Annotated in this window: 98 protein-coding genes, 7 tRNA genes and 1 pseudogene (2 of these 106 cut by a window edge); 43 read left to right on the plus strand and 63 right to left on the minus strand. The window is 68.0% G+C overall.

All coding sequences use genetic code 11. From position 1 onward, the window contains the following. The 5 genes in view from IWH25_RS13985 to tsaB are tightly spaced (each overlapping or abutting the next) and all read right to left on the minus strand, a layout consistent with a single transcriptional unit that may run on beyond the window. Positions 1-263, minus strand: the beginning of a protein-coding gene (locus IWH25_RS13985) for a CapA family protein (RefSeq protein WP_238998906.1). The gene continues 730 nt to the left of window position 1, outside the view; only the first 263 of its 993 coding nucleotides appear in the window; the start codon lies at positions 261-263; its stop codon lies off the left edge, out of view. Further along, entirely contained in the window at positions 260-670 is a 411-nt protein-coding gene (locus tag IWH25_RS13990) for a hypothetical protein (RefSeq protein WP_238998907.1), read from the minus strand. Before IWH25_RS13990 ends, IWH25_RS13985 begins: the two co-directional genes overlap by 4 nt. Next, positions 670-1431 carry a uracil-DNA glycosylase gene (locus IWH25_RS13995; RefSeq protein ID WP_203386397.1) on the minus strand — a complete coding sequence of 254 codons (762 nt, stop codon included), beginning with the start codon at positions 1429-1431 and terminating at the stop codon, positions 670-672. Before IWH25_RS13995 ends, IWH25_RS13990 begins: the two co-directional genes overlap by 1 nt. Continuing rightward, the gene (rimI, locus tag IWH25_RS14000) at positions 1428-1904 is read right to left on the minus strand and encodes a ribosomal protein S18-alanine N-acetyltransferase (protein ID WP_238998908.1); all 477 of its coding nucleotides are present in this window, start codon (positions 1902-1904) and stop codon (positions 1428-1430) included. The genes IWH25_RS13995 and rimI overlap by 4 nt, the downstream gene beginning before the upstream one ends. Further along, the gene (gene tsaB / locus IWH25_RS14005; RefSeq protein ID WP_203386398.1) at positions 1901-2578 is read right to left on the minus strand and encodes a tRNA (adenosine(37)-N6)-threonylcarbamoyltransferase complex dimerization subunit type 1 TsaB; all 678 of its coding nucleotides are present in this window, start codon (positions 2576-2578) and stop codon (positions 1901-1903) included. Before tsaB ends, rimI begins: the two co-directional genes overlap by 4 nt. Before the next feature lie 196 nt (positions 2579-2774). Between tsaB and IWH25_RS14010 the strand changes: the two genes are divergently transcribed. Next, positions 2775-4082, plus strand: coding sequence for an EAL and HDOD domain-containing protein (locus IWH25_RS14010; protein ID WP_203386399.1), 1308 nt, complete (start codon positions 2775-2777; stop codon positions 4080-4082). Positions 4083-4450: 368 nt separating this feature from the next. On the opposite strand, the gene IWH25_RS14015 is transcribed toward IWH25_RS14010, so the two are convergent. After that, a complete protein-coding gene (locus tag IWH25_RS14015; protein WP_203386400.1) occupies positions 4451-4759 on the minus strand; it encodes a hypothetical protein in 309 nt (102 codons plus the stop codon). Further along, positions 4756-4887, minus strand: coding sequence for a hypothetical protein (locus IWH25_RS19235; protein WP_275403816.1), 132 nt, complete (start codon positions 4885-4887; stop codon positions 4756-4758). Before IWH25_RS19235 ends, IWH25_RS14015 begins: the two co-directional genes overlap by 4 nt. Before the next feature lie 293 nt (positions 4888-5180). On the opposite strand from IWH25_RS19235, the gene IWH25_RS14020 reads away from it, so the two are divergent. Next, a complete protein-coding gene (locus IWH25_RS14020; RefSeq protein ID WP_203386401.1) occupies positions 5181-8237 on the plus strand; it encodes a transglycosylase domain-containing protein in 3057 nt (1018 codons plus the stop codon). Between the two features lie 39 nt (positions 8238-8276). Here the strand turns inward: IWH25_RS14020 and IWH25_RS14025 are convergent, their stop codons facing one another. The 3 genes from IWH25_RS14025 to IWH25_RS14035 are packed head-to-tail and all read right to left on the minus strand — an operon-like array spanning position 8277 to position 13499. Beyond that, positions 8277-8693: a DUF3293 domain-containing protein gene (locus IWH25_RS14025; protein WP_203386402.1), complete on the minus strand. Its 417-nt coding sequence runs from the start codon at positions 8691-8693 to the stop codon at positions 8277-8279. Next, on the minus strand, positions 8690-10045 hold the full coding sequence (locus IWH25_RS14030; protein ID WP_203386403.1) for a DNA recombination protein RmuC: 1356 nt from the start codon (positions 10043-10045) through the stop codon (positions 8690-8692). The genes IWH25_RS14025 and IWH25_RS14030 overlap by 4 nt, the downstream gene beginning before the upstream one ends. Positions 10046-10049: 4 nt before the next feature. Then, the gene (locus IWH25_RS14035) at positions 10050-13499 is read right to left on the minus strand and encodes a DUF748 domain-containing protein (RefSeq protein ID WP_203386404.1); all 3450 of its coding nucleotides are present in this window, start codon (positions 13497-13499) and stop codon (positions 10050-10052) included. Positions 13500-13713: 214 nt separating this feature from the next. On the opposite strand from IWH25_RS14035, the gene IWH25_RS14040 reads away from it, so the two are divergent. Together IWH25_RS14040 and IWH25_RS14045 are read left to right on the plus strand one after the other, a co-directional pair. Next, complete coding sequence (locus IWH25_RS14040; protein ID WP_203386405.1) at positions 13714-14682, plus strand: GGDEF domain-containing response regulator; 969 nt, start codon at positions 13714-13716, stop codon at positions 14680-14682. Then, on the plus strand, positions 14679-15077 hold the full coding sequence (locus IWH25_RS14045; RefSeq protein WP_203386406.1) for a response regulator: 399 nt from the start codon (positions 14679-14681) through the stop codon (positions 15075-15077). Before IWH25_RS14040 ends, IWH25_RS14045 begins: the two co-directional genes overlap by 4 nt. Before the next feature lies 1 nt (position 15078). Here the strand turns inward: IWH25_RS14045 and gloB are convergent, their stop codons facing one another. Further along, the gene (gene gloB / locus IWH25_RS14050; protein WP_203386407.1) at positions 15079-15864 is read right to left on the minus strand and encodes a hydroxyacylglutathione hydrolase; all 786 of its coding nucleotides are present in this window, start codon (positions 15862-15864) and stop codon (positions 15079-15081) included. 27 nt (positions 15865-15891) lie between these two features. Here gloB and IWH25_RS14055 point away from each other — a divergent pair, with 27 nt between their 5' ends. Genes IWH25_RS14055 through nosD form a run of 4 tightly spaced genes read left to right on the plus strand, consistent with a single transcriptional unit; the run spans position 15892 to position 19045 of the window. Next, positions 15892-16623, plus strand: a complete 732-nt coding sequence (locus IWH25_RS14055) for a class I SAM-dependent methyltransferase (RefSeq protein WP_203386408.1) — start codon at positions 15892-15894, stop codon at positions 16621-16623. Continuing rightward, on the plus strand, positions 16613-17080 hold the full coding sequence (gene rnhA, locus IWH25_RS14060; RefSeq protein WP_203386409.1) for a ribonuclease HI: 468 nt from the start codon (positions 16613-16615) through the stop codon (positions 17078-17080). The genes IWH25_RS14055 and rnhA overlap by 11 nt, the downstream gene beginning before the upstream one ends. Positions 17081-17138: 58 nt before the next feature. Beyond that, positions 17139-17852, plus strand: a complete 714-nt coding sequence (dnaQ, locus tag IWH25_RS14065; RefSeq protein WP_203386410.1) for a DNA polymerase III subunit epsilon — start codon at positions 17139-17141, stop codon at positions 17850-17852. Beyond that, positions 17813-19045, plus strand: a complete 1233-nt coding sequence (nosD, locus tag IWH25_RS14070; RefSeq protein WP_203386411.1) for a nitrous oxide reductase family maturation protein NosD — start codon at positions 17813-17815, stop codon at positions 19043-19045. The genes dnaQ and nosD overlap by 40 nt, the downstream gene beginning before the upstream one ends. Here the strand turns inward: nosD and IWH25_RS14075 are convergent. Then, positions 19042-19872 (minus strand): SIR2 family NAD-dependent protein deacylase, encoded by an 831-nt coding sequence (locus IWH25_RS14075; protein ID WP_238998909.1) that lies wholly within the window; start codon positions 19870-19872, stop codon positions 19042-19044. The genes nosD and IWH25_RS14075 overlap by 4 nt on opposite strands. A 44-nt stretch (positions 19873-19916) precedes the next feature. Between IWH25_RS14075 and IWH25_RS14080 the strand changes: the two genes are divergently transcribed. Further along, entirely contained in the window at positions 19917-20063 is a 147-nt protein-coding gene (locus IWH25_RS14080) for a hypothetical protein (RefSeq protein WP_203386412.1), read from the plus strand. Here IWH25_RS14080 and IWH25_RS14085 read toward each other — a convergent pair. From IWH25_RS14085 to IWH25_RS14100, 4 genes are all read right to left on the minus strand, one after another. Beyond that, positions 20044-21153 carry an acyltransferase family protein gene (locus IWH25_RS14085; RefSeq protein ID WP_203386413.1) on the minus strand — a complete coding sequence of 370 codons (1110 nt, stop codon included), beginning with the start codon at positions 21151-21153 and terminating at the stop codon, positions 20044-20046. The two genes, IWH25_RS14080 and IWH25_RS14085, sit on opposite strands and share 20 nt — an antisense overlap. 77 nt (positions 21154-21230) lie before the next feature. Continuing rightward, positions 21231-21617 (minus strand): hypothetical protein, encoded by a 387-nt coding sequence (locus IWH25_RS14090; protein ID WP_203386414.1) that lies wholly within the window; start codon positions 21615-21617, stop codon positions 21231-21233. A 29-nt stretch (positions 21618-21646) separates the two neighbouring features. Further along, positions 21647-21841 (minus strand): hypothetical protein, encoded by a 195-nt coding sequence (locus IWH25_RS14095; protein ID WP_203386415.1) that lies wholly within the window; start codon positions 21839-21841, stop codon positions 21647-21649. A 163-nt stretch (positions 21842-22004) separates the two neighbouring features. After that, positions 22005-22079: transfer RNA gene (locus IWH25_RS14100), tRNA-Val, on the minus strand. Positions 22080-22174: 95 nt separating this feature from the next. On the opposite strand from IWH25_RS14100, the gene gltX reads away from it, so the two are divergent. The 4 genes from gltX (at position 22175) to IWH25_RS14120 (ending at position 23973) form a co-directional block, all read left to right on the plus strand. Next, positions 22175-23566 (plus strand): glutamate--tRNA ligase, encoded by a 1392-nt coding sequence (gene gltX, locus IWH25_RS14105; RefSeq protein ID WP_203386416.1) that lies wholly within the window; start codon positions 22175-22177, stop codon positions 23564-23566. A gap of 82 nt (positions 23567-23648) precedes the next feature. Beyond that, positions 23649-23724, plus strand: a tRNA-Ala gene (locus tag IWH25_RS14110). Positions 23725-23773: 49 nt separating this feature from the next. Then, positions 23774-23849, plus strand: a tRNA-Glu gene (locus tag IWH25_RS14115). Between the two features lie 47 nt (positions 23850-23896). Next, positions 23897-23973: transfer RNA gene (locus IWH25_RS14120), tRNA-Asp, on the plus strand. Positions 23974-24023: 50 nt separating this feature from the next. Here the strand turns inward: IWH25_RS14120 and IWH25_RS14125 are convergent. Then, positions 24024-24506 (minus strand): Spy/CpxP family protein refolding chaperone, encoded by a 483-nt coding sequence (locus IWH25_RS14125; protein WP_203386417.1) that lies wholly within the window; start codon positions 24504-24506, stop codon positions 24024-24026. Between the two features lie 191 nt (positions 24507-24697). Here IWH25_RS14125 and IWH25_RS14130 point away from each other — a divergent pair, with 191 nt between their 5' ends. The 5 genes from IWH25_RS14130 (at position 24698) to IWH25_RS14150 (ending at position 30221) form a co-directional block, all read left to right on the plus strand. Next, positions 24698-25426: a response regulator gene (locus IWH25_RS14130; RefSeq protein WP_203389258.1), complete on the plus strand. Its 729-nt coding sequence runs from the start codon at positions 24698-24700 to the stop codon at positions 25424-25426. Next, positions 25426-26772 (plus strand): ATP-binding protein, encoded by a 1347-nt coding sequence (locus IWH25_RS14135; protein ID WP_203386418.1) that lies wholly within the window; start codon positions 25426-25428, stop codon positions 26770-26772. The genes IWH25_RS14130 and IWH25_RS14135 overlap by 1 nt, the downstream gene beginning before the upstream one ends. Positions 26773-26945: 173 nt before the next feature. Then, the gene (locus IWH25_RS14140) at positions 26946-27710 is read left to right on the plus strand and encodes an NAD-dependent deacylase (protein ID WP_203386419.1); all 765 of its coding nucleotides are present in this window, start codon (positions 26946-26948) and stop codon (positions 27708-27710) included. 139 nt (positions 27711-27849) lie between these two features. Then, on the plus strand, positions 27850-29523 hold the full coding sequence (locus IWH25_RS14145) for a lytic transglycosylase (RefSeq protein ID WP_203386420.1): 1674 nt from the start codon (positions 27850-27852) through the stop codon (positions 29521-29523). Positions 29524-29618: 95 nt separating this feature from the next. Next, entirely contained in the window at positions 29619-30221 is a 603-nt protein-coding gene (locus tag IWH25_RS14150) for a YIP1 family protein (protein ID WP_203386421.1), read from the plus strand. Positions 30222-30303: 82 nt separating this feature from the next. Here the strand turns inward: IWH25_RS14150 and IWH25_RS14155 are convergent, their stop codons facing one another. From IWH25_RS14155 to IWH25_RS14165, 3 genes are all read right to left on the minus strand, one after another. Beyond that, complete coding sequence (locus IWH25_RS14155) at positions 30304-32340, minus strand: ABC transporter ATP-binding protein (RefSeq protein WP_203386422.1); 2037 nt, start codon at positions 32338-32340, stop codon at positions 30304-30306. After that, positions 32340-33755 (minus strand): ABC transporter permease, encoded by a 1416-nt coding sequence (locus IWH25_RS14160; protein ID WP_203386423.1) that lies wholly within the window; start codon positions 33753-33755, stop codon positions 32340-32342. The genes IWH25_RS14155 and IWH25_RS14160 overlap by 1 nt, the downstream gene beginning before the upstream one ends. 139 nt (positions 33756-33894) lie before the next feature. After that, positions 33895-34872, minus strand: coding sequence for an ABC transporter permease (locus IWH25_RS14165; protein WP_203386424.1), 978 nt, complete (start codon positions 34870-34872; stop codon positions 33895-33897). A gap of 150 nt (positions 34873-35022) precedes the next feature. Between IWH25_RS14165 and IWH25_RS14170 the strand changes: the two genes are divergently transcribed. Continuing rightward, positions 35023-36330 (plus strand): ethylbenzene dehydrogenase-related protein, encoded by a 1308-nt coding sequence (locus IWH25_RS14170; RefSeq protein WP_203386425.1) that lies wholly within the window; start codon positions 35023-35025, stop codon positions 36328-36330. Between the two features lie 168 nt (positions 36331-36498). Then, on the plus strand, positions 36499-36630 hold the full coding sequence (locus IWH25_RS19240) for a DUF488 family protein, N3 subclade (protein WP_275403817.1): 132 nt from the start codon (positions 36499-36501) through the stop codon (positions 36628-36630). A 4-nt stretch (positions 36631-36634) separates the two neighbouring features. Here IWH25_RS19240 and IWH25_RS14180 read toward each other — a convergent pair whose 3' ends face one another. Next, positions 36635-37027, minus strand: a complete 393-nt coding sequence (locus tag IWH25_RS14180) for a YkgJ family cysteine cluster protein (protein WP_238998910.1) — start codon at positions 37025-37027, stop codon at positions 36635-36637. Next, positions 37024-39183 carry an ABC transporter substrate-binding protein gene (locus tag IWH25_RS14185; RefSeq protein WP_203386426.1) on the minus strand — a complete coding sequence of 720 codons (2160 nt, stop codon included), beginning with the start codon at positions 39181-39183 and terminating at the stop codon, positions 37024-37026. The genes IWH25_RS14180 and IWH25_RS14185 overlap by 4 nt, the downstream gene beginning before the upstream one ends. A gap of 125 nt (positions 39184-39308) precedes the next feature. Between IWH25_RS14185 and fabI the strand changes: the two genes are divergently transcribed. Further along, complete coding sequence (gene fabI / locus IWH25_RS14190) at positions 39309-40109, plus strand: enoyl-ACP reductase FabI (RefSeq protein WP_203386427.1); 801 nt, start codon at positions 39309-39311, stop codon at positions 40107-40109. A gap of 104 nt (positions 40110-40213) precedes the next feature. Here fabI and IWH25_RS14195 read toward each other — a convergent pair whose 3' ends face one another. The 8 genes from IWH25_RS14195 to IWH25_RS14230 all read right to left on the minus strand — a co-directional run bounded on the left by IWH25_RS14195 (position 40214) and on the right by IWH25_RS14230 (position 48808). After that, positions 40214-42118 carry a SurA N-terminal domain-containing protein gene (locus IWH25_RS14195; RefSeq protein WP_203386428.1) on the minus strand — a complete coding sequence of 635 codons (1905 nt, stop codon included), beginning with the start codon at positions 42116-42118 and terminating at the stop codon, positions 40214-40216. Between the two features lie 80 nt (positions 42119-42198). After that, a tRNA-Asp gene (locus tag IWH25_RS14200) sits at positions 42199-42275 on the minus strand. 25 nt (positions 42276-42300) lie between these two features. Continuing rightward, a tRNA-Val gene (locus IWH25_RS14205) sits at positions 42301-42376 on the minus strand. Positions 42377-42507: 131 nt separating this feature from the next. Beyond that, a complete protein-coding gene (gene lon / locus IWH25_RS14210; RefSeq protein ID WP_203386429.1) occupies positions 42508-44919 on the minus strand; it encodes an endopeptidase La in 2412 nt (803 codons plus the stop codon). Positions 44920-45040: 121 nt separating this feature from the next. Next, positions 45041-46312 (minus strand): ATP-dependent Clp protease ATP-binding subunit ClpX, encoded by a 1272-nt coding sequence (gene clpX / locus IWH25_RS14215; RefSeq protein ID WP_203386430.1) that lies wholly within the window; start codon positions 46310-46312, stop codon positions 45041-45043. A 42-nt stretch (positions 46313-46354) separates the two neighbouring features. Continuing rightward, positions 46355-46990 carry an ATP-dependent Clp endopeptidase proteolytic subunit ClpP gene (gene clpP / locus IWH25_RS14220; RefSeq protein WP_203386431.1) on the minus strand — a complete coding sequence of 212 codons (636 nt, stop codon included), beginning with the start codon at positions 46988-46990 and terminating at the stop codon, positions 46355-46357. A 25-nt stretch (positions 46991-47015) separates the two neighbouring features. Continuing rightward, a complete protein-coding gene (gene tig / locus IWH25_RS14225) occupies positions 47016-48344 on the minus strand; it encodes a trigger factor (protein ID WP_203386432.1) in 1329 nt (442 codons plus the stop codon). Positions 48345-48469: 125 nt separating this feature from the next. After that, positions 48470-48808 carry a hypothetical protein gene (locus tag IWH25_RS14230; RefSeq protein ID WP_203386433.1) on the minus strand — a complete coding sequence of 113 codons (339 nt, stop codon included), beginning with the start codon at positions 48806-48808 and terminating at the stop codon, positions 48470-48472. A 195-nt stretch (positions 48809-49003) separates the two neighbouring features. On the opposite strand from IWH25_RS14230, the gene IWH25_RS14235 reads away from it, so the two are divergent. From IWH25_RS14235 to IWH25_RS14255, 5 genes are all read left to right on the plus strand, one after another. Continuing rightward, on the plus strand, positions 49004-49666 hold the full coding sequence (locus IWH25_RS14235) for a helix-turn-helix transcriptional regulator (protein ID WP_203386434.1): 663 nt from the start codon (positions 49004-49006) through the stop codon (positions 49664-49666). An 80-nt stretch (positions 49667-49746) separates the two neighbouring features. Continuing rightward, the gene (locus IWH25_RS14240) at positions 49747-55707 is read left to right on the plus strand and encodes a retention module-containing protein (RefSeq protein ID WP_203386435.1); all 5961 of its coding nucleotides are present in this window, start codon (positions 49747-49749) and stop codon (positions 55705-55707) included. Between the two features lie 201 nt (positions 55708-55908). Further along, entirely contained in the window at positions 55909-57243 is a 1335-nt protein-coding gene (locus tag IWH25_RS14245) for a TolC family outer membrane protein (RefSeq protein WP_203386436.1), read from the plus strand. Between the two features lie 137 nt (positions 57244-57380). Further along, complete coding sequence (locus IWH25_RS14250; protein WP_203386437.1) at positions 57381-58058, plus strand: transglutaminase-like cysteine peptidase; 678 nt, start codon at positions 57381-57383, stop codon at positions 58056-58058. A 52-nt stretch (positions 58059-58110) separates the two neighbouring features. Further along, positions 58111-60078, plus strand: coding sequence for a bifunctional diguanylate cyclase/phosphodiesterase (locus tag IWH25_RS14255; RefSeq protein ID WP_203386438.1), 1968 nt, complete (start codon positions 58111-58113; stop codon positions 60076-60078). A gap of 89 nt (positions 60079-60167) precedes the next feature. Here the strand turns inward: IWH25_RS14255 and IWH25_RS14260 are convergent, their stop codons facing one another. The 3 genes from IWH25_RS14260 to IWH25_RS14270 form a co-directional block, all read right to left on the minus strand. Continuing rightward, positions 60168-61559 (minus strand): HlyD family type I secretion periplasmic adaptor subunit, encoded by a 1392-nt coding sequence (locus tag IWH25_RS14260; RefSeq protein ID WP_203386439.1) that lies wholly within the window; start codon positions 61557-61559, stop codon positions 60168-60170. Next, complete coding sequence (locus tag IWH25_RS14265) at positions 61552-63717, minus strand: type I secretion system permease/ATPase (RefSeq protein ID WP_203386440.1); 2166 nt, start codon at positions 63715-63717, stop codon at positions 61552-61554. Before IWH25_RS14265 ends, IWH25_RS14260 begins: the two co-directional genes overlap by 8 nt. A gap of 138 nt (positions 63718-63855) precedes the next feature. Continuing rightward, positions 63856-64752 (minus strand): lytic transglycosylase domain-containing protein, encoded by an 897-nt coding sequence (locus tag IWH25_RS14270; protein ID WP_203386441.1) that lies wholly within the window; start codon positions 64750-64752, stop codon positions 63856-63858. Positions 64753-64917: 165 nt separating this feature from the next. On the opposite strand from IWH25_RS14270, the gene IWH25_RS14275 reads away from it, so the two are divergent. After that, positions 64918-65001 (plus strand) — tRNA-Leu (locus IWH25_RS14275). A gap of 5 nt (positions 65002-65006) precedes the next feature. Here the strand turns inward: IWH25_RS14275 and IWH25_RS14280 are convergent. The 15 genes from IWH25_RS14280 to IWH25_RS14350 all read right to left on the minus strand — a co-directional run bounded on the left by IWH25_RS14280 (position 65007) and on the right by IWH25_RS14350 (position 79519). Further along, the gene (locus tag IWH25_RS14280; protein ID WP_203386442.1) at positions 65007-66620 is read right to left on the minus strand and encodes a LytR C-terminal domain-containing protein; all 1614 of its coding nucleotides are present in this window, start codon (positions 66618-66620) and stop codon (positions 65007-65009) included. A gap of 26 nt (positions 66621-66646) precedes the next feature. Beyond that, entirely contained in the window at positions 66647-67603 is a 957-nt protein-coding gene (locus tag IWH25_RS14285; RefSeq protein ID WP_203386443.1) for a type II secretion system F family protein, read from the minus strand. A 33-nt stretch (positions 67604-67636) separates the two neighbouring features. After that, the gene (locus IWH25_RS14290; protein ID WP_203386444.1) at positions 67637-68614 is read right to left on the minus strand and encodes a type II secretion system F family protein; all 978 of its coding nucleotides are present in this window, start codon (positions 68612-68614) and stop codon (positions 67637-67639) included. Between the two features lie 27 nt (positions 68615-68641). Continuing rightward, on the minus strand, positions 68642-69991 hold the full coding sequence (locus tag IWH25_RS14295; RefSeq protein WP_203386445.1) for a TadA family conjugal transfer-associated ATPase: 1350 nt from the start codon (positions 69989-69991) through the stop codon (positions 68642-68644). Positions 69992-70012: 21 nt separating this feature from the next. Then, the gene (locus IWH25_RS14300) at positions 70013-71179 is read right to left on the minus strand and encodes a CpaE/TadZ family protein (protein WP_203386446.1); all 1167 of its coding nucleotides are present in this window, start codon (positions 71177-71179) and stop codon (positions 70013-70015) included. A gap of 56 nt (positions 71180-71235) precedes the next feature. After that, complete coding sequence (locus IWH25_RS14305; RefSeq protein WP_203386447.1) at positions 71236-71805, minus strand: TadE/TadG family type IV pilus assembly protein; 570 nt, start codon at positions 71803-71805, stop codon at positions 71236-71238. 10 nt (positions 71806-71815) lie between these two features. Continuing rightward, positions 71816-72319, minus strand: a complete 504-nt coding sequence (locus tag IWH25_RS14310) for a TadE/TadG family type IV pilus assembly protein (protein WP_203386448.1) — start codon at positions 72317-72319, stop codon at positions 71816-71818. 4 nt (positions 72320-72323) lie between these two features. After that, entirely contained in the window at positions 72324-73967 is a 1644-nt protein-coding gene (locus IWH25_RS14315; RefSeq protein WP_203386449.1) for a pilus assembly protein TadG-related protein, read from the minus strand. Positions 73968-74025: 58 nt separating this feature from the next. After that, a complete protein-coding gene (locus IWH25_RS14320; RefSeq protein ID WP_238998911.1) occupies positions 74026-74346 on the minus strand; it encodes a hypothetical protein in 321 nt (106 codons plus the stop codon). A 10-nt stretch (positions 74347-74356) separates the two neighbouring features. Continuing rightward, positions 74357-75940: a type II and III secretion system protein family protein gene (locus IWH25_RS14325; protein WP_275403818.1), complete on the minus strand. Its 1584-nt coding sequence runs from the start codon at positions 75938-75940 to the stop codon at positions 74357-74359. A 30-nt stretch (positions 75941-75970) separates the two neighbouring features. After that, the gene (gene cpaB, locus IWH25_RS14330; RefSeq protein WP_203386450.1) at positions 75971-76813 is read right to left on the minus strand and encodes a Flp pilus assembly protein CpaB; all 843 of its coding nucleotides are present in this window, start codon (positions 76811-76813) and stop codon (positions 75971-75973) included. Positions 76814-76880: 67 nt separating this feature from the next. After that, the gene (locus IWH25_RS14335) at positions 76881-78137 is read right to left on the minus strand and encodes an ATP-binding protein (RefSeq protein ID WP_203386451.1); all 1257 of its coding nucleotides are present in this window, start codon (positions 78135-78137) and stop codon (positions 76881-76883) included. 300 nt (positions 78138-78437) lie between these two features. Beyond that, positions 78438-78953 (minus strand): A24 family peptidase, encoded by a 516-nt coding sequence (locus tag IWH25_RS14340; protein ID WP_203386452.1) that lies wholly within the window; start codon positions 78951-78953, stop codon positions 78438-78440. Positions 78954-79024: 71 nt separating this feature from the next. Beyond that, positions 79025-79210 carry a Flp family type IVb pilin gene (locus tag IWH25_RS14345; RefSeq protein ID WP_203386453.1) on the minus strand — a complete coding sequence of 62 codons (186 nt, stop codon included), beginning with the start codon at positions 79208-79210 and terminating at the stop codon, positions 79025-79027. Between the two features lie 102 nt (positions 79211-79312). Continuing rightward, positions 79313-79519 carry a Flp family type IVb pilin gene (locus IWH25_RS14350; protein WP_203386454.1) on the minus strand — a complete coding sequence of 69 codons (207 nt, stop codon included), beginning with the start codon at positions 79517-79519 and terminating at the stop codon, positions 79313-79315. A 257-nt stretch (positions 79520-79776) separates the two neighbouring features. Here IWH25_RS14350 and hpnC point away from each other — a divergent pair, with 257 nt between their 5' ends. From hpnC to hpnE, 3 genes are all read left to right on the plus strand, one after another. Then, positions 79777-80586: a squalene synthase HpnC gene (gene hpnC / locus IWH25_RS14355; protein WP_203386455.1), complete on the plus strand. Its 810-nt coding sequence runs from the start codon at positions 79777-79779 to the stop codon at positions 80584-80586. A gap of 3 nt (positions 80587-80589) precedes the next feature. Next, entirely contained in the window at positions 80590-81426 is an 837-nt protein-coding gene (gene hpnD, locus IWH25_RS14360) for a presqualene diphosphate synthase HpnD (RefSeq protein ID WP_203386456.1), read from the plus strand. A 108-nt stretch (positions 81427-81534) separates the two neighbouring features. Then, positions 81535-82821: a hydroxysqualene dehydroxylase HpnE gene (gene hpnE / locus IWH25_RS14365; RefSeq protein WP_238998912.1), complete on the plus strand. Its 1287-nt coding sequence runs from the start codon at positions 81535-81537 to the stop codon at positions 82819-82821. Here hpnE and IWH25_RS14370 read toward each other — a convergent pair whose 3' ends face one another. Genes IWH25_RS14370 through IWH25_RS14380 form a run of 3 tightly spaced genes read right to left on the minus strand, consistent with a single transcriptional unit; the run spans position 82822 to position 85074 of the window. Further along, entirely contained in the window at positions 82822-83058 is a 237-nt protein-coding gene (locus IWH25_RS14370; protein WP_203386457.1) for an FmdB family zinc ribbon protein, read from the minus strand. Then, a complete protein-coding gene (locus tag IWH25_RS14375; RefSeq protein ID WP_203386458.1) occupies positions 83049-84359 on the minus strand; it encodes a glycosyltransferase family 87 protein in 1311 nt (436 codons plus the stop codon). Before IWH25_RS14375 ends, IWH25_RS14370 begins: the two co-directional genes overlap by 10 nt. A 22-nt stretch (positions 84360-84381) precedes the next feature. Continuing rightward, a complete protein-coding gene (locus IWH25_RS14380; protein WP_203389263.1) occupies positions 84382-85074 on the minus strand; it encodes an ABC transporter ATP-binding protein in 693 nt (230 codons plus the stop codon). Between IWH25_RS14380 and IWH25_RS14385 the strand changes: the two genes are divergently transcribed. The 6 genes from IWH25_RS14385 to IWH25_RS14410 all read left to right on the plus strand — a co-directional run bounded on the left by IWH25_RS14385 (position 85073) and on the right by IWH25_RS14410 (position 91360). Then, positions 85073-85684 carry an arylesterase gene (locus IWH25_RS14385; protein ID WP_203386459.1) on the plus strand — a complete coding sequence of 204 codons (612 nt, stop codon included), beginning with the start codon at positions 85073-85075 and terminating at the stop codon, positions 85682-85684. The two genes, IWH25_RS14380 and IWH25_RS14385, sit on opposite strands and share 2 nt — an antisense overlap. A 5-nt stretch (positions 85685-85689) precedes the next feature. Continuing rightward, positions 85690-86748: a tRNA 2-selenouridine(34) synthase MnmH gene (gene mnmH, locus IWH25_RS14390; RefSeq protein ID WP_203386460.1), complete on the plus strand. Its 1059-nt coding sequence runs from the start codon at positions 85690-85692 to the stop codon at positions 86746-86748. A 118-nt stretch (positions 86749-86866) separates the two neighbouring features. After that, positions 86867-88231, plus strand: coding sequence for a TolC family protein (locus IWH25_RS14395; RefSeq protein WP_203386461.1), 1365 nt, complete (start codon positions 86867-86869; stop codon positions 88229-88231). Then, positions 88228-89433, plus strand: a complete 1206-nt coding sequence (locus IWH25_RS14400; protein WP_203386462.1) for an efflux RND transporter periplasmic adaptor subunit — start codon at positions 88228-88230, stop codon at positions 89431-89433. The genes IWH25_RS14395 and IWH25_RS14400 overlap by 4 nt, the downstream gene beginning before the upstream one ends. Next, entirely contained in the window at positions 89433-90146 is a 714-nt protein-coding gene (locus IWH25_RS14405) for an ABC transporter ATP-binding protein (RefSeq protein WP_275403819.1), read from the plus strand. Before IWH25_RS14400 ends, IWH25_RS14405 begins: the two co-directional genes overlap by 1 nt. Continuing rightward, the gene (locus IWH25_RS14410; protein WP_203386463.1) at positions 90140-91360 is read left to right on the plus strand and encodes an ABC transporter permease; all 1221 of its coding nucleotides are present in this window, start codon (positions 90140-90142) and stop codon (positions 91358-91360) included. The genes IWH25_RS14405 and IWH25_RS14410 overlap by 7 nt, the downstream gene beginning before the upstream one ends. Positions 91361-91364: 4 nt before the next feature. Here IWH25_RS14410 and IWH25_RS14415 read toward each other — a convergent pair whose 3' ends face one another. The 7 genes and pseudogenes from IWH25_RS14415 to IWH25_RS14445 all read right to left on the minus strand — a co-directional run bounded on the left by IWH25_RS14415 (position 91365) and on the right by IWH25_RS14445 (position 98994). Beyond that, positions 91365-93875: a bifunctional diguanylate cyclase/phosphodiesterase gene (locus tag IWH25_RS14415; RefSeq protein ID WP_203386464.1), complete on the minus strand. Its 2511-nt coding sequence runs from the start codon at positions 93873-93875 to the stop codon at positions 91365-91367. 175 nt (positions 93876-94050) lie between these two features. After that, positions 94051-94320: pseudogene (gene ftsB, locus IWH25_RS14420) on the minus strand (cell division protein FtsB); the annotation flags it as partial. Between the two features lie 86 nt (positions 94321-94406). Next, the gene (gene eno, locus IWH25_RS14425) at positions 94407-95690 is read right to left on the minus strand and encodes a phosphopyruvate hydratase (RefSeq protein ID WP_203386466.1); all 1284 of its coding nucleotides are present in this window, start codon (positions 95688-95690) and stop codon (positions 94407-94409) included. 105 nt (positions 95691-95795) lie between these two features. After that, complete coding sequence (gene kdsA / locus IWH25_RS14430; protein WP_203386467.1) at positions 95796-96635, minus strand: 3-deoxy-8-phosphooctulonate synthase; 840 nt, start codon at positions 96633-96635, stop codon at positions 95796-95798. Then, entirely contained in the window at positions 96632-97045 is a 414-nt protein-coding gene (locus IWH25_RS14435) for a HEPN domain-containing protein (protein ID WP_203386468.1), read from the minus strand. The genes kdsA and IWH25_RS14435 overlap by 4 nt, the downstream gene beginning before the upstream one ends. Continuing rightward, the gene (locus tag IWH25_RS14440; protein WP_203386469.1) at positions 97032-97352 is read right to left on the minus strand and encodes a nucleotidyltransferase domain-containing protein; all 321 of its coding nucleotides are present in this window, start codon (positions 97350-97352) and stop codon (positions 97032-97034) included. The genes IWH25_RS14435 and IWH25_RS14440 overlap by 14 nt, the downstream gene beginning before the upstream one ends. A gap of 1 nt (position 97353) precedes the next feature. Then, positions 97354-98994: a CTP synthase gene (locus IWH25_RS14445; RefSeq protein ID WP_203386470.1), complete on the minus strand. Its 1641-nt coding sequence runs from the start codon at positions 98992-98994 to the stop codon at positions 97354-97356. A gap of 248 nt (positions 98995-99242) precedes the next feature. Here IWH25_RS14445 and IWH25_RS14450 point away from each other — a divergent pair, with 248 nt between their 5' ends. Further along, positions 99243-99737, plus strand: coding sequence for a hypothetical protein (locus tag IWH25_RS14450; protein ID WP_203386471.1), 495 nt, complete (start codon positions 99243-99245; stop codon positions 99735-99737). Here the strand turns inward: IWH25_RS14450 and IWH25_RS14455 are convergent, their stop codons facing one another. Continuing rightward, positions 99738-100277: a class I SAM-dependent methyltransferase gene (locus IWH25_RS14455; RefSeq protein ID WP_203386472.1), complete on the minus strand. Its 540-nt coding sequence runs from the start codon at positions 100275-100277 to the stop codon at positions 99738-99740. A 267-nt stretch (positions 100278-100544) separates the two neighbouring features. Here IWH25_RS14455 and IWH25_RS14460 point away from each other — a divergent pair, with 267 nt between their 5' ends. Next, complete coding sequence (locus IWH25_RS14460) at positions 100545-103235, plus strand: bifunctional acetate--CoA ligase family protein/GNAT family N-acetyltransferase (protein ID WP_203386473.1); 2691 nt, start codon at positions 100545-100547, stop codon at positions 103233-103235. Between the two features lie 135 nt (positions 103236-103370). On the opposite strand, the gene IWH25_RS14465 is transcribed toward IWH25_RS14460, so the two are convergent. From IWH25_RS14465 to clpB, 4 genes are all read right to left on the minus strand, one after another. Then, positions 103371-103571 carry a DUF3460 family protein gene (locus tag IWH25_RS14465; RefSeq protein WP_203386474.1) on the minus strand — a complete coding sequence of 67 codons (201 nt, stop codon included), beginning with the start codon at positions 103569-103571 and terminating at the stop codon, positions 103371-103373. Between the two features lie 68 nt (positions 103572-103639). Beyond that, positions 103640-103873 carry a DUF3567 family protein gene (locus IWH25_RS14470; protein ID WP_203386475.1) on the minus strand — a complete coding sequence of 78 codons (234 nt, stop codon included), beginning with the start codon at positions 103871-103873 and terminating at the stop codon, positions 103640-103642. Between the two features lie 138 nt (positions 103874-104011). Further along, a complete protein-coding gene (locus IWH25_RS14475) occupies positions 104012-104800 on the minus strand; it encodes a DUF1684 domain-containing protein (RefSeq protein ID WP_203386476.1) in 789 nt (262 codons plus the stop codon). Further along, positions 104793-107372, minus strand: coding sequence for an ATP-dependent chaperone ClpB (gene clpB / locus IWH25_RS14480; protein ID WP_203386477.1), 2580 nt, complete (start codon positions 107370-107372; stop codon positions 104793-104795). Before clpB ends, IWH25_RS14475 begins: the two co-directional genes overlap by 8 nt. A gap of 245 nt (positions 107373-107617) precedes the next feature. On the opposite strand from clpB, the gene IWH25_RS14485 reads away from it, so the two are divergent. From IWH25_RS14485 to IWH25_RS14505, 5 genes are all read left to right on the plus strand, one after another. Then, complete coding sequence (locus tag IWH25_RS14485; protein WP_203386478.1) at positions 107618-108010, plus strand: SDR family NAD(P)-dependent oxidoreductase; 393 nt, start codon at positions 107618-107620, stop codon at positions 108008-108010. Positions 108011-108043: 33 nt separating this feature from the next. Beyond that, complete coding sequence (phbB, locus tag IWH25_RS14490; RefSeq protein WP_203386131.1) at positions 108044-108787, plus strand: acetoacetyl-CoA reductase; 744 nt, start codon at positions 108044-108046, stop codon at positions 108785-108787. 78 nt (positions 108788-108865) lie between these two features. Then, positions 108866-110323: a sigma-54 interaction domain-containing protein gene (locus tag IWH25_RS14495; RefSeq protein ID WP_238998913.1), complete on the plus strand. Its 1458-nt coding sequence runs from the start codon at positions 108866-108868 to the stop codon at positions 110321-110323. Positions 110324-110561: 238 nt separating this feature from the next. Then, positions 110562-111719, plus strand: coding sequence for an ABC transporter substrate-binding protein (locus IWH25_RS14500; protein WP_203386479.1), 1158 nt, complete (start codon positions 110562-110564; stop codon positions 111717-111719). A gap of 127 nt (positions 111720-111846) precedes the next feature. Continuing rightward, a protein-coding gene (locus IWH25_RS14505; protein ID WP_203386480.1) for an acyl CoA:acetate/3-ketoacid CoA transferase crosses the window boundary here: on the plus strand, positions 111847-113817 show its 5' portion. It continues 30 nt past the right edge of the window; 1971 of the gene's 2001 nt are visible here — the first part of the coding sequence; its start codon is at positions 111847-111849; the stop codon falls past the right edge of the window.

The raw sequence follows: 113817 nt of genomic DNA on the forward strand, positions 1-113817 counted from the left end.
TTGCCGATACGCACGTCGGCGCGGTCGAACTCGTCGGCGAAGTCGGCGAACGGGTCGCGGCCGGCGGCGATCGCGCGTCCCGGGCCATCGTCGAGCATCACGTCGCCGACGAAGAGCAGACGCACCACCGGCGCTGCGCGCTCGGCGATGCCGACGGCGATCGGCGCCGCGACCAGCTCGCCGGCCGCGGCAGCCGGCAGCGGTGCCAGCGCGCAGGCGGCGGCAAGGATCGCGCACAGTTGCGAGCGCAGCCCCCCGCTCATTGCGCCTCCGCCGCAGTGGCCAGCGCGCACCAGTATTCGAGCTCGCTGCCGTAGGCCGATTCGTAGACGCGCTGCAGGCCGGTGAAGCCGTGGCGCCGCCCGGGCGCCTCGCTCGCCGGCCACGGGTAGACGCCCTGATGGACCAGCGCCGGCCCGCCGTCGCGCTCCTCGTAGACGTAGGTCTTCAGCGCCGCCAGCGCGGCCGGCTCGGCCTCGACGACGACGCGGAAGCGCAGGTAGCTGCCGACGCGGACGGCCGGCACCGCGAACGGGGACGCCGTCGGTAGCGCGCGCAGGGTCTGCGTCTCGCCGCCGTAGGCATAGTGGCACACGGCGTCGCCGGCCTGCGCCGGCGACGTCAGCGCGGCCAGCAACAGCGCCGGCAGCATGCAGCGCGGCCGGCGCATCAGCCTTCCGCCAGCTGTCGGCGCATCGTGCGCCGGGCGAAGAGCAGATCCTCCCAGGCCTTGGCCTTGTCGGGCAGGTTCCTGAGCAGGTAGGCCGGGTGGTAGGTGACCAGCACCGGCACCACCAGCTCACCGTCGCGGTATTCGAACAGCCGGCCGCGGCTGGCGCCGAGCGGACGTTCCTCGCCGAGCACGGCGTGCATCGCGGCGCGGCCGAGGAGGACGATCAGCTTCGGCCGCAGCAGCGCGATCTGGCGCTGCAGGTACGGCCGGCAGGCGGCCATTTCCGCCGGCTCCGGCGTGCGGTTGCCGGGCGGACGGCACTTCACCGCGTTGGCGATGTAGACGTTGTCGCCGCGCGCGAGGTCGATCGCCGCCAGCATCGCGTCGAGCAGCTTGCCGGCCTGGCCGACGAAGGGCTCGCCGCGCGCATCCTCCTCGGCGCCCGGGCCTTCGCCGATGAACAGCCAGTCGGCACGCTCGTCGCCGACGCCGAGCACGGCCTGCTTGCGCTCGCGGCAAAGGCCACAGGCGGTGCAGCCGGCGACCGCGGCACGCAACGCCGGCCAGTCCATGCCGGCGACGCTGCCGGCGTCAATGGCGACGGCCGCCGGCGACGCCGGCGCATTCCCGGCCGCGGCGGCGGGAACGGCGTCGTCAGCCGCCGCCGCAACGGCCGCATCGTCATCAGGGCGGCCGCGCAGTCGCCAGACCGGGGAAATGCCCATCTCCCGCAGCAGGCGGGTACGCGACAGGCTCATGCCTTGACCTCGGCCAGCGAATGCACCAGCACCAGCGCGTCCTCGCGTCCGTCGTGCGCCGGGTAGTAGGCCTTGCGCCGGCCGACGCGGACGAAGCCGAAGTGCTGGTAGAGCTCGAGCGCGGCGGCGTTCGACGGTCGCACCTCGAGCAGCAGGCTGGCGGCACCGAGGCGCCGCGAGACCTGCATCGCGTGGCGCAGCAGGCGGGCGCCGAAGCCCATGCGCTGGCGCCTGGCGGCGACGCTGATGTTGAGCAGGTGCGCCTCGTCCACCGCCTGCATGACGACGACGTAGCCGACGAGCTCGCCGCCGACGCGGCAGACCCAGGCGCTGTAGCCGGCGGCGAGCGAATCGGCGAAGTTGCCGCGGGTCCACGGAAACGGGTAGACGGCGGACTCGATCGTCATGATCTCGTCGAGATCGCCGGCGTTCATCGGCAGCATCTCGACCTGCGGCGCGAGCACGGCGCTCATGCCTTGCCCCCGATCGCCAGGCGCTCGACGATGGTCAGCGCCACCTTGTCGCGGACATAGACCGGCGCCGCATCGGCGGCGTCGATGCCCTCGCCGCGCGCCAGCCGCGGCGCGGCAAGCGCGGCGACCGCGGCGGCGGTCGGCAGGATTTCCGGCAGCAGCGCATGCACGCAGGGCGCGAGGCGCTCGTGCAGCACCGGGTAGGCGGTCAGCGCGTTGCCGGCGGCGACCCAGCCACCGCCTTCCGGCAGCGGCACCTCGGCCGGCGGATGGACGCCGGCCGGAGAGACGGCGACGCCGTCGGCGAACAGCCCGCAATAGACCTCGTTCATGCGCGCGTCGAGGCAGACGACGACGCGCGGCGCGGCAACGGCACGCGCCATCGCCTCGAGCGTACCGACCGGCAGCACCGGCAGCCCATGCGCGAAGGCCAGCCCCTGCGCGGCGCCGCAGGCGACGCGCAGGCCGGTGAAGGAGCCGGGGCCGGCGCCGAAGGCGATCGCGTCGAGGTCGGCGAAGCGCACGCCGGCATCGGCCAGGAGCGCCGACACCAACGGCAGCAGCGTCGCCGACGAGGGCTGCCCCGGCGGGCAGTGGCGCTCGTCGATGGCGCCGTCGCGCCACAGCGCGACGGACCCGGCGTCGGTCGAGGATTCGAGGGAGAGGAACAGCATGGCCGGCATTTTAACCGGGACTCGGCGCGACTCGTCGATCCATTGCGATCCGCCCCGTCCGCCGGGGCAGTCGCCGGCTGCGCGAAACCGACACGAGATTGGCACATTCCGTCCACAAAGCGCCGGCGGCCCGCGGGTAGAATCGGTCATCCCCAGAACCGACTCCCCGCACGCCGCCATGCCCCTCGGCAGACTGATGAAGCGACTGATCGGCGGCGCCGAGACAACCGCCGACTTCAACGACGACCCCTTCGGCTCGCGGCCGCCGCCTCCGGCCGCCCGGCTGCCGGCCGACGCCCCGGCCGTGCGCAGCACGATCGTTCACCGCGAGGAACTGATCGACGCGCGCTCGCGCATCGCCGGCTACCGCTTTCGGGTCCGCCGCCTCGGCAGCGAACTGGCGCCGGATCTCGGCGAAACGCTGGCGGCGCTCGCCGCCGAGAACCTCGCCCAGTTCGCCAATCGACGGCTGGCGCTCGTGCCGCTCGCGGCCGGCGACTGGCGGCGCGCCGATTTCCGCCCCTTCGTCGCCGCCGGCACGCACTTCCTCGTCGCGCCGCCGGCCGCCGGCGAGCCGCCCGCCGACTGGCTGGCGGAGCTGCGCGAAATCCGCGATGCCGGCGGCCGCGTCGCGCTCGGCGATGCCGGCGCCGCCGTCGCCGACGCGCTCACCCTGGCCGACCTGCTCATCCTCGACTTCCGCACGCATGCGCTCGACGCCTTCGAGCGCCGCGTACGCGAGCTGCGCCGGCAGCCGCAGCTGGCCCTCGCCGCCGACGGCATCGCCAGCTGGGCCGAGCACCGCCTCTGCCAGTCGCTCGGCCTGACCTACTCGCTCGGCGACTTTGCCGCCGGCGCCGACGACCAGGAGCCGCGCGACAGGCTCGACCAGAGCCGGCTGATTCTGATCGAGATGCTCAACCTGCTGCGCAGCGACGCCGAGCTCGACGAAATCGCCGCGGTCGCCAAGCGCGACCCCGGCATCGCCGTAAAGATCGTCGGCATGGCCAACTCGCCGGCAGCCGGTCTCGCCTCGCCGGTGGCCAGCCTCGAACAGGCGCTGCTGGTGCTCGGGCGGGCGACGGTCTACCGCTGGCTGTCGATTGCGATGTTCCGTACCGGCGGCAGCGGCCGCGACGAAGCACTGCTGGAGATGGCGCTGTGGCGGGCGCGCTTCCTCGAGCTGGCGGCGGCCGGCCGGCTCGGCAAGCCGGCCGGCGACGAGCTGTTCCTGGTCGGCCTGCTGTCGCTGATGGACAGTCTGCTCGGACTGCCGATGGATCAGGTGGTGCGGCGGATGAAGCTGCCGGCGCAGGTGGCCGAGGTGCTGCTGGACAGCGCCGGACCCTACGGCCGCTTCCTGCTGCTGGCGCTGGCGGTGGAGAAGGGGCGCGGCGAACAGGCGGCGAAGTTCGCCGATGCGCTGGACATCGCGCAAGCGCAGGTCGAGGCGGCCGCGCGCGAGGCGCGCAGCTGGGCCGAGGCGGCGCTCGCGGGTAGCTAGGGCGTGTTCACGGTAGATTCATGGGCGCGACGCTACCTGCGCGGGGTGCAGCGCAAGGCGCGGCGGCGCAGCCTGGCTGGTGCCAGGCAAGCCGCCGCAACGCCGCGATGCGCCCGCGCAGGCAGCGTCCCGAAGGGTTGCCCCGTCAAGGTGGCGCCTGCGTCGTTGCACGGCTTGCCCGCACTTCAGCGCGGGCAGCGCCGCGCGCCTAGCATCCGCCACCTTGACGGGGCAACGCGCTCCACGAATCTACTGTGAACACGCCCTAAGCACCGCGCATCAGCGCGTCACGAGGAGGTCGCCGCGCGGACGCCCGAGTCGTGCACCGACTCGTTGCGAAGAAATACCCTGGCGGGGGTGACCGGCGTTCAGCGCCGGTAGTCGCGGCGCCCGGGCCGCATGTCGCGGTTGGCGTCGTGCAGGTCGCGGCGCAGCTGGCGGCGCTCGTCGGGCGACAGGCGCTGCGGATACTGCGGCGGCTGGAAGCCGTCGCCGCGCCGGAAATCGCGCTGCGCGTCCCGCCAGTCGTCGCGCCGCTGCGGTGGATACTGACGGTCGCGCTGCGGCCGTTCCTGCGCCCACGGCCCGCCGCGCCCGCCGTCGAAGGCCGGCGCGGGCAACGCCGCGGCCAGCAGCAGCACGCTCAGCGCCGCAACGAGGGCACGCCGCGGAATCATTGCCGCACGGCCTCCGCCAGCGCCAGCGCGGCCGTACGCAGCGAGTCGCGCAGGCCGCCCCGCGCGTCGTCGTTTACGACCAGCATCACGATTGCACCGATCAACATGCTGAGAAAGAGTTTGCCCATGAGGTCACCCCGCGCCTGCCGTGGCCGACTGCCACGCTTCGCATGTTGCGGGGGACTTGTAAGCGAAGTTTGTTGACGCCGGCGCGAATTGTAAAGCTTTGTAATCGGCGCGGCGCAGCCGTTTCGCCCGCCGCCCCGGCCGCCGGCACGACGCCGGCGACCGTCACGCTGCGGAAATTTCCCGCCGCGACAATGGTCTACACTGTGTGTGCGGTTGCGCCACCGGACGCCCGTCCGGCGCGGCGGCCGCAGCCGCGGAAATGCGGTTGTCGTTGGCGGGAGGGAACGTCGGCATGGATAGGGAATGCTTCCTGACAAGTCCCCGGCAAGCCCGGCGCCGGCGGCGCTTTCGCTGGCTGCATGCGGCGCTGACCGTCACGCTGCCGGCGCTGGCCGTCGCCGGCATCATCTGGGAGATGCACGACTCGGCGATGCAGGCGCGGGTGTTTTCGGCAATGGCCGGCCGCGCCGCATGGACGCTGGCCGACGGCGCCGACGCCGGCATCTGGCTGCCCCGCTCCGGCCCCTACGACATCCGCCTCGGCTACAGCCGGATGAAGGACATGCTGCCGCAGCTGGTCGCCGACGGCTACACGATCACCGAGCAGGCGCGGCAGTCGGACGGTTTCCGCGAACTGACCGCGCACGGCTTCTATCCGATCTACCGCGAGAAGTCGCAGGCCGGCCTGGCGCTGTTCGACCAGCGTGACGAGACGCTGCACCTGCGCCGCTATCCCGAACGCCAGTACGCCGACTTCGACGACATCCCGCCGCTGCTGGTCGATGCCCTGCTCTACGTCGAGAACCGCGGCCTGCTCGATGACGACGCGCCGACGCGCAACCCGGCGATCGACTGGGGGCGACTCGGCCAGGCCGCCGCCGGCCAGGCGCTGCGCGCGCTCAGTGCCGACGCCGCACGCGCCGGCGGCAGCACGCTGGCGACGCAGATCGAGAAGTTCCGCCACTCGCCGGGCGGGCGCACCCGCGACGCCGACGACAAGTGGCGGCAGATGGTGTCGGCCTCGCTGCGCGCCTACCAGGACGGCGAGGACACGCTGGCGGCGCGCCGCCGCATCGTGCTCGACTTCCTGAACTCGGTGCCGCTCGGCGGCATGCCCGCCTACGGCGAGGTCAACGGCCTCGGCGACGGGCTGTGGGCCTGGTACGGCCGCGACTTCGCCGACGCCAACCGGCTGCTGAAGGACGCCGCCGCCGACCCCGAACGACGTGCCCGCGCCTTCAAGGAAGCGCTGTCGCTGATCATCGCCCAGCGCCGTCCGAGCGACCTGCTCGGCGCCAACCCGGCGCGGCTCGCGGCACTCGCCGACAGCCACATCCGGCTGCTCGCGCGCGACGGCGTGATCGACGAGAACCTGCGCGAATGGGCGCTGGCGGTGCAGGTGGCGCCGCAGCGGCGCGGCGGCGACGGCGAGCGGATCGCTTTCGCGCAGCGGAAGGCGGTGAACGACGCCCGCGTGCACCTCGGCGAACTGCTCGGCGAGAGCGACCTGCACACCCTCGACCGCCTCGATCTCGACGCCCGGAGCACGCTCGACGGCGCCGCGCAGGCCGCCGTCACCGGCTACCTGGCGCAGCTCGCCGACCCCGACTACCTGCGTTGCGCCGGCTTCCTCGCGCCGCGCCTGCTGGCCCGCGGCGAGCCGGCGGCGGTGCATTACAGCTTCTCCCTCTACGAACGCGCCGGGCTCGGCAACCTGCTGCGCGTGCAGGCCGACAACCTCGACCAGCCGCTCGACATCAACGCCGGCACCCGTCTCGACCTCGGCTCGAGCGCCAAGCTGCGGACGCTGGTGTCCTATCTCGCGGTGATCGCCGACCTGCACCGGCGCTACGCCGGGCTCGGGCCGGCGGCGCTCGCCAGGGTGCGGGCGGCGCCGGGCGACCGCCTGAGCCGCTGGGCGCTCGACTACCTGGCGAACGCGAAGGAGCGCGGACTGACGCCGATGCTCGAAGCCGCGCTCGCCCGGCGCTATTCGGCGAACCCGCACGAGACCTTCTTCACCGGCGGCGGCGCGCACCGCTTCGAGAATTTCAAGCGCGAGGACGACGCGAAGAATCCGAGCGTCGCCGAGGCGCTCGAGCAGTCGATCAACCTTTCCTTCGTGCGGGTGATGCGCGACGTCGTCCATTACCACGCCTACGAGGCCGTGGACGCGCCGGCGCGCGGGCTGCGCGACGGCGACGAGGCGGCGCGGCACGCCTTCCTCGAGCGTTTCGCCGACCGCGAGGGGCAGGCCTACCTGCTGCGCTTCTGGCACAAGTACCGCGACCAGGCGCCCGACGAGCGGCGCCGGCTGCTCGCCGAAAGCGCCGGCGACAAGCCGTCGCGGCTGGCCGCCGCCTACTTCGGCAGCGGCGGCGCGCCGGCCGACTTCGGCGACTTCGCCGACTTCGTGCGCGGCCGCCTCGGCCCGCGCGCCGGCGACGACGCGGCGCTGCGCCGCCTGCATGGCACCTACGCCGGCAAGTCGTTCGCGCTCGCCGACTGGGGCTACCTCGCCCGCCTGCACCCGCTCGAACTGTGGCTCGCCGGCCACCTGCAGCGGCACCCCGAGGCGAGCTGGGACGAGCTGCTCGCGGCCAGCACCGGCGAGCGCAGCGCCGCCGCCAGCTGGCTGTTCAAGAGCCGCTACCGGCATGCGCAGGACCTGCGCCTGGCGATCATCGTCGAGGTCGCCGCCTTCGAGCGGCTGGCCGCCGAATGGCGCCGCCTCGGCTACCCCTTCGAGCAGCTGGCGCCATCGCTGGCCACCGCCATCGGCAGCTCGGCCGACCGCCCGGCGGCGCTCGCCGAGCTTGCCGGCATCCTGCTCAACGACGGCGTCCGCCGGCCGGTCGTGCGCATCAGCGAACTGCGCTTCGCCGCCGCGACGCCGTTCGAGACCCGGCTGCTGCTCGCCCCGGCCGACGGCGAACGCGTGCTGCCGGCCGAAGTCGCCGCGGCGGCGCGGCAGGCGATGCTGCGCGTCGTCGACAACGGCACCGCGCGCCGGCTGCGCGGCGCCTACCGCGACGTCGAGGGTACGCCGCTCGCGGTCGGCGGCAAGACCGGCACCGGCGACCACCGCTACCACATCGTCGACAGCAGCGGGCAGTCGGTCAGCTCGCGGGTGATGAACCGCGCGGCGACCTTCGCCTTCTTCCTCGGCGAGCGCTTCTACGGCGTCGCCACCGCCTACGTGCCGGGCGCGGCGGCCGCCGACTACGAGTTCACGTCGGCGTTGCCGGTGCAGATCGTCAGGGAAGTCGAGCCGCTGCTGCGGCCGCTGCTGACCGGCGCCCCGGCCGCCGCACCGGCCTGCCTGCAGGCGACGGCACGGGCACGCTGAGCGTCGGCGGCCGACGCCGTCGCCCCCGGCGGCGGGCGCTCACCCGACCCAAACCAGCTCGGGCACCCCGGCCGCATCGCCGGCGACGATCGCGTTCTGCCCGAAGCGCGCCGCCAGCCGCAAGGCCTCGTCGCGCGCCAGCCCGGGCACGAAGACGCTGGCCTCCGGCGGCCAGTCGCCGGCGTCGGCGAGATTGACGCCGAGCCAGCCCTCGTAGCCGGCCGCCGCCAGGCAATCGTACAACTCGGAGAAGCGCCGGGCGTTGTCGGCATCCGAGAGCCGCTGCGTATCGGGGTTGGCGGCGCAGAGGATCGCCCATCGCCCGATGCCGCGTGTGGCCAAGGTAGCGACGAGCGCCGGCGAGGCCTCGCCGAGGCGCAGACTGACGCCGCCCCCCGGCAGGTCGACGCAGTAGGCGGTGGCGCGGTAGGCGGCCTCCAGTTCCGGCGTTCTCACGCGTCCTCGTCGTTCGCCGCGAAGAGGTCGTCCTCGGCGCCGAGCAGCGCGCTCGCGTCGGCCGCCGGCAACGCTTCGACCGCCTTCAGTTTCTTCGTCACCGCGCGCGTGCGCACCTCCGCCTTGTCGATCGAGTTGCTCGCCTCCTGCAATTTCTTCTTCGTGTGCGCAAGCGCCTCGCCGAACTTGCCGAACTCGCTCTTCACCGCGCCGAGCACGGCCCACACCTCGGACGAGCGCTGCTCGATGGCGAGCGTGCGGAAGCCCATCTGCAGGCTGTTCAACATCGCCGCCAGCGTCGTCGGGCCGGCGATCGAAACGCGCCAGTCGCGCTGCAGCGCCTCGGCCAGCCCTGGGCGGCGCAGCACCTCGGCGTAGAGCCCTTCGATCGGCAGGTAGAGGATGGCGAAGTCGGTGGTGTGCGGCGGCTCGACGTACTTCTCGCGGATCGTCTTCGCCTCGTTCTTCAGCCGCGTCTCCAGCGCGCGCGCGGCCGCCTCGACCGCCGCCGGATCGGCGCGCTCCTGCGCCTCCAGCAGCTTCTGGTAGTCCTCGATCGGGAACTTGGCATCGATCGGCAGCCACACCGGTTCGCCGTCGTCCTTGCCCGGCAGGCGGATCGCGAACTCGACGCGGTCGTTGCTCCGCGGCCGCGTCGCCACGTTCTCGGCGTACTGCTCGGCGGTCAGCACCTGCTCGAGCAGCGCGGCGAGCTGCACCTCGCCCCAGGTGCCGCGCGTCTTGACGTTGGACAGCACCTTCTTCAGGTCACCGACGCCGGCGGCCAGCGTCTGCATCTCGCCGAGCCCGCGATGCACCAGCTCCAGGCGGTCGGAGACGAGCTTGAACGATTCGCCGAGGCGCTGCTCCAGCGTCGCATGCAGCTTCTCGTCGACGGTCTTGCGCATTTCCTCGAGCTTCGCCGCATTGTCGCCCTGGATCGCGGCGAGCCGCGTCTCGACGGTCTGCCGCAACTGCTCGACGCGGGCGTCGAAACTCTGCGTCAGCCGCGCGAGGTGCTGGCCGAAGGCTTCGAACTGCTGCGCCTGCAGCGTGCCGAGCTGGCCGACCTGGCCGGCCAGCGACTGGCCGAGGCGGTCGAGCGCCGCCGCCTGCTCGGCGCGGTCGCCGCGCGCCGTCTCGGCGGCCTCGGCGCGCACGCGCGACAACTCCTCGCGCAACTCGCGCGTCTGCCGCTCGAGGACGACCTCGACGGCGCGGAAGCGCTCCTCGACCAGCGCGTCGAGCGCAGCGCCGTCGGCGGCACCACGGCTGCGTGCGAGCAGGATCAGTTGCAACACGGCGACGGCGGCGATGCCGCCCGCCAGCAGATAGGTGATCGTTTCGTTCATCGTCCTACTTCAGTGAAAAATCGACGCGGCTGCCCTTGGCCTTTTCCTGCTGCGGGCCCTCGCCCGGGGTCAGGTGCGGCTGCAGGATGAACACCCGCTCGCTCGCCACCTTGCCCTCCTCGGTCAGCCACTGCGCGACGTTGCGCGCGCGGCGGTCGGCCAGCCGGCGCAGCGCTTCGTCGTCGGCCTTCATGTTGGCCAGCATCAGCTTCTCCATCTCCTCGACCGGCAGGTCCTTGACCAGGCCGATGATGTTGCGCGGCTTCGGGAATTTCTCGGCCTTGTAGGCCTTCTCGAGGTAGCGCGGGTAATCCTTGTCGGGGATCACGACGTCCTCGAGCGAGCCGCTCTCCACCCCCTGCTTGACCAGCTCCTCGAGCCGCTGCGCCTTCACGCGGCGCATCATCAGCGCGTGCTTCAGACCCTCGCGGTCATTGTCCGGATCGATCCGGCCGGCCAGCTCGACCTTCAGCCCCGGACGGTCCTCGAGCGCCTTCGCCAGCGACTTCATCCGCTCCAGCATCGGCCCGGAGATGCTCGCGTAGCCGTAGTCGAACTCGACGTAGGCCATCTCCTCGCCGCCGCCGAACAGCGAGCCGAGCAGCGCGAACGGCGAGGTCACCGCCTTGACGAAGAGGTTGACGATGACCTTGACGATGACGCCGCCGACGCTGAACTCGGGATCGTCGAGCGAACCGGCGATCGGCAGGTTGATGTCGATCTCGCCGGCGCGGTTCTTCAGCAGCGCGACCGCCAGCGTCACCGGCAGCTTGGTCGCCGTCGGGCTCTCCACCGGCTCGCCGAAGGTCAGCTGGTCGAGGAAGACGCGGTTCTCGGCGACCAGCTGATTGTCGTCGATCTTGTACTTGAGGAACAGCGACAGCTTGCCCTTCTCGATCGCGTAGCCGGCGTACTTGCCCGAATACGGCGAGAAGCCGGTCAGCTCGACGCCCTTCACTTCGGCGTCGAGGTCGAGGTAGCGCTTGGCGGCGAAGGGGTTGAGCTTGGCGGTGACGGTCAGCGGCGCCAGGTCGTTGTAGGTGCCGCGCAGCTCGAGGTCGGCCAGCGTGCCGGCGGTGGACGACAGCCCGGTGACGCGACCGCCGACCTTGGTCAGGTTGGCCGAGTAGTTGGGCTTGACGAAGTTGTCGGTGAAGGCGACGCGCCCGCCCTGCAGCGTGACCTTGCCGATCCTGACCGGCACCACCGCCTTCTCGGGCTTCGGCGGCAGCGTCGCCACCGCCTTGCCCTCGCCGCTGACGACGGCCGGCACGGGTGCCGCGGCCGGCGGCTCGCCGGCAGCCTTGCCGTCCGCTGGCGCCGCCTCGCCGTCCTTGCCCTTCACCATCTGCAGCAGGTTGAGCTTGCCCTCCGGACTGACGATGACGCGGGCGAAGAAGTCGGTCAGCGCGATCTCGCCGACGTTGACCGCGAGCGGGTTGCTGGCGACATCGACCTGGCCGAAGTGGAACGATTTCCAGCGCAGGAAGTTGGCCGAATTGACCTTGTCCACCGAGTGGAAGTCGCCGAGCGTGAGGTCCCCCTTGTAGCCTGCCGCGAGTCCCTCCTTGGCCGGCGCGAAGGCGACCTCGCCCTTGGCGGTGACGACGCCGCGGGTCACGGTCAGGTTCAGCAGCTCGCCGAAATACGGCTGCAGCGGCAGCAGCTCGATCTCGCGCAGTGCCAGCTGCAGCGTGCCCTGCGACTGCAGCGGGCGCAGCTTGCCGGCGATCTCCGCCTCGCCCTTCTTGTTCACGCGCAGCTTCGCCGTGAGCTGTGCCTCGGCGTCCGGCGCCGTCGATACGTTCGCCGCCTCGAGCGAGCTCAGTTCGACCGTCTGCACCGCCGCCGGCGAGAAGGTGTTGTCCTCGAAACGGAGCAGATGGTCGGCGAGCGTCACCTTGTCGACGACGACGCGCCAGGGCGCCTCGCCGCCGCCGGCGTCGTCGGCCGGCTTGCCGGAGGCCCCTGCGGCAGCCCCGTCGGGCTTCGCGGCCGTCTTCAGCGCCGGTGCGCGCAGGAAGGCCAGGCTGCCGTCCTTGGCGCGGGCAACGTTCAGGCGTACGCCGCGCATCGCATATTCGCCGATGCGCAGTTCGCACTTGTGCAGGTCAAGGCTGCCCTGGCGCACCGCAATTTCGTCGATCTGCGCCTGCGTGCCGCCGTCCACCTTCCAGGCCAGCGCCAGGGACATCGGCTTGCCGCCGCTGCTGTCGAAGCCCGCGGCATCGACCTGCAGGTCGCGCAGCGCGAGCCGCTGCTCGCTGCCGGTCGAGCGGTCGTGCAGGCGGACCGCGCCGCCCTTCAGCTCGACCCGGTCGATCGCCAGCCGCAGCGGCGCCGCGGCCTCCTTGCCGGCCTTCGCCGCCGGCTTGGCGTTCGCCGCCGGCACCGCGGGCAGCAGCGCCAGCCAGTTGAGGCGGCCGTCGCGGTCGATGCGCGCGTCGACTTCCGGCGCCTCGATGCTGATCCGTTCGATGCCGACGGCGAGCTTGACCAGGTCGACCTCGCGCAGCGCGACCTCCAGCCGCTGCAGCGCGAACAGCGGCGTTCCGTCCGTTTCGGCGAGCTTGAGCGCCTTCAGCGCGACCTTGCCGGCCAAGGTCAGCGCCGGTGGCTGGTCCTTCGCCTGCACGAAGCGCAGGCGCAACTCGCTGTCGAGCGCGCCGGAATCGATGCGGATCGGCACCTCGACCGGCGAATAGGCGAAATAGCGCGCCAGCTGCAGATTGTCGAGGTCGAGCGCCAGCTCGCTCTCGTGCGATTCGGCGAACGGGCGGCTCTTGCCGGTGAGCACCAGCGGCGCGCCGTTGATCGTCGCCGAGAAATGCGGCTCGACGTAGGTATCGGCGAAGAACGACAGGCTGGAGACGAAGGGCAGGCGCAGCGTCAGGTCGGTCACCGCATGGCTGACCCCTTCCAGGCGGTCGTCGAACTCGAGCTTGCCGCCGCTGATCTGGATGTTGCTCACCGAGAAGCGCGGCGGCGGCCCGCCCTCTTCCTTCGGCTTCGCCATCCACTCGTCGAGCAGATCGGAAAAGTTGTAGCGCTTGTCGGGATGGCGCGTCACGCGCAGGCGCGGGCCGAGCAGCTCGACTTCCTTGATGACGATGCCGGCCACGGCCGCCGAGCCGAGTTCGGCGTTCACCCGCAGCGAATCGAAGCCGAGCACCTCGGCGCCGGCCTGGCCGGCAGCGCCGTCCGCCGCCTTCTCGCGTACCGACAGGCCGCGGATCGTCGCCGTCAGCGTATAGGGGTTGAGGCTCACCGACTCGACCGCGACCTCGCGGTGCAGGGCCTCGCCCAGCTGGCTGACGAGAAGGTGCTTGATCAGCGGCGGCGCCGCGAGGAAGCCGAGGACGCCGACGACGGCGAAGGCGATGGCGGCGCGGAGTCCCCATTTTCGGGTGCGGGGATGGCGGACAAGGGCGGCGGGGTCGATTTTCTTGAACATTTTTCTCACCTCTTCGTTTCCTGGCGGGTGGAACCAGACGGAATGCCGCCGGCACCGCGCGCGGCAGCGGATTGCCTGACAGCTGCATTCGAATCTGCTGATTTATCAATTTACCATGCCGCCCACTGCTTTGCCGGGAACACGGCGCGGCGCCGATTCAGGCTAAAATGAGCCGCTTGCAAACTCGTCGGCCGGCCAACAACCTGGGCACCGCATGAAGACCCTCGTCGTCGAAGATACGCGCATCAGCCTGAAGCTCGTCTGCCACCACCTCGAACGCATGGGGATCACCCCCATTCCCGCCGAGAACGGCACGCGTGCGGTCGAACTGTTCATCGACGAGCAGCCGGACATGGTGCTGCTCGACATCGTCCTGCCCGACATCGACGGCTTCGAGGTGGCGCGCCGCATCCGCGCGGCGGAGAAGCCCGGCGACTGGACGCCGATCCTGTTCCTGACCTCGATGACCGACGACGAGGCGCTCGAGCAAGGCATCGCCGCCGGCGGCGACGACTACCTCTACAAGCCGATCAGCGAGATCGTGCTCGGCGCCAAGATTCGCGCGATGCAGCGCATCATCCAGATGCGCAACTCGCTGCTGGTGATGACCCGGAAGCTCGACATCGCCAATCGCGAGCTGCGCCGGCTGACCTCGCTCGACGGGCTGACCGGTATCGCCAACCGCCGCCATTTCCAGGAAACGCTGGAGCGCGAATGGCGGCGTTCGATGCGCCATGGCACCGAATTCTCGCTGCTGATGTGCGACGTCGACCGCTTCAAGGCCTTCAACGACAACCTCGGCCACCAGGCCGGCGACGACTGCCTGCGCCGCGTCGCCGGCACGCTCGCCGCGACCGTGGTGCGCGGCGGCGACTTCGTCGCCCGCTACGGCGGAGAGGAATTTGCCGTGATCCTGCCGGAAACGCCGCTGGCCGGCGCGCTGGTCGTCGCCGAGCGCATGCGCAGCGCCATCCACGCGCTCGACATCGCCCATCCGCAGGGCGAAGGCGGCCGCCTGACGATGAGCTTCGGCGCCACCTCCGGCGTCGCCATGCCCGAAGCCGCCGCCACCGACCTGGTCAAGCTCGCCGACAAGGCCCTCTACCAGGCGAAGAACGAGGGGCGCGACCGAGTCTGCGCCCTCTCCTCGATGGACCTCACCGAAACCGAGCTACCGCAATGAGCCGCACCGCCCCGAAAATCCTGATCGTCGACGACAACGACCTGATGCGCACGCTGCTGCGCGGCATCCTGCGCGGCGAGGACTACGAGATCGTCGGCGAGGCGAAGAACGGCCTGCTCGCCGTCGACGCAGTGCAGCGCTACCTGCCGGACATCGTCTGTCTCGACGTGATGATGCCGGAGATGGACGGCCTCGAGGCGCTGCAGGCGATCAAGGAATTCCGCCCGGAGACGATGGTGGTGATGATCACCGGCAGCCCGAGCAAGGAAAACGTCGAGGAATCGATCCAGGGCGGCGCCGCCGGCTTCATCATCAAGCCGTTCAACGCGGCGAAGGTGCTCGACACCCTCGGCCGGCTGTGGCAATCGCGCCCCGGCGCGGCCGCCGTGCAGTAACTCAGAACTCGTTGCGCCAGCCGCGGATCGCGGCGAACACCGCCACCTCCCCCGTCGCCGCCGGATCGCGGCGCCGCGCCGCGGCGACCACCGCCGGCTCGGTGCAACGCAGGAAGGGGTTGGTCGCCTTTTCCAGCGCGATCGTCGACGGCAGCGTCGGCGCGCCGCGCGCGCGCGTCGCCGCGGCGTCGGCGATGCGCCGGCGGAGCGCCGGATTGTCCGGCTCGACCGCCGCCGCGAAGCGCAGGTTCATCTCGGTGTATTCGTGCGCGCAATAGACTTCGGTGTCGTCCGGCAGCGCCGCGAGCCGCGCCAGCGACGCCGCCATCTGCGCCGGCGTGCCCTCGAACAGCCGCCCGCAACCGGCGCCGAACAGCGTGTCGCCGCAGAACAGCCGCTTGCCGGAACGGTAGGCGAGATGGCCGCGCGTGTGGCCGGGCACGGCGAGGACGTCGAAGGCGGCGCCGAGGCCGTCGATCGCGATCCGCTCGCCGCCTCGAAGTGGGTGGGTGAGGCCTGTGATAGACTCGGCAGCCGGTCCGTAGACCGCCGCCCCGTAACGGGAAACGAGGCGTTCGACGCCGCCCTGGTGGTCGGCGTGGTGGTGCGTGACGAGGATCGCGCCAAGGCGCAGCCCGGCTTCGGCAAGCGCGGCCTCGACCGGCGCCGCGTCGCCGGGGTCGACCACCGCCGCGCAACCGTCGCCGGCGAGCAGCCAGATGTAGTTGTCGCGGAAAGCCGGCAACGGCCGGATGTCAAACGAAGCGGAATCGGATCGGGCGCTCATCGCCTTATTGTCGGAGAAGCACGCCTAATGTCAAACGCTGCGCTCGAACGCTGGCTGCTGTCGCCGCCGGGCCGCTACGTGCTCGACTGGGAGTGCGCGCGCATCGACGCGACGGTCGCCGACGTCTTCGGCTACAACGCGCTGCAGCTGGGGATGCCGCAGATCGACCTGCTCGCGCAGAACCGCATCCCGTTCCGCCAGCGTGCCGGCCTGCCGACCTCGGACGGCCGCATCGACGTCAACTGCGATCTGCGCCAGCTGCCGATCGCCGCGAACAGCATCGACCTCGTCGTGCTGCCGCACGTGCTGGAGTTCTACGAGGAGCCGCACCAGATCCTGCGCGAGGTCGAGCGCGTGCTGATCCCGGAAGGGCAGGTCGTGATCACCGGCTTCAACCCGTTGTCGCTATGGGGCGCGCGCCGCTATCTGCCGCCGCGCTCGGCGGAGTTTCCGTGGCAGGGGCAGTACCTGACGCTGCGGCGGGTCAAGGACTGGCTGCAGCTGCTCGGCTTCGAGGTCGACAAGGGCAGCTTCGGCTGCTACGCGCCGCCCTGCAAGACTGCCCCCTGGCTGCAGCGCTGGCAATTCATCGAGCACGCCGGCCGCCACGGCTGGCCGTTCGCCGGCGGCGTCTATCTGGTGCGCGCGATCAAGCGCGTGCACAGCATGCGCCTGGTGCTGCCGGCCTGGCGCAACGGCAAGGCGCGCGCCAAGGCGCTGTCGCCGCTCGCACAGAAGGAGAGCCCGCATGGGCAATGAGGACAAGAACGACATCATCGACATCTGGGCCGACGGCGGCTGCCGCGGCAACCCCGGCCCCGGCGGCTGGGGCGTGCTGCTGCGCGCCGGCGCGCACGAGAAGGAACTGTGGGGCGGCGAGCCGGCGACGACCAACAACCGCATGGAGCTGACCGCCGTCATCCGCGCGCTGGAGGCGCTGAAGCGGCCGGTGCGCGCGCGCGTCCACACCGACTCGCAGTACGTGCAGAAGGGCATCAGCGAGTGGATTCACGGCTGGAAGAAGAACGGCTGGAAGACCTCGGACAAGAAGCCGGTGAAGAACGCCGACCTGTGGCAGGAACTCGACCAGCTGGCCGCCAGGCACCGGCTGGAATGGCTGTGGGTCCGGGGCCACGCCGGCGACCCGGGCAACGAGCGCGCCGACGCGCTGGCCAACCGCGGCATCGACGAACTGGGCGGCGCACCGCGCGGCTGAGCCCGAACCCGACCCCGATCAAGCCGCCGGCGGCAACGCTGCGGCAGAATGCGAAACCATGCGACAGATCTTCCTCGACACCGAAACCACCGGCCTCGAAACCCGCCTCGGCCACCGCATCATCGAACTGGCCTGCGTCGAGATGGTGAACCGCCGGCTGACACGGCGCCACCTGCACTACTACGTCAATCCGGACCGCGACATCGACGAGGGCGCGCTCGCCGTGCACGGCATCAGCCGCGAGTTCCTCGCCGACAAGCCGCGCTTCGGCGAGGTCGCCAACGAATTCCTCGACTTCATCCGCGGCGCCGAGCTGGTCATCCACAACGCCGCGTTCGACGTCGGCTTCCTCGACTACGAGCTGAACATGCTCGGCCTGGCGCCGATCTCGACGGTCTGCGCCAACGTCCGCGACACGCTGAAGATGGCGCGCGAGCTGCACCCGGGCAAGAAGAACAACCTCGACGCGCTGTGCGACCGCTACGGCGTCGACAACTCGAAGCGTTCGCTGCACGGCGCGCTGCTCGACGCCGAGATCCTTGCCGACGTCTACGTCGCGATGACGCGCGGCCAGGAAAGCCTGATCATCGACCTCGCGCCGCAGCCCGGCGCGCAGCTCGAGGTCGCCGCCAACCGCGAACGGCGGCCGGCGCCGGTGCTGCGTGCGAGCGACGACGAGCTGGCCGAACACGCGCGCGTGCTCGCCGCGATCCAGAAGGAAAGCAAGGGGAAATGTCTCTGGCTGCCCGCCGAGCCGCCGGCGCAATCCTGATCCTGCTCGTTCCGCTGCTCGCCGGCGCGGCCGATGCCGCGCCGCAGCCGCTGCAGCCCTGGCTCGACGCCGCCCCCGCCGGCGCCGTGCTGCGCCTGCCGCCCGGCACCTATGCCGGGCCGGCCGTCCTCGCCAAGCCGCTGACCCTCGACGGCGCCGGTGCCGTCACCCTCGACGGCGGCGGCCGCGGCAGCGTGCTCACCGTCCGCACCGGCGGCGCCGTCGTGCGCGGCCTGCGCATCGTCCGCTCCGGCGAATCGCACGACGCGGTCGACAGCGGCATCGTCGTCGCGGGCGACGGCAACCGCATCGAGGACAACGTGGTCGAGGACGTGCTCTTCGGCATCACGCTGCACGGTGCCAACGACAACCTCGTCGCCGGCAACCGCATCCGCTCCAAGCCCTGGGACATCGCCGACCGCGGCGACGGCCTGCGCCTGTGGTACAGCATGGGCAACCGCATCGAGAAGAACGACATCGCGCAGATCCGCGACGTGACGATCAGCAACTCGCCGCGCAACCGCTACGTCGGCAACACCATCCGCGACAGCCGGCGGGCGATGAACTTCCTCTTCTCGCACCGCAGCCTGGTCGAGGGCAACCGTCTGTCGCACAACGCCACCGGGCTGACCATCCTCAACTCCGACGGCATCGTCATCCGCGGCAACCATATCGCACATGCGATCGACGCCTCCGGCGCCGGCATCGCGCTGAAGGAGTCGAGCGCGGCGCTGGTGCACGACAACGACATCCTGCACTGCGCGGTCGGCGTCCTTGCCGACTCGCCGCTGCACTCGTTGAACCGCATCAGCATCGTCGGCAACCGGCTGTCGCACAACGTCACCGGCATCAGCTTCTACGGCGAGCGCGGCGGCCACCTGGTGCTCGCCAACCGCTTCGAGCACAACCTGTGGCAGGCAACCGTCGGCGGCGACGAGCGTGACGACCGCAACGTCTGGCAGGGCAACTACTGGGACGACTACGAGGGCTTCGACCGCGACGCCGACGGCGTCGGCGACACCCCCTACGAGATCCGCGCCTACGCCGACCGCATCTGGATGGACACCCCGATGGCGCGCTTCTTCCGCAACTCGCCGGTGCTCGAGCTGCTCGACTTCCTCGAACGGCTGGCGCCGTTCTCCAGCCCGGTCCTGATCCTGCGCGACCCGCAACCGGTCGCGCACAAGCGTTAACCGAGCAGCGCGTCGATCGCCGCCAGCGCCGCCGAGGCACCGAGCGGCAGGCCGAGCGCGCGCGCCAGGCCGCATTCCGGCGCGTCGGGGTTGATCCGCAGCAGCGGCACGCCGAGCGATTCGCCGAACCAGCGCACGGTCGGCACCGCCAGCCCGGCGCCCAGCTCGACCACCAGCAGCCGACCGACCCGCCGCCGCCAGGCGTCGAGCCGCACCTGCTGGCCCTCGCTGCGCGCCCCGACCCACCCCGTGTCGCCGAACATCAGGATGTTCGGTCGCGCCAGCCCGCCGCAGTGCGGGCAGCGCGGCGGCGCACCGCGCAGCCGGCACGCCGCCGCGTCCACCTCGGGCAGGAAGCCGTCCGCCGACCAGATCGCGTCGCTGCAAGGCACGGCGCACTGCAGGTGATGGATCGAGCCATGCACTTCGCAGATCCGCGCCGGATCGAAACCCGCCTTCTGGAACTGGCCATCGACGTTGCTGGTAAACACGAAGCCGCCGTCCGCCATCCGCGCCGCCCACTTCTTCAGGATCGCAAAGCCCGCATGCGGCTGCGTGCGGCGGTAGAGATCGAGGCGATGACCGTAGAAGCCCCAGGCCAGCGCCGGATCGGCGCGGAACGCGGCCGGGTTGGCGATTTCCTCGAAGGCGATGCGGGCGCGGCCGAGAGCCGGGTAGGCCCGCCAGAAGCCCTGCGTGCCGCGGAAGTCGGGCAGCCCGGAATCGACGCCCATGCCGGCACCGGCGGCAACGAGCAGGCCGTCGGCCTGTGCCACCCATTCCGCCGCACGAGCGAGCGCAGCGGAGAACGCGGAATCGTCAGTCAACCTTTCGCCTTTCGCTGCCGTTAAAATTGCCACAGGAGAACCACATGAACACCGAACGACCCACCGATTATCCGCTGCCCACCCTGTTCTTCACCCCGCTCGCCCACTGGTACGCCGGCTTCGACTACGCCTTCGGCTACCAGATCAAGCTGGTTTGGGACTTCTGGGGTATCAGCGACGACCTGCACTGAACGCCGCGCGCCATCCGGCCGGCAGCCAGCGCCGGCGGCTTTCGACGTGGCGGAAGAAGAACGCCCCCGCCGCCGTCGCGCTGGCCCAGGCGAACAGCAGCGCGAGCACGTCCGCCGCGTCGCCCGCCGCCCCCAGCCGCACGTAACCGGCGCTGACCAGCATGAAGACCGGGAAGTGCACGAGGAATACCGAGAACGAGATCCGGCCGAGATAGCCGGGCAGCGCCGAATCCGGCCAGCGCTGCAGCCAGCCGCGGCGGCGCGCGAGCGCGAGCAGTAGCGCGACGGCCAGCGCCAGCGCGACGCGCAGGCGGAAGTCGAGCAGCAGCGCAACGGCGACAACGGCCGCCACCGCCAGCAGCCACCCCGGTGAACGGGCGCGGTCCGACAGCCACCAGGCGAACACCCCCAGCGCGTAGGCGTAGAAGAAGTACAGCCCCCAGTTGTCGAGTCCGGCATCGCGGTTGAACGAGAACAGCGAGGCCAGCGCGAGCAGCGCCACGCCCGCCAGCGCCAGCGCCGCCCGCCGCCCCTCGCCGGCCCGGCCGCACAGCCAGAACAGCGCGACCAGCAACGCATAGAGCTGCAGGTCGACCGGCACGTACCAGACCCCGGTCGACAGCGACGGCACGCCGAGCAGGCTGTGCAGGAAGACGACGTAGGCGAGCAACTCGGCCGCCGTCGGCGCCGCCGGCACCATGTCGCCGGCGACGCTGCCACGCGCGACGGCCGCGGCGGCGACAGCGAGCAGGATCGAGACGAGGAACGGCGGCGCCAGCCGCGCGTAGCGGCGCCAGATCAGCGGCAGCGGTTTGAGCGCCGCCGGCGCCCCGTCCGGCGCCAGTGCCCGTGCCGCGAGGAAGCCGGCGACGACGAGGAAGACTTGCACCGCCATCCGCCCGTAGTCGTACAGCCAGCCGCTCAACGCCGGCAGCAGCCGGTTGGCGGCCTCGGCGAGCGGCCCGTAGCTGACCAGATGGTGGAGGAGGATCAATTGCGCGGCGACGCCCTTCAACGCGTCGATCAGCGGCATGCGCTCGGCGGCCGCGACTGCCTGCTCGTGGCTCGGTTCCGGGAAGGCCGGAGTCATCTTCGTTCCTGCAATAAACGCAAAAGGGCCGACCTGCGGTCGGCCCCGTTCCTGCGCGCCGGTCGCGCGCGCCATCTTCAGGCGGTGACGTTGATCAGCGTCCCCGTCGTCTGCCCGTCGGCATTGACCACCGGCGCCGGCGCCGCGTCGAGCGCGGCCAGTCCCTCGGCGATACCCTCGCGGATCGACTGCAGGCCGCTGTCGACGCGGCCCAGCGATTCCAGCGACACCACCGCCTGCCGCGCCGCGCCGGCCTCGCCTTGCGCCTGATCGGAGCGCACCTTCAGGTTGCGTGCATTCTCCTGCGCCTGATCGGCAGCCTGCTGTGCGCCGCGCGCCTGCGCGCGCAACGCACGTGCCGCCGTCTCGGCTTGCTCCGCGCGCTGCTGCGCCTGCTGCGTACGCAACTGCTGCGAGAACAGGCTGACGGCAGACTGGGTACCGGCAACCGACAGCGTGGCCATCCGGCGCCTCCCTTTTCCAGCCCCGCCCGTCAGGCGGTGACGTTGATCCGCGTACCGGTGGTCTGCCCTTCGGCGTTCTTCACCGGCCGCGGCGCTTCCTCGTTCTGCTCGGCACGCTGCTCGGGCGGCGGCGCGGGCTGCTGCTCGGCCGGGCGGGGTTCCGTCGTTTGCCGGGCGGCGGCAGTGACAGTGGCCGACGAGGAAGCTACGGATTCGACTGCCATGATCATTCCCCTTTTTCAGGTTCGCCTATATGCACTTTACACCATGCATCGCGAATTTCCACGCACAAGGCGATACAAAACCGGGACTTAGGAGAGGCCGGGAGGACGCAGCACGGGGCCGCGAAAACAAAAAAGCCGGCAAAAGCCGGCTTTTTCGCGGGTTTGGTGGGCGGTACTGGGATCGAACCAGTGACCCCTGCCGTGTGAAGGCAGTGCTCTACCCCTGAGCTAACCGCCCGATAGAGGCGCGCATTAAACCACAATCGCCGGCGGCGGGTCAATTTTTCGCCATTGCGGGTAAAATGCGCGGCTTTTCCCCCTTCGGCTACGACCATGGTCCGCACCCGCTTCGCCCCTTCCCCGACCGGCTTCCTGCACATCGGCGGCGCCCGTACCGCGCTCTTCTCGTGGGCCTACGCCCGCCGCCACGGCGGCCAGTTCATTCTGCGCATCGAGGACACCGACGTCGCCCGCTCGACGCAGGAGGCGGTCGACGGCATCCTGCAGGCGATGGACTGGCTCGAGCTCGGCTACGACGAAGGCCCGTTCTACCAGATGCAGCGCATGGACCGCTACAAGGCAGTCGTCGCGCAGATGCTGGAAGCCGGCACCGCCTACCGCTGCTACGCCTCGCCCGAGGAGCTCGACGCCATGCGCGAGGCGCAGCGCGAACGCGGCGAGAAGCCGAAGTACGACGGGCGCTGGCGCCCCGAGCCGGGCAAGACGCTGCCCGAGCCGCCGGCCGGCGTGGCGCCGGTGATCCGCTTCCGCGGCCCGACCGACGGCATCGTCGGCTGGGACGACAAGGTCAAGGGCCGCATCGAGTTCGCCAACGCCGAGCTCGACGACCTGATCATCGCCCGCCCGGACGGCACGCCGACCTACAACTTCTGCGTCGTCGTCGACGACTGGGACATGGGCATCACCCATGTCATCCGCGGCGACGACCACGTGAACAACACGCCGCGCCAGATCAACATCCTCAAGGCGCTCGGCGCGCCGGTGCCGACCTACGCGCACGTCTCGATGATCCTCGGCGACGACGGCCAGAAGCTCTCCAAGCGCCACGGCGCGGTCAACGTCATGGAGTACGAGCAGAACGGCTACCTGCCGGAAGCGATCGTCAATTACTTGGCGCGGCTGGGCTGGTCCCATGGCGACGACGAGATCTTCTCGCGCGCGCAGCTGGTCGAGTGGTTCGACCTCGACCACATCACGCCGTCGGCGGCACAGTTCAACACCGAGAAGCTGAACTGGCTGAACGCGCACTACCTCAAGCAGGCCGATAACGCGCGCCTCGCTGCGCTGGTGCAGAAGCGCTTCGACGAGCGCGGCGTGACCGTCACCGGATCGCCGTCGCTGGCAGCGATCGTCGACCTGTACAAGGAGCGCGTCGGCAACGTGAACGAACTCGCCGACGCCGCCGAGGTGTTCTACATCGACCTGCATCCGCGGGCCGAGATCCTCGCGCAGCACCTGACAGAAGAAGCGAAGCCGGCGCTCGCCGATTTCACCGAAGGCGTGAAGAGCGTCGCCTGGGAAGCGCCGGCGATCGGCGCCTTGATCAAGGAAACGGTCGGCAAGCACGGCCTGAAGATACCGAAGCTGGCGATGCCGCTGCGCGTGCTGCTCACCGGCCAGGCGCAGACGCCGTCGGTCGACGCGGTGGTCGCGCTGTTCCCGCGCGAGACGGTGCTCGCCCGCCTGCAGCGCGGTCTCGGCTGAGCGCGCAGAAAATTTCCGTGCTCGCGCAAACTTCGCTTTACAGGGGGCACCTCGCTCCCTATAATGCGCGCTTCTTTCGAGCGGGGGTATAGCTCAGCTGGGAGAGCGCTTGCATGGCATGCAAGAGGTCAGCGGTTCGATCCCGCTTACCTCCACCAGCAAATCGAAAGAAAAAAGGCCGGCAACATCGACCTGAAGCAGCACCGGGTCCCCATCGTCTAGAGGCCTAGGACACCGCCCTTTCACGGCGATAACCGGGGTTCGAATCCCCGTGGGGACGCCAGCCATACCGGCGGTTGCACACGCAGCCGCCCAGCAGCGCACCGACGCGGAGTGGTAGTTCAGTCGGTTAGAATACCGGCCTGTCACGCCGGGGGTCGCGGGTTCGAGTCCCGTCCACTCCGCCACACGACAAAACGCCCAGCAGCCGCTGGGCGTTTTTCTTTTGCGCCGACGCTCAGCCGCGGCCCGGTCGCCCTTCGCCGCCGCGCGGCGCGCCGCGATGGGGACCGCCGAAGGGCTGGAAGCGGTCGAAGACCTTCTGCTGCTCCGGCGTCAGCGTGCCGTAGAAGCTGCGCAGCGAAGCCAGCGCGTCCTCCATCTCCTTCTGCCGTTCCTTGTGCCGCTCGAGCATCTGCGCCATGCGCTCCGGCGCCGGCAGCTTGGCCAGCGCTTCGAAGTCGGGACGCCGTTCCTTCATCTTCGCCGCCTTTTCCTGCATCGCGCCGGACCAGGTCTTCCAGGCGCCTTCCTGCTCGGGGCTCAGCTTCAGTTCGCCGTGCAGCCGTTCGAGGCGGTTGCCGACGAACTTCTCGGCAGCGGCGCCTCCCCTCATGCCCGGGCCGCAGTAGCCGTCGCCGCGCGCCGCGTAGGCGGCGCCGCCGGCGAGCGCACCGGCAACGGCGAGCGTGGCGATGATCATGCGCGTGCTGTGTTTCATGGTGATCTCCTTTTCGGTTGGCCGTGGTCTGTCCACGGCCCCCATTGGACGCCGGCGATGTATCGGGCGTGTGTCGCCCACGGCCGCCAGTCGTAACAACTCGTATCGGCGGCCGCCGCCGATACAGAGCGATACATATGCACCCGCCGGGCGCCGTGACAGGGGCCGGCGCAGGGCCGACAATGGCGGCCATGGACAACAGCGAGCACATTCTCGTCGTCGACGACGACCGCGAAATCCGCCAGCTGGTCGGCGACTACCTGCGCGGCAACGGCTTCCGCATCAGCCTCGCCGCCGACGGCCGGCAGATGCGCGAGGCGCTGGACGGCGCCCGCATCGACCTGATCGTTCTCGACCTGATGCTGCCCGGCGAGGACGGCCTGTCGTTATGCCGCACGCTGCGTGCGACGCCGGCGTTCGCACGCCTGCCGATCCTGATGCTGACCGCGCGCGGCGAAGCGATCGACCGCGTCGTCGGCCTCGAGATGGGTGCCGACGACTACCTGCCCAAGCCCTTCGAGCCACGCGAGCTGCTCGCCCGCATCCGCAACATCCTGCGCCGCGTGCGTGCGCTCCCCGAGCGTCCGGCCGGGCCGGCGCCCCGCTACCGCTTCGCCGGCTGGACGCTCGACACCGGCCTGCGCCAGCTCGCCTCGCCGCAGGCAGTGGTCGTCCCGCTCTCCGGCGCCGAGTACCGGCTGCTGCAGATCTTCCTCGCGCACCCGCAGCGCGTGCTCAGCCGCGACCAGCTGATGGACCTGACCAAGGGCCGCGACGCCGATCCCTTCGACCGCTCGATCGACCTGCAGATCAGCCGCCTGCGGCAGAAGCTCGGCGACGACGCGCGCGCGCCGACGCTGATCAAGACCGTGCGCAACGAAGGCTACGTGCTGGCGACGCCGGTCGAGGAGAGCCGCTGATGCCGGCGCTGCCCGCCCGCCTGCTGCCCGATTCGCTGGCGATGCGCATCTTCCTGGTGCTGCTGCTCGGCATCCTGGTCGCCGCGGCGCTGACCTTCGGCCTCGCCCAGCAGGACCGGCGCGAGGTGATCGCCCATTTCCACGCGCGCGAAAACGCGCAGCGCATCGCCGACCTGCTGCGCATGCTGGCGACCCTCCCCCCGGCGCAGCGCCGGAAGGCGCTCGACGAGCTCAACCCGGCCGAGTGGCGCGCGCTGCCGCTCGCGGACTGCGCCGGCCGGCCGGCGCCGGTGCTCGCGCAGGGACTCGAGGAGCGGCTGGCCGGACGCGTCGGCATCGACGCCGCGGTGCGCCTGCCGCCGCCGGCCGACGCCTCTCCGCAGCACCCGCCGCCGCGGCCGCCGGCGGTCGCCGTGCGCGGCCGCTTCGCCGACGGCGAGACCTTCTGCATCGTGCACCAGGGACAGCGGCGGCCGCCGCCGCAGATCGAGCAGTGGCGCTTCCCGCTCAACCTGGCGCTGTTCGTCGCGCTGATCGCGCTCGTCTGCTGGCTTGCGGTGCGCCTCGCGCTGCGCCCGCTGCAGCGGATGGCCGCCGCCGCCGAGGCCTTCGGGCGCGACCTGCGCCACCCGCCGCTGGCGACCGCCGGTCCGGCCGAGGTGCGGCAGGCGGCGCAGGCTTTCAACGTGATGCAGGAACAGGTACGCGAGGTGATGGCCGAGCGCACGCAGATCCTCGCCGCGGTGACGCACGACCTGAAGACGCCGCTGACGCGCCTGCGCCTGCGCCTCGAATCCTGCACCGACCCGGTGCTGCGCGAGAAGCTCGGCAGCGACCTCGATGCGATGCAGCGCCTCGTCGACGAAGGGCTGGAGCTGGCACGCAGCATGGAAGCGAACGAGGCCGCCGCCCGCGTCGACCTCGGCGCACTGCTCGCCTCGATCGCCGACGACGCCGCCGACGCCGGCCAGCCGGTGCGCTACGAGGGAGCGACCGGGGTGCTCGCCGACTGCCGTCCGAACGGCCTGCGCCGCGCCATCGAGAACCTCGTCGGCAACGCGCTGAAGTACGGCGGGGAAGCCGAGATCCGGCTGGAAGCGACGCCCGCGGCGCTCGCCGTGCGCGTGCTCGACCGTGGCCCGGGGATTCCCGAGGACAATCTCGGCGAGGTGCTGCGCCCCTTCGTCCGGCTGGAAGCCTCGCGCTCGCGCGAAAGCGGCGGCACCGGGCTGGGGCTGGCGATCGCCAGCAACCTGATCGCCGCCCAGGGCGGCACGCTGACGCTGGCCAACCGGCCGCAGGGCGGCCTCGAGGCGCGCATCACGCTGCCGCGCCCGGCGCCCTGAGTAATGCGCTCTGCGCATTACGAAGAAGTACCCTTGGGGTGCGCCCTGAGTAATGCGCTCTGCGCATTACGAAGAAGTACCCTTGGGGTGCGCCCTGACTAATGAGCTCTGCGAATACGAGGAAACGCCCTTGGGGTGCGCCCCGCGGCGCCGCCGCGCGCTATCATGCGGCAATGAATCCCTACCCGGCCATTGCCCGCCAGCTGCGCCAGTCGCAGCGCGTGCTGTTCATCACCGGCGCCGGCATTTCGGCCGACTCCGGCCTGCCCACCTACCGCGGCCTCGGCGGCCTCTACGAGGACACCGCCACCGACGAGGGCTACGCGATCGAGGAAGCGCTGTCCGGCGGCATGATGGCGGCACACCCGGAAATCACCTGGAAATACCTGCTGCAGATCGAGCGCAACTGCCGCGGCGCCCGGCCGAACCTGGCGCACGAGGTGATCGCCTCGCTCGAACGGATCGTCCCGGAGGTGATCGTCTATACGCAGAACGTCGACGGCCTGCACCTCGCCGCCGGCAGCCGCCACGTGATCGAGATCCACGGCAACCTTCACCGCCTGTCCTGCACCCGCTGCGCCTACCGCACTGAGGTCGACACTTACGAGGGTCTCGCCGACCCGCCGCTGTGCCCCCGCTGCGGCGCGCCGATCCGCCCCGCCGTGGTGCTCTTCGGCGAGGCGCTGCCGACCGCGGCGCTGCTGGCGATCGAGGATGCGCTGGCACAGGGCGTCGACATGGTCTTCTCGGTCGGCACCTCGAGCCTCTTCCCGTACATCGTCGAGCCGGTGGTCTGGGCCAGCGCCGAGGGCATCCCGACGGTCGAGATCAACCCTGCCGAAACCGGCGTCAGCGGTATTGTCGACCACGCCATCCGCGCCGGTGCGGCGGAGGCGATGGGGCGCATCTGGCACACGCTCCTCGCCGACGGCGAATGAATCTTCCGCTGCGCCGCAGCATCACCCTCCTCTGACCTAAGTTATAATCGCTAGGTTTTGCAGAACCGCTGAACCGCCAGCCGTTCGCCACCGCGCCGCCGCCTGTCGTTCCGGGCGGAGGACGGCAAGAGGAGACCGCATGACGTTCAGAATCACCCGCGCCCTGCCGCTCGCGCTGCTTGTCCTGGCCCCGGCAGCTCATGCCTCGGACGCCCCGCTCAGCCTGTCGGCGGCCTCCTCGCTCGGCAGCTATGCCGCCCCGGAAGCGAGCGAGGCGCTTGCGCCGGCCGCCGGCGAAACCGGCACGCCGGCCGCCACGCTGCCGACCACCGAACTCAGCGCGCCGCCCACGCTGCCCGACACGATCGATCTGACGGCAACGCCGGACGACCTCTTCGTGCGCATCCGCAACGGCTTCGGCATGCCGAACCTGAACGGTGACCTGGTCCTTTCGCAGCAGCAGTGGTACCTCAACCGCCCGGACTACCTGCGGCGGATGGTCGACCGCAGCGCCCGCTACCTGCACTTCATCGTCGAGGAGCTCGAGCGCCGCGGCATGCCGACCGAGCTCGCCTTCCTGCCGATGGTCGAGAGCGCCTACAACCCGATGGCCTACTCGCGCGCGCACGCCTCCGGCCTGTGGCAGTTCATCCCGAGCACCGGCAAGAACTACAACCTGAAGCAGGACTGGTGGATGGACCAGCGCCGCGACATCGTCGCCGCCACCGGCGCCGCGCTCGACTACCTGCAGACCATCTACGACATGCACGGCGACTGGTTCCTGGCGCTGGCCTCGTACAACTGGGGCGAGGGCGCGGTCGCCCGGGCGATCAAGAAGAACGAGGCGAAGGGCCTGCCCACCGACTACCAGAGCCTGACCATGCCGGCCGAGACGCGCAACTACGTGCCCAAGCTGCAGGCGCTGAAGAACATCTTCTCCAACCCGCAGCTGCTCGCCAGCCTCGACCTGCCGCCGGTACCGAACCGCGCCTATTTCGCCACGGTGACGCCGGGCACCAACATCGACGTCAAGGTCGCGGCAAAGCTCGCCGAGATGCCGGTGCAGGAGTTCGTCGCGCTCAACCCGGCGCACAACCGGCCGGTGATCAAGTCGGAAACGCCGCTGGTGATCCCGGCCGAGAAACTGGAGACCTTCCAGGCCAACCTGGAAAGCCACCAGGAAGACGACAAGCCGCTCTCCAAGTGGCAGACCTACACGCTGAAAAGCGGCGAGAAGCTGGAAAAGGTCGCGCCGCGCTTCGGCATCACGCTGGCCGACCTGAAGCGGGTCAACGGCCTCAACGGCAGGCTGAAGACGACCGCCGGGCTGACGCTGCTGGTTCCCGCCGGCGACGGCGTCGGCAGCGCCGACATGGCCGCGCTGCCGGAGCAGCCGCGCCTGCCGTCGGCCGACCCGGCGCCGGCCAAGGCCGCCGCGGTGGTCGTGCGCAAGGGCGAAACGCTGGCGGCGGTCGCCCGCCGCACCGGCGTCGGCGCCGCCGAGCTGCGCCGCATCAACCGCCTCGCCGGCGACCGCATCGCCCCCGGCACGAAGCTGCTGCTGGCCGCCGCGCCCGCGCCGGCCACCACGGCGCCGGCGACGAAGCCCGCCGTCCGTGCGGGCAAGGCGGCCGTCGCCGCCAGGAAGCCGCGCGTCACCCGCTACACCGTCAAGCGCGGCGACACCCTCTATTCGATCGCCCGCCAGTTCAAGGTCGAGCAGCAGGACCTGCTGCGCTGGAACGGGCCGGCGACGAAAGCCCTGCAGCCCGGCCAGCAGCTGACCATCCAGCTCGCCCAGAACGACGACTGAACGCCCCGCGCCGGCGCGGTCTATAGTGAATGTAGCCCGTTGGAGCCGCAACCGGCCCGGCGACGGCTTTCCTTGCGGGCGGAAGGAGTTTGATCATGCTGATGAACGATATTCCCCGGATGCTCGTTTCCGAAAAGCGTGGCTGGGAGGACATTGACCGCTCGCATTTCTCGCACCGCTGGTTCTTCCGCAGCGTCGTCATGCCGATGTCGCTGCTGCCGCCGGCGCTCTACGCCTACGCCGAACTGGTGCATCCCGGCGCCATCTTCCCGCTGTCGGTACCGGCGGTGACGCCGCTGCAGCTGGCGGTCATGGGCGTCGTCTTCTACGGCCTGCAGCTGGCGATGGTCGCCTACATGGCGATGTTCATCCAGAACATGTCGCTGGCGCACGACCACGACCCCGGCTACGACGGTGCTTACGCGCTGGCGGCGATCGCGCCGGTGCCGCTGTGGCTGTCGTCGCTGTCGATGCTGGTGCCGAGCACCGGCTTCGTGCTGGCCGTCGGCGCGCTGGCGTGGGTGGCATCGATCGCGCTGCTGCGCCACGGCGTGCGGCCGTTGCTGCACGTCCATGACGAGAAGATCGCCCACTACATCGCCAACGTCGTCACGCTCGGCGGCCTGGCGGCGTGGGTCGCGCTGCTCGTCGTCGCCGGCCTGATCTTCAGCGTGCTGATGATCTGGTGGAACATCTGAGCGCCGCCGAAAAACGGCCGCGCCCGGCCCTCGCCCGCCGGCAGGCGGCGGCGGCCGGCCGTTAGCGCGGGACAACCGCCGTTCAGCGGTAGAGGTGGCAACGGACGACGCGCGTCGCCGACAGCGCGCGCTCGTCCGGATAGCGTTCGCGGCATTCCGCCGTGGCGAAGGCGCAGCGCGGGTGGAAGTGGCAGCCCGCCGGCGGCTTCGCCGGCGACGGCGTTTCCCCCGGCAGGCGGATGATGCTGCCGCCCGCCGTTCCGCTCGCCGCCGGCCGCGGCGCCGGCACCGCCGAAAGCAGCGCCTTCGTGTAGGGATGCTGCGGCAGGCGCAGCACTTCCTCGACCGTGCCGCGCTCGACGATGCGGCCGAGATACATCACCGCCACCTCGTGCGCGAGGTGCTCGACGACGCCGAAGTTGTGCGTGATGAACAGGTAGGCCAGCCCGAGCGACGCCTGCAGCTCGCCGAGCAGGTTGAGAATCTGCGCCTGCACCGAGACGTCGAGCGCCGAGGTCGGTTCGTCGCAGACCAGCAGTTCCGGCTGCACCGCCAGCGCGCGGGCGATCGCGATGCGCTGGCGCTGGCCGCCGGAGAACTCGTGCGGGTAGCGGTCGATGGCGCCGGCGTCGAGGCCGACCTGCGCGAGCAACGCCGCCACCGCCGCCCGCGTGTCGCGGCGTGCCGTCGCCAGCAGTGTCTGCATGCCCTCGGCAATGATCTCGCCGACGGTGAGGCGGGGGTTGAGCGACGCGAACGGATCCTGGAAGACCATCTGCATGCGCCGGCGCAGCGGTCGCAGCGCCGACCGCGACAGGCCGGCGATCTCGCGTCCGTCCAGGCGCACGCTGCCGGCGGTCGGCGCCAGCAGCTGCAGCACCGCCTTCCCGACCGTCGTCTTGCCGCAGCCGGATTCGCCGACCAGCGCCAGCGTGCGGCCGGCGGTCAGCGTCAGCGAGACGCCGTCGACCGCGCGCACGTGGCCGACGGTGCGCTGCAGGATGCCGCGGCGGATCGGGAAATGCACCTTGAGGTCGGCGACCTGCAACACCGGTTCGGCACCCGCCGGCAGCACGCTGGCAGCGGCCTCGCCTGGGGCGGCGGCAGCCGGCGGCGACGTCCGTCGGTCCGCCTCCGCCAGCAGATGACAGCGCACGCGTTGCCCGTCGCCGGCATCGGACCAGCCCGGCGATTCGACACGGCAGCGCTCCCAGGCATGCGGGCAGCGCGCAGCGAAGCGGCAGCCGGCCGGCATCGCCGACAGCGCCGGCACCTGGCCGGGAATCGTCGCCAGCCGCGCGCCGCGCCGCGAGAGGTCGGGCAAGGCGGCGAACAGCGCCTCGGTATAGGGATGGCGCGGCGATGCGAAGAACGCCGCCGCCTGCGCCTCCTCGACCAGCTCGCCGGCGTACATGACGCCGACGCGGTGCGCCATGCGCGCGACCACGCCGAGGTCGTGCGTGATCAGCAGCATGCCCATCTCGCGCTCGGCCTGCAGGTCCTGCAACAGGTCGAGGATCTGCGCCTGGATGGTGACGTCGAGCGCCGTCGTCGGTTCGTCGGCGACCAGGAGGCGCGGGTTGCCGGCGAGCGCGATGGCGATCATCACCCGCTGCTTCATGCCGCCGGAGAGCTGGAACGGATATTCGTCGAGCCGCCGCGCCGGATCGGCGATGCCGACCGCGGCGAGCAGCTTCTCGGCCTTGGCGCGCGCCGCGTCGCCGGCGAGATTGCCGTGCCGCGCCAGCACTTCGCCGATCTGGCGGCCGACGGTGAGCACCGGATTGAGGCTGGTCGCCGGCTCCTGGAAGATCATCGCCATGCCGCCGCCGCGCACGCCGCGCATCTCGGCCTCGGGCAGCGCCAGCAGATCGCGCCCTTCCAGCCGGACCGCACCGCCGAGCAGGCGGCCGGCCGCCGGCAGCAGGCGCATCAGCGCCAGCGCCGTCGCCGACTTGCCGCAGCCGGATTCGCCGAGCAACGCATAGGTCTCGCCGGCGGCGACGGTCAAGGAAAGGCCGGACACCGCGGTCAGCGTGCGGCCGCCGGCGGCGAAGCCGAGCGACAGGTCGCTGACTTCAAGCAGCGGGGACGAGTCCAGGTCACGCGCGTCGTTCATCACGCCAACCTCGGGTCGAAGGCGTCGCGCACCGCATCGGCGAGCAGATTGGCGGCGAGCACGAGCACGAACATGAAGGTGAAGGCCGCGGTCAGCGACCACCAGACGACCGGCTCGCGGCCGAGCTCCATGCGGGCGTTGTTGATCATCGTGCCGAAGCTGATCATCGTCGGGTCGACGCCGATGCCGACGTAGGAGAGCACCGCCTCGGCCAGCACCAGCCCGGAGAAGTCCATCACCAGCGCGATGATGACGATGTGCATCAGGTTCGGCAGCAGGTGGCGGCCGAGGATGCGCAGGTCGGAGACGCCGAAGGCCTGCGCCGCCTGCACGTATTCCAGCTCGCGCAGCTTCAGCGCCTCGCCGCGCAGCAGGCGCGCCAGCCCGGTCCAGCTGGTCAGGCCGAGGATGAAGCACAGCGCCAGCAGGCGCAGGTCGGCACGCTCGGCGGCAGTGGCGAACCATTGCGGATGGGTGTCGATCAGCACCTGCATCATCAGCACCGCGGCGGCGATCAGCAGTACGCCGGGAATCGAGTTGAGCGTGGTGTACAGGTACTGGATCAGGTCGTCGAGCCAGCCGCGGAAGTAGCCGGCGACGATGCCGAGGAAGACCGCCAGCGGCAGCGTCACCAGCGTCGTCACCAGGCCGATGACGAGCGCCGTGCGCACGCTCTTCAGCACCTGGTAGAGCACGTCCTGGCCGACCTTGTCGGTGCCGAAGACGTGGTACTCGGCAGCCAGCCCGGCAAGCATGGCGGCAACGGCGAGGACGACGCCGAGCGTCGCCAGCACCGCATTCCAGGCGAAGGCGGTGTCGCCGCGCCACAGCCGGCGCCAGGCTGTGTCGAAGGCGACGCCGTCGCCGGCGGCGACGCGCCGCGCCGCCCCTGCACACAACGCCAGCCAGGCCAGCGCGGCGACCGCCAGCGCGGAAAGCGCACGGCCGGCGATGTCGGCACCGGCACGGCCCTCGTCGTCGCCGAGCGAAGCGCCGCCGTGACGCAGCCGCGGGTAGTCGCGCTGCTTGACGACGCTGCCGTCGGGCTGCCGGATATCCAGCATTTCCTTGGCGTAGGCGCGCGTCGCCAGCGGCGCCGAATAGGTCTTCTCGACGCGCGTGCGCAAGGGCGCCAGCAGCGCGTCGAGCGCCGACAGCACCTCGATCGCGTAGGCCGGCTTTTCACCCTCCTTCGCCGGCAGCTGCGGACGGTAGTGCAGCGAGTCGAGCAGGCCGACCAGCGCGAACACTGCCAGCAGCGTCGCCGCCGCCATCCCCGGCCGGCTGCGGCCGACGCGCGCCCAGGCCGCTGCCAGCAGCGGCTGCCGCGCCGACCACCAGGCGCCGGCGACACCGGCGGCGACGAGCAGCCAGATGAAGAGGTCGGACCAGAGGAGGACGGGCTGGATGCTCATGCCGCTTCCGCCGGGCCGCGCCCCGCAGGAAGCCCCTTCGGGGGGCCCCAAGGAGGCGGCGAGACAAGGCCCGGAAGCCGCATCGGCGGCTGAACCGTGGTTATCCCCTTCCTCGGGAAGGGGGGCGGGGGGAAGGTCGTCATTCGAAGCGGATCCGCGGATCGACCAGCGTGTACGAGATGTCGGTCAGGATCAGGCCGACGATGTAGAGCAGCGAGCCGATGAAGACCATCGCCCGCACCACGGCGAAGTCCTGCGCGTTGATCGCGTCGATCGTGTAGCTGCCGAGCCCGGGGATGCCGAAGAAGGATTCGGTCAGCAGCGAGCCCATGAACAGCAGCGGGATGACGACGACGACGCCGGTCAGGATCGGGATCAGCGCGTTCCTGAGCACGTGCCCGAACATCACCGCGGTCTCGCTGAGGCCCTTGGCGCGGGCGGTGCGCACGTAGTCCTTGTTGATCTCCTCGAGGAAGATCGTGCGGTACCAGCGCGTCGACGAGCCGATGCCGGAAACGATGCCGATCAGCACCGGCAGCACCAGGAAGCGCAGCGCATCGGCCCCGTCGCCGAAGCCGGAGATCGGCACCAGCCGGAAGACCTTGGCGAACAGGTACTGGCCGCCGATGATGTAAAAGAGGCCGGAGATCGACATCATCGCCACGCACAGCACGACGCCCCAGAAGTCGAGCGGCGTCGCGCGGAAGAAGGCGAGCAGCAGCGCGAAGCTGACGGTGACGAAGAGGCCGAGGACGAAGGTGGGCAGCGCGATCGCCAGCGACGGCACCATGCGCGTGCGGATCTCGCGGGCGATGTCGCGGCCGTCCTCGGCGCGGCCGAAGTCGCCGGCGAACATGCGCGCCGACTTCTCGAAGAAGATCGTCTCGGTGACGACGCCGCCGGCGGCGGCCCCGGTGTTCACGAACAGCGGCTTGTCGTAGCCGCGCTCGGCCTTCCACTTCGCGATCGCCTCCGGCGTCACCCGTTTGACGCCGAGCTGCATGCGCGCCATGTCGTCCGGCGTGTTCACGACGAAGAAGAGCGCGAAGGTGAGCAGGTTCACCCCGATCAGGATCGGGATCGCGTAGAGCAGGCGGCGGACGATGTAGGCAAGCATCGGAACGGATTATGCCATTCCGCCGACGGAGCGGCTCAGCGTCCGCCGCCGCGGTCCGGCATACGGCTTTCCGTATACGCGATTCCTTGCGGGCCGAGGGCGCCGGTGTCACAATGCAATCGTCGTATTAACCCTACAAGAGGTATGGTTATGAAAAAGCAAACGATCCTGCTGGCCGCGTCTGCGCTCGCCGCCAGCGCCGCGATGGCCGCCGACCCCGCCAGCATCGACTGGGACAAGATTCCGACGAGCAAGCTGTTCCTCTACTACCCTGGCCAGTCATCTTACGAATGGCTGCGCAGCGACCTGCACAAGGGCGCCGCGCGCGAAGTCAGGCGCGGCGACTCCTGCGTGTCCTGCCACGACATGGAGGACGAGGAGGAAACCCAGGGCGGCAAGATTCTCGGCGACGGCCACCCGCTCGAACCGGTGGCGCTGAAAGGCAAGAACGGCCATCTCGAACTCAGGGTGCAGGCCGCCTACGACGACAGGAACGCCTACCTGCGCTTCCAGTGGCAGACCAACAGCAAGAGCCGCCCAGGCATCGACTACCCCGCCTACCGCTTCGACGGCAAGGAGTGGAAATCCTACGGCGCGCAGCGCCTGCTGCCGCAGGTGGTCAGCGGCAAGACGCCGGCGGTCTACGAAGACCGCCTGTCATTCATGGTCGACGATGGCAAGGTGCCGGGCTTCGCCCAGCAGGGTTGCTGGCTGACCTGCCACGATGGCGAGCGGACCATGCCGAAGGAGGCGAGCAAGGAAGAAGTCGCCGCCAATCCGCTGCTGAGCGCGATCAAGAAGGTCGACGTGCGCAAATACCTGCCGGTGAGCCGGACCGATCCGTCCGACTGGAAGACCGGCAAGCCGGTCGAGGAAATCGAAAAGGCCAAGGCCGCCGGCGAATTCCTCGACCTGATCCAGTGGCGCGCCCACCGTACCAACCCGGTCGGCGGCGTCGACGACGGCTACGTGCTCGACTGGCGCCACTTCGACCAGGGCAAGAACCACTTCGCGTCGAACATGGACGGCCAGACCAAGCAGCCGAAGTTCATGTACGACGCGGCGAAGTTCGGCGCCAGGGCACTGGTCGCCGACGACTTCGGCAAGAAGGAGCAGTTCCTGATCAAGGGCGTCAATGCCGTTCCCTTCGACCCCAACGCCGGCTGGAAGGAAGGCGACATCCTGCCGCAGTACGTCCTGAGCGCCGCCGACGCCGCCGGCTCCGCGGCCGACAACAAGGGCTCGGGCACCTGGAAGGACGGGACGTGGAGCGTCGTCATCGTTCGCCCGCTCGGGCTCGCCAACAGCGACGACAAGTCGCTCAAGGCCGGCGGCGTCTATAACGTCGGCTTCGCGGTTCACGACGACAACATGACCGCGCGCGGCCATCACGTTTCCTACGTGAAGACGCTGGGCCTCGGCGCCAAGGCCGATATCACGGCGGTCAAGCTGCCCTGAGCGCCGCGGCGAGAAATGGCGCGGACGATTCCGCGCCATTTTTCCACCGGCGCCGCATCCGTACTACCATCGGCAGACAAGCCCCTGGGTATCCGGGATGGTCCGCGCCCGCGGATTTTGCGCGGCCCCGCCCGGGCGCCCGCACATCAAGCTGCGAAGGAGCAAGCGATGGTCGTTCGTGTGGTCAGGCTCGGCAGCCCGAGAATCGCCGGCGAAGGCATGCGCATCGGCACGGTACGCCGGCCGCCGCGCGGCGTGCCCAAGTCCGAGTTCGCAACAAAGGACGCGCAGTTCGGCTGACGGATCAGGGCGTGTCGATCCCGTACAGCCGGCGCAGCCGCAGGCACTCCGGGTTCAGCGAGCCATCCTCCATGAAGGCCGGGAACTCGCGGCAGACCGACGGCCGCTTGTCGTAGATGCCGCAGCGGCCATCGTCCTGCTGCGCGACGCAGCGACCCTCGCCCTGTTCGGTCCCCTTCATGCAGGCGCGGAACGGCGTCACCGGCAACGTCAGCGCGGCAGGAACGTAGCCGCCGGGCTGCGTGTCGAGTTCGCCGTGGTAGAACGAGACGCGGAAATGGCGGCAGCAACCGCCGCAACCGAAGCAGGGATTGCCGTCCTCGGCCATGTCGTAATGGACGCGGCCGTCGTCGGTGTGGATGACGGTCTGCGCGTTCTTCGTTGCGCTGCCGCTCATCGCGCCGCCGCCCTTTCCCGCCGACGGTAGCCGGCCACCGCCGGCACCAGCGCGACGACCAGGAAGACCATCACGGCGGCGAGCGGCCACAGCACCGGCCGGTTCCACTCCGCGCGCTTCGCCTCGCGCAGCGCGACGTCGAGGCGCTGGTACTTGAGCCCGTTATGGCCGACGTCGCTCGGCTTGCGGTTCTTCAGCCAGGCATGGCCGAGCGCATAGCTCTTCGGGTGGAAGCCCCACACCCACGGCGCGTCCTCGTGCAGGATGCGGTTCATGCGCCCGATGATCTCCAGCCGGCGCGGGCCGTTGTCCATGTTCTTCATCGCCGCGAAGAGGCGGTCGAACTCCGGGTTCTTGTAGTTCGAGGTGTTCTCGCCGCCCTTCTCCACCCGGCTTTCGGCGCCGTTGAGCAGGAAGAAGAAATTCTCCGGATCCGGGTAGTCGGCGTTCCAGCCGAGGTAGTAGAGCTGCACCGCCCCCCGGCGGATCTTGTCCTGGAAGCGGTTGAAGTCGGTCGAGCGCACCACCAGCTGCACGTCGATCTTGGCGAATTGGCGGGTCAGCCAGTCGAGCCGCGACTTGTCGCCCATGCCGCCGCCGGTGGTGTCGAGGTTGAGCACCAGCGGCTCGCCGGTCTTGGCGTCGCGCCCGTTCGGCCAGCCGGCTTCCGCCAGCAGCCGCTTCGCCTCGTCGACGCTGCGCCGGCGCGGCGCGCCGTCGCGCCAGTCGTAGACGACGCGGTTGATCCCGGCCTCGCCCTCGGTGTAGCCGAAGATGCCCGGCGGCAGCGCCCCCTGCGCCGGGATGCCGCGGCCGTTCATGAAGATCGAGATGAACTCCTCCTGGTCGACGGCGATCGACACCGCCTGGCGCAGCTTGCGGCCGCGCGCGTCGAGCCCGCCGACGACCGGGTCGAGCATGTTGAAGCCCATGTAGAAGGTCGAGGCGCGCACGCTGGTCAGGAGGCGGATGCCCTTCTGCTGCATCTCGTCGGTCAGCGCGACGTCGCCGCCGACGTTGATGCGCACCGCCTGGTCGAAGCTGTCGGAGGAAATGCCGGAGGCGTCGTACCAGCCCTGCAGGAACTTGTTCCAGTACGGGATCGCCTCCTTCTCGCGCGAGAACACGGCGCGGTCGATGAAGGGAACCGCCTTGCCGCAGTCGTCGAGCAGTCCGGCGTCGCGGTCGCCGGCCTCGCCCTCGCACGGGTAGGTCTCGCCGCGGAAGTTCGGGTTGCGGGCGAGCACCATGCGGCTGTTCGGGTTGTTCTCGACCAGCATGTAGGGGCCGGTGCCGACCGGGTACCAGTCCAGCGTCAGGTTCTTCTCGGCCATGCCCGGCTGGCTGTAGAAGCGGTCGACCTCGCGCGGCACCGGCGCGAAGAAGGGCATCGCCAGCCAGTAGAGGAACTGCGGGTACTTGCCCTTCAGCCGCACGCGCCAGGTGTAGTCGTCGACCTTCTCGACGCCGGACAGCGGATAGGCGTCGAGGTCCAGCCAGCCGTCCGTCGGCAGCTCCTTCGCCGCCGCCTGCAGCGTCTTGCCGAGCTCCTTCAGGCCGACGATGTGCTCGGCCATCATGCCGAAGATCGGCGAATGCAGGCGCGGATGGGCGAGGCGCTTGATCTCGTAGATGTAGTCGTCGGCGACAAGCTCGCGCGTGCCGGTCTCGGCGAAGTCGGCGATGCGCTCGATGCCCTTCAGCTTGTCGCGATCGAGGTCGGCGTAGCGCGGTCGGCCGGCGGCGTCGACGGCGAAGGCCGGGTGCGGCTGGTAGCGGATGCCCGGCTTGAGGCGGATCTCGTAGATGCTCTCGGCGATCTGCTCCGCCGGCGCGTCGGCCGGCAGCGTGCGCCCGGCCGCATCGACGTAGCGCGGCACCGGCACCGCCTCGGTGGTCAGCGGCACCAGCTCGTACGGGCGCTTGAGGTAGTGGTACTGCAGCGGCGGCTCGTAGACCTGCGCGGTGAAGGTGATCTCGTCCTCGGTATAGGACTGCACCGGGTCGAGGTGCTTAGGCCGCTCGGTGAAGGCCGAGTAGAGGATGCTCTGGCCGCGCTCGGCCGACGGGTACGGATCGTTCCACGCGTCGCCGCAGGCGGCCACGAGGCAGACGGCGGAAAGGCAGGCGAGGCGGGAAAGGGGAAGCAACGGCATGGCGGCGAGTTTAGCCGATGGACCGGCGTGCGTCACCCGCCCGGCGGCCTCCCCTGCAGCGGCCGCCGGCAGCCGAGCCGGCTGTCATTTCCGCTATAATGCGCGCAAACCAACAGGGAGCACCCATGGGATTCCTCGCAGAGAAACGCATCCTCATCACCGGACTGCTGTCCAAGCATTCGATCGCCTACGGCATCGCCAAGGCCTGCCACCGCGAAGGCGCGACGCTCGCCTTCACCTACCAGAACGAGCGCTTCCAGGAGCGCGTCGCCAAGTTCGCCGCCGAATTCGGCAGCGAGCTGGTCTTCCCCTGCGACGTCGCCGACGACGCCCAGATCGACCAACTCTTCGCCGAGCTCGGCAAGCACTGGGACGGCCTCGACGGCCTCGTGCACTCGATCGCCTACGCCCCGAGCGAAGCGATCGAGGGCGACTTCCTCGACGGCATCAACCGCGAAGCCTTCCGCATCGCGCACGACATCTCGTCCTACAGCTACCCGGCGCTGGCCAAGGCCGCCCGCCCGCTGCTGCTGAAGGGCAACAAGCCGGCGCTGCTCGCCCTCTCCTACCTCGGCGCCGAACGCACGATGCCGAACTACAACACGATGGGCCTGGCCAAGGCCAGCCTCGAGGCGGCTACCCGCTACCTGGCCTTCTGCCTCGGGCCGCAGGGCATCCGCGCCAACGCCATCTCGGCCGGCCCGATCAAGACGCTGGCTGCCTCCGGCATCGGCAACTTCGGCAAGCTGCTGGCGTACAACGCGCACCACGCGCCGCTGCGCCGCAACGTGACCATCGAGGAAGTCGGCAACGCCGCCGCCTTCATGCTCTCCGACCTGGCGAGCGGCATCACCGGCGAGATCACCTACGTCGACGGCGGCCTGAACACCACCGCGCTCGGCAACGCCGACCCGCTGCCGGCCTGACCCCACCGCGCGGCAGCCGGCCGTTGGCCGGCTGCCCAAAAAGAAAACGCCGACCGGTTTCCCCGGTCGGCGTTTTGCTTCAGGCAGGCGGTGCGGAACGCGGATCAGCGTTCCTTGCTTTCCAGCGCCGCCTGGTTGATCTCGATCTTGGCGCGCTGGCGCAGCCCGGACAGGTAGGCGGCGAAGTCCTCCTGCGCGACCAGCGCAGTGTATTCGCTCTGCAGCACGCGCCGCCGGTCGGCATCGACCTTCTCCAGCGGCTTGACGGCGACGATCTTGTACAGCGCGTAGCCGCCGTTGTTCGGCAGCTCGACGCCGGCGTAGGCCGGCAAGGTCGCCACGTCGGCGCGGAAGATCGCCTGCAGCGCGGCCGGCGGCACCTGTTTGCCCTGCAGGCGCGACACCGACTTCACCAGCGCCCACTTGGTCTTGTCGTCGCCGCCCTTCATCGCCGCCAGCATCGCCTCGCCGCGGCTGCGCGCCAGCGCCGCCGCCTCCTTCGCCTTCAGCATCGCCTCGATATCGGCGCGCACGCTGTCGAACGGGCGCACCGCCGCCGGCTTGTGCTCGACGACGCGGGCGGCGGCGAGGGTGTTCTGCGCGACCTCGACGGCGTCGGTATTGCGCTGGTTCTTGACCGCATCCTCAGCGAACAGCGACGCGAGCAGGCGCTCGTTGCCGAGCGGACCGAGCGCGGCCAGCGCCTGCGCCGGCGGGTTCCGCGGCAGCATCGGTCCCTGCTGGATCTTGAGCCCGAACTTCTCGGCAACCGGTTTCAGGCTGTCCGACTGCTCGTAGACCATGTTCGTGAACGCCTCGGCGGCCTCGACGTAGCGCCTTTGCGCCGCCTGCCGCTTGAGCTCGCCCTCGATCTCGGCGCGCACTTCGTCGAGCGCCTTCTGCTTGGCCGGCTTGATGCCGGTCAGCTTGATGATGTGGTAACCGAAGTCGGACTGGACGACGTCCGAAACCTCGCCGTCCTTGAGCGCGAAGGTCGCCTCCTCGAAAGGCTTGACCATCATGCCGCGGCCGAAGAAACCGAGGTCGCCGCCGTTCGCCGCCGAGCCCGGGTCCTGCGAGTGCTGCCTGGCGAGTTCGGCGAACTTCGCCGGCGCCTTCCGCACTTCCGCCAGCACCTCGTCGGCCTTGGCTTTCGCCTTGGCCTTGTCGGCGTCGCCGCCGGTGCCGATCAGGATGTGGCTGGCGCGGCGCTCCTCGTTCTGCTGGTAGCGGTCCTTGTGCCCGTCGTACCACTGCTTGACCTCGGCCTCGCTGACCGTGGCCTGTGCCAGCAGCGCGTCGAGCGACAGCACGACGTACTCGGGACGGACCATCTCCGGCGTCTGGAACAGTTTCTGGTTCTCTTCGTAATACTTCTTCGCGGCATCGGCGTCGAGCTTGACCTCGCCGGCGAACTGCTCGGGCAACAGGCGCAGTTCGGCGACCTGGCGCTCTTCCGACTGGATGCGCAGCATCATCTCCGCCGACGACGCCGAGACGATGCCGGTGTCGCCGACGGCACCGACCAGCTGCTGCAGGATCATGTCCTGGCGCAGCTGCGCCTCGAACATCTCCTTCGACATCCCCTGCGAGGCGACCAGCGCGTCGTAGCGGGCCTTGGAGAACTTGCCGTTCTCCTTCAGCGACGGGAAACTGGTGATGAATTCGACGAGCAGCGCGTCGCTGACGTTGAGGCGGGCCTTCCTCGCCTCCAGCGCCAGCAGGCGCCGGTCGATCAGCGTGTTCACCAGCTCCATGCGCGCCTGCGGCGTATCGAACAGCTCGGCCTTGTAGTTCGGCCCCAGTTGCTGCCGGGCGCGGTCGAGATGGTCGCGCCAGGCCTGGTTGAATTCCTGGATCGTGATCTTCGAATCGCCGACGACGGCGACGTCACTGCCGGCGCCGACGTTGCGCACGTAGGAATCGACGCCCCAGAAGGCGAACGGCAGGGTGATCAGCGCCAGGAAAACCTGGACGATCCTCTTGTTGTTGCGTACGGCGTCGAACATGGCGTGCTCTGCCCTCGGCTCTCGTGAAATGCCCAAAAAGATGCAAAAAAGGCGAACTTGCGTTCGCCTTCAGGTATTGGTGGCGGAGTGGACGGGACTCGAACCCGCGACCCCCGGCGTGACAGGCCGGTATTCTAACCGACTGAACTACCACTCCGCGTCGGTGCTGCTTTTCATGCTTGTGGTGGGTGCTGACGGGATCGAACCGCCGACATCCAGCTTGTAAGGCTAGCGCTCTACCAACTGAGCTAAGCACCCGTGCCTGATGGCGATAAGCGCGAAAGCCGGAAGTTTACAGCATCCGCCACGGCTTTGCCAGCGCGCGGCCGGCCCGGCCAAAGGAAACGGCCGCCGCGGCGGCCGTTTGCGGACGACGCAAGAAACGCCCGTCAGTGCGTGACGACGGTCGACGTCGCCGCCGCATCGCCGGCCGCCGGTGCCGCCGCCGGCGGCTCGTCCGGCAGCGGCTGCGGCTGGCTTTCCAGCGCGTGCTCGAGCACCTGGTCGATCCAGCGCACCGGGATGATCTCGAGCTTGTTCTTGATGTTGTCCGGGATCTCGGCGAGATCCTTGACGTTCTCTTCCGGGATCAGCGCCCGCGCCAGGCCGCCGCGCACGGCCGCCAGCAGCTTCTCCTTGAGGCCGCCGATCGCAAGCACCTCGCCGCGCAGCGTGATCTCGCCGGTCATCGCGATGTCGCAGCAGACCGGGATGCCGGTCAGCACCGAGACCAGCGCGGTGCAGATGCCGATGCCGGCGGACGGACCGTCTTTCGGGATGGCGCCTTCCGGCAGGTGGATGTGGATGTCGTTCTTCTGGTAGAAGTCGTCGACGATGCCGAGCGACTTCGAGCGCTTCCTCACGACCGACAGTGCCGCCTGGATCGACTCCTGCATCACCTCGCCGAGCTTGCCGGTGGTGATCGTCTTGCCCTTGCCCGGCAGCGCCACCGCCTCGATCGTCAGCAGCTCGCCGCCGACCTCGGTCCAGGCCAGACCGGTGACCTGGCCGACCTGGTTTTCCTTCTCGGCCATGCCGAAGGTGTAACGGCGGACGCCGAGGTACTTGTCGAGGTTCTTCGCGTTGACCACGATCTTGCCGGCACGCTTCCGGAGCAGCAGCGTCTTCACCACCTTGCGGCAGATCTTCGACACCTCGCGCTCGAGCGCGCGCACGCCGGCTTCCCGCGTGTAGTAGCGGACGATGTCGCGCAGCGCCGACTCGGTGACGGTCAGCTCGGTCTTCTTGACGCCGTTCGCCTTCATCTGCTTCGGCAGCAGGTAGCGCTCGGCGATGTTGACCTTCTCGTCCTCGGTATAGCCGGAGAGGCGGATCACCTCCATGCGGTCGAGCAACGGCGCCGGGATGTTCATCGTGTTGGCGGTGGCCACGAACATCACGTCGGAGAGGTCGAAGTCGACCTCGACGTAGTGGTCCTGGAAGGTGTGGTTCTGCTCCGGGTCGAGCACTTCCAGCAGCGCCGACGACGGGTCGCCGCGGAAGTCCTGGCCGAGCTTGTCCACCTCGTCGAGCAGGAACAGCGGGTTGCGCACGCCGACCTTCGACAGGCTCTGCAGGATCTTGCCCGGCATCGAACCGATGTAGGTGCGGCGGTGGCCGCGGATCTCGGCCTCGTCGCGCACGCCGCCGAGCGCCATGCGCACGAACTTGCGGTTGGTCGCCTTGGCGATCGACTGGCCGAGCGAGGTCTTGCCGACCCCCGGAGGGCCGACCAGGCACAGGATCGGCGCCTTCAGCTTGTCCACGCGCTGCTGCACCGCGAGGTATTCGAGGATGCGTTCCTTGACCTTCTCCAGGCCGTAATGGTCCTTGTCGAGCACCGTCTCGGCTTCCGACAGGTCCTTGCTGATGCGCGTCTTCTTGCGCCACGGCAGGCCGATCAGCGTCTCGATGTAGTTGCGGACGACGGTCGCCTCGGCCGACATCGGCGACATCAGCTTCAGCTTCTTCAGCTCGCCGTTGGCCTTGGCCAGGCCTTCCTTGGTCATGCCGGCGGCCTTGACCTTCTTGTCCAGATCCTCGAGGTCGGCGCCTTCCTCGCCTTCGCCGAGCTCCTTCTGGATCGCCTTGACCTGCTCGTTCAGGTAGTACTCGCGCTGGCTCTTCTCCATCTGGCGCTTGACGCGGCCGCGGATGCGCTTCTCGACCTGGAGGATGTCGATCTCGGTCTCGAGTTGCGAGAGCAGGCGCTCGATGCGCGACTTGATGTCGAACAGCTCGAGAATCTCCTGCTTCTGCTCGAGCTTCAGCGGCAGGTGCGCGGCGATCGTGTCGGACAGGCGGCCGGCCTCCTCGATGCCGGCGATCGAGGTCAGGATCTCCGGCGGAATCTTCTTGTTCAGCTTCACGTACTGGTCGAACTGCGCGATCACCGCGCGGCGCATCGCCTCGACCTCGTGGTTGACGCCGTCCTCGGCCGGCATCGGCGTCGCCCGGGCGGTGAACATCGTCTCGCCGGCATCGACCGAGTCCACGCGGGCGCGCTGCGTGCCCTCGACCAGCACCTTCACCGTGCCGTCGGGCAGCTTCAGCATCTGCAGGATGTTGGCGACGCAGCCGATCTCGTACATGTCCTCTTCGGACGGCTCGTCCTTGGCCGCGGATTTCTGGGCGACGAGCAGGATGCTCTTGCCCGACTCCATCGCCGCTTCCAGCGCCTTGATCGACTTCGGCCGCCCGACGAACAGCGGAATCACCATGTGCGGGAACACGACCACGTCGCGCAGCGGCAGCAGCGGCAGTTCCAGGGTTTCGGCGGGCAGATTGGGGGTATTCGACATCTCGTGTGCCTATTGAGGTGAGGTTCGCTCCCTACATGAGGGCGCGAAGCAGGAAATCAAGCCGCCCCGAGCAGGCTGTCGGACTTAAAGAACCGGACAGGCTGCCAGATGGGGCGGCATCTCAGTTGGAACCGGAGACTTTGGGTTGATCAGCATAGATCAGCAGCGGCTTGTTGTCGCCGCTGATCATGTTCTCGTCGACAACGACCTTTGAGACATTGTCCATGCCGGGAAGTTCGTACATGGTGTCGAGGAGGACCGACTCGAGGATCGAGCGCAGGCCGCGGGCCCCGGTCTTGCGCTCGAGCGCCTTCTTGGCGACCGCCTGCAGTGCACCGGGGCGGATTTCGAGCTCGACGCCCTCCATCGAGAACAGCTTCTGGTACTGCTTGACGAGCGCGTTCTTCGGCTCGATCAGGATCTCGACGAGCGCGTCGATCGACAGCTCCTCGAGCGTGGCGACGACCGGCAGGCGGCCGATCAGCTCGGGGATCAGGCCGAACTTGATCAGGTCTTCCGGCTCGACCATGCGGAACACTTCGCCGACGGCCTTCTTGTCGTCCTTGCTCTTCACCTCGGCGCCGAAGCCGATGCCGCCCTTCTCCGAGCGGTTGCGGATGACCTTCTCCAGGCCGTCGAAGGCGCCGCCGCAGATGAACAGGATGTTGGTGGTATCGACCTGGACGAAGTCCTGGTTCGGATGCTTGCGCCCGCCCTGCGGCGGCACGCTGGCGACCGTACCCTCGATCAGCTTCAGCAGCGCCTGCTGCACGCCTTCGCCGGAGACGTCGCGGGTGATCGACGGGTTGTCGCTCTTGCGCGAAATCTTGTCGATCTCGTCGATGTAGACGATGCCCTGCTGCGCCTTCTCGACCTCGTAGTCGCACTTCTGCAGCAGCTTCTGGATGATGTTCTCGACGTCCTCGCCGACGTAGCCGGCTTCGGTCAGCGTCGTCGCATCGGCCATCACGAACGGCACGTTCAAGAGGCGCGCCAGCGTCTGCGCGAGCAGCGTCTTGCCCGAACCGGTCGGGCCGATGAGCAGGATGTTGCTCTTCGCCAACTCGACGTCGTCGGTGCTCTTGGCGTGGTGGCGCAGCCGCTTGTAGTGGTTGTACACCGCCACCGACAGGATGCGCTTGGCCGTCTCCTGGCCGATCACGTACTGATCGAGGATCGAGCAAATCTCGCGCGGTGTCGGCAGGTCGGAGCGGACGGCCTTGCCGTCGTCGCCACCGGCGATCTCGTCGCGGATGATGTCGTTGCACAGCTCGATGCACTCGTCGCAGATGAACACCGACGGTCCGGCGATGAGTTTCTTCACTTCATGCTGGCTCTTGCCGCAGAAGGAACAGTAGAGCAGCTTGTCGCTGCCGCTTTTCTTTTCGGACATATTCCGTCTTCCTGTGTCTGGCCGGGACGCCCGAAGCTTCGATCAAACGCCTTCGCGCGAGACCAGCACCTTGTCGATCAAGCCGTATTCTGCCGCTTCCGCTGCCGAAAGGAAATTGTCGCGATCGGTGTCGCGCTCGATCCGATCGACCGGCTGCCCGGTATGCAAAGCCATGATTTCGTTGAGTTTCGCACGCAAGGACAAGATCTCCTTGGCGTGAATCGCGATATCCGACGCCTGCCCCTGGAACCCGCCCATCGGCTGGTGGATCATCACGCGCGAATTCGGCAACGCGAAACGCTTGCCCTTCGCACCGGCCGCCAGCAGGAAGGCGCCCATCGAGGCGGCCTGGCCCATGCACAGCGTGGACACGTCCGGCTTGATGAACTGCATCGTGTCGTAGATCGACAGACCGGCCGTCACCGAGCCACCGGGCGAGTTGATGTAGAAGTAGATGTCCTTGTCCGGATTCTCGGCCTCCAGGAACAGGAGCTGCGCCACCACCAGGTTGGCCGTCGCGTCATTGACCGGGCCGACGAGGAAGATGACGCGCTCCTTGAGCAGGCGCGAGTAGATGTCGTAGGCGCGCTCGCCGCGACCGCTCTGCTCGATCACCATCGGCACCAGGCCGAGGGCCTGCGGGTCCCAGTCGTTGCGCATTTCCGATCCTTGAATCATGCCTGCTTCTCTCCTGTAAGCGTCATCAGGCCTGCTGCTGGCCCATCAGTTCGTCGAAGGCGACGGCCTTGTCGCTGACCTTGGCGTTGTCCAGCACCCAGGCGACGACATTGTCCTCGATCGCGACGCCCTCGATTTCCTGCAGGCGCTGCGGCTGGGCGTAGTACCAGCGTACCACTTCTTCCGGATGCTCGTAGCTCTGCGCGGCTTCCTCGACGATGGCCTTGACCTGCTCCGGCTTGGCGTGCAGCTCCTTGACCTTGACCAGTTCGGCCAGCACCAGGCCCAGCGTCACGCGGCGCTTCGCCTGCTCGGCGAACCATTCCGGCTGGATCGGGAAATCCTTGACCTTCATGCCGCGCTGTTCCATGTCGTGGCGGGCGTTTTCCATCAGGCGATGGATTTCCATCTCGACCAGCGCGTTCGGGATGTCGATCGGGTTGGCCTTGATGATGGCGTCCATCACCTGGTCCTTGATCTTGCCCTGGATGCGCTTCTTCACCTCGCGCTGCAGGTTGCCGGTAATTTCCTCGCGCATCTTGGCGACGTCGCCGTCGGCGATGCCGAGCATCTTCGCGAACTCGGCGTCGACTTCCGGCAGCACCGGACCGCTGACCTTCTTCACGGTGATCTCGAACTGCACCTTCTGGCCGGCGAGGTCCTTGGAGAAGTAGTCTTCCGGGAAGGTCATGTCGAAGGTCTTGCCTTCGCCGGCCTTGAGGCCTTCGACGGCAGTCTCGAAATCGGCCAGCATCATGCCCTGGCCGAGCACGAACGGGTAGTCGGCGGCCTGGCCGCCCTGGAACGGCTCGCCGTCCTTCTTGCCGAGGAAGTCGATGACGACGCGGTCTTCCTTGGCCGCGGCGCGGTCGACGGCCTCATAGCGGATACGCTGCTTGCGCAGGATCTCGATGGTCTTGTCGACCTCGGCCTCGCCGACTTCCAGCGCCGGACGCTCGATCTCGGCGGCCGACATGTCGCCCAGCGCGATCTCCGGATAGACCTCGAAGACCGCCGAGAACTCGATGTGCGTGGCGTTTTCGGTGTTCTTCGGCTCGATGCGCGGATAGCCGGCAACGCGCAGCTTCTGGGCGACGACGGCCTCGCCGAAGGCGCGGTCGAGCGCCTCGTTCAGCGCCTCGTGCCGCGCCTGGTCGCCGTACTGCTGACGGACGATGTTCGCCGGCACCTTGCCCGGGCGGAAGCCCGGCATCTTCACGTTCTTGCCCATGCGCTTCAGGCGCGCATCGACGTCCTTGTCAAGGTCGGCGATGGCCACGGACAGGTCGATGCGGCGTTCCAGGGCGCTCGGGGCCGGTTGCTGGACGTTGGTGTTTTCGGCGTTCGTTTGCATAGAAAATCCTAATTGGAGCAGGTGTGGAGATGCCGGACCTGGCCCGGCCGATGACTAAACGGCGCATTTTATCACGCCGGGCCACGCCCAAGGAGGGCCGCCGGCGGGCGCGGCGGACGGAGGGGTCAGAACAGGCCCTTGTCCTCGTCGTCGAGAACGGTCATGCCGCCGAACAGCTCGGCGCGGCGGTTGCGCCGGCGCAGCAGCTTCTCCTGCACGATCGGCGGCAGGTCGGTGAGGACGATCAGATTCTTGGCGATCAGCAGGTCGATCACGTCCTCGATCACGCGGATCATCGCCACGTCGGCCTGCAGCGGGAAGGATCCGGCATCGGGCGCGGCCTCCTCGGCGACGAAGGCCGCCACCTCGGGATCGTCCGGCGGCAGGAATTCCGCCGACGGATCGTCGGCCGTCTTCAGCAAACCGATCACCACACCGTGCGCATCGCGAAGAACAAAGGGCATGCTCGAACCTCCAAACCTCTTGACATATGCGCTACATAAGCGAAAGCTAAAGCATCTTCCGGACGATCGCGGAAGGCGCGTGCAGCAACAGCAGCGGGAACGGTCGATGGCGGGCCGGTTCCCTCCCGAAACCTGCCGCCTAGCATATACAAGAAACGATTCACCGCCATAGCCATTTAGGCAAGGGGGAAAACGATGTTTCTCGTAAACAGCGACCAGGGCATTTTCGTCGCCACTTGGAAAACGCTCCTGCAGCCGGCGCCGGTCCAGGTCAAGGGAAGCCTCGCCGAGGTGCTGGCGGCCTGCGAGACCCAACGGCTGACGCTGGTCGTCATCGACGGCTCCAGGCTTCAGAAGCGCGCGCTGCGCCACGACGGCGAGCTCGCCCGCCTTGCCAAACGCACCCGCCTCCTGCTCGCCGACACCGACCTCGATACCGAGGCCGAGCTCACCGCCCTCGCCCTCGGCATCGTCGGCTGCTGCGGCAAGCAACTCTCGGCCGACGAGCTCAGGAAAATCGTGGACGTCGTCCTCAAGGGCGGCATCTGGGTCTCGCGCGCGGCGCTGCCGGCCATGCTGAACCACCTGCGGCACGCCACCGCGCCGGCCACGGCGCAGCAGCCGACGCCGCCGAAGCTCGACAGCCTGACCCCGCGCGAGCGCGAAATCGCCGCCTGCGTCGCCGAAGGCGCCAGCAACAAGGCGATTGCCAAGCGTCTCAACGTTTCCGACGTCACCGTCAAGGCCCACCTGACGACCATCTTCCACAAGCTGGGCGTTTCCGGCCGCGTCCAGCTGGCGCTGATGCTCTCCGACCTGAAGCGGCCGCTGCCCGAAACCCCGCACCGGATGGCCTGACCCCAGACTTTGGTCGAATACCCCTACTCCCCTCGGGGGCCTAAGCTGGAGGCGTACCGATTCATTTCCGGGAGACCATCATGGCAACCACCAGCTCCTCCACCGTCAAGTCCGTCGCCGCCGGCACGAAGATTTCTTCGATCGGCACCGTCAAGTCGATCGTCGGCACGGTGACGGCCACCGACGCCAACGGCGTCACCCGCACCCTGCAGGTGGGCGACAAGGTCTTCGCCAACGACGTCATCCAGACCTCCGCCGCCGGCGCGATCCTGATCGAGTTCCTCAACGGCAAGTTCATGGACCTCGGCCGCGACTCCAAGATCGCCCTCGACAGCGACGTCTTCAACCCGGCCGAAGCCGGCGCAGCGCAGTCCGACATCGCCGCCATCCAGGCGCAGATCGCCGCCGGCGCCGACCCGACCCAGATCACCGAAGCCACCGCAGCCGGCGCCGGCGGCGGTGAAGAGGGCGGCGCGAGCTTCGTCGTGGTCGACCAGGCGGCACCGCAAGGCCTGGTGACCAGCGGCTTCCCGACCGGGCCGATCTCGACCAGCTTCGAGCAGCCGACGGGTGAGCTGCCGTTTGTCGAACCGGAACCCGTCATCCCGACGAATACGCCCCCGACCGTGGGCAGCGGCAGCGCAACGGTATCCGAAGAAGGATTGCCGGAGCGCGGAATTCCGGACGACGTCGGTGTCAATGACACCACCGACGAAATCGTTGCAACCGGGCAGATTCCGATCAGCGATGCCAATGGCGATCCGCTGACCGTCACCCTGAGCGCCCCCACCGATCCGCTGGCTTCCGGCGGGCAACCGATCACGTGGTCCGGCGACGGAACCCCTGGCAACCCGCTGGTCGGCTCGATCGCCGTCGGCGAAGGCGAGACGATCCCGATCATCGAAATCGAAATCGATGGCAGTGGCAACTACACCGTCACCCTGCTCGGCTCGATCGACCATCTCGATGATTCGGTCGAAGATCAGACTTCGTTCACCGTCGGCGTGAACGTCTCCGACGGCAGCGAAACCGTTACCGGTTCCCTGCTGGTGACGATTGAAGACGACGGCCCGACACTCATGGTTCGTACCGACGTATCCGAGTCCGACCAGGAAGCTCTGATGGTCAATGTCGATGAAACCGTCGGCGACGAACGCCTGGCGGACGGCGAGATCGATACCGACGGCAATACCGACGACGCCCCCGATGTGCTGGGTCAGGTCACCACCGAACTCGAAGGCGGCCTGCTCAGCCTGTTCGCGGCGCTCGGCGGGGACTACGGAGCCGATGGTCCTGGCAGCACGAGTGATGGCTCGTTCAGCTTCGTCGGCTTCCCGGACAGTGGCGAACTGGCAACCACGCTGGAAGCGATCGAGGGTGGCGCAATCACCCTGGTACGCACCAGCGACACGCTGCTGACCGGCGAGGATGAAGACGGCGACGCCGTGTTCACGATCGAGATCGTGAACGTCGGCACCGACGACGCTCCGGTCTATCAGCTGCAGACCACCCTCAACGAGGCGCTGGTGCACACCGATGATCCGGATCTCTTCGACGAGGCGGTGCAACTGCTGCTGGCCGAAGACGGCGCCGTGCAACTGCAATACGAGGTCACCCGCGAGGACGCGGACGGCGACACCGTCACCGACTCGGCCACGGTCGATCTGATCAGCCGCAGCACCGACGGCGAGGAAGTCAGCAACACCAGCTACTTCAGCTTCGACGACGATGGCCCGACGCTGACGGTCGAAGCCAATCCTGAAGCCGATCTCGATGCGCTGATGGTCAATGTCGATGAAACCGTCGGCGACGAACGCCTGGCCGAGGGCGAGATCGATACCGACGGCAATACCGATGACGCCCCCGATGTGCTGGGCCAGGTCACCACCGAACTGGAAGGCGGCCTGCTCAGCCTGTTCGCGGCGCTGGGCGGGGACTTCGGTTCCGACGGCCCGGGCAGCGACAGCGGTTCGTTCAGCTTCGCTGGCTTCCCGGACAGTGGCGAACTGGCAACCACGCTGGAAGCGATCGAGGGTGGCGCAATCACCCTGGTACGCACCAGCGACACGCTGCTGACCGGCGAGGATGAAGACGGCGACGCCGTGTTCACGATCGAGATCGTGAACGTCGGCACCGACGACGCTCCGGTCTATCAGCTGCAGACCACCCTCAACGAGGCGCTGGTGCACACCGATGATCCGGATCTCTTCGACGAGGCGGTGCAACTGCTGCTGGCCGAAGACGGCGCCGTGCAACTGCAATACGAGGTCACCCGCGAGGACGCGGACGGCGACACCGTCACCGACTCGGCCACGGTCGATCTGATCAGCCGCAGCACCGACGGCGAGGAAGTCAGCAACACCAGCTACTTCAGCTTCGACGACGATGGCCCGACGCTGACGGTCGAAGCCAATCCTGAAGCCGATCTCGATGCGCTGATGGTCAATGTCGATGAAACCGTCGGCGACGAACGCCTGGCCGAGGGCGAGATCGATACCGACGGCAATACCGATGACGCCCCCGATGTGCTGGGCCAGGTCACCACCGAACTGGAAGGCGGCCTGCTCAGCCTGTTCGCGGCGCTGGGCGGGGACTTCGGTTCCGACGGCCCGGGCAGCGACAGCGGTTCGTTCAGCTTCGTCGGCTTCCCGGACAGTGGCGAACTGGCAACCACGCTGGAAGCGATCGAGGGTGGCGCAATCACCCTGGTACGCACCAGCGACACGCTGCTGACCGGCGAGGATGAAGACGGCGACGCCGTGTTCACGATCGAGATCGTGAACGTCGGCACCGACGACGCTCCGGTCTATCAGCTGCAGACCACCCTCAACGAGGCGCTGGTGCACACCGATGATCCGGATCTCTTCGACGAGGCGGTGCAACTGCTGCTGGCCGAAGACGGCGCCGTGCAACTGCAATACGAGGTCACCCGCGAGGACGCGGACGGCGACACCGTCACCGACTCGGCCACGGTCGATCTGATCAGCCGCAGCACCGACGGCGAGGAAGTCAGCAACACCAGCTACTTCAGCTTCGACGACGATGGCCCGACGCTGACGGTCGAAGCCAATCCTGAAGCCGATCTCGATGCGCTGATGGTCAATGTCGATGAAACCGTCGGCGACGAACGCCTGGCCGAGGGCGAGATCGATACCGACGGCAATACCGATGACGCCCCCGATGTGCTGGGCCAGGTCACCACCGAACTGGAAGGCGGCCTGCTCAGCCTGTTCGCGGCGCTGGGCGGGGACTTCGGTTCCGACGGCCCGGGCAGCGACAGCGGTTCGTTCAGCTTCGCTGGCTTCCCGGACAGTGGCGAACTGGCAACCACGCTGGAAGCGATCGAGGGTGGCGCAATCACCCTGGTACGCACCAGCGACACGCTGCTGACCGGCGAGGATGAAGACGGCGACGCCGTGTTCACGATCGAGATCGTGAACGTCGGCACCGACGACGCTCCGGTCTATCAGCTGCAGACCACCCTCAACGAGGCGCTGGTGCACACCGATGATCCGGATCTCTTCGACGAGGCGGTGCAACTGCTGCTGGCCGAAGACGGCGCCGTGCAACTGCAATACGAGGTCACCCGCGAGGACGCGGACGGCGACACCGTCACCGACTCGGCCACGGTCGATCTGATCAGCCGCAGCACCGACGGCGAGGAAGTCAGCAACACCAGCTACTTCAGCTTCGACGACGATGGCCCGACGCTGACGGTCGAAGCCAATCCTGAAGCCGATCTCGATGCGCTGATGGTCAATGTCGATGAAACCGTCGGCGACGAACGCCTGGCCGAGGGCGAGATCGATACCGACGGCAATACCGATGACGCCCCCGATGTGCTGGGCCAGGTCACCACCGAACTGGAAGGCGGCCTGCTCAGCCTGTTCGCGGCGCTGGGCGGGGACTTCGGTTCCGACGGCCCGGGCAGCGACAGCGGTTCGTTCAGCTTCGCTGGCTTCCCGGACAGTGGCGAACTGGCAACCACGCTGGAAGCGATCGAGGGTGGCGCAATCACCCTGGTACGCACCAGCGACACGCTGCTGACCGGCGAGGATGAAGACGGCGACGCCGTGTTCACGATCGAGATCGTGAATGTCGGCACCGACGACGCTCCGGTATATCAGCTGCAGACCACCCTCAACGAAGCCCTGGTGCATCCCGACAACGCGACCTTCGACGAAGCCGTGTCGCTCTGGCTGGCCGAAGACGGCGCCGTCCAGCTGCAGTACGAGGTCACCCGCGAGGATGCGGACGGCGACACCGTCACCGACTCGGCCACGGTCGACCTGATCAGCCGCAGCACCGATGGCGAGGAAGTCAGCAACACCAGCTACTTCAGCTTCGACGACGACGGCCCGACCGACTTCTACCCTGACACCATCTACACCGTCCTCGGTGTCGAAAGCCCACTGCCGGAACCGGTCACCATCCAATCCGGGCTCAACTTTGCGATGGCGGCGGGAAGCGATGGCGTCGGTACCGCAAACTTCAACTTCAACCTGGAGACTGAGGAGAGCCAGCCGTTCCTGGATGCTGATGGCAAGCAGCTTTACATGAATAACGAGGAGTTGTTCATCTCCTACGACCCCGATTTCGATGACCACCAGCACATCATCGTCAAGACCGAAGACGGTAACGTGGCAATGACCGGTGAAATCAACGCCGACGGTGACGTCGTCATCACGATGTTCTCGGGCACGTTCATCAGCAATACGAAGATCACGACGGTCACCGATCTTGCCGGTATCGGCGGTGGCGACGTGCCGTTCAAGGGTTTGAATATCGGGACCAAACAGGATCCCGATCCAGACGGTACCAACGACGTTCTGGTGTCGTCCGCAATCAGGCCACTGGGCGACGGCGACGAAGGAAGCGTTAACAGCAACGCCAATGAACTGGGGGTTGGCGAGGGCAACGAGCTGTCGAACGGCGAAATCATCCGCTACGACCTGGTCACCGGCCTTTCAGTGAATAACCAGCAGAACAACGAAAGCTACAGTTTCACCGGCTACCAGCAAACCTTTGCGTTCAAGCAAACGATCGTAGTTGCGGGCGAAAGCAAGGATGCCGACTTCAAACTGCGCATCTATAACGAAAGCGGTAGCGCCACCAACCAGGACGTGACGCTGGTCGGCACCTCTCTGTCGACCGAGCAGCGGATGCTGACGCCAGAAGAGATCATCATCCGTGATGGCGATGGTGTCATACAGGACAACGACCTCCATGTCGCACAGGATGGAAGTGGGCTGATTCTGTACGACATCGGCAATGACTGGACCTTCGAGATCAAGAGCGTCGACGCAACGGATACCCCGGAAGCGTTCAATGTGGTTGAAATCGAAGCCATCGAAGCTGAGATGGTCGACGGAACCCTTGTCCTTAGCGACGAAACGACGACCAGCTTCAAATTGGGTGAGTTCTCCTACGGCGAGGACACCGAACTTTCGCCGGTGACGATCGAGCTTCCCGTCATCGCTACCGACGGCGATGGCGACGCGGTTACCAGCGATGTGCAACTAGTGGTTTATCCCGACACCATCAGCATGGTCGGCACCGATTCCGGCGAAACCATGACCGGCGACGCCAACGCCAACTACATGTTCGGCGAAGGCGGCGACGATATCCTGGTCGGCAACGGCGGTGACGACATTCTGTCGGGCGATGGCGGCAACGACACCTTCGTGTTCAACGGGAGCAGCCTCACAGAGGCGGGCAGTGCCACGATCACCGACTTCACACTCGGCGATCCGGCCACCAATCCGGAAGCTGATATCCTCGACATCAGCGATGTCCTGCTTGCTGCGCACGCCTCGGATAGCGACATCCCGACCGATCTGGCGGCGGCGATCAGCGGCGGCTTCCTCAAGGTGGAAGTAGTCGATGGCAACACCGCCCAGATCGTCCTCGATTTCGACGGAAGCAGCGGCGGCACCGGCAGCGTCATCCCGATCGTCACCCTCGACAACCTGAGCGCTGGCTACGATGCGAACACGCTGTTGAGCACCCTGCTCGGCGACGGCGACCACCAGCTGAAGTAATACGCCAACAATTGAGCTTAACCTACTGAACGGAGGGAATTTCCCTCCGTTCCTTTTTTCCAACAAAGCATTCCGTAGGGATAGAAAAAACGACACAAAAATATGGACAGGAAAATCCAAAAGTTGTACAAGAAAGCCTGAAGCATGGCGCCTGCCGGCCCAGACAGGCGAGATCAACAACCGAGGAAGAAGATACCTGCCATGAAAAGTTGGAGCCCCCTGAAGAAGACCGTCATCGCCGCTGCTGTCGCCGCGGCTGTTCATTTCCCCGCGCACGCCCAGTCGCTCAAGGATGCCGTGGAGATGACCATCAAGACCAACCCGGACATCCTCATCGAGAGCAACCAGCGCCTTGCCAACGACGAAGCGGTCAAGGTCGCCCGCGGCGGATTTTTCCCGAAGGTCGACCTGCTCGGCGGCGTCGGCCGCGAGCATAGCGACAACTCGGTCACCAAGGCCGCCGGCTACAACGACGGCCGCACGCTGACCCGCAAGGAAGCCCAGGTCACCCTGACCCAGATGCTGTTCGACGGCTTCGGCGTCAGCAGCGAGGTTGACCGCAACAAGGCGCGCGTCGAATCGGCCGCCTACAAGACCCTCGGCACCGCCGAAGACATCGCGCTGCGCGCCGTCGAGGCCTACCTGAACACGCTGCGCAACCGCGAGCTGGTGGCGATCACCAAGACCAACCTCGACGCGCACCTGAAGGTGCAGGACCAGATCCGCATCCGCTCCGGCGGCGGCGTCGGCCGCAAGTCGGATCAGGAGCAGATCGATGCCCGCGTCGGCCTCGCCAAGGCCAACCTGGTCTCCACCGAGGCCGCGCTGCGCGACGCCGAAACCACCTTCCTGCGCATCGTCGGCGCCAAGCCGGCGTCGCTGGCCCGCCCGTCCGCCCCCGACTCGAAGCTGGTGCCGCGCACCGCCGACGAGACGGTCAATGCCGCGATCGACAACCACCCGATCCTCAAGTCGGCCGGCGCCGACGTGAAGGCGACCGAAGCCCAGCGCGAAGCCGCCAAGTCGTTCATGTGGCCGCGCCTCGACCTCGAGATGGGTGCCGGCAACAACCGCAACCTGGATGGCGTCAAGGGCGAGAACGACGAGCGCTACGCGATGCTGCGCGCGCGCTGGAACGTCTTCAAGGGCGGCTCGGACGTCGCCCGCATCGAGGAAACCACGCACCTGATGCGCGAAGCGACCGAAGTGCAGAACCGCACCCGCCGCCAGGTCGAGGAAAGCACCCGCCTGTCCTACAACGCCCTGATGTCGGCTACGGAACGCCTGCCGGCGCTGAAGGAGCACGCCGACATGAGCGCGGCGACGCGCGACAGCTACGCCCGCCAGTTCAACCTCGGCCAGCGTACCCTGCTCGACCTGCTCGACTCGGAGAACGAGACCTTCACCGCCAACACCAACTACATCAACGGCTCCTATCTCGAACTGTTCGCCCGCTTCCGCCTGCTGAAGGACATGGGGCAACTGCTGAGCTTCCTCGGCGTCGCTGCTCCGGAGGAAGCCAAGCTCGGGAACTGACCTGCCGCAACGGGGCTTGGCATGAGAAATCTGCGACAAGCCTCGACAGGCGGATACCCTTCCCCGTATCCGCCTGAAGCGCAGCAACAGAATCGCGGGGGCTCGCCATGAGCTGCCCGCGATTTTTTTTGCCCCCCATGCCCCTGCACCGTTTGTTCTGCCTCGTCCTTGGCGCCTGGCTGGCGCTGGTCACGACGGCGGCGGTCTATCCCGATTCGACGGCGATCGCGCTCAACGCGCGCCGCCTCGAGGCGGCCGAGAAGAAATTCGGCGTCAAGGCGCGCGAGCGGCTGGAGGCCTGGCAGGCGCTGCTCAACACCGCACGCAACCTGTCCGAGGCCGAGAAGCTGGAGGCCGCCAACGATTTCTTCAACCAGGTTCCCTTCATCTCCGACGCCGAGCACTGGAACGTCAAGGACTACTGGGCGACGCCGAGCGAGATGCTGGCGACCAACGGCGGCGACTGCGAGGACTTCTCGATCGCCAAATACTTCACGCTGGTCGCGCTCGGCGTTCCGGTCGGCAAGCTGCGCATCACCTACGTCAAGGCGGCCAATGTCCGCCCCAGCGACCAGGCGCACATGGTGCTGACCTACTACGCGACCCCCGGCGCCATCCCGCTCGTGCTCGACAACCTGATCCCGGAGATCCGCCCCGCCAGTCGCCGCCCCGACCTGACGCCGGTCTATGCCTTCAACGGCGCCGGCCTGTGGCTGGCCAAGGAGCGCGGCGAAGGCAAGAGCGTCGCCGGCGGCTCGAACAACATCGGCTTCTGGCGCGAACTGAACGCCCGCATGGGCCGGGAGTTCGACTGATGCAAACACTACGTATCGCGCGCGGTGCCCGCCGCATCATGAGGAGAAAAAAATGACACTGCTACGCCAGCTCATCCTCGTCATCGTCATCCTGTTCGTCCTGCTCTTTGCCGGCACCTTCGCGATCAGCGTGCACAACACGCAGACCTATCTCTCCGAGCAGCTGAAAACGATCTCGCAGGATACTGCCACCTCGCTCGGCCTGACGCTGTCGCCGCATTTTGCGGAGAATGAGCTGGTCATCGTCGAGCGCATGGTCGATGCGGTCTTCGACAGCGGCTACTACCGCGAGGTGAAGATCTACGACATCGAAAACCGGCCGCTCGTCGAGCGGGTCGCGCCGACGCGCATCGACGCCGTTCCGGACTGGTTCATCCGCTGGTTCCCGTTGGAAACGCCGCGCGGCGAGGCGCTGATCATGGCCGGCTGGCAGCAGGCGGGCACCATCCAGGTCTCGGCCAGCCCGGGACACGCCTACGTCACGCTGTGGTCGAACAGCATCGAATCGTTCTGGTGGTTCCTCGGCTCGTCGATCGTCACCTTCCTGCTCGGCGTGATCTCGCTGCATTTCGTGCTGCGTCCGCTGCGCGCCGTCGAGGCCCAGGCCAAGGCGATCTGCGATCGCGAGTTCCCGGTACAGACGCGCCGTCCGTGGACGCTGGAACTGCGCAGCGTGGTCGATGCGATGAACCGGATGACGACCAAGGTCCGGGAAATGTTCGAGGAGCAGGCCACGGCGATGGAGCGGATGCGCGCCGAGAATTACCGCGACCACGTCACCGGGCTCGCCAACCGCCGCTATTTCGACATGCAGCTGCGCCACCTGATCGGCCAGGAGGACCGCTTCCTGACCGGCGCGCTGGTCCTGCTCGAGGTCAAGGATCTCAAGCAGCTCAACGAGCAGGAAGGCTTCGCGCGCGTCGACGCCCTGCTCGAAGGCGTCGGCAAGCTGATCCAGGAGCACGGCGACCGCCTGACCGGCATCGACCATTTCGCTGCCCACATCGCCGGCGCCGACTTCGCGATCGTGCTCGCGGACGTCAGTGAGCAGGACGCCGAGGACTTCGTCGAGCAGCTGATGCAGGCCCTGCCGCGCCTGCACGATAACGGCCTGATCAAGACGCTGGACATCGCGCATGCCGGCGTCGCGCTCTATCATGGCCAGAGCGTCGCCGACTTCCTCGCCGAGGCCGATACCGCGCTGCGCGCCGCGCAGACCAAGGGGGCCAACGCGTGGCAGATGCCCAACGGCATCCGCGCGGCGGCGAAAGAGACCCACTCTGCCAGCGAATGGTCGGCAATCCTGCGCCGCATCCTCGACGACCGGCGGGTCGTGCTGTTCACGCAGGCGATCCGCCAGGCCGACAGCGTCGACGCCAACAACCATCACGAGGTGCTGCTGCGGGTGGTCGACGACACGGGTGCGGTCGTCCCGGCCGGCGTCTTCCTGCCGATGGCGAAGCGTCTCGGGCTGGTGCAGGACTTCGACCGCCTGGTCATCCGCGAGGTGATGGAACGGCTGCGCGGCGGCAACCAGCTGGGCGGCCCGATCGCGATCAACCTGTTCCCGAGCTCGATCGGCGACGAAGGATTCGTCGCCTGGCTGGTCGAGGAGCTCCGCCAGCAGCCGGACATCGCACCGCAGCTGATCTTCGAGATCGCCGAGTACGGCGCCGTGGAGAACCTGCCGGCGCTGCGCGACTGGGTCAATCGCATCCGCACCACCGGCGCGCGCACCAGCATCGACCACTTCGGCAAGGGCTTCACCTCGTTCGGCTACCTGTGCGAAACGCGCATCGACTGCCTCAAGATCGACGGCAGCTTCATCGCCGACATCGTGGACAGCAAGGACCATCGCTTCTTCGTCGAGTCGGTGGTCAAGATCGCACACGGCCTCGACATCATCGTCGTCGCCGAAGCGGTGGAGACTGCCGAGATCGCCACGCTGCTCGCCACGCTGGGCATCGATGCGCTGCAGGGCTACGGCATCAGCAAACCGAGCGAGTGGGTGAAGGCGTAGGCGGACAGTAGTTTAGCCAACCCGCCCCCGGCTGATGCAAACCGTCGTCATTCCGGGCGCGCCCCGGAATCCCGACGGGTACTTCTAGCTCAGCGTTCGCGCAGCGCTTCGCTGCGGGCCTTGATGATCGGCTTCAGCAGATAGGACAGCACCGATTTCTCGCCGGTGCGGATATGCACGGTGGTCAGCATGCCGGGGATGATCGGCAGGCGCTCCTTCGAGGCGCCGAAATGGTTGGCCTTGGTACGCACGCGGACGAGGTAGAAGCTCTCGCCCTTGTCGTTGGTGATCGAGTCCGCGGTGATCGTTTCCAGCGTCGCGTCGAGCCCGCCGTAGACCGAGAAATCGTAGGCGGTCACCTTGACCATCGCGCTCTGCCCCGGGCGCAGGAAGCCGACGTCGGAGGGCCGGATCTTCGCCTCGATCAGCAAATTGTCCTCGATCGGGACGATCTCCATCACCTCCATCCCCGGCTGGATGACGCCGCCGACGGTGGTCACCTTGATCGACTTGACGACGCCGGCGACCGGCGAGCGCACCGTGGTCCGCGCCAGACGGTCCTCGGCGGCGACGCTGGAGGCGCTCAGGCTCTCGAACTCGGCACGCGCCTGCGACAGCTCGACGCCGGCGTCCGAGCGGAACTTCGCCTGCGCGCCCTCGAGCTTGCTGTTGGCCTCGTGCAGGCTCGCCTCCATGCGCGGAATCGCCAGCCGCGTCGCGTCCAGCTCGCCGCGGATGTCGTTCGCTTGGCGCTCGAGGCGCAGCAGTTCGACGTCGGAAATCACCTGCTGCTTGGCCATCGGCCGCGTCAATTCGAGTTCGGCGGTGACCAGCCGGAAGCTCTCGGCGAGCTGCTGCGCCCTCGCCCGCTTCTCGACCAGTTCCTGATGCCGCTGCTGCACCTGCTGGCGGAGCACCGACAGCGTCGCTTCGATCTCGGCCTGGCGCGCGTTGTAGAGGGCGAATTCCTCGCGCAGGATCTGCGGGTTCTCCTTCATCACCTCGTTCGGCGCCGAGAAGGGGGCGCCGTTCGCCTCCGCCGTCAGCCGCGCCATCCGCGCCAGCAGCGCGTGGTACTTGGCCTTGGTTTCGCCGAGCGATGAGGAGAAGCGCGTCGGATCGATGTTCAGCACCACCTGGTCGCGCTGGACGACGTCGCCGACCCGCACCGGAATCTTGCTGACGATGCCGCCCTCGAGGTTCTGGATGACCTGCACGTGGCTCGACGGAATGACCTTGCCGTCGCCGACGGTGATTTCCTCGAGGTTGGCCAGCGCCGCCCAGATCAGGAAAGCCAGCAGCAGCGCCAGCGAGCCGCGGACGATCAGGAACGAGGCGCGCGGCGGCCGCATGAAGAACGCCGCCAGGCGGTCGGGCATGAAGCGCGCCTCGGCCCGCTCCTCCGGGGTCGCCGCCGCGCTCGGGAACAGCACGGCATCGAGCCATGCCCTGAATTTTTCGAGCAGTGCCTGCCTAGACACGGATCTTGCCTCCCGACAGCGCTTCCAGCACGTGCTTCTTCTCTCCGTCGGCGACGATGCGTCCGCTGTCGAGGACGATCAGCCGGTCCACCAGGCTCAGCATCGACGCCCGGTGCGTCACCAGGATCATCGTGTGGCGGGCGCTCAGATGCTTCTCCAGCCGGGCCTTGAACAGTTCCTCGCTGCGGTTGTCGAGCGAGTTGGTCGGTTCGTCGAGCAGCAGCAGCGGCGGGTCGCGCATCAGCGCGCGGGCGATCGCGATGGCCTGGCGCTGGCCGCCGGAGAGGCTCTCGCCGCGCTCGCCGATCTGCATGTCGAGTCCCTTCGGATGGCGCCGGACGATGTCCATGACGCCGCCGATCTCGGCCGCGCGCAGCATCGCCTCGTCGTCGACGAAGAGGCCGCCGAGCATCAGGTTCTCGCGCACCGAGCCGGAGAAGAGGAAGACGTCCTGCGGCACGTAGCCGATGTTGTAGCGGATGTCGACCGGGTCCATCTGCTGCAGGTCGATGCCGTCGATCCAGACCGAGCCGGAACCCGGCTGGTAGAGGCCGAGGATCAGCTTCTCGATCGTCGTCTTGCCCGATCCGACGCGGCCGATGATGCCGACCCGCTCGCCGGCCTTGACGCGGAACGAGACGTTGTCGAGCGCGCCGATCTCCTGGCCGGGATAGGAGAACGAGACGCCGCGGAACTCGATGTTGCCCTCGAAGCCGGCGCGGCGGACGAAGCTCTTGCCGGCGGGCCGCTCGACCGGCATCTTCATCATCGCATCGATGCCCTGCAGCGCCACCTTCACCTGGTACATCCGCGTCATCAGCGCCGCGATCTGCGAGAAGGGCATCATCGCCCGCGTTACCAGCAGCGTGCAGGCAATCAGGCCGCCGACCGAGACGTTGCGCTCGCCGATCTGGTAGACGCCGACGATGACGACCAGCACGACCGCCAGGTTCTGCAGGAAGGCGGCCTGGTTGGTGATGACCGCCGACAGCAGCTTGGACGATAGCCCGCGCTCGCCGATCTCGCCGACCGCCTGCTCCCATTTGCGCTGGAAGTAGCCTTCGGCGCCGAGCGACTTCAGCGTATCGACGCCGCCCAGCGTCTCGATCAGCATCGCCTGCTTCTGCGTGGTCGCCTGCATCACCTTGCGCACCAGGTCGGAGAGCGTCGGCTGCAGCAGGACGCCGATGGCGATGGCGACCGGGATCAACACCAGCGGAACGACCACCACCCAGCCGCCGACCCACCAGATGATCAGCAGGAAGAGCACGGCGAATGGCACGTCGATCAAGGTCGAGATCGACGCCGCGGTCATCAGGTCGCGGAAACCTTCGAACTCGTGCAGATGGTTGGCGAGGCTGCCGATCGAGCGTGGGCGGACCGCCGAACGCAGTGCCAGGATGCGCTCGAAGATCGACGACAGCAGGATGACGTCGATCTGCTTGCCGGCGAGATCGAGAAAGTAGCCGCGCAGCCCGCGCATCACGAAGTCGAAGCAGTAGGCGATGAACAGGCCGATCGCCAGCGTCCACAGGGTCTCGTACGCCTCGTTCGGGACCACCCGGTCGTAGACGTTCATGATGAACAGCGGCGTCAGCAGCGCGAAGACGTTGATCAGGAACGAGGCGACCAGCACCTCGCCGTAGATCGGGTAGGCATACCTGAGGACGCCCCAGAACCAGTGCTGCGGCTTGGGCACCGCGGCGTGCGCGGCCTCCTCGGCGTACTTGAAGCCGGGCTTCACGTAGATCACGCTGCCGTCGTAGAGCGCGGCGAGCTTGTCGGCGGACATCACCACTTCGCCACCGGATTCGGGCTGCAGCAGCGTCCAGCTGCTGCGATCCTCGCTGCAGCGGAGCGCGACGCAGGCGCCGCGCGACTTGAGCAGCAGCAACGCCGGCAGCGTGCTCGGCGAGATGTCGTCCAGCCCGCGCAGCATGACCCGCGCCGACATCCCGGCGCGCGCGGCGGCACGGACGAAGAGCTCGGGCGTCAGGCGGCCGTCGACCAGCGGCAGGCCGGATACCAGGGTTTCGGTCGAGAACGGCTGCTGGTAGTAGCGGGTCAGGATCGCCAGGCAGTCAGCCAGCGGATCGTGGGGAAAGATCGCCGAGCGCGGGACTTCCCATTTCTCAGCCGTGCCACTTACCGTGTCCATTCAAGCCCCAGTCAGGATGCCGCGCCAGCTGCCGCCGGCGCCGCTGCGAGAGGTTTCTAGCGGGATACAGATCGCTGTGGATCAGACGCGGACAGGTTATTCCATTCCATTAGGGAAACGCAAACGCTTTTCCATATTTCACTTTGCCGACACAATGGCCGAAGCACCGGCCGCTGCGGCCGGCAGCGCAGCAAGGCTGCGGCCGGAAAAGCCGAGCACGCGGGACACGTAGAGCACCGTCTCCATGTACGGCGGAATGCCGCGATAGCGGTCCACCGCCCCCTCACCGGCGTTGTAGGCGGCGACCATGCGTACCGTGTCGCCCTGGTAGTACTGCTGCAGCCAGCGCAGGTAGGCGAGGCCGCCGCGGATGTTCTGCTCGGCGTCGAACGGCCGCTTCACGTTGAAGCGCTCCGCCGTTTCCGGGATCAGCTGCATCACCCCCATCGCCCGCTTCGGCGAGACTGCCCATGGGTCGAGGTTGGATTCGACCGTGGCGACGGCCAGCGCCAGCCGCGGATCGATGCCGAAACGCGGTGCCAGCTGGCGGATCAGCGCGACGATTTTCCGGCGCGGCGGCGGCAGCCCGGAGACGTAGCGGTCGAGGTCGAAATTCGCCATCTGCAGGATCGCGCCGGTGTCCTCGGCGCAGGCCAGCGACGCCATCGGCAGCTCGTCGTTGAGGCGCTCCAGCGCTTCCCTCGCCTCGTGGTGGCCGAGCTGGCTCGCCGCCGCGAAGAGGCAGGCGGCATAGTTCAGCTGCGCCGGGCCGAAACCCAGCGACAACTGGATGCGGCCGGCGCGATAGAAGCCTTCGGCGCTGCCCAATTTTCCCGCCTGACCGTAGAGCGCGGAAGCGACCAGCGGATTGCGATGCACGCCCAGGCCGGCCTCGCTGGCCCACGCTTGCGCGAGCAGCGCACGCACCTGCGGCGCCTCGCCGTCGTCGGCGACCGGCGCCTGCGTTGCCAGGCAGGAAAGCGCGAGGAAGACGGCAGCAAGAATGCCGCCGGCCGCAAGGATGCCGCGCCACATTCCCCGGGCCGGACGACCGCGAGGAACGGAGAAAGCGAACGGCACCAGGATCATGACGATCCTCCTGCATTCCGCAGCGGGCAATGCCTCCGGCCGGGGGCGGCCGCCCGAAACGGACACGACAAGCTGGTTTCCCGGCAGTCGATCCTCTACAATTCCGGCCGTGCGGACGTGGCGGAATTGGTAGACGCACCAGATTTAGGTTCTGGCGCCCTCGGCGTGAGAGTTCGAGTCTCTCCGTCCGCACCACCCCACTACTGCGCGCCGGCCGCGGCCAGCATCGCCGGCGTCTCGAGATCGCTTCCGTTGAGCGCAAAACTGCGCGGCAGATCGCGACCGAGCACCACGCGCACATCGGCGCGCGGATCTAGCCTCGCCTGATAGATCACCTTCGCCGACTGCGGGAAGCGGCGAGCCAGCGAATTCGCCTGCGGCTCGAAGCCCTCGCGGTACTGCACCACGGTCACCCGCGTGCGGTACGGCTTCTCGTTGGTGACCCGGATCCGGCCGAAGCCCTTGTCGGCCAGCGTGCCGCGCACCCGGCGGGCCATTCCCTCGACACCATTGCCGTTCGACACTTCCAGGCGGAAACGTTCCGTCGGCGTCGCAAGCAGCGGCTGCCCCGGGACCAGCCGCGGGCTGGCCGCTGGCACCGTGGTCGGAATCGTTGCCGGAGCCTCGGCCGGGGTCGGGGTCGCAACCGGGGCCGCAACCGGGGTCGCAACCGGGGTCGCAACCGGGGCCGCAACCGGGGCCGCAACCGGGGCCGCAACCGGGGCCGCAACCGGGGCCGCAACCGGAGCCGCAACCGGAGCCGCAACCGGAGCCGCAATCGGAGCCGCAATCGGAGCCGCAATCGGAGCTGTCACAGGGGCCGTCACAGGGGCTGCAATCGGGGCCGCGACCGGTGTGGCGACCGGCGACGCCATGGGAGTCGCAGCGGCAACCACAGCCGCCGGCCGGATGGTGTCGGCGGCTGTGGCCTTCAGTTCGGCCACCGCGCCCTCCCTGGGCGGCGATGTGCTTACCGTCGATACCGCCGCCTCTGCTGGCACCGGCTGCGATGCCGCAGACGTCTCGCGCACCGCTACCTGCGTAATCTCCGCCTCCCGCGTCGGCACCACGACCTGGACCTCGCTTTCCGAAGCACGCGCCACCACGACGACAACCGCGCCCGGTGCCCCGACATCCTGATAGCTCAAGCGGCTGGCCGAAACCGCAGCGGGGCGCACCGTCGGCTCGACCACCTTCACCGCCGAGCGGGCATCGGCAACCGGCACCGCCGGCAACACGACGACGCCCGTTGTCGCCGAGGGAGCGGCAGCGGGCGGTGTCGCCGCATCGACAGCCGCCATCGCACGCCGCGGCGCAGCGACGATGCCGGCCGCCTCCAGCGCGCTCGCGAGATTGGTGCGCACGCTGCGATTGTTCGGATCGAGGCGCAGCCCTTCTTCGAGGACGAGGATCGCCTCGTCGGTCTTCCCCTGCAACAGCAGGATGCGGCCGAGGTTACCCTGGATATGGGCAGCCTTCGGCGCCGCCTGCGCCGCCGCCCGGAACTCGCTCTCTGCCGCAGCCAGCTGGCCGCGCCCGGCGAGAACGGCACCGAGCGCGTTGTGCGCTTCGGCATGGCCGGCGTCGATCTGCAGCACGCGGCGGAAGGACTGCTCGGCCTGCGCCAGACGCTCCTGTCCCTGATGGTAGCGGCCGAGCTGGTACCAGGCGTCGGCACTGCCCTCACTGCTGACGCGCTGCAGCGGTTTGATGCTGCTGTACCCGCCATAGCCTCCCGAACCGGAACCCGATGCGCAACCGACGACCACGAGCGCGGCCAGGGCCGCCTGCACCGCAACTGACAGTTTGTCCATGATGACCTCCTAGCCCGGAAGTTTCTTCAACGCGCCCCGGCCAAGGTCGGCAGCAGGATGCGGTAGATCTGGATGAAGCCGGGACCGAGCAGCACCAGCAGCATCGTCGGAAAAATGCAGAAGATCAGCGGGAAGAGCAGCTTCAGCGCAATCTTGGCAGCCGCCTCCTCCGCGCGCAGGCGACGCTTCGTGCGCAACGTGTCGGCATGCACGCGTAGCGAATCGGCGATGCTGGTGCCGAAGCGCTCGGCCTGGATCAGCATCGCCACCAGCGTGTCGACATCCTCGACGCCGGTGCGCAGCGCCAGGTTGCGCAAGGCGTTTTCCTTGCTGCTGCCGGCGCGAAGCTCCAGGGTGACCAGGGTCAGTTCTTCGGCGAGCGGCGCACTCTTCAGCCGCATTTCATCCGCCACGCGCTGCAGCGCGGCATCCAGGCCCAGCCCCGCCTCGACGCAGACGGTCAGCAGGTCGAGGGCATCGGGAAACGACTCGAATATCTCCCGCTTCCGCGTTTCGACGAGGTGTGAAAGGACGCCGTTGGGAAGGTAATAGCCGAAGCCGCCGAGCAGCATCAGCAGCAGAAAAACCATCTGCGGCTTGACCGAAGCACCGGAGAGCGTGACGTAGAAGAAGAAAAGCAGCGGCAGGCCGACCGAGAAGATGATCTTTGCGGCGAAGAACAGCGTCGGCGCCGTCTTGCTGCGGAAACCCGCGTTCATGAAGCGGATGCGCAACGCCGACCCTTCCCAGCCGGTTTCCGGCAGCTGCAGCCGAGCGATCGGGCTCGCCGCCTTGACGATACGCTCGATCCACTGGCCCTGCGGCGGTACCTTGGGCACCTCCAGTTCGTTGCCGAGCATCTCGCGCAGCCGCTGACGGACGGGGTTCGGCGTCATCAGCAGCATGACCCCCATCACGACACCGAACACGAAGAGGAAGATCAGGATGAGGAAGATGATCTGCAGGGTGTTCGCGGTATCCATGGTTTGGCCTTTTTCTTCTCTGGCGATCCCGAATCAGACGTGGATGCGGATGATCTTGCGCATCCAGACGAAGCCAACCAGCATCATCATCGCCGCACCGGCGATGAATCTCTGGCCGATCGCATCGGTCCACAACACGCCGATGAAGGCGGGATTGATCAGATAGATGATGAAACCCGTGGCGAATGGCAGCAGGCCGAGAATCCACGCCGAAAGTCGTCCCTCGGCCGAGAGCACGCGAATCTTGCCGAGCAGTTTCAGGCGGTCGCGGATGATGGTGCTGATGTTGTTCAGGATTTCCGACAGGTTGCCGCCGGTTTCGCGCTGGATCAGCACGGCGATGACGAAGTAGCGCAGGTCCATGCTGGGCACCCGCACCGCCAGGTTGGTCAGCGCCGCCTGCATCGAAATGCCATAGTTGACCTCGTCGAAGGCGATGCGGAACTCGTTGGCGATCGGATCGGACATCTCGTCGCCGACCATTTTCAGCGCACTCGGGAAGGCATGCCCCGCACGCAGCGCCCGGCCGATCAGGTCGAGGGCCTCCGGCAGCTGCTCCTCGAACTTTTCGAGCCGCTGCTGGCGCTTGCGCAGCACGTAGAAGAACGGCAGCGACGCCACTGCGGCCCCGACGACAAGCTGGAACAAGAGCGCCGGCGACAGGATGCGGCCGACGACGACGCCGACGACAAAGGCGAGCGCCGACAGCGCGAAGAAGCGGCCGACCGTCCACGGCAATCCCGACTGCTCCAGCAGACGGTCGAGCTGATGCACGCGCGGCACCTGCAGCAGCGCCTTGGCCAGCGCAGGCGCTTCGGCGAGCAAGCGCTGCTTGAGCAGCAGCGGCTGGTCGTCGCCCTTGTGGGCACCGGCCGACATCAGTCGGATGCGCCGGGCGATGCGCTGCGCTTCCGGACCGCGGGTGGTGTTCCACCAGATCAGCACCGCTTCCGCCAGCAGCGTGACGGCGATGAAGATCAGCACGATGAAGAGGTAGAAGAGATAGTCCATGAGCCGGCTCCCGGGTTGTCGCCTCGCCTATTCGAAATGCCGCGACGGATCGAAGAGGTTGTCGGAAACCTGCACGCCGAAGGTGCGCAGGCGCTCGACGAAGCGCGGGCGCACTCCGCTGGCGGCGAAATAGCCTGCCACCCGGCCGGCGCCATCGATGCCGGTCTGGTGGAAGGCGAACACTTCCTGCATCGTGATGACCTCGCCCTCCATGCCGGTGATTTCGTGGATGCTGGTCACCTTGCGCTTGCCGTCAGTCAGCCGCGAGGTCTGCACTACGACCGAGATCGCCGAACTGATCTGCTGCCGCACCACGCGCGACGGCAGGTTCAGCCCGGCCATGCCGACCATGTTCTCGAGGCGGGTCAACGCATCGCGCGCGGTGTTCGCGTGGATCGTCGCCATCGACCCCTCGTGGCCGGTGTTCATCGCCTGCAGCATGTCCATCGCCTCCGGGCCGCGCACCTCGCCGAGGATGATGCGGTCGGGGCGCATGCGCAGCGCGTTGCGTACCAGCGCCCGCTGCGCCACTTCGCCCTTGCCCTCGATGTTCGCCGGCCGCGTTTCGAGACGGACGACGTGCGGCTGCTGCAGCTGAAGCTCAGCGGCATCCTCGATGGTGATGATCCGCTCGTCTTCAGGAATGAAGCCCGACAGGATGTTGAGCAGCGTCGTCTTGCCGCTACCGGTACCGCCCGAGACGAGGATATTCACTTTCGCCTTCGCCAGCCCTTCCAGGATCTCCGCCATCGGCCCCGTCAAGGTCTTGAACTCGATGATGTCGGCCATCGTCAGCGGCGTCACCGAAAAACGCCGGATGGAGAGGATCGGCCCGTCGATCGCCAGCGGCGGGATGATCGCGTTCACCCGCGACCCATCGACGAGGCGGGCGTCGACCATCGGGCTCGATTCGTCGATGCGGCGACCGACGCGGGAGACGATCTTGTCGATGATCTTCATCAGGTGCGCATCGTCGTAGAAGCTGACGTTGGTCTGCTCCAGCTTGCCGCGGCGCTCGACGAAGACCTGGTTGTGCGTGTTCACCAGGATGTCGGAAATGGTCGGGTCGGCGAGCAGCGGCTCCAGCGGTCCCAGGCCGAGCATCTCGTACTGGATGTCGCGGACCAGGTTTTGCCGCTCCGTGGTGTTGAGGACAACGTCACTTTCCTCAAGGAGACGCTCGACCAGATCCTTCAGCTCGTCGCGCAACTGGTCGCTGCCGATCCGCTGCATCCGCTCCAGGTCGACCCGCTCCAGCAGGCTCTGATGCAGGCGCACCTTCAGATCCTGATACGACTTGCTGCCCATGCCGGCACGGTTTTCGCCGGCGCGGCTGCTGCCGCTTTCGAATTCGCTCAGGCGTTCTCTCAGGGACATGACTCGCTCCTAAAGCTCGTTCTAACTGCGGCCCAGGAAGCGGCCCAGCCAGCCTCCCCGCACCACGTTGTTGCTCTCGATATCGGTCAAGGTCGCCGCGATATCGAGCAGCGCCTTTGACACCGTGCTCGCCGGCGCCAGTTTGAGCACCGGCACCCCCTGGTTCACCGACGAAGCCACCGCATCGAACTGGTTCGGTATCACGTGCGCCGCCGCGTAGCCGAGCGACTTCTGCACGTCGGCCAGGCCAATGTCGCCGCCCTTCTGATAGCGGTTGACGATCATGCGCACCTTGTCACGGCTGTAATCCAGCGAACGGAAGGCATCAACCAGACGCTTCGCGTCGCGGATGAACGGCAGGGTCAGCTGCAGCACCGGATAGATCACGTCGGCATGGTCCAGCGCACGCAGGCTGACGGCGTCGAGGCCGCGCCCGGCATCGATGACGACGAAGTCGTACTGGTGGCGCGCCAGACGGAGCAAGGTGTCGACGTGCTCCGCCTTGACCGCCAGCGCTCGCGCCGGATCCTCCGGCGCCGCCAGAACGTCGAAGGTTCCGGTGACATGGACGACACTGGAGGCGAGGAAGGCCGCATCGACCCGATGGATCTCCTCGGCGAGATCCGCAATGGTCTTGGTCGATTTCTGGTCGGAGACGAACAGCGCAGCGTCGCCAAACTGGAGATTGAGGTCGAGCAGCAGCACTTTCTGGGCGCGCTCGGAGAGTACGAAGGCAAGATTGGCGGCGAGGAAGCTGGTGCCGGCACCGCCCTTGCAGCCGACGAAGGTCAGTATCCGTCCACGTCGCCGCTCGGCGCCATTCGCCTTCCTGACCAGCCGGCCGAGTGCGGCGGCGAGCGACGGCGTTGTCGCCGGCAGCGGCAGTACTTCGCGCACGCCGGCGCGCATCGCTCCGAGCAGGAAATCGGGAGCAGGATTTTCCGAGACGAGAATCAAGGCCATGTCCGGATAGAGCTGGCGTAGCTGTTCGACGCGTTCGAGTTGCCCGCATCCGCCGCCGCTGCAGTCCAGGATCATCACTTCCGGATCCTGGTGGGCGGGGATGTTCGCCAGATCGTCCAGCCCGCCCTCGATCGGCGTCACCTCGATCGACTCCTCCATCGCATCGAGGTTGGCGCAAATTTCGCGCAGCGTCTGACGGGTATTCGAGACAACAACCAGATTCACCACACTCTCCCGGATCGTTCGTTGATATTCAATCTGAAACCCATTTTCCGCCCCTGCTAGCTCGGTGCAAAGCCCATGCTTTCAGCCGGCATGACGACCGGTGAAATCGGAATCCGAATACGGAAATCGGCGCCGGCAACCGCCAGCAGGAAGCCGATGACGGGCCGGTAGAACACCCCCTGGCAATTGTCAGCGTCGCACACCTCGGCTCGGACGTAACGGATGCAGCTGCTGACACGGCTGGCATCGGCGCACGCCGACAGGTTGTCCGCGGGATCGGTCGGTGCCGGACTGACCACGGCCTGGTTAACATCCAGATAGGTGATACGCACCTCGGCGTTGCTGATTTCGCCGGCAGCCGGCAGAACCACGGTGCCGCTGGCGCCTACCCTGAAAAGGGCTTCGCGCCGCAAATCAGCCACATCGGTGCTGAAATTGCGCACGACGGCCTCGCGTGCCGCCCGCCGTGTCACTTCCTGTACCGTGTTCCACACGTACATCAGGCGCCCGAGCTCGACGATCCCGAGCAGCAGCGTGAAGAAGAACAGGCTGACCAGCGCGAACTCGACCGCGGTCGCCCCGCGCTGGCGGGATTCGGCATGGGCTGGCAGGCGATTCGGTTTCATGGTCGGACGCTCAATTCATGTAGCGCATCGTCGTATGCGGCGCCAGATTGACGCCGGCGATCGAACTGACGCCATAGGTCGCCGGATCGAAGAACGGGAAGATGCCGCCGATATCGATGCTGTAGCCGGTAATCGCGACGCGCACGTTGGTCGGCGCCGTTCCGTCCACGCACGCACTGCCGTCGCAGGTGACATCAACGTTGCCGGCTACCAGCACCGGATCGACGTTGGCGCCGTTGGCCGCATTGACCACCAGGGGCTGGGCAGCGCCGACCGCCACCGACGAAATCGTCGCCTTCGGCGCCATCGACATCGCGCGCGCGCCGTCACGAGTCGCCTTCGCCAGTGCGTTGTAGTACCAGAAGCCCCGCCCGAACTCGAAGGTGCCGGCGGCCATCAGCAGCAGCAGGACAAGGAGGAAGGCGAGCTCGACGGCGGCGACGCCCGATTCGCGGCGACATCCGGAGCGCTTGCGGATCGAGATCGGGAGGGTGGTGTTACGCAATTCGCTCATGATCTCACCGATACAGCTTGATCTCGGCCAGCGGTACCGGGTTCGCCAAGCCGGCAAACTCGGCCGGAATCCGCTTCGGGGAGCCCGTCGGATCCGACATCACGGTCATGAAGAAGCGGCCGATGCCCAATACCGGCAACTGCATGCCGCAGGCGCCGCCGCCGGTGACGTTGTCGCAGTCGATGATCAGGATGTTGATGATCCGCCGGTTGGCCACGCCAGAGACGCCGAGGGCGGACGGCGGTGCCTGGAAGAAGGGGCCGCTGGTCTGCGAATACGGCGACGTCGCGGGATAGACGGCAGTATCGAAGTAGCGCATCGCCGTCGCACTGTTGTTGTACATCTGCCCGATCGCATTCGCCTCGGCGGCGGTGTACGCCGCCCCGGTACCGTCAGGCGCACTCAGGTTGGCGCGGTAGGCCGGGCCGTAGGCCCACAACGTGCCGTAGTTCGGTCCGCTGCTGAGGCTACCGCAGCCGCTGGCGGCTACAAAGGCGTTTCCCGGCGACCCCGTCCCGCCCGGAGAAGCGTTGTAGCAAGGCTTCTTGGTCGTCGAGTTCAGCTGCACCGGCTGGTAGGCCTGCTCGTTGGCCACATTCCACGCCGCCGCATTGTCCGGATCCTCACCGTAATCGGAATGCACGGAGACGCCCGAAGGAACCCATGAGGCATTGGGCTGCCAATCGCATTTGTTGCCTTGCGTCCGGTAGCAAAACTGCTTGACATTGCGGTCCGGCGGCGCGCTCTGCGGGTCGCACTGGTTGGTTCCCCAGCCGGCACCTCCGTACAGGCCGAAGCGCGAGTTGAGCGCGCTGACGATCACGTTGGAGAGGCCGGTGTTGCCGATGGCGAACACCGTTCCGGCCCCCTGGCCGACCGCGCTGGATCCCATGCAGACGAACGGCGCGGTGAAATTGGCGCTGGAGTGGTAGGGGTCGCAGGTCGCCGGATCGGTGTCCACCGGGTTGACCAGGTAGGGAATGCTGTTGGCGCCGAGCGGCCCCATCGACATAAGGTCGTACGATATGCCACGGCGAAAACCATACTCCAGCAGTTCGCCATGCGCGTAGCTGTCAAACCGCGTCGTCGTCACCGCGCAAATGCCGATCGGCGTGACCTGGGCCAGATAGCGCCCGGCCACCGCGTAACCGGAGGCGCTGGCGTTGTCCTGGCCACCGATCACAGGCATGAAGAAAACCGGCTTGTTGCTCGCTGCGCCGGTATCGACCTCGATGAAGGTCAGGCTGGCAGCTGCCGAATCGGACGCCGACGCGGTAGTCGCATCGACGAAGGTACAGCTCGGTGCGCGCACGGGAAGGTGGTCGTCGGCGTTGGCGCAACTGCCGAAGCGGAGGTTGTCGGCAGTGATCGCCTCGCCGTGGATCAGGTTGTTCGCCGCGTTCTGGCCGAAGGTCGCGATCGCGCTGGCGACGGCGTTGTTCACACCGGCCGCGGTCTGGTTGAGATCCTTTGCCCCGCTCAGCGCGGCAGCGTCGGCGGCATTCTGCAGTTCGGTCTTGCGCGCATACAGATACGACAGGTCGATGGCGATCCCCATCATGCCGAAGAGGAACAATACGGAGAGCAGCCCGACGATCAGCGCTACCGCACCGCGTTGCCGCTCCCGCAAGGAATGATGCCTGGCCATGATGTGCTCCTGTACTGCATTGCCGCCGCGCAACCGAACCGCCTGCCGCCGCGCCGACCTACTGCCCGCCGCCGGAGGTACCGGAAACGCCGATGCTGAAGATATTCTGCTGCGGCGGTGGACGCTGGAAGCTCGCTTCGTAACGCTCGATCGCTTCGCGCGCGGCACGCCCGTCGACGCCCTTCACCGGATCCGGGTTCTTGCTTGCGTCCGGATTGAGCGTCTGCTGCGCCTTGGCCATCTCGACCGCCTGGCCGAACTGGGCATCGAGATTCGGCGTGCGGCTTTGCATGCCGCTCGACGCGGTGCTGCCACAACCCGCAAGTGCAAACACGACTGCCAGAATGCCGACGGAGGATGCTGTCTGAAATGCTTTCATGATGTTCTCCTCACTTCACCTCGAAACCACCAGCGGGCTTGCCCTGCCCGGCAGTCGACGCCTCAGGTGCCGGCATCGCGTCTTCGCTGCGCTCCGGCGCCCCTTCCATACGACCGTTCGCCAACCGGCCGGCACGGCCCGGCGGAACGTAGGCATCCGTCGGCAAGGCGTATCCCGGAGGCAAGGGCTTGACCAGACGCGGCGTCACGACGAACAGAAGTTCGGTACGGTTGTTCTGGAAATTGTTGCTTCGGAACAAGGCGCCGAGCACGGGAATTTCCCCAAGGAACGGGTACGCCTTGATGGAGTGTCGGACGTTGTTGCTGACCAACCCACCGATGGCGAACGTCTGTCCGTCCTTCAGCTGGATCGTCGTTGCCGCCCGACGCGTGGTGATCGACGGCAGCAGCGTCTGGCTGCCATTGACGGTAACGCCGATCCCCTCCGGATTGACTTCAGAAACTTCAGGAGCCACCCGCAGGTTGATCCGGTCGCCGCTCAGGACCGTCGGCGTAAACCGGAGCCCCACGCCGAATTCCTTTTCCTCCAGGGTGATCGTCGTTCCCGTTCCAGTTGCGGCGTTCTGCGCGACGGGGATGAAGATTCGGCCGCCGGCAAGGAAGCTGCCTTCCTGCCCGCTGATGGCCATCACCGTCGGCTCGGCCAGAATCTTGACCAGCTCCTCGGAGTCCTCGGCTTCGATGTTCAGGTTGCTGAGCTTGTGCGCCACGCCGATCCCGCCGCCGGCAGCCGGGCTGAACAGGAAGCTGGAGAGCAGGCTGTAGGTCCAGCTGCCGTTGTCCTTGACGATGTTCAGTTCGGCCCCCAGCTTCTCGATCAGCGCCTTCGACACCTCGGCGATCTTCACCTCCAGCATCACCTGCTGCGGCGCCGCCACCGACATCATGTTCACGATGCGAGGCGAAACGGCGGTGCTACCCGCAGCGCCGCCGCCGGAAGCGCCCTGCCCGGTTCGCACGTAGGCGCCGGCTACCTGAACGATCTGGTTGACCACCATCGCGTCCGACGCCGTACCGGTCAGGACCAGGCTGTTTGCGGCAACCCTGACCTTGACTTCCTTCTCATCGGGGAAGAGTTCCCGAACCTTGGCTTCCACCCCTTGCGCATCGAGCCCGACCTGGACGTCGACGACTTCGCAGCGTCCGCTCTTTCCTTGCAGGATCATGTTGGTCGAACCGGTCTCGATTCCCAGCACGTAGAGCATCTGCGGCGAGACGAGACGCGTTTCGACGACCCCCGGATCGCCGACGGTGCGCTTGACGACGGGCTCAGGCATTTTCAGCAGCGTCGACTTGCCGACGGCGAGACCGACCATCGTCGGCGCTGCCATTTCTCCGACGCAGTTCGGCCCATCCGCACGCGAAGTCGCTCCTTCTCCGCCGGCAGCACGCCGCCTTGCGGTACCAGGATCGACCGCGGCGACAGATCCGGTCGCCGGCGCCACCGCAGTTCCTGCTCCCGCCGCCACCGCCCCCTGGCGAGCCCCGACTGCCCCATATTCCACGGCCGGCTGCGCTACCGCCAGCGACGCCAGGGCCATGCCGCAGATCATCGAATGTATCCGGTAGTCCATCATTGTTCTCCTTCGCATCCGGATTGAAATTCAGAAGCACTCGAGGGAAGACTGCGCCCCTCTCAGCACCTGTACACAGTTCCTCGCCTGCTGCGCCGGCTTGCCAGCGCTGCGCCGCGGCTCCGCCTTGGGCGCCTCCTTGACCTCAGCCGGCGACGGCTTGACCTTGTCCGACAACAAGGATCCCTTGGTTGCTCCTTCCGTCTTCACCGGCTGCGCTTCCACCTGGTTGCGCAACACCAGCGAGAGCGTCCCGACGCTGCGTGCCAGATCGAGTTTCTCGGCCTCCTCGGGCGTCACTTCCAGCGTCACGGCATTGACCACCTTCGGTTTCGACTCGTCGCGGCTGGCCTCCTGCGCCACGGCCAGCACGAGGATGTGCTCGAGCACGATCTTCGAAATCTGCTTCTCCTTGTCGCCGGGCTTGCCCCCCTCTTCCTGCGTGTTGACCATGATGTCGACGTAGTTCCCCGGCAGCGCGAAGCCGGCGACGCCGACCACCTCGTTCACCCGCACCGTCATCGCCCGCTTGCCGCTGGCGATCAGTGCCGACAGGCCGGCACGGCTACCGACCGGAGCCAGCTTCGACTCCAGGATCGGCTCGCCGCGCCCGATCCCGATCTTCGTTACCCGGCCAGCGAGCGTCGTCAGGTCGGAGAAGCCGCCGGCGGGTATGCTCTCCGCCGGCCAATCCACCAGCTTGACCATCTCCGGATTGATCTGCTGACCTACCTGAAGATCAACCACCGAAACGACGAGGCGATTGGTATTCACGGCTGTCTGCTGGCTGACCCATCGGGCGGCGGCGAGCACGGCGACCAGCCCGGCCACCACCGAGATGCCTATCATCACGATTGCCTTCATGTTCTTCATGTTGTCCCCCAATCGCGACCGCGAAGGCCGCCGCTAGCACATCACCGAAAGACGCGTTCGGCCGTCCTCACTGGTCCGACACGAAATAACTCGCCCACGCCCGCTTCAGCGTGCTCTCGCTCATCGCCCGTTCGCTGCCCTCGTAGATCGCGAAATCCCTGATCTGGCCGACCAGGTCGCGCGGATAACATGCCAGCAGCGGGCGATTGGCGCGGACATGCATTTCCTTGACGAGAAAGTCGAAGGCTGCAGCATCGAAGCGGACGCCGTACTCCGTGCAGCAGCGTTCGAAGATCTCGCGGTAATCGTGCTCGGGCACCGGCCCGATGAAAATCTTGTAGCCGAGCCGGCGCAGGAAGGCCTCGTCGGCGAGATCGGTCGGCTTGACGTTGGTCGAGAAGACGACGACGACGTCGAAAGGCACGCGAAACTTGTAGCCGGTGTGCAGCGCCAGGTAGTCGCAGCGACGGTCGAGCGGAACGATCCAGCGGTTCATCAGGTCGCGCGGAGACACCAGTTGGCGGCCAAGGTCGTCGATGATGAAGATGCCGTTGTTCGCCTTGAAATGGGGCGGAGCCTGATAGAAGCGGGTGCTCTGGTCGAAATGCAGGTCGAGCATCGACAGCGTCAGTTCGCCGCCGGTCATGACCACCGGCCGGTGGCATATCACCCAGCGGGCGTCCGGCTGGCGCCGGCGATCGATCAGGCGCTCGGTGCGCTCCACCGGCGGTATCGGCTTGTGCACCAGCGGATCGAATACCTGGATGACCTCGCCATCGACCACTACCGCATGCGGCACCGCAATCGTTCCGCCGAGCAGGCGACACAGGCGCTCCGCCATGTAGGTCTTGCCGCTGCCGGCCGGGCCGTAGACGAAGATGGCGCGGCCCGAATTCATCGCCGCGCCGAAGGAGTCGAGAATCCGCTGCGAGATCACGAGGTCGGAATACTCGCGGTGCACATCGTCGGCGTGGATTTCGAGCGCGCCGACGGAATGTACTTCGACCGTCTCGGTATAGGCCTGCAGCGTCACCGGCGCAGGTCCCGCGTACTGGCATCGGCGCAAGCTCTCTATCGCGCGCCGCTTGCCTTCCTCTGTGAGCTGGTATTCGACGTCGCCTTCGCTGGCACCGCGCCGCGCTATCTCGGCCAGATGCTCGCCGCGCATGAAATCGATCACCGGGGTAACGACCACGGCCGGCAGGCAGATGTGCGCCGTCAGGCTGGTCAGTGAAATCTTGCCGCGCTGGAAGATGATCTTGCCTGCAAGGTCGGCAAGGAAGAGCAGGTCGAGGCCGCACTCATCGAGACTGCGCGGCGACATGGGGGCCGCCGGCAGCGGATCGCCTGCGCCGCCGCGTCGCCGTTCACCGGAAGCCGGTGCGTCGACTGCATCGCCGGATTGTCGGGACTCCGGCGGGCTTTCCATTCGTGCCACGTTCATGTCAGACATGGGCACCTCGCTAATGGCTGGCCAATCGGCCTGGAGCGGCAGGCGGAAAGAAACGATCCCTTGACCGCGCCCTCTCTCTCGATTTCAGACTACTCCATTCGCAGCAGCCCGACAACGAATGACAAAAAAATTTCTCATTCGCTGCAAAAATGATTCCGGCATCCACGGTCGTCATCTCGACACCAGTTCGACCGCCAGCACCGCGATGGTTCCGCAGGCGATCGCCACGGCATAAGGAATCCTGCCCAGCGACGCGGTACCTCCGACCGGCATCCGCATATCGCCCGCATGCGACGGCAGATGGCGAAGGTTGGCGGCCAGACGCGCCCAGGCGTTCCGGCGTGCAACGACGACGATTGCCCAAACACCGCCGATGAGGAAAGTCGCTACCACCGCCCAGAACGTCAGAGCAGGGCCGACGAAGGCGCCGACCATCGCCATCAGCTTGACGTCCCCGGCCGCCATGCCGCGCAGCAGATAAAACGGCAGCAGCAGCGCGAAACCGAGCAGCATGCCCAGCACGCCGCTCCAGACCCCAACGGTCGTCGGGACAACCAGATGGAAAGCAAAGGCCGCCAGCAAACCGCCGAGAACAAGACGATTGCTGACGCGATGGTGTCGAAAATCGGTAAGTGCCGCCGCCAGCAGCAATGCGACAAGCACCAAATGGAAGAAGACCGTCGCCATCAGCCCGGCTCCGCCCCCTCCTGCGTCGCCCACGAGCATCATTTTCCCCTCCGGCAGGACGGCTGCTCAGGTCACCCCAGAGTGCAGCTCCCGCCCAGCGAAACCACGCACTCACCCAGCGCACGCCAGAGGTTTCCCAACGCCCCACCGGCAAAGACAAAGCCAGCAATCAGCACGACCGCGATCAGCGTCGCGATGAACGCGTACTCGATCGCAGTGACAGCTTCCTCGTCGTGCTGAAAATCCGGGATACGCATTGCGCTCTCTGCTTGCGCCGGTGTTGTGATAGGTCAAAAACGCCGCTTCGAGCCTGCCGATGTAAATTCAGTCGGCAAAGCCAGAAGCGGCTATCTTCTTTGTTAACCACCAGCAGAATACGGGCAAGACGCCGGCGTGCTGATGCAGGTGCCAAGGTTGGTGAACAGTGTATTCAAGGCCGTCCCGGCCGCTGTTGCACCAATAATCAGGACAACCGCGATCAGCGCCGCAATCAGGCCGTATTCAATCGCCGTCACGCCTTCTTCGTCGCGCAGGAAGCGCATTACGCCTTGAAGTAGTGATTTCATGACAATCTCCAATATCGAGGTTCAACACTTGGGGAATAACTGCACAGCACTGGTGCGCCGCCCCTCATCCGGCTCGCCTGACGCCGGCACCTATTCGACATAGCCTGCATCAGTCGATTCCTTTATAGGCGCGATGCCCGGCACAAACAAGGAAACGGCCCGCGTCTACGCCAAAGGTAGTAGACGCCGCGCGAGCCCTGTACAATCGGCGCCCCAAGCCAATTTCCATGAAAACAAGGCACTGGCCGCGAGCCACCATGCCCGTCGATCACTACGAAAATTTTCCGGTCGCTTCGCTGTTGCTGCCAGCTCGTCTGCGCCAGCCGATCGAAGCCATCTATCGCTTCGCGCGCAGCGCCGACGACATCGCCGACGAAGGGTACGCTGCGCCCGACGAACGGCTGGCCACACTCGCCGCCTACGATGCGCAGCTCGATCGCATCGAACGCGGCGAACGGCCGGGCGATCCGCTGTTCGGGCCGCTGCATGACGCCATCGCCGAGTGGCGTCTGCCGCTCGCGCCGTTCCGCGACCTGCTCGATGCCTTCGCGCAGGACGTGACGAAGACCCGCTACGCCGACTACGCCGAGCTGCTCGACTACTGCCGTCGTTCCGCCAATCCGGTCGGCCGCCTGCTGCTGCACCTGGTCGACTGCGCGACACCGGAGAATCTCGCACGCTCGGACGCGATCTGCAGCGCGCTGCAGCTGGCCAACTTCTGGCAGGACATCGCCGTCGACTGGCGGAAGGATCGCGTCTATCTGCCGCAGGACGACCTCGCCCGCTTCGCCGTCGACGAAGCGCAGATCGCCGACGGGCGCTGCAACGAGAACTGGCAGGCGCTCATCGATTTCCAGATCGAACGCACACGGGCGCTGATGCTCTCCGGCGCGCCGCTGGTGCATGCACTCCCCGGCCGCATGGGCTGGGAAATCCGCGTCACCGTGCAGGGCGGCCTGCGCATTCTCGAAAAGACCCGCAGGGCGCGCGGCGACGTCTTCCGCCGCCGCCCCGTGCTCACTCCCCCGGACTGGCTGCTGCTGTTCGCCCGCAGCCTCAGGATGTAGGACATGACCCCCGACGAATACTGCCAACAGAAGGCCGCGGGCAGCGGCTCCAGCTTCTACTACAGCTTCCTCTTCCTGCCGCCCGAGCGGCGGCGCGCGATCACCGCGCTCTACGCCTTCTGCCGCGAGGTCGACGACGTCGTCGACGAATGCCACGACCCGCAGATCGCCGCCACCAAGCTGGCCTGGTGGCGGCAGGAAGTCGCCCGGCTCTATGACGGCAAGGCCGGCCATCCGGTGACGCAGGCGCTGCAGGGCGTGCTGCCGCAGTTCGACCTGCCGCAGGAGCAGCTGCTGGAGATCATCGACGGCATGGAGATGGACCTCACGCAGTCGCGCTACCTCGACTTCAAGGCGCTCTCGCTCTACTGCTACCGCGTCGCCAGCGTCGTCGGCCTGCTTGCCGCCGAGATCTTCGGCTACCAGGACCGCCGCACGCAGAAATATGCGCACGACCTGGGCATGGCCTTCCAGCTCACCAACATCATCCGCGACGTCGGCGAGGACGCGCGGCGCGGCCGCATCTACCTGCCGATCGACGAGCTGCAGCAGTTCGGCGTGAAGGCCGCCGACATCCTCAACGCGCGCTATTCCGACGAGTTCCGCCGACTGATGGAATTCCAGATCGAGCGCGCCGAGCGTTACTACGAACAGGCGCTCGCGCAACTGCCCGAAGGCGACCGCCGCGCGCAGCGTCCCGGCCTGGTGATGGCGGCGATCTACCGCACGCTGCTCGACGAAATCCGCCGCGACGGCTGCCAGGTACTGACGCAGCGGACCTCGCTGACGCCGCTCAGGAAGCTGTGGCTGGCGGTGAAGACCTGGGTCAAGGCGGGATGAAATCCCGCCCCGTGCTCACTGCGTTCGCGCCCCCCGCCGAGACGCTGGCCGTTCCTGGGGCGCCCCAAGGGGGCTTCCTTCGGGGCGCGGCCCGGCGAAAGGCCTGAGGTGAGCGGCTTCGGACAGGTCGCTGTCATCGGCGCCGGCTGGGCCGGCCTCGCCTGCGCCGTCGAGCTCGCCGCCGCCGGCCGCCCGGTGGTCGTGTTCGAGGCCTCGCGGCGGCTCGGCGGGCGCGCGCGCAGCGTGGAACTCGACGGCCGCCTGGTCGACAATGGCCAGCACCTGCTCGTCGGCGCCTACGCCGAGACACTGCGCCTGATCGGGCGGACCGGCGCCGACCCGGCGCAATTGTTCTGGCGCCTGCCGCTGCGCCTCGATTATCCCGGCGCCTTCCGCCTGCGCCTGCCCGAGTTGCCGCCGCCCTGGCACCTCGCCGCCGGCCTGCTCGCTGCGGAAAGCGCAAGCCTGCGCGACAAGCTGTCGGCGGCGCTGTTCATGCAGCGACTGAAGCTCGACGGCTTCCGCCTGCGCCGCGACACCACCGTCGCCGCCTGGCTGGACGCCCACCGTCAGCACGGCGCGATCCGCCGCTTCCTGTGGGAACCGCTCTGCCTCGCCGCGCTCAACACCGCCCCGCAGCGCGCCTCGGCGCAGATCTTCGCCAACGTGCTGCGCGACAGCCTGGGCGGCCCGCGCGGCGCCACCGACCTGCTGCTGCAGCGCAGCGACCTCGGCCGGATCTTTCCCGAACACGCGGCGCACTACCTCACCGAGAAGGGCAGCGAAATCCGCTGCGCGCACCGCGTCCGCGACCTGCAGCGCCAGGGCAACGGCTGGCAGGTCGACGGCCGGCAGGTCGATCAGGTGGTTCTCGCCGTCGCGCCGCAGCACGTGCCGGCGCTGCTCGTCTCGCGCCCCGCGCACGAGCCGCTGCTGCGCCAGATCGCCGACTACGACTACGAGCCGATCGCCACCGTCTACCTCGCCTACCCGGAAGCGGTGCGTCTGCCCTTCCCCATGCTCGGGCTGACCGGCCCGCTCGGACAGTGGGTCTTCGACCGCAGCAGCCAGGGCGGTCCCGCCGGCCTGCTCGCCTTCGTCCTCTCCGCCGAAGGCGGCTGGGAGACGCTGACCGACGACGAACTGGCGGCGACGCTGCACGCCGAACTGTGCGCGGCGCTCGGCCCGCTGCCGCCGCCGCGCTGGCAGCGCAGCATCCGCGAACGCCGCGCCACCTTCCGCTGCCGCCCGGACCTGCCCCGCCCGGGCTGCGAGACCGCCGAGCGCGGCCTGTGGCTGGCCGGCGACTATACTTGCAGCGAATATCCGGCGACCATCGAAGGCGCGGTCAGGAGCGGCGTCGCCGCCGCCCGCGCGGTGCTCGCCGGGAAATGATCAACCCTGGTTCTGCTTGACCAGCGCCGCCTTGATCGTCGGCATGTACTCGTGCCAGAGATACCAGGCGCCGCCGCCGAACAGCAGCAGCGCGACCGTCAGCTGAACCAGCAAGGACCGCAGTTCGCGCTGCTGCCGGCTGATCTTCCGGCCCGGATCGGTGGCGCCGCAGCCCGGACAGGCCTGCGCCGAGGTGTCGACGGTGTGGCCGCAGGCGCGGCAGGGAACTAGGGGCATGGACGATTTTCCGTTTCGCAGCTTCGTTTAGACGACGCCAGTTCGCGGCATGTGGACGTTGCCGGCACAAATACCAAGGGGCCGACACGATCATCGTCGCCGCTGCTCGAACCAACATTACTATGCGCCAGCATCATCGCCGCTTCCCGAGCGCGGCGCCAGACCATCCAGAGCATGGCAGCGGTGACGAACGGCGCAAGCTGCAGATAGATGCCGCCGGTCAGCGGCGCCACCATCGCCGGCCACGCCCAGCACAACACCAGAATCTCGCGCTCCCGCGGAAGCCAGCCGTGGCGCAGGCCATGCATGCCGCACCAGGCGATCGGCAGTGCCATCAGCGCGAGGTCATAGTCGAACAGATAGGGACTGACCAGCAGCGTGCCGCTGACCAACGCTGCCGCCTTCAGTCCGTAATCGATCCTCTGCCACCAGATCCAGGTCACGCAGGCGATCGCGGCCAGCGCGCCGATCGCCTGCAGCGCATAAGCGAACAGCGTCGGCGCGCCGAGCAGCTTGGCGAGCGCGAACAGCGTCGGCATCTTCGGCCACGGCAGCCAGCCGGCCTCCATGATCAGACGTACCAGCTTGAGATTGCCGACGAAGGCCGTCAGCGTGGCGTCGCCGAGCACGACGACACTGACGCCGAGGAACGCCAGCGCGGTCAGCACCGCAGCGAACAGCGCCCGCCAGGCACCCATGCAGATGAAGGCGATCGGCAGCAACACCGCCAAATGTGGCTTGATCGCGAGCAGGCCGGCGCAAATACCGGCGAGCACCGGCCGTCGCTCGAGCAACAGCAGCGTGGCGCCGAGCAGCGCGCCGGTGAGGAAGGCGTTCTGCCCGTGGAAGGCATTGACGAACACTCCCGGAAAGGCGAGGAACAGCATACCGGCGCCGGCCGGCGCGGCGATCCGGCGGACGACGCCCCAATAGACGCCCAGCGTGGCCGCGACGAAGACGACGTAAGACCAGAAGTACGGCAGCAGCGACAGCGGCAGCACGACCAGGTAGAAGGTCGGCGGGTAATGCCACAGGAAGACCATGCCCAGCGTCGGCACCGCGCCCTGCTGTACAGCAAAGATCTTGGTCGGGTCGTAAGCGGCGACCGGCGCACCGTCGAGCGCGATGCGCGAAGCCGACCAGAAGGTCATGAAGTCGTAGCCGATCGGCTTGCCGAACGGGTCCATCATCCCCGTCGCAGCGAGCCCCCAGCCGATGCAAAACAACACGTAGAGCACGATGAACAGGCGCGGATAACCGCGCAGTCGGTCGGCATTGAGCCAGTGTCCGTCATCGTGCATGGCCGAGCCCCTCTTCGGTTGGCTAGTCGAGATTCTCCATCCGTCCCGCATGCATGCGCAAGCGGCGCCCGCAGCGGGCGGCGATCTCCTCGTCGTGGGTGACGAGGATCAGCGTCGTGCCGCGCTCGGCGTTGATCGCGAACATCAGGTCGATGATCTGGTGGCCGGTGGCGGCGTCGAGGTTGCCGGTCGGCTCGTCGGCGAGGATCAGCTTCGGGCCGGGGGCGAAGGCGCGGGCGAGCGCGACGCGCTGCTGTTCGCCGCCGGAGAGGTGCTTCGGATAGTGGCCGAGGCGGTGCGCGAGACCGACCCGTTCCAGCCAGCCGCGCGCCTCGCCGCCGGCGGAGCGCTGGCCGGCCAGCTCGAGCGGCAGCATCACGTTCTCGAGCGCGGTGAGCGAGGGCAAAAGCTGGAAGGACTGGAAGACGAAGCCGAGCATCTGCCCGCGCAGCACGGCGCGCGCGTCCTCGTCGAGCGTCGTGATGTCGCGGCCGTCGAGGCGGACGCTGCCGGCGGTCGGCAGATCGAGGCCGGCGAGCAGGCCGAGCAGCGTCGATTTGCCGGAGCCGGAGGCGCCGACAATGGCGACCGTCTCGCCGGGCGCCACGGCGAACGAAATCTCGTGCAGAATGACCAGCGGCTCGCCGCCGCTGTCGACCTGCTTGCCCAATCCTTCGACCCTGACCACTTCCGTTTCCGCCGCCGTATCGTCCATGCGCTCCACGCTTCGTCTGCTGGTTCTCTTCGCCTTCGTTCTGCTCGCTCCGGCCGCACACGCAGCGCGGACCATCCTGGTCTACGGCGACTCGCTGTCGGCCGGCTTCGGCATCCGCCAGGACGCCGCCTGGCCGGCGCTGTTGCAGAAACGCCTTGCCGAGCGGCGTCTCGATTATAGCGTCGTCAATGCCAGCATCTCCGGCGAGACCACCAGCGGCGGCCGCAGCCGTATCGCCGAGGCGCTCGCCCGCCACAAGCCGGCGGTGGTGGTCGTCGCGCTCGGCGCCAACGACGGCCTGCGCGGCCTGCCGCTCGCCGGCATGCGCGACAACCTCGCCGGCATCGTCGCCGCGGCGAAACGGGCGAAGGCGCAGGTGCTGCTGGTCGGCATGCGCCTGCCGCCGAACTACGGCGCCTACGCCGACGAGTTCGCGCAGAGCTTCCGCACGCTGGCGCAGCGGGAGAAGACGCCGCTGGTGCCCTTCCTGCTCGACGGCATCGCCGACCAGCCCGCACTCTTCCAGCCCGACGCGCTGCACCCGACCGCGGCGGCGCAGCCGCGCCTGCTCGACAACGTCTGGGAAGGGCTGGCGCCACTGCTAAAATAGCGGCCATGAAATCCGGCCCCTCGTACCTGCTGTCCATCGACAAGCTCACCAGTACCCCGTTCAGCGACATCATCGACGTCCGCTCGCCGGCGGAATTCGCCGACGACCACATTCCCGGCGCGATCAGCTGCCCGGTGCTGTCCAACGACGAGCGCGCCGAGATCGGCACGATCTACAAGCAGGTGTCGCCATTCGAGGCGAAGAAGCGCGGCGCGGCGCTGGTCGCGCGCAACATCGCCCGCCACCTCGAAGAACGCTTCCTCGACCGGCCGCGGGATTGGCGGCCGCTGGTCTATTGCTGGCGCGGCGGCCAGCGCAGCGGCGCGATGGTCACCATCTTCCGCCAGATCGGCTGGCACGCCTGCCAGCTCGAAGGCGGCTACAAGGCCTACCGGCAGCAGGTCGTCGCCGAACTCGGCGAACTGCCGCGGCGCTTCGATTTCCGCGTCGTCTGCGGCGCCACCGGCAGCGGCAAGAGCCGCATCCTGCAGGAGATCGGCCGCCTCGGTGGGCAGATCGTCGACCTCGAGGCGCTCGCCTGCCACAAGGGCTCGGTGCTCGGCGTGCTGCCCGGCCAGCCGCAGCCCTCGCAGAAGATGTTCGAGTCGCAGCTGTTGCAGGCGCTGCGCGGGCTGGATGCGGCCCGCCCGGTCTACGTCGAGGCGGAGAGCCGCAAGATCGGCCGCCTGCAGGTCCCGGAGGCGATGATCGAGACGATGCGCGCCGGCCAGTGCGTCGGCATCGAGGCGCCGCGCGCCGCACGCGTCGCCTTCCTGCTGCGCGACTACGACTATTTCCTGAACGACCCGGCCTGGCTGAACAGCCGGCTCGCCGCGCTGAAGGACTTGCGCGGCGGCGAGACGGTCGCCCGCTGGCAGGACTACGCCAACGCCGGCCGCTGGCCGGAGCTGGTCGAGGAGCTGCTCGCCGATCACTACGACCCGCTCTACGAGCGCTCGCAGAACCGCAACTACAGCGGCTACGGCGAACCGCGGACGGTCGCCGCGCCGGATCTGTCGCCGGCCGGCATCGCCGCCGTCGCGCGGCAGATCCTCGCGGCCTGAGCGCTGCTCGGGTGCCGCTCCCGGCCACCCGGCCGGGGCCGCGCACGATACATTGCGGTACACGGCCGCCGGCCCGGCCAAGCTATACTCCGCCGTACTTTCGCGCCAGCCGCCACGCATGTTCCGCCCCGCCCTGATCACCGCCGCCGTCCTCGCCGCCGCGCTCACCGGCACCGGCCACGCCGCCGACCCGTTCGCCACCGCAGCCGGCATCGCGCCGCTACCCTGCGCGCGCGCGCCGGCGGCCGGTGCGCTCGGCCTCGCCGAGGTGGTCGACCTGGCGCTGTGCAACAACCCGCAGACGCGCGAGGCCTGGGCCGCCGCGCGCGCGCAGGCCGGCGCCGTCGGCGTCGCCCGCGCCGCGTATCTGCCGACGCTGAACGCGACGCTCGGCAGCAGCCGCGTGCGCACCGACGTCGAGGACAAGGTCGCGACCCGCGCCACGGTGAATAGCGGCAGCCTCGCCTTCTCCTGGCTGCTCTACGACTTCGGCGCGCGCGACGCGACGCTGGAGAGCGCCCGCCAGCTGCTCGCCGCCGCCGTCGCGACGCAGGACGTCGCGACGCAGGCGGTCTTCCTCGCCGCGCTGCAGGCCTTCTACCAGGTGCATGCGCAGCAGGCGGCGGTGGATGCCGCCGAGCAGTCGGAAACATCGGCGCGCGAGAGCCTGGCCGCCGCCGAGGCCCGCTACCGCGCCGGCAGCGCGACGCCGGCCGACCGCCTGCAGGCGCAGACGGCGCTGTCGCAGGCGACGCTGGTGCGCATCCGCGCCGACGGCGAGCTGAAGAACGCGCGCGGCACGCTGGCCAACGCCGTCGGCCTCGACGCGCACCGGCCGCCGGCGCTGGCGCCGCTCGCCGCGAGCGAGCCGCCGGCCGGCTTCGAACGCGACGTCGATGCGCTGATCGCCGAAGCGCGCAGCCGCCGCCCCGACCTCGCCGCCGCCGAGGCGCAGGCGCAGGCGGCGCGCGCCACCGTGGACGCGACGCGCGCCGCCCACCTGCCGACGATCTCGCTGAGCGCGGCGCCGACCTGGCAGGACAACGGCGGCCTCGCCACGCAGTCGTCGAGCATCGGCGTCAGCGTGAACATCCCGCTCTTCTCCGGCTTCGGCCAGACCTACAAGGTGCGCACCGCCGAAGCGCAGGCCGAGCAGAAGGACGCGCAGCGCGACCGCCTGCGCCTGCAGGTCGCGCTCGACGTGTGGAAGGCCTATCAGAACGTGCTCACCGCCACGCAGGCGCTGAAGAGCACCGCCGACCTGCTCGCCGCCGCCGAGCAGTCGGAGCGCGTCGCGCTCGGCCGCTACCGCGCCGGCGTCGGCAGCATCCTCGACCTGCTCGCGGCGCAGAGCGCGCTCGCTGCGGCTCGCCAGCAGCGCGTGCAGTCGGCCTACGACTGGAACGTCTCGCGCGCGACGCTGGCGCAAGCGGTCGGCGCCCTCGACACCGGCATCCTGCCCGTTCTCACCGGAAAGCCATGAAACTCTTCTCGCTGCGCACCCTGCTGATCGTCTCCCTCGTCCTCGCCGCCGGCGCCGGCTGGTTCGCCTGGCGGCAGAACGCCGCGCAGTCGCCGGAACAGCGCTACAAGTTCCAGGAGGCCGGCGTCGCCGACGTCGTCCAGAACGTCTCGGCGAACGGCACGCTGAGCCCGGTGACGCTGGTCAACGTCGGCACCCAGGTGTCCGGCACGGTGAAGAAGCTGCACGTCGACTTCAACGACGTGGTCAAGGCCGGCCAGGTGCTCGCCGAACTCGACGACGCGCTGTACACCGCGGCGGCCAAGCAGAGCGAGGCGAACATCGCCAGCGCCAGCGCCTCGCTCGACCTCGCCCGCGCCAACGAGGCGCGCATCCGCACGCTGTTCGCCGACGAGTACGTGTCGCGCCAGGAACTCGACCAGGCGGTGCAGGCGAAGAAGGCGGCCGAGGCCGCGCTGCGTCTCGCCCGCGCGCAGAACGACCGCGACCGCGCCAACCTCGGCTACGCGGTGATCCGCTCGCCGGTCTCCGGCGTCGTCGTCGACCGCCAGATCGACGTCGGCCAGACCGTCGCCGCCAGCTTCCAGACGCCGGTCCTGTTCAAGATCGCGCAGGACCTGACGCGGATGCAGATCTACACCAGCTTCGCCGAGGCCGACATCGGCAACATCCGCGTCGGCCAGGCGGTGCGCTTCAACGTCGACGCCTTCCCCAACCGCAGCTTCAACGGCACGGTCAAGCAGATCCGGCTGAACCCGACGACGACGCAGAACGTCGTCACCTACAACGTCGTGGTCGAGGTCGAGAACCCCGACCAGCAGCTGCTGCCGGGGATGACCGCCTACGTCAGCATCGCCGTCGCCGAGAAGAAGGAGGTGCTGACCGTGCCCAACGCGGCGCTGCGCTTTCGCCCGAGCACGCCGGCGGCGAAGCCGGAGGGCGGCCGCGAGGCGAACGGCAACGGCGCGCCGCGCGGCGACGGCGAGAAGCGCGGCAAGCGCCGCGACGCCGGCAGCGGCACCGTCTACGTGCTCGCCGACGGCCGGCTGAAGGCGGTCAGCGTCGCAACCGGCATCACCGACAGCCGCGCCACCGAAGTCACCGGCGGCGAGCTGAAGGCCGGCGACCGCGTCGTCGTCGGCGAGAACATGCCGGCGCCCGAAACCGGCAGCGCCAGCGGCGTCCGCATGAGGATGTTCTGATGGCGGAGGCGGTGATCCGCGTCGCCGGCCTGTGCAAGTCCTACCTGACCGCCGCCGGCCCCTTCCCCGCGCTGAACGGCGTCGACCTGGTCATCGCGCGCGGCGAGTTCGTCGCGGTGATGGGGCCTTCCGGCTCGGGCAAGTCGACCTTCATGAACATCCTCGGCTGCCTCGACCGCGCCAGCAGCGGCGACTACATCCTCGACGGCCGCCACGTCGAGCACCTGTCGCCGGACGAGCTGGCGGCGCTGCGCGGACGGACGATCGGCTTCGTCTTCCAGGGCTTCAACCTGCTGCCGCGGATGAGCCTGGAGGACAACGTCGCGCTGCCGCTGGTCTATGCCGGCATCGACGTGCATACGCGCCGCGAGCGGGCGCGGCGCATGCTCTCCCGGGTCGGCCTCGAACAGTACGCGACCTCGCTGCCCAACCGCATCTCCGGCGGCCAGCAGCAGCGCGTCGCGATCGCCCGCGCGCTGATCAACGAGCCGCGCCTGATCCTCGCCGACGAGCCGACCGGCAACCTCGACAGCCACACCAGCGAGGAGATCATGGCGCTGTTCGAGTCGCTGCACCGCGAGGGCATCACCATCGTGCTGGTCACGCACGAGCACGACGTCGCAGACCACGCCGAGCGCCAGGTGCGCTTCCGCGACGGACAGATCGTCGCCGATGAACCGACGCCACGGCGCACGGAGGCCCGGCCATGCTGAAGGCGATGCTGCATGAAGCGTGGATGGCGATGGGCGCCAACCGCCTGCGTACCGCGCTGACGATGCTCGGCATGGTGATCGGCGTCGGCGCCGTGGTGCTGATGATGGCGATCGGCCAGGGCGCGCAGATGGCGGTGCAGCAGACGATCAACTCGATGGGCAGCAACCTGTTCGTCGTCCTCGCCGGCTTCACCTCGACCGGCGGCGCGCGCACCGGCAGCGGCGGCGCACCGACGCTGACCGTCGCCGACGCCGAGGCGATCGCCGAGCTCGACGGCGTCGCCGCGGTGGCGCCGGTGCATTCCGGCTCGGCGCAGCTGGTGCATGGCGCCGCCAACTGGAACGCCTTCGTGCACGGGACGACGTCGAGCTACTTCGAGGTGCGCTCGTGGAACGTCGTCGAGGGCGCACCGTTCTCGGACTCGGACGTGCGCTCGGCGACCCGCGTCGCGCTGATCGGGCGCACCGCGGCGACCAGCCTGTTCGGCGAGGAGAACCCGGTCGGCAAGACGATCCGCATCGGGCAGACGCCCTTCGTCATCGTCGGCCTGCTCGCGCCGAAGGGGCAGAACCTCGACGGCCGCGACCAGGACGACATGCTGATCATCCCGCTCAGCACCGCGCAGCGCAAAGTCTTCGGCACGCCGTTCCAGGGCGCGGTGCGCATGATCATGGTCAAGGCCGCGTCGGCCGAGGCGATGCCGGCGGTCGAGAAGGCGATGGTCGCCCTGCTCCGCCAGCGTCACCGCCTCCGCGAGGGGCAGGACAACGACTTCTTCCTCAGGAACCTGACCGCGGTCGCCGACTCGGCGGCGGAGACGACGCGCGTGATGTCGCTGCTGCTCGGCGCCATCGCCTCGGTCTCGCTACTCGTCGGCGGCATCGGCATCATGAACATCATGCTCGTCTCGGTCACCGAGCGGACGCGCGAGATCGGCATCCGCATGGCGATCGGCGCGCGGCAGAAGGACATCCTGACGCAGTTCCTGCTCGAGGCGATCATCATCTCCGTCGCCGGCTGCCTGATCGGCCTCGCCGTCGGCATCGGCGGCGCGGTGCTGGTGAACCTGGTGACCAAGTCGGCGGTGGTGATTTCGGGCAGCGCAGTGCTGGTCGCCTTCGCCGTCGCCGCCGGCATCGGCATCTTCTTCGGCTTCTACCCCGCCCGGAAGGCCTCGCGCCTCGACCCGATCGAGGCGCTGCGCTACCAGTGATCCGTTAAACGCGGATCTCCTCGGCCGGCGCCGGCCGCCCGAAGTGGTAGCCCTGCAGCAGGTCGGCGCCGAGCTGGCGCATCGCCGCCGCGGTCGCCTCGTCCTCGATGCCTTCGGCGACGGTGCGCAGGCGCAGCGACTGCGCCAGGCTGACGATCGCCTGCACGACGCGGGCGCCCTCGGCGGTATGCACGCGGCGGACGAAGGAGATGTCGATCTTCAGCTCGCTCACCGGCAGCTCGTGCAGCTGCGACAGCGACGCGTAGCCGGTGCCGAAGTCGTCGATCGACAGGCGGAAGCCGGCGGCGACGATCTGCTGCAGCCGCTCCTCGGCGAACTCGACGTCGAGCAGCGCCACCGATTCGGTCACCTCCAGCGTCAGCGCCGACGGCGGCACCGCGTGCTGCTCGACGTCGGCGAGCAGCGCGTCGACGAAATCCGGCGCGAACAGCTGGCGCTTCGAGACGTTCATCGCCAGGTGCAGGTCCGGGCGCAGCGCGAGCCAGCGGCGGAACTGCGCGAGCGCCTGGCGGCGCACGAGATGGCCGAGCTCGCCGATCAGGCCGAGGTTCTCCGCCATCGGGATGAAGCTCGCCGGCGACACCCAGCCGTAATCCGGGTCGTGCCAGCGCGCCAGCGCCTCGAAGCCGGCGATCGCGACGCTGCCGTCGGCGGCCGGACGGGCGGCGACCAGCGGCTGGAACCAAACGCCGATGCGCTCGTCGCGGATCGCCTGCGCCAGCCGCGACTGGATGTAGAGCTCCTTCTTGCCGAGCCCCTTGTTGCTCATGTCCGAGTAGAGCTGGAAGGTGTTGCGGCCCAGCGACTTGGCGTGGAACATCGCGCGGTCGGCCTGCGCCAGCAGGTCGTCGACGCCTTCCGCATCGTCCGGGTAGAGCGAGATGCCGACGCTGAAGGTGGCGTTGAGCGCGACGCCCTCGATCTCGAAGGTCTGGCGCATCGTCTCGATCAGCGCCTGCGCGATCGGGCGCACGCCGTCGGCGCCCTCCAGTTCGGGCAACAGCACGACGAACTCGTCGCCGCCCCAGCGCGCCAGCGTGTCCCCCTCGCGCAGCACCTTCTTGATCACGCCGGCCAGCGTCTGTAGCAGCAGGTCGCCGGCCTTGTGCCCGTAGGCGTCGTTGATGTTCTTGAAGTGATCGATGTCGATGAAGCAGACGGCGACGCGGTGGCCGCTGCGCTGCGCGAGCTCGGTCGCCTTGCGGATGCGGTCCTCGAGCAGCGCCCGGTTGGGCAGGTTGGTCAGCGCGTCGTGCATCGCCATGTGTGCGATATGGCGCTCCTGCAGGTAGCCCTTGGTCACGTCGCGCAGCACGCCGCGCGCGTTGAGCAGGCGGCCGCCGGCGTCGCGCTCGGCGACCAGCCGGCATTCGACCCAGGCCTCCGGCCGGCCGGCGGTGCGGAAGCGCAGGCGGCCGCGGAACTCGTCCTTGTCGCCGGAGGCGAGCCCCTGCAGGTTCATCTCGAAGGCGCGGCGGTCCTGGTCGTGGATGCTCTCCGGCAGGTAGTAGCCGGCCTTCGGCTCAACGCCGGCCAGCCGCCACCAGCCGCGGTTGGCGCTCAGGATGCGGCCGTCGGGGGCGATCTCGAGCACCGCCTCGTCGAGCAGGTCGAGGGTACGGACGAAGGCATTGAGCTCCTGCGCCAGCGTCCTCTCCTTGGCCAGCGCCGCCTGCAGCTCGACGAAGGGCTGCCGCACGCTGTCGACGAAGACGGCGCGGTAGATGAAGGCGTAGCAGACGATCTTGTAGACGTGCCCGGCCATGTTGAACAGGTCGCTCACCGACGCATAGAGCGTGAAACACAGTTCCGACAACGCGGCGATCGCCGCCGCCGCGAACAGGTCGGCGGCGTTGAACCCGGCGCCGGCGCGCGCCTGCCGGTGGAAGCGCCAGGCGGCAACGCCGTAGATGCCGACCAGCCCGTATTCGAGGGCGACCTTCAGCGGCGTCAGCCCCTGCCCGGCGACGAAGAAGGCCGGCAGCGATTCGGGATGGCCCAGCGCCAGCTGGTAGACGACAGCGACGTAGCCGATCACGCCGGCCAGCAGCCAGTAGCGCGCATAGGCGCCGATCATCGGCTTCCATGCGCGCAGGGCGACGACGAGCAGGCCGATCGCCGCCAGGTAGCGCGCCGCCAGCCAGAAGACGATCGCCTTCTGCGGGCTGGCCGGGGTCACCATCTCGGGCATGCCCTGGTAGCTGAGGGTGTGGCCGAAATCGAGCAGCGCGGTGCCGAACAGCGCGGCACCGATGATCAGCACGTTGCCCGGCCGCGACTCGGCATGGGCGTTCCAGGCGATGCCGAAGGCAAGCATGGCGACGATGATCGCCACGGTTTCGACGGTCGTGTGCAGCGGCAGGTAGCGCGACAGGCCGAATTCGGTGTTGCTGCCGAGCAGCCAGAGGAAGGCGTAGGCGAGCGTCAGCGTGCCGACCCAGCGCCAGGCGCGGGCGAGACTGTCGCTGTCGGCCAAGGAGTTCGCATCGCTCATCGGGCCCCCCGTTCGTCGGCCGGCGTTTCGCGTCGCCGGACCTTGTCGTTATCTGTTCGGGATTATGCCATCGGAAGCGACGGCGGGCCGACTACGGCGTGCGGGCCGCCTTCTCCGGCGGTTTCGCCGCGCCGGGGGCGGGGGCGGGGGCGGCCGCCGGCCGGCTGCCGGCCGGACGTTCGGGGATCTGCACGAAGACCTCGTCCTGCTTGATCATGCCGAGCTCGAAGCGGGCGCGCTCCTCGATCGCCTCGTAGCCCTGCTTCAAGTCGCGCACTTCGGCGTCGAGACCGCCGTTGCGCGTCTCCAGCTTGCGGTTGGCTTCCCGCTGCTGCGCCAGCTGGCGGTCGTAGTCCCACACCTTCAGCCAGCCGCCCTTGCCCAGCCACAGCGGGTACTGCAGCAGCACGAGCAGCGCGACGAGGGCGAGGGTGAGCCAGCGCATGGTTGAAAGGGGCTAGGGACCAGGGACTAGGGGCTAGCGAAAAGCTCGCGCACCCCTCCAGCCCCTAGCCCCTAGCTCCCAGCCGCTCACTTGAGGTTGTAGAACGCTTCGCGGCCCGGATAGCCGGCGGTGTCGCCGAGATCTTCCTCGATGCGCAGCAGCTGGTTGTACTTGGCGATGCGGTCCGAGCGGCTGAGCGAGCCGGTCTTGATCTGCAGCGCGTTCATGCCGACGGCGATGTCGGCGATGGTGCTGTCCTCGGTCTCGCCCGAGCGGTGCGAGATGACCGCGGTGTAGCCGGCGCGCTTGGCCATCTCGATCGCGGCGAAGGTTTCGGAGAGGGTGCCGATCTGGTTGATCTTGATCAGGATCGAGTTGGCGACGCCCTTCTTGATGCCTTCCTTGAGGATCTTGGTGTTGGTCACGAAAAGGTCGTCACCGACGATCTGGACCTTGTCGCCGAGGCGGTCGGTCAGCAGCTTCCAGCCTTCCCAGTCGCCTTCGGCCATGCCGTCCTCGATCGAGACGATCGGGAACTGGTCGGCGAGGTTGGCGAGGTAGTCGACGAACTGCGCCGACGAGAGCTGCAGGCCTTCGCCGGACAGGTGGTACTTGCCGTCCTTGAAGAACTCGGAGGCGGCGCAGTCGAGCGCGATCAGCACGTCCTGGCCGGGGGTGTAGCCGGCGTTCTCGATCGCCTGCATGCACAGCTGGATCGCTTCGGCGTGGCTGCCGAGGTTCGGCGCGAAGCCGCCCTCGTCGCCGACGGCGGTCGAGAAGCCCTTCTTGTCGAGCAGCTTTTTCAGCGCATGGAAGACTTCGGCGCCGCAGCGCAGCGCCTCGCGGAACGAGCCCATGCCGACCGGCATGATCATGAATTCCTGGATGTCGAGGCTGTTGTTGGCGTGCGCGCCGCCGTTGATGATGTTCATCATCGGCACCGGCATCTGCATCGGGCCCGAGCCGCCGAAGTAGCGGTACAGCGGCAGGCCGGATTCTTCGGCGGCGGCCTTGGCCACGGCCATCGACACGGCGAGCATGGCGTTGGCGCCGAGGCGCGACTTGTTGTCGGTGCCGTCGAGGTCGATCAGGGTCTTGTCGATGAAGGCCTGCTCCTGCGCATCCAGCCCGATGATCGCTTCCGAGATCTCGGTGTTCACGTTTTCGACGGCCTGCAGCACGCCCTTGCCGAGGTAGCGGCCGGCGTCGCCGTCGCGCAGCTCGATCGCCTCGCGCGAGCCGGTCGAGGCGCCCGACGGCACCGCGGCGCGGCCCATCACGCCGCTCTCCAGCAGCACGTCGCACTCGACGGTGGGGTTGCCGCGCGAATCGAGAATCTCGCGGGCGACGACATCGACAACAGAACTCATCTTGGTTTCCTTCCTGCTAGCTAGATTGAAGATCGTCGAGAGTCGGGAGTCGAGAGTCGAGCGCGAACCGCCCCCACTCTCGACTTTCGACTCTCCACTCGCCACTCACAAACTCATTTCCTCGAAACCGGCCGCCTTGACCGCGCGGTCGAGCGCGACCAGCGTCGTCAGCAGGCTTTCCATGCGCGCCAGCGGCCAGCTGTTGGGGCCGTCGGAGAAGGCCTTCTCCGGGCACGGGTGGGTTTCCATGAACAGGCCGGAGATGCCGACCGCCACCGCTGCCCGCGCCAGCACCGGCACGAACTCGCGCTGCCCGCCCGACACCGTGCCCTGCCCGCCCGGCAGCTGCACCGAATGCGTCGCATCGAACACGACCGGGCAGTTCGTCTCGCGCATGATCGCCAGCGAGCGCATGTCCGAGACCAGATTGTTGTAGCCGAAGGAGGCGCCGCGCTCGCAGACCATCAGGTTGTCGGCACCGCCGTTCACCTCGCGCGCCTTGTCGACAACGTTCTTCATGTCGCCCGGCGCCAGGAACTGACCCTTCTTGATGTTTACCGGCTTGCCGCAAGCGGCCACCGCATGGATGAAGTCGGTCTGCCGGCAGAGGAAGGCCGGCGTCTGCAGCACGTCGACGACGGCGGCGACGGCCGGGATGTCCTCCTCGGTATGCACGTCGGTGAGGATCGGCACGCCGACCTGGCGGCGGACCTCGTCGAGCAGCTTAAGGCCGGCCTCCAGCCCGGGGCCGCGCACCGACTTGCCGGAGCTGCGGTTGGCCTTGTCGTAGGAAGCCTTGAAGATGTACGGCACGCCGAGGCGGCCGCAGACCTCCTTCAGGTGGCCGGCGACCTCGACGCACAGTTCCAGCGACTCGGCCGTGCACGGGCCGGCGATCAGGAACAGCGGCCGCTCGAGGCCGATCTCGAAACCGCACAGTTTCATTCGGAATCTCCTTTGCCGGCCTCGACCTGCAAACGCGCCCAGGCCATCAGCGCATCGACCGCAGCATCGGCTTCTTCGAGCGACACCTTCGGTGCCGCAGTGCCGAGATAACGGAACTCCACGGCGTACGGCGCCAACCTTGCCAACAAGGTCCGCTCCAGCGGAACTGCAATCTTCTGCGCTCCGGCCAGGTCCAGCAACTCGAGCAAATCGTGCGTCCGGCGGAAGACGACGCCCGCACTGACCAGAACGGCCTTCAACCCTTTTTCGACGGCCTGTTGCGCATGGAACAGCGTCGTTTCCAGCGGCGCCTCGCTGGCCTTGCGCAGGATGTGAAACGTCACTTCGTCGCGGGCAGCGGCGGCGAGCAGCTCCTGTGCCTGCTCCGCGGCGATCTCACGCGGGTTCATGCAACACCTTGCCTTCGCGTGCCGCCCAATAGACGGGGGTGGCCCACCATTCCCGGCGTTTCTGGTATTCCTGCTCCGACAGCAGCAGCAGATCGACGCCGACGCCGATGCTGCCGACCGCCTCGCGCAGGCGCAGGTACTCGTCGGTGAAATCGACGACCTGCGGCTCGACGACCATCAGATCGAGATCCGAATCGTCGTCCGCATCGCCGCGCGCGTACGAGCCGAAAACGATCACCCGCGCCGGCTGGCTGGCGGCGGCGGCGATGCGCTCGGCGGTAGCGGCGATGGCCTGCGGCGACAGCATGTCAGCTCTTCTTCTTCGTCGCCTGGTAGGCCAGCGCCGCCTGCACGTAGGCGCTGAACAGCGGATGGCCGGAACGCGGGTTCGACGTGAACTCCGGGTGGAACTGGCAGCCGACGAACCACGGATGTACGTCGGCGGGGAGCTCGACCATCTCGCAGAGATTTTCCGACGGCGTCCGCGCCGAGACGACCAGGCCGGCCGCTTCCAGGCGCTCGACGTAGTTGTTGTTGACCTCGTAGCGGTGACGATGGCGCTCGTTCACCTCGTCGCCGTAGATCCTGTGCGCCAGCGTGCCGGGCTTCACCGGGCAGCGCTGCGAGCCGAGGCGCATGGTGCCGCCGAGGTCGGAATTCTCGCTGCGCTTCTCGGTCTTGCCCGAGGCGTCCTGCCATTCGGTGATCAGGCCGACCAGCGGGTGCGGGCCGTTCGGCTCGAACTCGGTGCTGTTGGCGCCGTCGAGCTTGGCGACGTCGCGCGCGAACTCGATCACGGCGAGCTGCATGCCGAGGCAGATGCCCAGATACGGCACCTTGTTCTCGCGGGCGTAGCGGATCGCCGCGATCTTGCCCTCGGTGCCGCGCTTGCCGAAGCCGCCGGGCACCAGCACCGCGTCCATGCCCTTCAGCGCGGCGCAGCCCTTCTGCTCGATCTCTTCCGAGTCGAGGTAATGGATCTTGACCTTGGCCCGGCTGTGCATGCCGGCATGCACCAGCGCCTCGGTCAGCGACTTGTACGATTCGGTCAGGTCGACGTACTTGCCGACGAAGGCGATGTCGATCTTGTGCTCGGGATGCGCCAGCGCATGCACCAGCTTGTTCCACACCGACAGGTCGGCCGCCTTGGCCAGGATGCCGAGCTTGTGGCAGACGATCTCGTCGAGCATCTGGTCGTGCAGCATCGCCGGAATCTTGTAGATCGAATCGGCGTCGAGGGCCTCGATCACCGCCTGCTTCTGCACGTTGCAGAAGAGCGCGATCTTCGCCTTCTCGTCGGCCGGAATCGGCCGGTCGGCGCGGCACAGCAGGATGTCGGGCTGGATGCCGATCTCGCGCAGTTCCTTGACCGAATGCTGCGTCGGCTTGGTCTTCAGCTCGCCGGCGGTGGGGATGTACGGCAGCAGCGTCAGGTGGATGTAGCAGGCGTTGCCCGGCCCCTCGTCGAGGCCCATCTGGCGGATCGCCTCGAGGAAGGGCAGCGACTCGATGTCGCCGACCGTGCCGCCGACCTCGACGATCGCCACCTCGGCCCCTTCGGCGCCGCGGTGGATGTGCTGCTTGATCTCGTCGGTGATGTGCGGGATCACCTGCACCGTCTTGCCGAGGTATTCGCCGCGCCGTTCCTTCTTGATCACCGACTCGTAGATCTGGCCGGTGGTGAAGTTGTTCGACTTCCTCATCTTGGCGCTGGTGAAGCGCTCGTAATGGCCGAGGTCGAGGTCGGTCTCGGCGCCGTCTTCGGTGACGAAGACCTCGCCGTGCTGGAACGGGCTCATCGTTCCCGGGTCGACGTTGATGTAGGGGTCGAGCTTGAGGTGGGTGACTTTCAGGCCGCGGGATTCGAGGATGGCCCCGAGCGAGGCGGCGGCGATGCCCTTACCAAGGGAGGACACCACGCCGCCGGTGACGAATACATATTTGGTCATGGATTTTTCTGCAGCGGGAAAGGGCAATTGTATCCGATCCGCCCCGTTCTCTCAAAACCTCCGCCGCGGCCGCGCAGCACCGCGTTGCTCAAGCATTCGGCATAAATTACAATGACGCCCGGCTAATCGGGAGAGACCGACAAGCGGATGGCCCCCTCCCCGGCCCGGCGTGCGTGCGACGCGCTCCGGCACAGCCCCCGCACGCCGGGGACCGGGCGATACGAAGACACGGACAACGAGGGAGATCCATGTCGAAGAAGCGGCTGGCCTATGGCCTGGCGCTGCTGTGCGCAGCGCTCGGCAATCTCGGGCCCGGCGAGCGCCGGGCCGTCGCCGGGGAGGCGCCGGCCGACGCCGGCGAGCGCAAGGCCCTGCACTGGCGCTGCTGGTACAACCAGCAGGCGCACATCCACTGCCTGCTCGACGCCAGCGCCGCCGAACAGTCTGCCGGCGGACCGCCGGCCGCCGGCCACCTGCCGCGCATCGTCGGCGAGCTGCGCAGCCGGCCGTCCGCGTTCAAGTCGGTGCTGGTACGCATCCCGACCTACAGCGAGCCGCTCGACGCCGGCTTCGCCGGCACGCTGGCGCAGGCGATCATGTGCGGCAGCCGCAGCGACTGCTCGGTGCGCTATACGGCGCAGGCCCCGCAGCATCAGGAGATCGCCGCCATCCTGCACCGTCATCTCGGCTGGCCGGCCGAGAGCGCTACCGCGCCGCTCGCCGCCGTCGCCGGCGACCACTGATCAGAGCCGCGGCGGCAGCTCGCCGCGCACCGCGCACAGCCGCTGCACGACCGCCGCCTTCGGCGCCGCCACCTCGCCCTCCTCGTAGGCGACGACGCGCAGCCCGGCGGCCTGCGCCAGCTGCAGCAGCTCCTGCGACCGCAGCAGGAAGTCCGGATTCGACGGCCGGCCGAAGCGCTCGTTGCCCTGCATGAAGGTCTCATAGATCAGCACCGCCGGCTCGGCGAGCGCGCCCTCGATCAGCGGCAGCAGCGGCCGGTGCAGGTAGTTGGTGACGACGATGCCGGCGAAACGGCAGCCGGCATAGGGCCAGGCGCCATGCTCGAGGTCGGCGACGCGGACGCAGACGCCGGCGACGCCGGCCAGCGCGGCCAGCGCCGCGGAGTCGCGGTCGACCGCCTCGACGCGATGGCCGAGGGCGGCCAGCAGCCGCGCGTGGCGGCCGCCGCCGCAGGCGAGGTCGAGCACTTCGCCGCCGGCCGGCAACAGCGGCGCGAAGCGGCGGACCCACGGCGACGGGGGGAGCTGATCATGCAGCATGGCGCGAAACTCCGAGACGGTCCGAGGGCGCCATGATCCGCCGCCGACCATCGTCCGCGCAAGCCACCCCCGTCCCGGAAAATGGACGGCGGCGGCAGTTCCGTCCAGGCCTCCGGACGCCCCGTTACTCCTGATACGCCCGGCGCTTGCGGCGAAAATTTTTTTGTATCAGATGCGGAAAATACGCAGAGATTTTGTACGGGCATTGTGCTAGATTGCTGCGACGCACAACCGAACAACAATACTTCGCCCGCAAGGTGTCCCGTGATGCTAGAACAGCACTACCTCACAAGCCTGTTCGAACCCAAGTCCGTCGCCGTCATCGGCGCCTCCGACCGCGAGAACTCGGTCGGCAACATCATCTTCAAGAACATCCTCGATTCCGGCTACCAGGGCCGGCTCTACCCGATCAATCCGAAGCACTCGACGATCCAGGGCGTGCAGGCCTACGCGTCGATCGAGGAAATCGGCGCCCGCGTCGAGCTGGCGGTGATCGCGACGCGCCCGCAGACGGTGCCGACGATCGTCGAGCAGTGCGGCCGGAGCGGCATCAAGAACGTGATCGTCATCACCGCCGGCTTCGCCGAGGCCGGCCACGCCGGCGCCGCGCTCGAGCGCAAGATGCTGGAGATCGCGCGCAGCTACAGCGTGCGCGTGCTCGGCCCGAACTGCCTCGGCATCCTGCGCCCGCCGCTGGGCTTGAACGCCACCTTCGCCAAGGTCTCGGCGAATGCGGGCAACCTGGCGCTGATCTCGCAGTCCGGCGCGATGTGCGCGGCGGTGCTCGATTGGGCCAAGGCCAACGGCGTCGGCTTCTCCAGCGTCGTCTCGCTGGGCAGCACCGCCGACGTCGACTTCGGCGAGATCCTCGACTACCTGATCTACGACAACCGCACGCACTACATCCTGCTCTACATCGAGGGCATCCGGAATTCGCGGCGCTTCATGAGCTCGCTGCGCTCCGCCGCGCGCATCAAGCCGATCATCCTGCTGAAGGCCGGCCGGCACGCCGCCGGCTCGGCGGCGGTGCAGACGCACTCGGGCATGATCGCCGGCTCGGACGCGGTGTTCGATGCCGCGGTGCGCCGCGCCGGCGTCGTCCGCGTCAAGAACGTCGGCCAGCTGTTCTACGCGTCGAAGGCGCTGGCGTCGAAGTTCCGGCCGCTCGGCAAGCGGCTGGCGATCATCACCAACGGCGGCGGGCCGGGCGCGATGGCCGCCGACCGCGCCGGCGACCTCGACATTCCGCTGGCGCAGCTGAACATGGAGACGGTGCAGAAGCTCAACGCCTGCCTGCCCTCGACCTGGTCGCGCGCCAATCCGATCGACATCGTCGGCGACGCGACGCCGGAACGCTACCGCGACGCGATCCTGGCGGTGGCCGCCGACGCCGACGTCGACGGCATCCTGGTCATGCTGACGCCGCAGGCGATGACGCAGCCGGCGGAAGTCGCCAGGGCGGTGATCGACGCGCACGAGCAGACCGGCAAGGCGCTGCTCACCTGCTGGATGGGCGAGGAGCAGGTCGCCGCCGCGCGCAAGATGCTGGAAGATGCCGGCATCCCCGCCTTCCGTATGCCGGAGACGGCGGTCGAACTCTATTTCCACATCTCGACCTACTACCGCAACCAGAAGCTGCTGCTGCAGACGCCGATGCCGACCAGCCGCCAGGAGCGCCCGGAAACCGAAGGCGCCAAGATGCTGATCGAGGCGGTCCTCTCAGAGCGGCGCAAGGTGCTCTCCGAGATGGAGTCGAAGGCGATCCTGCGCGCCTTCCGCATCCCGGTGGCGCAGACGATGGTCGCGCGCACGCCGACCGAGGCGCTGCTGCTCGCCGAGCAGATCGGCTTCCCGATCGCGATGAAGGTCGACTCGCCGGACCTGGTGCACAAGACCGACGCCGGCGGCGTGCGGCTCAACATCACCAACGCGCCGGCGGTGCGCAACGCCTACCACGACATCATCGAGACGGTGCAGAAGAAGCACCCGAGCGCGCGCATCAACGGTGTCTCGATCGAGCCCTACCTGGCCCGCCCGCATGGCCGCGAGCTGATGCTGGGCGTCGTCCGCGACCCGATCTTCGGGCCGATCATCACCTTCGGCGCCGGCGGCACCGAGGTCGAGATCTTCAGCGACCGCGCCGTCGCGCTGCCGCCGTTGAACGGCTTCCTCGCCCAGGGCCTGATCCGCTCGACGCGCGCCTCGAAGCTGCTCGGCGAGTTCCGCAACATGCCGCCGGCCGACCTCGACGCGCTCGAAGACGTCCTGCTCAACATCTCGGAAATGGTCTGCGAGCTGCCCTGGCTGCAGGAACTCGACTTGAACCCGCTGATCGTCGACGAGAACGGCGCGATCGCCGCCGACGCGCGCATCGTCATCGACTACGCGCCGGTGACCGGCGACCGCTACTCGCACATGGCGATCCATCCCTACCCGGTGCACCTGATGCAGGAATGGCAGCTGCCGGACGGCCGGATCGTCACCATCCGCCCGATCCGCCCGGAAGACGCGGAGATGGAGAAGGATTTCGTCTCGCGCATGTCCGACGAGAGCAAGTATTACCGCTTCATGGACACCATCCGCGAGCTGACGCAGCCGATGCTGGTGCGCTTCACGCAGATCGACTACGACCGCGAGATGGCGCTGGTGGCGACGATCGAGGGCGAGGACGGCATGGATCACCAGATCGGCGTCTCGCGCTACGTGACCAACCCCGACGGCGAGTCGGTCGAGTTCGCGCTGGCGGTCGCCGACGACTGGCAGAAGCACGGCATCGGTCGCAAGCTGATGACGGCGCTGATCGACTGCGCCCGCACCAAGGGCTACCGCGCCGTCGTCGGCGACGTGCTGGCGCTCAACACCAAGATGTTCCGGCTGATGACCAGCCTCGGCTTCACCATCCACCCGCACCCCGAGGATGCGGCGGTGAAGCGCGTGGTCAAACCGCTGCAAGGTTAAGGGGCGGGGAAAACCGCGCGGCGGGCGACGTCTTCGCCGCGCGGTCGCCTTCCCCGGCTCCGACCCAAACGAAAACGGCAAGGCGCAAGGCCTTGCCGTTTTTCTTTCCGTCGTCGCCGCGACCGCGGCCGGCGCTCAGAAGTCGAAATTGACGTCGTAGGGATACGACTTGTTCGCTTCCTTCGCCTGCTGGTAACGCGCCTGCTGGTCGAGGTCGATCTGCTTGTCCCACCAGATCGCGCGGCCCGTCTTCTGGTCTTCCGCCCACTCCGGGTTCTTCGCCATCATCTCGCGCATCCACTTGGTGTGATCGGATTCGTACAGCGTGCCAAACATTCCAAACTCCCGTCCACAGATACCGAAAGCGGGAATTATACCCGATCCGCGGACGACACCCAGCCTGCTCAGTGGAACCGGATCGGCCGCGAGACCCCCTCGCAGTAATGCTCGATGAAGCCGTCGATGGTTTCCTCGTCGCGCTCCTCTTCGGGGATCGCGTCGATCGCCTGGCGGAAGCGGAAGGCCACCTCGCCCTGGATGAACAGGGTGCGGCTGCACTCCTTGTCGACCAGCTCGAAACCTTCCTGTGCGGGGTAGGCGAGTATCGAAAAGTGCTCGCTGTTATAGACGACGTTCATGGCTCACTCCTTTCACCTTGCAGTGCTGCACTGCGAACATGGAGACGAACTCGAACCTTTCAACCCATCTGACCACATCCGGCGGCGGAGGTGCAAGAAAAATCGCCGGCCTCCGCCAAAGGTCGGAGGCGGCACCGATCAATGCCCGTCGGCGTAGCGCAGTTCGCCCGCCGCGACCGCGAACGGCAGCCAGTTCTCCGGCGGCGGCAGCGGGCAGGTGGCGAACGGGGTGAAGGCGCAGGGCGGGTTGTAGGCGAAATTGAAGTCGAGGACGAGGCGCCCGTCGGCGGGCACCGCCGCGTCGAGGAAGCGGCCGGCGCCGTAGGTCGCACGGCCGCTCGTCGCGTCGCGGAAGACGAAAAAGACGCCCTCTGCCGAGACGCGCATCGGCAGCAGCGCGACCTCGGCGTCGCCGACGCGGAAGACCGCCTGCCATTCGACACGCACCGGGCTCAGGTCGCCGCTGACGTTGGGCACCTCGATCGTCTGCGGCGGCACGAGCGGCCGCCAGTCGGCCGCGATCCGCCAGGCCGGGTCGTAGTCGTAGGCGTCGATGCCGGCGAACGGCCGCGTCGCCGCCCAGCCGCGGTCGCGCAGGCGCACCGCCAGCCGGCCGTCGCGCTCGATCACGAAGAAGGCGAAGGCGCCGTGCTCGACGACGGTCGGCGCGCCGCCGACGTCGGTCCGCAGCGGCACGGCGTCGCCCGCCGCCGGGTGCCAGACGACCGCGCTTCCGGCGCAGTCGAGCCGACCGAGGTGCGCCGCTCCGGCGGGCAGGCGCACCGCCGCCGCCGGATCGGCGCCGACGGCGTTCGCCCCCTCGTCCAGCCAGAACAGGCCGACCAGGCCGAGCCAGCTGTCGGGCGCGGCGAGGGCCTGCGCCCGCGCCGCGCGCCAGGACTGCCAGCGCGTACGCTTATCAGCCACGGGCGAAACGGATCGTGCCGTCGATGACGCCGACGCGCACGGTGTCCTTCGGCCCGAACTTGCCTTCGAGGATCGCCTTCGCCAGCGGATTCTCGATCTGTTGCTGGATCGCCCGCTTCAGCGGCCGCGCGCCGAACACCGGGTCGAAGCCGGCCTTGGCCAGTTCGAGCAACGCCGGCTCGTCGACCGACAGCGCCATCTCCATCTGCGCCAGCCGCTTCTCGAGGTAGCCGAGCTGGATCCTGGCGATGGCGGCGATGTTCTTTTCGTCGAGCGCGTGGAAAACGACGACCTCGTCGATGCGGTTGATGAACTCGGGCCGGAAATAGGTCTTCACCTCGGCCATCACCGCCACCTTGATCACCCCGTAGTCGTCGCCGGCCATCGCCTGGATCATCTGGCTGCCGAGGTTCGAGGTCATCACGATGACCGTGTTCTTGAAGTCCACGGTGCGCCCCTGGCCGTCGGTCATGCGGCCGTCGTCCAAGACCTGCAGCAGCACGTTGAAGACGTCCGGGTGCGCCTTCTCGACCTCATCGAGCAGGATCACGCTGTACGGCTTCCGACGCACCGCCTCGGTCAGGTAGCCGCCCTCCTCGTAGCCGACGTAGCCCGGGGGCGCGCCGATCAGGCGGGCGACCGAGTGCTTCTCCATGAACTCGCTCATATCGATGCGGATCAGGTGCTCCTCCGAGTCGAACATGAACTCGGCCAGCGCCTTGCACAGCTCGGTCTTGCCGACGCCCGTGGGCCCCAGGAAGAGGAACGAGCCGTAAGGCCGGTTCGGGTCGGAAAGGCCGGCGCGCGAGCGACGGATGGCGTCGGCCACCAGGCGCACCGATTCATCCTGGCCGACCACGCGCCGGTGCAGCCGGTCTTCCATCTGCAAGAGCTTGTCGCGCTCGCCCTGCATCATCTTGGCGACCGGGATGCCGGTCGCGCGGCTGACCACCTCGGCGATCTCCTCGGCGCCGACCTGCGTGCGCAGCAACTTGTTCTTCACCTCGCCGTCGCCCGCTTTTTCCGCGGCCTTCAGCTGCGCTTCGAGCTGCGGCAGCTTGCCGTACTGCAGTTCGGCGAGCTTGTCGAAGGCGCCCTGGCGCTGCAGCTCGGCCATCTGCACGCGCAGGCGCTCGATCTCTTCCTTGATGTGCGCCGAGCCCTGCACCGCGGCCTTCTCGGCCTTCCAGATCTCCTCGAGATCGGAGTAGTCCTTCTGCAGCTTGGCGATCTCGTCCTCGATCAGATGGAGGCGCTTGATCGAGGCTTCGTCCTTCTCCTTCTTCACCGCCTCGCGCTCGATCTTCAGCTGGATGATGCGGCGGTCGAGCTTGTCCATCGCCTCCGGCTTCGAGTCGATTTCCATCTTGATGCGGGCGGCAGCCTCGTCGATCAGGTCGATCGCCTTGTCCGGCAGGAAGCGGTCGGTGATGTAGCGGTGGCTCAACTCGGCGGCGGCGACGATGGCCGGGTCGGTGATGTCGACGCCGTGGTGCAGCTCGTACTTTTCCTGCAGGCCGCGCAGGATGGCGATGGTCGCTTCCACCGACGGCTCGTCGACCAGCACCTTCTGGAAGCGGCGTTCGAGCGCGGCGTCCTTCTCGATGTACTTGCGGTATTCGTCGAGCGTGGTGGCGCCGATGCAGTGCAGCTCGCCGCGTGCCAGCGCCGGCTTCAGCATGTTGCCGGCGTCGATCGCGCCCTCGGCCTTGCCGGCGCCGACCATGGTGTGGATCTCGTCGATGAACAGGATGATGCGGCCCTCGTCCCTGGCGATGTCCTTCAGCACCGCCTTCAGCCGCTCCTCGAACTCGCCGCGGTACTTGGCGCCGGCCAGCAGCCCGGCCATGTCCAGCACCAGCACCTTCTTGCCCTTCAGCGTCTCCGGCACTTCGTCGTTCACGATGCGCTGCGCCAGGCCTTCGACGATCGCCGTCTTGCCGACGCCCGGCTCGCCGATCAGCACCGGGTTGTTCTTGGTACGCCGCTGCAGGATCTGGATCGCGCGGCGGATCTCGTCGTCGCGGCCGATCACCGGGTCGAGCTTGCCCAGGCGGGCGCGCTCGGTGAGGTCGATGCAGTACTTGGCGAGCGCCTCGCGCTGGCCTTCGGCCTCCTGCGAATCGACACCCTGGCCGCCGCGCACCGCGTCGATCGCGGCTTCCAGCGACTTGCGGGCAAGGCCGTGCTGCTTGGCGATGCGCCCGGTCTCGCCCTTGTCCTCGCATACCGCGAGCAGGAACATTTCCGAGGCGATGAACTGGTCGCCGCGCTTCTGCGCTTCCTTGTCGGTCAGGTTCAAGAGGTTCGACAGGTCGCGGCCGATGCTCACCTCGCCGCCATGGCCGGAGACCTGCGGCAGACGGTCGATCGCCTTGTCCAGATCGCCGCGCAGCGCCGGCACGTTGACGCCGGCACGGGCGAGCAGGGAACCGGTGCCGCCCTCCTGCTGCTCGATCAGCGCCAGCAGCAGGTGCTGCGGCTCGATCATCTGGTTGTCGTGGCCGATCGCCAGGCTCTGGGCCTCGCCGATCGCCTGCTGGAACTTGGTGGTGAACTTGTCGAAGCGCATGTCTTTTCCTCTCGGCAGCGGGTTGCTTCGCAAATGGGGGAGATGCGGCGGATTTCAACTGCGCGATCGCGGCACGCGGACGCGCCGTCTCCGAAAGGAGACGACCGATTGTCTCCCGCGCTGGAAAACATGGTCTACGGAAATCGCTTTTCCCTTTTTAATCAATGTGTTTTCTGACTGGCACAGCGGTTGCTGAAAGGAGCGGACAACAACGCAACCCGACGCCCCACCCCAGGAGAAAACACATGTCCGCACAAAAAGTCGCTTTCGTCGCCGGTGCCATGGGTGGCATGGGCGCCGCCATCTGCCAGTCGCTCGCCCGCGACGGCCTGCGCGTGATCGCCGGCTGCCCGTCGCATTACCGCTTCAAGGACGAATGGCTGGCGATGCAGCGCGCGCTCGGCTTCGAGTTCCTCTCCGAGGAATACGAGAACGCCGACGGCAGCCGGCTCGACGCGCTGCTCGACCGCATCGAGCGCGAGGTCGGCCCGCTCGAGGTGCTGGTCAACAACGCCGAGATGACCCATTTCCGCAACCCCGCGACGCTCGCCCGGCGCGCGCGCGTGGTCAGCATCGAGCCGGTCGAGGGCGCCTACCGCACGCGCGTGTGGCTGCCCGGCGAAGACCGCCGCCACTGATTTTCAACCACAGCAACAAAGGGAGCAGCAGCAATGACGCAAAGAATCGCACTCGTCACCGGCGCCATGGGCGGCATTGGGACCGCCGTCTGTCAGGAGCTGGCGAAGGCCGGGCACAAGGTGGTCGCGGCCTACCACCCGCAGTTCGACAACAAGGACGAATGGCTGAAGGAACAGGAAGCCGCGGGCTTCAAGGACTTCGTCTGCGTCGCCGGCGACGTGTCGTCGCTGGAGGACTGCCAGAAGCTGGTCGCCGAGGCCGAGGCCAAGGTTGGCCAGATCGACATTCTGGTGAACAACGCCGGCATCACGCGCGACAAGTTCTTCGCCAAGATGGAGAAGGAGCAGTGGGACGCGGTGATATCGACCAACCTGACGAGCCTGTTCAACATGACCAAGCAGGTGTCGGCGAAGATGGCCGAGCGCGGCTGGGGCCGGATCATCAACATCTCGTCGGTGAACGGCGTCAAGGGCCAGGCCGGGCAGTCGAACTACTCGGCGGCGAAGGCCGGCGTGATCGGCTTCACCAAGGCGCTGGCGGCGGAACTCGCGGCCAAGAACGTCACCGTGAACGCGATCGCCCCGGGCTACATCGCGACCAAGATGGTGATGGCGATCCGCGAGGACATCCTCAAGGGCATCGTCGACTCGGTGCCGATGAAGCGCCTGGGCAAGCCGGAGGAGATGGGCGCAGCCGTCGTCTACCTCGCCTCCGAGAACGCCGGCTTCATGACCGGCGCCACGCTCAACATCAACGGCGGACTCTACTACCAGTAAGCCGCGCCGTCCCGTCCCGCATCCCGCGATGCGGGACGTCTCAATTTATAGACGCCGGGCGTAAGATAGGAGGCATCCGTGTCCGCCGACGCCGCCGCCATTCTCCAGATGCCTGAAATCACGCAACAACTCGACTACGCACAGCTGCGCGCCCGGGCGATGGAATCGCTGTTCGAGGCTTTCGACAGCCTGTGCGAAGGCACCGTCGTCGTCGACCGCAACGCGCGCATCGTCTGGATCAACGAGCGCTACGCCGCCCGCTTCGGCGTCGCCGACGCCAAGGCGGCGATCGGCAAGGAGATCGAGGAGATCATCCCGACCTCGCTGATGCGCGAGGTGGTGCGTACCGGCCGGCCGCTGCTGCTCGACATCCTCGACGTGAACGGCGAGTCCTTCGTCGTCACCCGCATCCCGATCAAGGACGGCAACGGCGACACCATCGGCGCTATCGGCTTCGCGCTGTACGACAAGCTGCAGCCGCTGCAGCCCTTCTACGCCCGCCTGCACCGCCTCCAGCACCAGCTGGCGCAGACCCAGCAGCACCTCGCCGCCGAGCGCCGCGCCAAGTACACCTTCACCAACTACATCGGCAACAGCCCGGCGGCGACGCAGGTCAAGCAGCAGGCGCGGCGCGCCGCGCGGCTGGACACGACGGTGCTGCTGCTCGGCGAGACCGGCACCGGCAAGGAGCTGCTGGCGCATGCGATCCACGCCGCATCGACGCGCGCCGACCGCCCCTTCGTCGGCTTCAACGTCGCCGCGATCCCCGAAAACCTGCTCGAGGCCGAATGCTTCGGCGCCGCCCCCGGCGCCTACACCGGCGCCGAGAAGAAGGCGCGCATCGGCAAGTTCGAGTTGGCCAACGGCGGCACGCTATTCCTCGACGAGATCGGCGACATGCCGCTGGCGCTGCAGGCCAAGCTGCTGCGCGTGCTGCAGGAGCACGAAGTGGAGCCGCTCGGCAGCAACAAGGTGGTGAAGATCGACGTGCGCGTGATCGCCGCCACCTCGCGCGACTTGAAGGCCGACGTCGCCGCCGGCCGCTTCCGTGCCGACCTCTACTACCGGCTGAACGTGCTCACCATCCACCTGCCGGCGCTGCGCGAGCGCACCGAGGACTTCGGCCCGCTGTGCGACCACATCCTCGAACAGATCGCCGCGCGCACGCGGCTGACGCTGCGCGAGCTCGACCCGGCGGCGCTGGCGCTGCTCAAGCGCTGCCGCTGGGAAGGCAACATCCGCGAACTGCGCAACGTGCTCGAACAGGCGTGCATGCTCGCCGACGGCCCGCGCCTGACCGAGGCCGACATCCGCGGCATCGTCATCCCGTCGGAGGCGGCGCCGCCCGCCGAAACCGTCGATGCGGCGGCGATCACTTCCTACGACGAGGCGCTGGCGGCCTTCGAGCGCAACCTGATCACGCAGACGCTGCGCCTGACCGACGGCAAGGTTACCGAAGCCGCGCGCCGCCTCGGCCTCGGCCGGGCGACGCTGTACAAGAAGATCGCCGCGCTCGGCATCGCGTCCCGCGACTGAGCGATGTGCCCTGCACATTGCGAAGAAGTGCCCTCGGGTACGACTGAGACCTGTCTCGTGACGGCGACGGGCCGCCGGCGGATTCCGCGCTGACCGTCTCCGGCGCGGGACGCGGGCGCCGCCCCCGCCGCCATTTCCATTGCCGTTCAACGACTTGCACGTCTGGCACCGATCCTGCTGAAGGCGATGCGAAAGCGGAGACACGCTTCGTCCATCGACCATGCCAAAGGAGCCCGAAATGAATCCCTCCCGTCTTGCCGGCCGCGCGCGCGGCCTCCGCCGCCTCGCCGCGGTCGCCCTGCTCGCCGGCCACGCGCTCGCCGCCTCGGCCGCCGACATCGTCGTCGGCCAGGTCGCGCCGCTGACCGGCGTGCTCGCCAGCACCGGCCGCGATATGGTGCTCGGCGCGAAGATCTGGTTCGACCATGTGAACGCCGGCGGCGGCGTGAACGGCAGCAAGATCCGCCACATCGTCGCCGACGACGGCTACCAGGTCGCCGAGACGGTGCGCCTGACCAAGGAACTGATCGACAAGGAGAACGCCGTCGCGCTGATCGGCTTCGCCGGCACCGCCAACGTCGGCGAGCTGCAGAAGCGCGGCGTGCTGGAAGCCGGCAGGATCGCGCTGGTCGCGCCCTACACCGGCGGCGAGGTGCTGCGCGCGGCGAGCAACCGCCACATCTTCCACATCCGCGCCGGCTACGCCGACGAGGCCGAGCACATGGTCGACCACCTGGTCACGCTGGGGGTGAAGAAGATCGCGGTCTTCTACCAGAACGACGGCTTCGGCGAGGCCGGCAAGAAGGGCGTCGAGGCGGCGCTCGCCAAGCGCGAGCTGAAGCTCGCCGCCGCCGCCGGCTACGAGCGCAACACCGACGACGTCGCGGCCGCGGTCGCCACGCTGCGCCAAGCCGACGTCGGCGCCATCATCATGATCTCGGTGAACCGCCCGACCGCCGCCTTCGCCAGGAGCTACCGCGCAGCCGGCGGCAGCGCGCAGCTGTTCAACATCTCGGTGGTCGACGCCGGCCAGCTGGTCAAGCTGGCGCCGCTGCAGGCGACGCACGGGCTGGGCATCAGCCAGGTGATGCCCTTCCCCTATTCCGACTCGCTGCCGGTGACGCGCGAGTTCAAGAAGCTCTTCGCCCGCTACGCGCCGGCCGACGCCGCGATCTCCTACACCAACTTCGAGGAGTTCATCGGCGCCAAGGTGCTGGTCGAGGCGATCCGCCGCGCCGGCGCCAACCCGACGCCGGAGAAGGTCGTGCGTGCGCTGGAGACGCTCGGCAGCCACGACGTCGGCGGCTTCAGCGTCAGCTTCTCGCCGGACAACCGGATCGGCTCGCGCTTCGTCGAAGTGACGGTGATCGGCCGCAACGGCAACCTGCTCCGTTGACTTTTCACAGTACGGAAAGCAGGCAAAATCGCCGCGGCGCGCTAAGCTGGCGGAATAAGGCGCGGCATCGCCCGCCGCGCGCCGCCGCGACGGCGCCACGACAGACAAGACCGAGAGGAGACCACAGATGCCCGAGGCAACCCACCCGCTGCTCGTCAACCCGCAGCAGGCGCTGGAGAAGCGCAGCAAGGTCGTCAGCGCCGCCGAGGCGGTGCGCCTGATCCGCGACGGCGACACGGTGGCCACCGGCGGCTTCGTCGGCATCGGCTTCGCCGAGAACATCGCGGTCGCGCTGGAGAAGCGCTTCCTCGGCGAGGACCCGCAGGCCGAGGCAGGCACGCCGCGCGACCTGACGCTGTTCTACGCCGCCGGCCAGGGCGACGGCAAGGAGCGCGGGCTCAACCACTTCGGCCACGCGGGGCTGGTCCGGCGCGTCGTCGGCGGCCACTGGGGGCTGGTGCCGAAGCTGCAGAAGCTCGCCGTCGACAACAAGATTGAGGGCTACAACCTGCCGCAGGGGGTCATTACCCACCTCTTCCGCGACATCGCCGGCGGCAAACCGGCGCAGATCTCGCGCGTCGGGCTCGGCACCTTCGTCGACCCGCGCCACGGCGGCGGCAAGATCAACGAGTGCACGACGGAGGACCTCGTCTCGCTGATCCAGGTCGGCGGCGAGGACTACCTGATGTACAAGACCTTCCCGGTCCACGTCGGCATCATCCGCGGCACCACCGCCGACCCCGACGGCAACGTGACCATGGAGAAGGAGGCGCTGACGCTGGAGGCACTGGCAATCGCGATGGCCGCGCACAACTCGGGCGGCATCGTCATCGTGCAAGTGGAGCGCGTCGCCGAGCGCGGCTCGCTCAATCCGCGCCAGGTGAAGATCCCCGGCATCCTGGTCGACTGCGTGGTGGTCGCCGAGAAGCCCGAGTACCACATGCAGACATTCGCCGAAGCCTACAGCCCGGCCTTCTCCGGCGAGATCCGCATCCCCATGTCGTCGATCCCGCCGATGGCGATGGACGAGCGCAAGATCATCGCCCGCCGCGCCGCCTTCGAGCTGGCGCCGAACAGCATCGTCAACCTCGGCATCGGCATGCCCGAGGGCGTCGCCAGCGTCGCCGCCGAGGAGAAGGTGATCGACCTGCTGACGCTCACCGCCGAGCCCGGCGTCGTCGGCGGCGTGCCCGCCTCCGGCCTCAACTTCGGCGCCGCGGTAAACACCGACGCGATCATCGACCAGCCCTACCAGTTCGACTTCTACGACGGCGGCGGGCTGGACGCCACCTTCCTCGGGCTGGCCCAGGCCGACGCCGAGGGCAACCTCAACGTCTCCAAGTTCGGGCCGCGGCTGGCCGGCGCCGGCGGCTTCATCAACATCAGCCAGAACGCGAAGAAGGTCGTCTTCGTCGGCACCTTCACCGCCGGCGACCTCGAAGTGGCGATCGCCGACGGCCAGCTGCGGATCGTCCGCGAGGGCAAGGCGAAGAAGTTCGTCAGCGAAGTCGAGCACCGTACCTTCAGCGGCGCCTACGCGACGAAGCGCGGGCAAACCGTGCTCTACGTCACCGAGCGCTGCGTCTTCCGGCTGGCGGCCGACGGCATGGAGCTGATCGAGATCGCGCCGGGAATCGACCTCGAGCGCGACGTGCTGGCGCAGATGGAATTCCGCCCGCAGATCAGCCCGCACCTGCGCCTGATGGACGCGCGCATCTTCGCCGACGGCGCGATGGGCCTGCGTGCCGAGATGCAGACGCTGCCGATCGAGAAGCGGCTGACCTACGACGCCGAGCACAACCTGTTCTTTGCGAACTTCGAGAGCCACAGCATCCGCAGCCGCGACGACATCGAGGCCATCCGCCGGCAGATCGAGCAGAAGCTCGGTCCGCTCGGGCACAAGGTCGACGCGATCATCAACTACGACAACTTCAGCATCGCCCCCGAGCTGCTCGATCCCTACATCGAGATGGTGCGCGACGTCGTCACCCGCTTCTACACGCGCGTCACCCGCTACACCACCAGCGCCTTCACCCGCGCGCAGATCGGCGACGCGCTGCAGAAGCGCGAGCTGGCGCCGCACATCTTCGACAACCAG

The sequence above is a fragment of the Azospira restricta genome (genome assembly GCF_016858125.1).
Taxonomy (GTDB): Bacteria; Pseudomonadota; Gammaproteobacteria; order Burkholderiales; family Rhodocyclaceae; genus Proximibacter; species Proximibacter restrictus.

Coding starts and splice junctions, on each gene's coding strand:
- lon (WP_203386429.1), bottom strand. CDS start 44,919: ATGTCGAATACCCCCAATCTGCCCGCCGAAACCCTGGAACTGCCGCTG.
- dnaQ (WP_203386410.1), top strand. CDS start 17,139: ATGCGACAGATCTTCCTCGACACCGAAACCACCGGCCTCGAAACCCGC.
- IWH25_RS14020 (WP_203386401.1), top strand. CDS start 5,181: ATGGATAGGGAATGCTTCCTGACAAGTCCCCGGCAAGCCCGGCGCCGG.
- IWH25_RS14370 (WP_203386457.1), bottom strand. CDS start 83,058: ATGCCCCTAGTTCCCTGCCGCGCCTGCGGCCACACCGTCGACACCTCG.
- IWH25_RS14245 (WP_203386436.1), top strand. CDS start 55,909: ATGAAAAGTTGGAGCCCCCTGAAGAAGACCGTCATCGCCGCTGCTGTC.
- clpB (WP_203386477.1), bottom strand. CDS start 107,372: ATGCGCTTCGACAAGTTCACCACCAAGTTCCAGCAGGCGATCGGCGAG.
- tsaB (WP_203386398.1), bottom strand. CDS start 2,578: ATGCTGTTCCTCTCCCTCGAATCCTCGACCGACGCCGGGTCCGTCGCG.
- IWH25_RS14170 (WP_203386425.1), top strand. CDS start 35,023: ATGAAAAAGCAAACGATCCTGCTGGCCGCGTCTGCGCTCGCCGCCAGC.
- IWH25_RS14285 (WP_203386443.1), bottom strand. CDS start 67,603: ATGGATACCGCGAACACCCTGCAGATCATCTTCCTCATCCTGATCTTC.
- IWH25_RS14010 (WP_203386399.1), top strand. CDS start 2,775: ATGAAGCGACTGATCGGCGGCGCCGAGACAACCGCCGACTTCAACGAC.
- IWH25_RS14440 (WP_203386469.1), bottom strand. CDS start 97,352: ATGCTGTCGCCGCAGGCCATCGCCGCTACCGCCGAGCGCATCGCCGCC.
- hpnC (WP_203386455.1), top strand. CDS start 79,777: ATGCCCGTCGATCACTACGAAAATTTTCCGGTCGCTTCGCTGTTGCTG.
- IWH25_RS14410 (WP_203386463.1), top strand. CDS start 90,140: ATGCTGAAGGCGATGCTGCATGAAGCGTGGATGGCGATGGGCGCCAAC.
- IWH25_RS14280 (WP_203386442.1), bottom strand. CDS start 66,620: ATGGACAAACTGTCAGTTGCGGTGCAGGCGGCCCTGGCCGCGCTCGTG.
- clpP (WP_203386431.1), bottom strand. CDS start 46,990: ATGATTCAAGGATCGGAAATGCGCAACGACTGGGACCCGCAGGCCCTC.
- IWH25_RS14335 (WP_203386451.1), bottom strand. CDS start 78,137: ATGTCGCCGCGCAGTCTCGATGAGTGCGGCCTCGACCTGCTCTTCCTT.
- IWH25_RS14090 (WP_203386414.1), bottom strand. CDS start 21,617: ATGGCCACGCTGTCGGTTGCCGGTACCCAGTCTGCCGTCAGCCTGTTC.
- IWH25_RS13995 (WP_203386397.1), bottom strand. CDS start 1,431: ATGAGCCTGTCGCGTACCCGCCTGCTGCGGGAGATGGGCATTTCCCCG.
- IWH25_RS14455 (WP_203386472.1), bottom strand. CDS start 100,277: ATGCTGCATGATCAGCTCCCCCCGTCGCCGTGGGTCCGCCGCTTCGCG.
- IWH25_RS14035 (WP_203386404.1), bottom strand. CDS start 13,499: ATGTTCAAGAAAATCGACCCCGCCGCCCTTGTCCGCCATCCCCGCACC.
- IWH25_RS14385 (WP_203386459.1), top strand. CDS start 85,073: ATGCGCTCCACGCTTCGTCTGCTGGTTCTCTTCGCCTTCGTTCTGCTC.
- IWH25_RS14155 (WP_203386422.1), bottom strand. CDS start 32,340: ATGAACGACGCGCGTGACCTGGACTCGTCCCCGCTGCTTGAAGTCAGC.
- kdsA (WP_203386467.1), bottom strand. CDS start 96,635: ATGAAACTGTGCGGTTTCGAGATCGGCCTCGAGCGGCCGCTGTTCCTG.
- IWH25_RS14135 (WP_203386418.1), top strand. CDS start 25,426: ATGCCGGCGCTGCCCGCCCGCCTGCTGCCCGATTCGCTGGCGATGCGC.
- IWH25_RS14485 (WP_203386478.1), top strand. CDS start 107,618: ATGTCCGCACAAAAAGTCGCTTTCGTCGCCGGTGCCATGGGTGGCATG.
- IWH25_RS14015 (WP_203386400.1), bottom strand. CDS start 4,759: ATGATTCCGCGGCGTGCCCTCGTTGCGGCGCTGAGCGTGCTGCTGCTG.
- hpnD (WP_203386456.1), top strand. CDS start 80,590: ATGACCCCCGACGAATACTGCCAACAGAAGGCCGCGGGCAGCGGCTCC.
- IWH25_RS14180 (WP_238998910.1), bottom strand. CDS start 37,027: ATGAGCGGCAGCGCAACGAAGAACGCGCAGACCGTCATCCACACCGAC.
- IWH25_RS14265 (WP_203386440.1), bottom strand. CDS start 63,717: ATGGACACGGTAAGTGGCACGGCTGAGAAATGGGAAGTCCCGCGCTCG.
- IWH25_RS14055 (WP_203386408.1), top strand. CDS start 15,892: ATGTCAAACGCTGCGCTCGAACGCTGGCTGCTGTCGCCGCCGGGCCGC.
- IWH25_RS14040 (WP_203386405.1), top strand. CDS start 13,714: ATGAAGACCCTCGTCGTCGAAGATACGCGCATCAGCCTGAAGCTCGTC.
- IWH25_RS14415 (WP_203386464.1), bottom strand. CDS start 93,875: ATGAGCGATGCGAACTCCTTGGCCGACAGCGACAGTCTCGCCCGCGCC.
- IWH25_RS14160 (WP_203386423.1), bottom strand. CDS start 33,755: ATGAGCATCCAGCCCGTCCTCCTCTGGTCCGACCTCTTCATCTGGCTG.
- eno (WP_203386466.1), bottom strand. CDS start 95,690: ATGAGTTCTGTTGTCGATGTCGTCGCCCGCGAGATTCTCGATTCGCGC.
- IWH25_RS14145 (WP_203386420.1), top strand. CDS start 27,850: ATGACGTTCAGAATCACCCGCGCCCTGCCGCTCGCGCTGCTTGTCCTG.
- IWH25_RS14140 (WP_203386419.1), top strand. CDS start 26,946: ATGAATCCCTACCCGGCCATTGCCCGCCAGCTGCGCCAGTCGCAGCGC.
- IWH25_RS14045 (WP_203386406.1), top strand. CDS start 14,679: ATGAGCCGCACCGCCCCGAAAATCCTGATCGTCGACGACAACGACCTG.
- IWH25_RS14315 (WP_203386449.1), bottom strand. CDS start 73,967: ATGGCCAGGCATCATTCCTTGCGGGAGCGGCAACGCGGTGCGGTAGCG.
- IWH25_RS14080 (WP_203386412.1), top strand. CDS start 19,917: ATGAACACCGAACGACCCACCGATTATCCGCTGCCCACCCTGTTCTTC.
- IWH25_RS14290 (WP_203386444.1), bottom strand. CDS start 68,614: ATGGACTATCTCTTCTACCTCTTCATCGTGCTGATCTTCATCGCCGTC.
- IWH25_RS14095 (WP_203386415.1), bottom strand. CDS start 21,841: ATGGCAGTCGAATCCGTAGCTTCCTCGTCGGCCACTGTCACTGCCGCC.
- IWH25_RS14395 (WP_203386461.1), top strand. CDS start 86,867: ATGTTCCGCCCCGCCCTGATCACCGCCGCCGTCCTCGCCGCCGCGCTC.
- IWH25_RS14305 (WP_203386447.1), bottom strand. CDS start 71,805: ATGAAACCGAATCGCCTGCCAGCCCATGCCGAATCCCGCCAGCGCGGG.
- IWH25_RS14230 (WP_203386433.1), bottom strand. CDS start 48,808: ATGCCCTTTGTTCTTCGCGATGCGCACGGTGTGGTGATCGGTTTGCTG.
- phbB (WP_203386131.1), top strand. CDS start 108,044: ATGACGCAAAGAATCGCACTCGTCACCGGCGCCATGGGCGGCATTGGG.
- IWH25_RS14460 (WP_203386473.1), top strand. CDS start 100,545: ATGCTAGAACAGCACTACCTCACAAGCCTGTTCGAACCCAAGTCCGTC.
- IWH25_RS14270 (WP_203386441.1), bottom strand. CDS start 64,752: ATGTGGCGCGGCATCCTTGCGGCCGGCGGCATTCTTGCTGCCGTCTTC.
- IWH25_RS19235 (WP_275403816.1), bottom strand. CDS start 4,887: ATGGGCAAACTCTTTCTCAGCATGTTGATCGGTGCAATCGTGATGCTG.
- IWH25_RS14150 (WP_203386421.1), top strand. CDS start 29,619: ATGCTGATGAACGATATTCCCCGGATGCTCGTTTCCGAAAAGCGTGGC.
- mnmH (WP_203386460.1), top strand. CDS start 85,690: ATGAAATCCGGCCCCTCGTACCTGCTGTCCATCGACAAGCTCACCAGT.
- IWH25_RS14380 (WP_203389263.1), bottom strand. CDS start 85,074: ATGGACGATACGGCGGCGGAAACGGAAGTGGTCAGGGTCGAAGGATTG.
- IWH25_RS14345 (WP_203386453.1), bottom strand. CDS start 79,210: ATGCGTATCCCGGATTTTCAGCACGACGAGGAAGCTGTCACTGCGATC.
- IWH25_RS14465 (WP_203386474.1), bottom strand. CDS start 103,571: ATGTTTGGCACGCTGTACGAATCCGATCACACCAAGTGGATGCGCGAG.
- nosD (WP_203386411.1), top strand. CDS start 17,813: ATGTCTCTGGCTGCCCGCCGAGCCGCCGGCGCAATCCTGATCCTGCTC.
- IWH25_RS14340 (WP_203386452.1), bottom strand. CDS start 78,953: ATGGCGACGGTCTTCTTCCATTTGGTGCTTGTCGCATTGCTGCTGGCG.
- IWH25_RS14255 (WP_203386438.1), top strand. CDS start 58,111: ATGACACTGCTACGCCAGCTCATCCTCGTCATCGTCATCCTGTTCGTC.
- IWH25_RS14250 (WP_203386437.1), top strand. CDS start 57,381: ATGCCCCTGCACCGTTTGTTCTGCCTCGTCCTTGGCGCCTGGCTGGCG.
- IWH25_RS13990 (WP_238998907.1), bottom strand. CDS start 670: ATGCGCCGGCCGCGCTGCATGCTGCCGGCGCTGTTGCTGGCCGCGCTG.
- IWH25_RS14240 (WP_203386435.1), top strand. CDS start 49,747: ATGGCAACCACCAGCTCCTCCACCGTCAAGTCCGTCGCCGCCGGCACG.
- IWH25_RS14085 (WP_203386413.1), bottom strand. CDS start 21,153: ATGACTCCGGCCTTCCCGGAACCGAGCCACGAGCAGGCAGTCGCGGCC.
- IWH25_RS14165 (WP_203386424.1), bottom strand. CDS start 34,872: ATGCTTGCCTACATCGTCCGCCGCCTGCTCTACGCGATCCCGATCCTG.
- IWH25_RS14185 (WP_203386426.1), bottom strand. CDS start 39,183: ATGCCGTTGCTTCCCCTTTCCCGCCTCGCCTGCCTTTCCGCCGTCTGC.
- tig (WP_203386432.1), bottom strand. CDS start 48,344: ATGCAAACGAACGCCGAAAACACCAACGTCCAGCAACCGGCCCCGAGC.
- IWH25_RS14325 (WP_275403818.1), bottom strand. CDS start 75,940: ATGGACTACCGGATACATTCGATGATCTGCGGCATGGCCCTGGCGTCG.
- rimI (WP_238998908.1), bottom strand. CDS start 1,904: ATGAGCGCCGTGCTCGCGCCGCAGGTCGAGATGCTGCCGATGAACGCC.
- rnhA (WP_203386409.1), top strand. CDS start 16,613: ATGGGCAATGAGGACAAGAACGACATCATCGACATCTGGGCCGACGGC.
- IWH25_RS14320 (WP_238998911.1), bottom strand. CDS start 74,346: ATGAAAGCATTTCAGACAGCATCCTCCGTCGGCATTCTGGCAGTCGTG.
- IWH25_RS14130 (WP_203389258.1), top strand. CDS start 24,698: ATGGACAACAGCGAGCACATTCTCGTCGTCGACGACGACCGCGAAATC.
- IWH25_RS14375 (WP_203386458.1), bottom strand. CDS start 84,359: ATGCACGATGACGGACACTGGCTCAATGCCGACCGACTGCGCGGTTAT.
- IWH25_RS14435 (WP_203386468.1), bottom strand. CDS start 97,045: ATGAACCCGCGTGAGATCGCCGCGGAGCAGGCACAGGAGCTGCTCGCC.
- IWH25_RS14295 (WP_203386445.1), bottom strand. CDS start 69,991: ATGTCCCTGAGAGAACGCCTGAGCGAATTCGAAAGCGGCAGCAGCCGC.
- IWH25_RS14030 (WP_203386403.1), bottom strand. CDS start 10,045: ATGAACGAAACGATCACCTATCTGCTGGCGGGCGGCATCGCCGCCGTC.
- IWH25_RS14405 (WP_275403819.1), top strand. CDS start 89,433: ATGGCGGAGGCGGTGATCCGCGTCGCCGGCCTGTGCAAGTCCTACCTG.
- fabI (WP_203386427.1), top strand. CDS start 39,309: ATGGGATTCCTCGCAGAGAAACGCATCCTCATCACCGGACTGCTGTCC.
- gltX (WP_203386416.1), top strand. CDS start 22,175: ATGGTCCGCACCCGCTTCGCCCCTTCCCCGACCGGCTTCCTGCACATC.
- IWH25_RS14400 (WP_203386462.1), top strand. CDS start 88,228: ATGAAACTCTTCTCGCTGCGCACCCTGCTGATCGTCTCCCTCGTCCTC.
- IWH25_RS14195 (WP_203386428.1), bottom strand. CDS start 42,118: ATGTTCGACGCCGTACGCAACAACAAGAGGATCGTCCAGGTTTTCCTG.
- IWH25_RS14450 (WP_203386471.1), top strand. CDS start 99,243: ATGTCGAAGAAGCGGCTGGCCTATGGCCTGGCGCTGCTGTGCGCAGCG.
- IWH25_RS14235 (WP_203386434.1), top strand. CDS start 49,004: ATGTTTCTCGTAAACAGCGACCAGGGCATTTTCGTCGCCACTTGGAAA.
- cpaB (WP_203386450.1), bottom strand. CDS start 76,813: ATGAAGAACATGAAGGCAATCGTGATGATAGGCATCTCGGTGGTGGCC.
- IWH25_RS14445 (WP_203386470.1), bottom strand. CDS start 98,994: ATGACCAAATATGTATTCGTCACCGGCGGCGTGGTGTCCTCCCTTGGT.
- IWH25_RS14125 (WP_203386417.1), bottom strand. CDS start 24,506: ATGAAACACAGCACGCGCATGATCATCGCCACGCTCGCCGTTGCCGGT.
- IWH25_RS14500 (WP_203386479.1), top strand. CDS start 110,562: ATGAATCCCTCCCGTCTTGCCGGCCGCGCGCGCGGCCTCCGCCGCCTC.
- IWH25_RS19240 (WP_275403817.1), top strand. CDS start 36,499: ATGGTCGTTCGTGTGGTCAGGCTCGGCAGCCCGAGAATCGCCGGCGAA.
- gloB (WP_203386407.1), bottom strand. CDS start 15,864: ATGAGCGCCCGATCCGATTCCGCTTCGTTTGACATCCGGCCGTTGCCG.
- IWH25_RS14470 (WP_203386475.1), bottom strand. CDS start 103,873: ATGAACGTCGTCTATAACAGCGAGCACTTTTCGATACTCGCCTACCCC.
- IWH25_RS14310 (WP_203386448.1), bottom strand. CDS start 72,319: ATGAGCGAATTGCGTAACACCACCCTCCCGATCTCGATCCGCAAGCGC.
- IWH25_RS14350 (WP_203386454.1), bottom strand. CDS start 79,519: ATGAAATCACTACTTCAAGGCGTAATGCGCTTCCTGCGCGACGAAGAA.
- clpX (WP_203386430.1), bottom strand. CDS start 46,312: ATGTCCGAAAAGAAAAGCGGCAGCGACAAGCTGCTCTACTGTTCCTTC.